108 protein-coding genes, 2 rRNA genes and 1 pseudogene (2 of these 111 only partly in view) are annotated in these 113,127 nt (G+C 71.2%); 50 read left to right on the top strand and 61 right to left on the bottom strand.

Features of this window, described 5'->3' with window-relative positions:
- Positions 1–1,880 carry the 3' portion of an MMPL family transporter gene (locus H4696_RS22090; protein WP_192782473.1) on the top strand. The gene continues 307 nt to the left of window position 1, outside the view, so only the last 1,880 of its 2,187 coding nucleotides appear in the window; its start codon lies beyond the left edge, outside the window; it ends in the stop codon at positions 1,878–1,880.
- A gap of 111 nt (positions 1,881–1,991) precedes the next feature.
- Here the strand turns inward: H4696_RS22090 and H4696_RS22095 are convergent, their stop codons facing one another.
- Genes H4696_RS22095 through hisD form a run of 4 tightly spaced genes read right to left on the bottom strand, consistent with a single transcriptional unit; the run spans position 1,992 to position 5,165 of the window.
- Positions 1,992–2,150 carry a hypothetical protein gene (locus tag H4696_RS22095; RefSeq protein ID WP_169734831.1) on the bottom strand — a complete coding sequence of 53 codons (159 nt, stop codon included), beginning with the start codon at positions 2,148–2,150 and terminating at the stop codon, positions 1,992–1,994.
- Positions 2,147–2,746 carry an imidazoleglycerol-phosphate dehydratase HisB gene (gene hisB / locus H4696_RS22100; RefSeq protein WP_086856650.1) on the bottom strand — a complete coding sequence of 200 codons (600 nt, stop codon included), beginning with the start codon at positions 2,744–2,746 and terminating at the stop codon, positions 2,147–2,149. Before hisB ends, H4696_RS22095 begins: the two co-directional genes overlap by 4 nt.
- A complete protein-coding gene (locus H4696_RS22105; RefSeq protein ID WP_086856651.1) occupies positions 2,743–3,843 on the bottom strand; it encodes a histidinol-phosphate transaminase in 1,101 nt (366 codons plus the stop codon). Before H4696_RS22105 ends, hisB begins: the two co-directional genes overlap by 4 nt.
- Complete coding sequence (hisD, locus tag H4696_RS22110; RefSeq protein WP_086856652.1) at positions 3,840–5,165, bottom strand: histidinol dehydrogenase; 1,326 nt, start codon at positions 5,163–5,165, stop codon at positions 3,840–3,842. The genes H4696_RS22105 and hisD overlap by 4 nt, the downstream gene beginning before the upstream one ends.
- An 84-nt stretch (positions 5,166–5,249) precedes the next feature.
- Between hisD and H4696_RS22115 the strand changes: the two genes are divergently transcribed.
- Positions 5,250–6,044 carry a carbon-nitrogen hydrolase family protein gene (locus H4696_RS22115; RefSeq protein WP_086856653.1) on the top strand — a complete coding sequence of 265 codons (795 nt, stop codon included), beginning with the start codon at positions 5,250–5,252 and terminating at the stop codon, positions 6,042–6,044.
- On the opposite strand, the gene H4696_RS22120 is transcribed toward H4696_RS22115, so the two are convergent.
- Genes H4696_RS22120 through eccB form a run of 3 tightly spaced genes read right to left on the bottom strand, consistent with a single transcriptional unit; the run spans position 6,041 to position 8,822 of the window.
- Positions 6,041–6,700 carry a response regulator gene (locus tag H4696_RS22120; RefSeq protein ID WP_086856654.1) on the bottom strand — a complete coding sequence of 220 codons (660 nt, stop codon included), beginning with the start codon at positions 6,698–6,700 and terminating at the stop codon, positions 6,041–6,043. The genes H4696_RS22115 and H4696_RS22120 overlap by 4 nt on opposite strands.
- The gene (locus tag H4696_RS22125; protein WP_211299603.1) at positions 6,697–7,389 is read right to left on the bottom strand and encodes a response regulator transcription factor; all 693 of its coding nucleotides are present in this window, start codon (positions 7,387–7,389) and stop codon (positions 6,697–6,699) included. The genes H4696_RS22120 and H4696_RS22125 overlap by 4 nt, the downstream gene beginning before the upstream one ends.
- 11 nt (positions 7,390–7,400) lie before the next feature.
- Positions 7,401–8,822, bottom strand: a complete 1,422-nt coding sequence (gene eccB, locus H4696_RS22130; RefSeq protein ID WP_086856656.1) for a type VII secretion protein EccB — start codon at positions 8,820–8,822, stop codon at positions 7,401–7,403.
- A gap of 139 nt (positions 8,823–8,961) precedes the next feature.
- On the opposite strand from eccB, the gene H4696_RS22135 reads away from it, so the two are divergent.
- On the top strand, positions 8,962–10,011 hold the full coding sequence (locus tag H4696_RS22135; RefSeq protein WP_086856657.1) for a type VII secretion protein EccE: 1,050 nt from the start codon (positions 8,962–8,964) through the stop codon (positions 10,009–10,011).
- A 63-nt stretch (positions 10,012–10,074) separates the two neighbouring features.
- Here H4696_RS22135 and eccD read toward each other — a convergent pair whose 3' ends face one another.
- The 6 genes from eccD to H4696_RS22165 are packed head-to-tail and all read right to left on the bottom strand — an operon-like array spanning position 10,075 to position 15,451.
- A complete protein-coding gene (eccD, locus tag H4696_RS22140) occupies positions 10,075–11,445 on the bottom strand; it encodes a type VII secretion integral membrane protein EccD (protein WP_086856658.1) in 1,371 nt (456 codons plus the stop codon).
- Positions 11,445–11,765, bottom strand: coding sequence for a YbaB/EbfC family nucleoid-associated protein (locus H4696_RS22145; protein WP_086856659.1), 321 nt, complete (start codon positions 11,763–11,765; stop codon positions 11,445–11,447). The genes eccD and H4696_RS22145 overlap by 1 nt, the downstream gene beginning before the upstream one ends.
- The gene (locus H4696_RS22150) at positions 11,762–12,232 is read right to left on the bottom strand and encodes a hypothetical protein (RefSeq protein ID WP_192782474.1); all 471 of its coding nucleotides are present in this window, start codon (positions 12,230–12,232) and stop codon (positions 11,762–11,764) included. The genes H4696_RS22145 and H4696_RS22150 overlap by 4 nt, the downstream gene beginning before the upstream one ends.
- Positions 12,232–13,593, bottom strand: a complete 1,362-nt coding sequence (locus H4696_RS22155) for a WXG100 family type VII secretion target (protein WP_086856661.1) — start codon at positions 13,591–13,593, stop codon at positions 12,232–12,234. The genes H4696_RS22150 and H4696_RS22155 overlap by 1 nt, the downstream gene beginning before the upstream one ends.
- 3 nt (positions 13,594–13,596) lie before the next feature.
- Positions 13,597–14,646, bottom strand: coding sequence for a hypothetical protein (locus H4696_RS22160; RefSeq protein ID WP_086856662.1), 1,050 nt, complete (start codon positions 14,644–14,646; stop codon positions 13,597–13,599).
- Between the two features lie 31 nt (positions 14,647–14,677).
- Complete coding sequence (locus tag H4696_RS22165; RefSeq protein ID WP_086856663.1) at positions 14,678–15,451, bottom strand: WXG100 family type VII secretion target; 774 nt, start codon at positions 15,449–15,451, stop codon at positions 14,678–14,680.
- A gap of 142 nt (positions 15,452–15,593) precedes the next feature.
- Between H4696_RS22165 and eccCa the strand changes: the two genes are divergently transcribed.
- Positions 15,594–19,520 (top strand): type VII secretion protein EccCa, encoded by a 3,927-nt coding sequence (gene eccCa / locus H4696_RS22170; protein WP_086856664.1) that lies wholly within the window; start codon positions 15,594–15,596, stop codon positions 19,518–19,520.
- 44 nt (positions 19,521–19,564) lie between these two features.
- Here eccCa and H4696_RS22175 read toward each other — a convergent pair whose 3' ends face one another.
- Both H4696_RS22175 and H4696_RS22180 read right to left on the bottom strand, forming a co-directional pair.
- On the bottom strand, positions 19,565–20,047 hold the full coding sequence (locus H4696_RS22175; protein ID WP_086856665.1) for a hypothetical protein: 483 nt from the start codon (positions 20,045–20,047) through the stop codon (positions 19,565–19,567).
- A gap of 32 nt (positions 20,048–20,079) precedes the next feature.
- Positions 20,080–20,505: a hypothetical protein gene (locus H4696_RS22180; protein WP_086856666.1), complete on the bottom strand. Its 426-nt coding sequence runs from the start codon at positions 20,503–20,505 to the stop codon at positions 20,080–20,082.
- A gap of 142 nt (positions 20,506–20,647) precedes the next feature.
- Between H4696_RS22180 and H4696_RS22185 the strand changes: the two genes are divergently transcribed.
- Positions 20,648–20,929 carry a hypothetical protein gene (locus H4696_RS22185; protein ID WP_192782475.1) on the top strand — a complete coding sequence of 94 codons (282 nt, stop codon included), beginning with the start codon at positions 20,648–20,650 and terminating at the stop codon, positions 20,927–20,929.
- 46 nt (positions 20,930–20,975) lie between these two features.
- Here the strand turns inward: H4696_RS22185 and H4696_RS22190 are convergent, their stop codons facing one another.
- Positions 20,976–21,377 carry a hypothetical protein gene (locus tag H4696_RS22190; protein ID WP_143264936.1) on the bottom strand — a complete coding sequence of 134 codons (402 nt, stop codon included), beginning with the start codon at positions 21,375–21,377 and terminating at the stop codon, positions 20,976–20,978.
- 7 nt (positions 21,378–21,384) lie between these two features.
- Positions 21,385–25,608 (bottom strand): polymorphic toxin-type HINT domain-containing protein, encoded by a 4,224-nt coding sequence (locus tag H4696_RS22195; protein ID WP_086856668.1) that lies wholly within the window; start codon positions 25,606–25,608, stop codon positions 21,385–21,387.
- A gap of 225 nt (positions 25,609–25,833) precedes the next feature.
- Between H4696_RS22195 and H4696_RS22200 the strand changes: the two genes are divergently transcribed.
- From H4696_RS22200 to H4696_RS22225, 6 genes and pseudogenes are all read left to right on the top strand, one after another.
- Positions 25,834–26,361: a hypothetical protein gene (locus H4696_RS22200; protein ID WP_086856669.1), complete on the top strand. Its 528-nt coding sequence runs from the start codon at positions 25,834–25,836 to the stop codon at positions 26,359–26,361.
- A 30-nt stretch (positions 26,362–26,391) separates the two neighbouring features.
- Complete coding sequence (locus H4696_RS22205; RefSeq protein ID WP_086856670.1) at positions 26,392–28,311, top strand: FG-GAP-like repeat-containing protein; 1,920 nt, start codon at positions 26,392–26,394, stop codon at positions 28,309–28,311.
- A 148-nt stretch (positions 28,312–28,459) separates the two neighbouring features.
- Positions 28,460–30,196 carry an arabinofuranosyltransferase AftB family protein gene (locus H4696_RS22210; protein WP_225955771.1) on the top strand — a complete coding sequence of 579 codons (1,737 nt, stop codon included), beginning with the start codon at positions 28,460–28,462 and terminating at the stop codon, positions 30,194–30,196.
- A 120-nt stretch (positions 30,197–30,316) separates the two neighbouring features.
- Entirely contained in the window at positions 30,317–31,021 is a 705-nt protein-coding gene (locus H4696_RS22215) for a S1 family peptidase (RefSeq protein ID WP_420831509.1), read from the top strand.
- A 55-nt stretch (positions 31,022–31,076) separates the two neighbouring features.
- Complete coding sequence (locus H4696_RS22220) at positions 31,077–31,520, top strand: YdeI/OmpD-associated family protein (RefSeq protein WP_086856671.1); 444 nt, start codon at positions 31,077–31,079, stop codon at positions 31,518–31,520.
- Positions 31,520–31,917, top strand: a pseudogene (locus tag H4696_RS22225) (nucleotidyltransferase domain-containing protein). Before H4696_RS22220 ends, H4696_RS22225 begins: the two are co-directional and overlap by 1 nt.
- Positions 31,918–31,920: 3 nt before the next feature.
- Here the strand turns inward: H4696_RS22225 and H4696_RS22230 are convergent.
- The gene (locus H4696_RS22230; RefSeq protein ID WP_086856672.1) at positions 31,921–33,336 is read right to left on the bottom strand and encodes a class I adenylate-forming enzyme family protein; all 1,416 of its coding nucleotides are present in this window, start codon (positions 33,334–33,336) and stop codon (positions 31,921–31,923) included.
- 315 nt (positions 33,337–33,651) lie between these two features.
- On the opposite strand from H4696_RS22230, the gene H4696_RS22235 reads away from it, so the two are divergent.
- The 6 genes from H4696_RS22235 to H4696_RS22260 all read left to right on the top strand — a co-directional run bounded on the left by H4696_RS22235 (position 33,652) and on the right by H4696_RS22260 (position 37,836).
- Positions 33,652–33,996, top strand: coding sequence for a WXG100 family type VII secretion target (locus H4696_RS22235; RefSeq protein ID WP_086856673.1), 345 nt, complete (start codon positions 33,652–33,654; stop codon positions 33,994–33,996).
- Positions 33,997–34,014: 18 nt separating this feature from the next.
- Positions 34,015–34,317, top strand: a complete 303-nt coding sequence (locus H4696_RS22240) for a hypothetical protein (protein WP_020644701.1) — start codon at positions 34,015–34,017, stop codon at positions 34,315–34,317.
- 103 nt (positions 34,318–34,420) lie between these two features.
- Complete coding sequence (locus H4696_RS22245) at positions 34,421–34,807, top strand: hypothetical protein (RefSeq protein WP_086856674.1); 387 nt, start codon at positions 34,421–34,423, stop codon at positions 34,805–34,807.
- Complete coding sequence (locus H4696_RS22250) at positions 34,804–36,108, top strand: WXG100 family type VII secretion target (RefSeq protein WP_086856675.1); 1,305 nt, start codon at positions 34,804–34,806, stop codon at positions 36,106–36,108. The genes H4696_RS22245 and H4696_RS22250 overlap by 4 nt, the downstream gene beginning before the upstream one ends.
- A gap of 25 nt (positions 36,109–36,133) precedes the next feature.
- Positions 36,134–37,474, top strand: coding sequence for an alpha/beta hydrolase (locus tag H4696_RS22255; protein ID WP_086856676.1), 1,341 nt, complete (start codon positions 36,134–36,136; stop codon positions 37,472–37,474).
- Entirely contained in the window at positions 37,471–37,836 is a 366-nt protein-coding gene (locus tag H4696_RS22260) for a hypothetical protein (protein WP_086856677.1), read from the top strand. The genes H4696_RS22255 and H4696_RS22260 overlap by 4 nt, the downstream gene beginning before the upstream one ends.
- Positions 37,837–38,014: 178 nt before the next feature.
- Here the strand turns inward: H4696_RS22260 and H4696_RS22265 are convergent, their stop codons facing one another.
- The 4 genes from H4696_RS22265 to nadA all read right to left on the bottom strand — a co-directional run bounded on the left by H4696_RS22265 (position 38,015) and on the right by nadA (position 42,791).
- Positions 38,015–39,175, bottom strand: coding sequence for a S8 family serine peptidase (locus H4696_RS22265; RefSeq protein WP_086856678.1), 1,161 nt, complete (start codon positions 39,173–39,175; stop codon positions 38,015–38,017).
- Positions 39,176–39,247: 72 nt separating this feature from the next.
- Positions 39,248–40,141, bottom strand: coding sequence for a carboxylating nicotinate-nucleotide diphosphorylase (gene nadC / locus H4696_RS22270; RefSeq protein WP_086856679.1), 894 nt, complete (start codon positions 40,139–40,141; stop codon positions 39,248–39,250).
- On the bottom strand, positions 40,138–41,781 hold the full coding sequence (locus H4696_RS22275) for an L-aspartate oxidase (RefSeq protein WP_086856680.1): 1,644 nt from the start codon (positions 41,779–41,781) through the stop codon (positions 40,138–40,140). Before H4696_RS22275 ends, nadC begins: the two co-directional genes overlap by 4 nt.
- The gene (gene nadA, locus H4696_RS22280) at positions 41,778–42,791 is read right to left on the bottom strand and encodes a quinolinate synthase NadA (RefSeq protein WP_086856681.1); all 1,014 of its coding nucleotides are present in this window, start codon (positions 42,789–42,791) and stop codon (positions 41,778–41,780) included. Before nadA ends, H4696_RS22275 begins: the two co-directional genes overlap by 4 nt.
- 111 nt (positions 42,792–42,902) lie before the next feature.
- Here nadA and H4696_RS22285 point away from each other — a divergent pair, with 111 nt between their 5' ends.
- Both H4696_RS22285 and H4696_RS22290 read left to right on the top strand, forming a co-directional pair.
- A complete protein-coding gene (locus H4696_RS22285; protein ID WP_086856682.1) occupies positions 42,903–43,535 on the top strand; it encodes an NUDIX hydrolase in 633 nt (210 codons plus the stop codon).
- Positions 43,536–43,575: 40 nt separating this feature from the next.
- Positions 43,576–44,292 (top strand): LON peptidase substrate-binding domain-containing protein, encoded by a 717-nt coding sequence (locus tag H4696_RS22290; protein ID WP_086856683.1) that lies wholly within the window; start codon positions 43,576–43,578, stop codon positions 44,290–44,292.
- A gap of 7 nt (positions 44,293–44,299) precedes the next feature.
- Here the strand turns inward: H4696_RS22290 and H4696_RS22295 are convergent, their stop codons facing one another.
- The 10 genes from H4696_RS22295 to H4696_RS22340 form a co-directional block, all read right to left on the bottom strand.
- Positions 44,300–45,334 (bottom strand): M48 family metallopeptidase, encoded by a 1,035-nt coding sequence (locus H4696_RS22295; RefSeq protein WP_086856684.1) that lies wholly within the window; start codon positions 45,332–45,334, stop codon positions 44,300–44,302.
- Between the two features lie 50 nt (positions 45,335–45,384).
- A complete protein-coding gene (locus H4696_RS22300) occupies positions 45,385–45,981 on the bottom strand; it encodes a DUF2567 domain-containing protein (protein ID WP_086856685.1) in 597 nt (198 codons plus the stop codon).
- 363 nt (positions 45,982–46,344) lie between these two features.
- A complete protein-coding gene (bsaP, locus tag H4696_RS22305; RefSeq protein WP_086856686.1) occupies positions 46,345–46,548 on the bottom strand; it encodes a biotin synthase auxiliary protein BsaP in 204 nt (67 codons plus the stop codon).
- Positions 46,535–47,548, bottom strand: coding sequence for a biotin synthase BioB (gene bioB, locus H4696_RS22310; protein WP_086856687.1), 1,014 nt, complete (start codon positions 47,546–47,548; stop codon positions 46,535–46,537). The genes bsaP and bioB overlap by 14 nt, the downstream gene beginning before the upstream one ends.
- A gap of 78 nt (positions 47,549–47,626) precedes the next feature.
- The gene (bioD, locus tag H4696_RS22315; protein ID WP_192783060.1) at positions 47,627–48,343 is read right to left on the bottom strand and encodes a dethiobiotin synthase; all 717 of its coding nucleotides are present in this window, start codon (positions 48,341–48,343) and stop codon (positions 47,627–47,629) included.
- Between the two features lie 85 nt (positions 48,344–48,428).
- Positions 48,429–50,606, bottom strand: coding sequence for a SulP family inorganic anion transporter (locus H4696_RS22320; protein ID WP_086856689.1), 2,178 nt, complete (start codon positions 50,604–50,606; stop codon positions 48,429–48,431).
- Between the two features lie 215 nt (positions 50,607–50,821).
- Positions 50,822–53,053 (bottom strand): bifunctional SulP family inorganic anion transporter/carbonic anhydrase, encoded by a 2,232-nt coding sequence (locus H4696_RS22325; RefSeq protein WP_086856690.1) that lies wholly within the window; start codon positions 53,051–53,053, stop codon positions 50,822–50,824.
- 400 nt (positions 53,054–53,453) lie between these two features.
- Complete coding sequence (locus tag H4696_RS22330; protein WP_225955774.1) at positions 53,454–54,731, bottom strand: adenosylmethionine--8-amino-7-oxononanoate transaminase; 1,278 nt, start codon at positions 54,729–54,731, stop codon at positions 53,454–53,456.
- A 17-nt stretch (positions 54,732–54,748) separates the two neighbouring features.
- A complete protein-coding gene (locus tag H4696_RS22335; RefSeq protein WP_086856691.1) occupies positions 54,749–55,951 on the bottom strand; it encodes a cytochrome P450 family protein in 1,203 nt (400 codons plus the stop codon).
- 23 nt (positions 55,952–55,974) lie between these two features.
- Positions 55,975–56,388, bottom strand: a complete 414-nt coding sequence (locus tag H4696_RS22340) for an SRPBCC family protein (protein WP_169734832.1) — start codon at positions 56,386–56,388, stop codon at positions 55,975–55,977.
- Between the two features lie 65 nt (positions 56,389–56,453).
- Between H4696_RS22340 and H4696_RS22345 the strand changes: the two genes are divergently transcribed.
- Complete coding sequence (locus H4696_RS22345) at positions 56,454–57,077, top strand: nucleoside/nucleotide kinase family protein (RefSeq protein ID WP_086856693.1); 624 nt, start codon at positions 56,454–56,456, stop codon at positions 57,075–57,077.
- 3 nt (positions 57,078–57,080) lie between these two features.
- On the opposite strand, the gene H4696_RS22350 is transcribed toward H4696_RS22345, so the two are convergent.
- The 4 genes from H4696_RS22350 to H4696_RS22365 form a co-directional block, all read right to left on the bottom strand.
- Positions 57,081–58,238, bottom strand: coding sequence for a glycosyltransferase family 4 protein (locus H4696_RS22350; protein ID WP_086856694.1), 1,158 nt, complete (start codon positions 58,236–58,238; stop codon positions 57,081–57,083).
- A gap of 84 nt (positions 58,239–58,322) precedes the next feature.
- Positions 58,323–59,375: a C40 family peptidase gene (locus tag H4696_RS22355; RefSeq protein WP_169734833.1), complete on the bottom strand. Its 1,053-nt coding sequence runs from the start codon at positions 59,373–59,375 to the stop codon at positions 58,323–58,325.
- Positions 59,376–59,799: 424 nt separating this feature from the next.
- Positions 59,800–60,057: a hypothetical protein gene (locus tag H4696_RS22360; RefSeq protein ID WP_086856696.1), complete on the bottom strand. Its 258-nt coding sequence runs from the start codon at positions 60,055–60,057 to the stop codon at positions 59,800–59,802.
- 200 nt (positions 60,058–60,257) lie between these two features.
- Positions 60,258–61,646, bottom strand: coding sequence for an NYN domain-containing protein (locus tag H4696_RS22365; RefSeq protein ID WP_086856697.1), 1,389 nt, complete (start codon positions 61,644–61,646; stop codon positions 60,258–60,260).
- A 97-nt stretch (positions 61,647–61,743) separates the two neighbouring features.
- On the opposite strand from H4696_RS22365, the gene H4696_RS22370 reads away from it, so the two are divergent.
- The 3 genes from H4696_RS22370 to H4696_RS22380 all read left to right on the top strand — a co-directional run bounded on the left by H4696_RS22370 (position 61,744) and on the right by H4696_RS22380 (position 64,153).
- Entirely contained in the window at positions 61,744–63,447 is a 1,704-nt protein-coding gene (locus H4696_RS22370) for a DEDD exonuclease domain-containing protein (protein WP_086856698.1), read from the top strand.
- Positions 63,448–63,689: 242 nt separating this feature from the next.
- Complete coding sequence (locus H4696_RS22375; protein WP_086856699.1) at positions 63,690–63,971, top strand: Lrp/AsnC family transcriptional regulator; 282 nt, start codon at positions 63,690–63,692, stop codon at positions 63,969–63,971.
- Positions 63,968–64,153 (top strand): YdeI/OmpD-associated family protein, encoded by a 186-nt coding sequence (locus H4696_RS22380; protein WP_086856700.1) that lies wholly within the window; start codon positions 63,968–63,970, stop codon positions 64,151–64,153. Before H4696_RS22375 ends, H4696_RS22380 begins: the two co-directional genes overlap by 4 nt.
- Here the strand turns inward: H4696_RS22380 and H4696_RS22385 are convergent.
- The 5 genes from H4696_RS22385 to ctaE all read right to left on the bottom strand — a co-directional run bounded on the left by H4696_RS22385 (position 64,150) and on the right by ctaE (position 68,917).
- Complete coding sequence (locus tag H4696_RS22385; RefSeq protein ID WP_086856705.1) at positions 64,150–64,503, bottom strand: VOC family protein; 354 nt, start codon at positions 64,501–64,503, stop codon at positions 64,150–64,152. The two genes, H4696_RS22380 and H4696_RS22385, sit on opposite strands and share 4 nt — an antisense overlap.
- A gap of 77 nt (positions 64,504–64,580) precedes the next feature.
- A complete protein-coding gene (gene qcrB, locus H4696_RS22390; RefSeq protein ID WP_192782476.1) occupies positions 64,581–66,266 on the bottom strand; it encodes a cytochrome bc1 complex cytochrome b subunit in 1,686 nt (561 codons plus the stop codon).
- The gene (qcrA, locus tag H4696_RS22395) at positions 66,263–67,417 is read right to left on the bottom strand and encodes a cytochrome bc1 complex Rieske iron-sulfur subunit (RefSeq protein ID WP_086859657.1); all 1,155 of its coding nucleotides are present in this window, start codon (positions 67,415–67,417) and stop codon (positions 66,263–66,265) included. The genes qcrB and qcrA overlap by 4 nt, the downstream gene beginning before the upstream one ends.
- Entirely contained in the window at positions 67,414–68,232 is an 819-nt protein-coding gene (gene qcrC / locus H4696_RS22400) for a cytochrome bc1 complex diheme cytochrome c subunit (protein ID WP_086859655.1), read from the bottom strand. The genes qcrA and qcrC overlap by 4 nt, the downstream gene beginning before the upstream one ends.
- A 61-nt stretch (positions 68,233–68,293) precedes the next feature.
- A complete protein-coding gene (gene ctaE / locus H4696_RS22405) occupies positions 68,294–68,917 on the bottom strand; it encodes an aa3-type cytochrome oxidase subunit III (RefSeq protein WP_086859653.1) in 624 nt (207 codons plus the stop codon).
- 95 nt (positions 68,918–69,012) lie between these two features.
- Here ctaE and H4696_RS22410 point away from each other — a divergent pair, with 95 nt between their 5' ends.
- From H4696_RS22410 to trpD, 3 genes are read left to right on the top strand one after another with little or no spacing between them, the layout of a single operon-like run.
- Entirely contained in the window at positions 69,013–69,426 is a 414-nt protein-coding gene (locus H4696_RS22410; protein ID WP_086859652.1) for a hypothetical protein, read from the top strand.
- Positions 69,427–69,483: 57 nt separating this feature from the next.
- Complete coding sequence (locus H4696_RS22415; RefSeq protein ID WP_086859650.1) at positions 69,484–69,885, top strand: response regulator transcription factor; 402 nt, start codon at positions 69,484–69,486, stop codon at positions 69,883–69,885.
- Positions 69,886–69,890: 5 nt separating this feature from the next.
- Positions 69,891–70,925 carry an anthranilate phosphoribosyltransferase gene (gene trpD, locus H4696_RS22420; protein WP_086859648.1) on the top strand — a complete coding sequence of 345 codons (1,035 nt, stop codon included), beginning with the start codon at positions 69,891–69,893 and terminating at the stop codon, positions 70,923–70,925.
- 180 nt (positions 70,926–71,105) lie between these two features.
- Here the strand turns inward: trpD and H4696_RS22425 are convergent, their stop codons facing one another.
- Positions 71,106–72,035 carry a DMT family transporter gene (locus H4696_RS22425; RefSeq protein ID WP_086859659.1) on the bottom strand — a complete coding sequence of 310 codons (930 nt, stop codon included), beginning with the start codon at positions 72,033–72,035 and terminating at the stop codon, positions 71,106–71,108.
- A gap of 83 nt (positions 72,036–72,118) precedes the next feature.
- Between H4696_RS22425 and H4696_RS22430 the strand changes: the two genes are divergently transcribed.
- The gene (locus tag H4696_RS22430; RefSeq protein WP_086859646.1) at positions 72,119–73,078 is read left to right on the top strand and encodes a GlxA family transcriptional regulator; all 960 of its coding nucleotides are present in this window, start codon (positions 72,119–72,121) and stop codon (positions 73,076–73,078) included.
- A 51-nt stretch (positions 73,079–73,129) separates the two neighbouring features.
- On the opposite strand, the gene H4696_RS22435 is transcribed toward H4696_RS22430, so the two are convergent.
- The gene (locus H4696_RS22435) at positions 73,130–73,555 is read right to left on the bottom strand and encodes a cytochrome c oxidase subunit 4 (RefSeq protein ID WP_086859644.1); all 426 of its coding nucleotides are present in this window, start codon (positions 73,553–73,555) and stop codon (positions 73,130–73,132) included.
- A 29-nt stretch (positions 73,556–73,584) separates the two neighbouring features.
- Entirely contained in the window at positions 73,585–74,526 is a 942-nt protein-coding gene (ctaC, locus tag H4696_RS22440) for an aa3-type cytochrome oxidase subunit II (RefSeq protein WP_169734972.1), read from the bottom strand.
- A gap of 184 nt (positions 74,527–74,710) precedes the next feature.
- Between ctaC and asnB the strand changes: the two genes are divergently transcribed.
- Positions 74,711–76,645 carry an asparagine synthase (glutamine-hydrolyzing) gene (gene asnB, locus H4696_RS22445; protein WP_086859640.1) on the top strand — a complete coding sequence of 645 codons (1,935 nt, stop codon included), beginning with the start codon at positions 74,711–74,713 and terminating at the stop codon, positions 76,643–76,645.
- A gap of 78 nt (positions 76,646–76,723) precedes the next feature.
- Here asnB and H4696_RS22450 read toward each other — a convergent pair whose 3' ends face one another.
- Positions 76,724–77,716, bottom strand: coding sequence for a carbohydrate kinase family protein (locus H4696_RS22450; protein ID WP_086859638.1), 993 nt, complete (start codon positions 77,714–77,716; stop codon positions 76,724–76,726).
- Between the two features lie 148 nt (positions 77,717–77,864).
- Between H4696_RS22450 and H4696_RS22455 the strand changes: the two genes are divergently transcribed.
- Positions 77,865–78,035 carry a hypothetical protein gene (locus H4696_RS22455; RefSeq protein WP_169734971.1) on the top strand — a complete coding sequence of 57 codons (171 nt, stop codon included), beginning with the start codon at positions 77,865–77,867 and terminating at the stop codon, positions 78,033–78,035.
- A 69-nt stretch (positions 78,036–78,104) separates the two neighbouring features.
- Here H4696_RS22455 and H4696_RS22460 read toward each other — a convergent pair whose 3' ends face one another.
- Positions 78,105–78,482, bottom strand: a complete 378-nt coding sequence (locus tag H4696_RS22460; RefSeq protein WP_086859636.1) for a HesB/IscA family protein — start codon at positions 78,480–78,482, stop codon at positions 78,105–78,107.
- Between the two features lie 145 nt (positions 78,483–78,627).
- Here H4696_RS22460 and H4696_RS22465 point away from each other — a divergent pair, with 145 nt between their 5' ends.
- On the top strand, positions 78,628–79,275 hold the full coding sequence (locus tag H4696_RS22465) for a DUF3043 domain-containing protein (protein WP_086859634.1): 648 nt from the start codon (positions 78,628–78,630) through the stop codon (positions 79,273–79,275).
- A 266-nt stretch (positions 79,276–79,541) separates the two neighbouring features.
- Positions 79,542–80,531 (top strand): aldo/keto reductase family protein, encoded by a 990-nt coding sequence (locus H4696_RS22470; RefSeq protein WP_086859632.1) that lies wholly within the window; start codon positions 79,542–79,544, stop codon positions 80,529–80,531.
- Here H4696_RS22470 and H4696_RS22475 read toward each other — a convergent pair.
- Genes H4696_RS22475 through H4696_RS22485 form a run of 3 tightly spaced genes read right to left on the bottom strand, consistent with a single transcriptional unit; the run spans position 80,528 to position 82,321 of the window.
- Entirely contained in the window at positions 80,528–80,740 is a 213-nt protein-coding gene (locus tag H4696_RS22475; protein WP_086859630.1) for a hypothetical protein, read from the bottom strand. The two genes, H4696_RS22470 and H4696_RS22475, sit on opposite strands and share 4 nt — an antisense overlap.
- Positions 80,733–81,575, bottom strand: coding sequence for a phosphoribosylaminoimidazolesuccinocarboxamide synthase (locus H4696_RS22480; protein WP_086859628.1), 843 nt, complete (start codon positions 81,573–81,575; stop codon positions 80,733–80,735). Before H4696_RS22480 ends, H4696_RS22475 begins: the two co-directional genes overlap by 8 nt.
- A complete protein-coding gene (locus tag H4696_RS22485; protein WP_086859626.1) occupies positions 81,572–82,321 on the bottom strand; it encodes a GntR family transcriptional regulator in 750 nt (249 codons plus the stop codon). The genes H4696_RS22480 and H4696_RS22485 overlap by 4 nt, the downstream gene beginning before the upstream one ends.
- 137 nt (positions 82,322–82,458) lie before the next feature.
- On the opposite strand from H4696_RS22485, the gene H4696_RS22490 reads away from it, so the two are divergent.
- On the top strand, positions 82,459–82,902 hold the full coding sequence (locus H4696_RS22490; protein ID WP_086859624.1) for a hypothetical protein: 444 nt from the start codon (positions 82,459–82,461) through the stop codon (positions 82,900–82,902).
- Here H4696_RS22490 and H4696_RS22495 read toward each other — a convergent pair.
- Positions 82,899–83,585 (bottom strand): IspD/TarI family cytidylyltransferase, encoded by a 687-nt coding sequence (locus H4696_RS22495; RefSeq protein ID WP_086859622.1) that lies wholly within the window; start codon positions 83,583–83,585, stop codon positions 82,899–82,901. The two genes, H4696_RS22490 and H4696_RS22495, sit on opposite strands and share 4 nt — an antisense overlap.
- A gap of 75 nt (positions 83,586–83,660) precedes the next feature.
- Here H4696_RS22495 and cobT point away from each other — a divergent pair, with 75 nt between their 5' ends.
- A complete protein-coding gene (gene cobT, locus H4696_RS22500; protein WP_086859620.1) occupies positions 83,661–84,737 on the top strand; it encodes a nicotinate-nucleotide--dimethylbenzimidazole phosphoribosyltransferase in 1,077 nt (358 codons plus the stop codon).
- A gap of 64 nt (positions 84,738–84,801) precedes the next feature.
- Here the strand turns inward: cobT and H4696_RS22505 are convergent, their stop codons facing one another.
- The gene (locus H4696_RS22505) at positions 84,802–85,905 is read right to left on the bottom strand and encodes a branched-chain amino acid aminotransferase (RefSeq protein ID WP_086859618.1); all 1,104 of its coding nucleotides are present in this window, start codon (positions 85,903–85,905) and stop codon (positions 84,802–84,804) included.
- Between the two features lie 96 nt (positions 85,906–86,001).
- Here H4696_RS22505 and H4696_RS22510 point away from each other — a divergent pair, with 96 nt between their 5' ends.
- The gene (locus H4696_RS22510; protein WP_086859616.1) at positions 86,002–86,304 is read left to right on the top strand and encodes a hypothetical protein; all 303 of its coding nucleotides are present in this window, start codon (positions 86,002–86,004) and stop codon (positions 86,302–86,304) included.
- Here H4696_RS22510 and H4696_RS22515 read toward each other — a convergent pair.
- Positions 86,261–86,935, bottom strand: a complete 675-nt coding sequence (locus tag H4696_RS22515; protein ID WP_192782477.1) for a ribonuclease FAU-1 family protein — start codon at positions 86,933–86,935, stop codon at positions 86,261–86,263. The genes H4696_RS22510 and H4696_RS22515 overlap by 44 nt on opposite strands.
- The gene (locus H4696_RS22520; protein WP_086859612.1) at positions 86,928–87,773 is read right to left on the bottom strand and encodes a hypothetical protein; all 846 of its coding nucleotides are present in this window, start codon (positions 87,771–87,773) and stop codon (positions 86,928–86,930) included. The genes H4696_RS22515 and H4696_RS22520 overlap by 8 nt, the downstream gene beginning before the upstream one ends.
- Before the next feature lie 110 nt (positions 87,774–87,883).
- Here H4696_RS22520 and H4696_RS22525 point away from each other — a divergent pair, with 110 nt between their 5' ends.
- From H4696_RS22525 to H4696_RS22545, 5 genes are all read left to right on the top strand, one after another.
- On the top strand, positions 87,884–89,383 hold the full coding sequence (locus H4696_RS22525) for a leucyl aminopeptidase (protein ID WP_086859609.1): 1,500 nt from the start codon (positions 87,884–87,886) through the stop codon (positions 89,381–89,383).
- Positions 89,384–89,535: 152 nt separating this feature from the next.
- Entirely contained in the window at positions 89,536–91,500 is a 1,965-nt protein-coding gene (locus tag H4696_RS22530; protein WP_086859471.1) for a TRAP transporter permease, read from the top strand.
- Positions 91,497–92,471, top strand: a complete 975-nt coding sequence (locus H4696_RS22535) for a TAXI family TRAP transporter solute-binding subunit (RefSeq protein WP_086859473.1) — start codon at positions 91,497–91,499, stop codon at positions 92,469–92,471. The genes H4696_RS22530 and H4696_RS22535 overlap by 4 nt, the downstream gene beginning before the upstream one ends.
- Before the next feature lie 9 nt (positions 92,472–92,480).
- Positions 92,481–93,446 carry an SMI1/KNR4 family protein gene (locus H4696_RS22540; RefSeq protein WP_086859475.1) on the top strand — a complete coding sequence of 322 codons (966 nt, stop codon included), beginning with the start codon at positions 92,481–92,483 and terminating at the stop codon, positions 93,444–93,446.
- A 10-nt stretch (positions 93,447–93,456) separates the two neighbouring features.
- Entirely contained in the window at positions 93,457–93,909 is a 453-nt protein-coding gene (locus tag H4696_RS22545; protein WP_192782478.1) for a GNAT family N-acetyltransferase, read from the top strand.
- Here the strand turns inward: H4696_RS22545 and H4696_RS22550 are convergent.
- Positions 93,906–94,250, bottom strand: coding sequence for an oxidoreductase (locus tag H4696_RS22550; protein WP_086859477.1), 345 nt, complete (start codon positions 94,248–94,250; stop codon positions 93,906–93,908). The two genes, H4696_RS22545 and H4696_RS22550, sit on opposite strands and share 4 nt — an antisense overlap.
- A 182-nt stretch (positions 94,251–94,432) precedes the next feature.
- On the opposite strand from H4696_RS22550, the gene lpdA reads away from it, so the two are divergent.
- The 5 genes from lpdA (at position 94,433) to lipB (ending at position 99,994) form a co-directional block, all read left to right on the top strand.
- A complete protein-coding gene (lpdA, locus tag H4696_RS22555) occupies positions 94,433–95,806 on the top strand; it encodes a dihydrolipoyl dehydrogenase (RefSeq protein WP_086859478.1) in 1,374 nt (457 codons plus the stop codon).
- 55 nt (positions 95,807–95,861) lie between these two features.
- Positions 95,862–97,634 (top strand): 2-oxoglutarate dehydrogenase, E2 component, dihydrolipoamide succinyltransferase, encoded by a 1,773-nt coding sequence (gene sucB, locus H4696_RS22560; RefSeq protein WP_192782479.1) that lies wholly within the window; start codon positions 95,862–95,864, stop codon positions 97,632–97,634.
- Between the two features lie 127 nt (positions 97,635–97,761).
- Positions 97,762–98,634, top strand: coding sequence for a TIGR01777 family oxidoreductase (locus H4696_RS22565; RefSeq protein ID WP_086865527.1), 873 nt, complete (start codon positions 97,762–97,764; stop codon positions 98,632–98,634).
- Positions 98,631–99,254: a phosphatase PAP2 family protein gene (locus H4696_RS22570; protein ID WP_192782480.1), complete on the top strand. Its 624-nt coding sequence runs from the start codon at positions 98,631–98,633 to the stop codon at positions 99,252–99,254. The genes H4696_RS22565 and H4696_RS22570 overlap by 4 nt, the downstream gene beginning before the upstream one ends.
- Positions 99,251–99,994: a lipoyl(octanoyl) transferase LipB gene (lipB, locus tag H4696_RS22575; RefSeq protein WP_192782481.1), complete on the top strand. Its 744-nt coding sequence runs from the start codon at positions 99,251–99,253 to the stop codon at positions 99,992–99,994. Before H4696_RS22570 ends, lipB begins: the two co-directional genes overlap by 4 nt.
- 64 nt (positions 99,995–100,058) lie before the next feature.
- Here the strand turns inward: lipB and H4696_RS22580 are convergent, their stop codons facing one another.
- Positions 100,059–100,994, bottom strand: a complete 936-nt coding sequence (locus H4696_RS22580; RefSeq protein ID WP_086859012.1) for an LLM class F420-dependent oxidoreductase — start codon at positions 100,992–100,994, stop codon at positions 100,059–100,061.
- 4 nt (positions 100,995–100,998) lie between these two features.
- Entirely contained in the window at positions 100,999–101,625 is a 627-nt protein-coding gene (locus H4696_RS22585; RefSeq protein WP_086859013.1) for a TetR/AcrR family transcriptional regulator, read from the bottom strand.
- Between the two features lie 131 nt (positions 101,626–101,756).
- Between H4696_RS22585 and H4696_RS22590 the strand changes: the two genes are divergently transcribed.
- From H4696_RS22590 to H4696_RS22605, 4 genes are read left to right on the top strand one after another with little or no spacing between them, the layout of a single operon-like run.
- On the top strand, positions 101,757–102,278 hold the full coding sequence (locus H4696_RS22590) for a hypothetical protein (protein ID WP_086859014.1): 522 nt from the start codon (positions 101,757–101,759) through the stop codon (positions 102,276–102,278).
- 18 nt (positions 102,279–102,296) lie between these two features.
- Positions 102,297–103,244 carry an oxidoreductase gene (locus H4696_RS22595; protein ID WP_086859015.1) on the top strand — a complete coding sequence of 316 codons (948 nt, stop codon included), beginning with the start codon at positions 102,297–102,299 and terminating at the stop codon, positions 103,242–103,244.
- A 25-nt stretch (positions 103,245–103,269) separates the two neighbouring features.
- Positions 103,270–104,271, top strand: coding sequence for a lipoyl synthase (gene lipA, locus H4696_RS22600; protein ID WP_086859016.1), 1,002 nt, complete (start codon positions 103,270–103,272; stop codon positions 104,269–104,271).
- Between the two features lie 44 nt (positions 104,272–104,315).
- Positions 104,316–104,969 (top strand): DedA family protein, encoded by a 654-nt coding sequence (locus H4696_RS22605; protein WP_086859017.1) that lies wholly within the window; start codon positions 104,316–104,318, stop codon positions 104,967–104,969.
- Between the two features lie 50 nt (positions 104,970–105,019).
- On the opposite strand, the gene H4696_RS22610 is transcribed toward H4696_RS22605, so the two are convergent.
- The 3 genes from H4696_RS22610 to H4696_RS22620 form a co-directional block, all read right to left on the bottom strand.
- Complete coding sequence (locus H4696_RS22610; RefSeq protein ID WP_086859018.1) at positions 105,020–105,778, bottom strand: hypothetical protein; 759 nt, start codon at positions 105,776–105,778, stop codon at positions 105,020–105,022.
- On the bottom strand, positions 105,775–106,338 hold the full coding sequence (locus H4696_RS22615) for a papain-like cysteine protease family protein (protein WP_086859019.1): 564 nt from the start codon (positions 106,336–106,338) through the stop codon (positions 105,775–105,777). Before H4696_RS22615 ends, H4696_RS22610 begins: the two co-directional genes overlap by 4 nt.
- A gap of 99 nt (positions 106,339–106,437) precedes the next feature.
- Complete coding sequence (locus tag H4696_RS22620; RefSeq protein ID WP_086859020.1) at positions 106,438–107,397, bottom strand: LysR family transcriptional regulator; 960 nt, start codon at positions 107,395–107,397, stop codon at positions 106,438–106,440.
- Positions 107,398–107,466: 69 nt separating this feature from the next.
- On the opposite strand from H4696_RS22620, the gene H4696_RS22625 reads away from it, so the two are divergent.
- Positions 107,467–108,336: a patatin-like phospholipase family protein gene (locus H4696_RS22625; protein ID WP_086859021.1), complete on the top strand. Its 870-nt coding sequence runs from the start codon at positions 107,467–107,469 to the stop codon at positions 108,334–108,336.
- Between the two features lie 104 nt (positions 108,337–108,440).
- A complete protein-coding gene (locus tag H4696_RS22630; protein WP_192782482.1) occupies positions 108,441–109,652 on the top strand; it encodes a L,D-transpeptidase in 1,212 nt (403 codons plus the stop codon).
- Positions 109,653–110,086: 434 nt separating this feature from the next.
- On the opposite strand, the gene rrf is transcribed toward H4696_RS22630, so the two are convergent.
- Together rrf and H4696_RS22640 are read right to left on the bottom strand one after the other, a co-directional pair.
- Positions 110,087–110,203, bottom strand: a 5S ribosomal RNA gene (rrf, locus tag H4696_RS22635).
- Positions 110,204–110,275: 72 nt separating this feature from the next.
- Positions 110,276–113,127 (bottom strand): 23S ribosomal RNA (locus H4696_RS22640); it runs 268 nt beyond the window's last position.

Below are 113,127 nucleotides of genomic sequence, written 5' to 3' on the forward strand. Positions count from 1 at the left end.
CGGCGCCGAAGGTCGCCGTCGTCGTGGACCCGTTCCAGGCGCAGTCGATCTCACCCGATCAGCGCGTCGCGCTCGCCCAGGTCAGTTACGGAGCGAAGGCGTACGAGCTGACCGAAGAGGACCGCCAGGCACTGCAAGCCCCCGCGGACGCGGCCCGGGCCGCCGGGTTCACCGTCGAGTTCGGCGGCGACGCCGTGCAGGGCATCCCCGAGACCGGCGCCACCGAAGGCCTGGGTGTCGCGGTCGCCGCCGTCGTGCTGATCATCACCTTCGGCTCGCTGGTCGCGGCCGGCATCCCGCTGCTCACCGCGCTGATCGGCGTCGGCACCGGGATGGGCGGCATCTTCCTCGCTTCGGGCTTCCTCGAGCTGAACTCGAACACGCCGATCCTCGCGCTGATGATCGGCTTGGCCGTCGGCATCGACTACGCGCTGTTCATCGTTTCGCGCTACCGGCACGAGCTGCACCTCGGCCGCGACCCCGAAGAAGCCGCCGGACGCGCAGTCGGCACCGCCGGCTCGGCCGTCGTGTTCGCCGGGCTCACCGTCATCATCGCGCTGGCCGGCCTGACCGTCGTCGGCATCCCGTTCCTCGGCCAGATGGGCGTCGCCGCCGCGGTGACCGTCGCGGTCGCCGTGCTCATCGCGCTGACGCTGCTGCCCGCGGTGCTCGGGTTCGCCGGCGCCCGCGTCGCCGGCAGCCGCATCCGGCTGCGCCGCAAGCCGGTCGAACCGACGCACGGCGAGCGCTGGGCGCGGTTCGTGGCGCGGCACCGGATCCCGGTGCTGCTCGTCGCGCTGGCCGGCATGGCCGTCGTCGCGCTGCCCGCACTGGGCATGCAGCTCGGCCTGCCCAACGACAGCACCGCCGCACCGGAATCGACGCAGAAGAAGGCCTACGACATCGCGAGCCGCAGCTTCGGCGAAGGCTCCAACGGCCCGCTGCTGGTCGTCGTCGACACCGGCGCGAGCACCAACCGCCAGGCCGCGCTCAGCCAGGCCGCGGCGGACATCCAGAAGCTGCCCGACGTCGCCGCCGTGACGCCGCCGCGCGTCAACCAGACCGGGGACACCGCGCTGCTGACGGTGATCCCGAAGAGCGGCCCGAGCAGCACGCAGACCGAAGATCTGGTGGCCGCGATCCGCACCGAGTCGGGCGTCCTGGAGAACGCGACCGGCGCCAAGCTCGCCGTCACCGGCCAGACCGCGGCGAACATCGACGTCTCGGAGAAGCTGTCGGACGCGATGCTGCCGTACCTGGCGCTGATCGTCGGGCTGGCGTTCGTGCTGCTGATGCTGGTGTTCCGCTCGGTCGTGGTGCCGCTGAAGGCGACGATCGGCTTCCTCGGCTCGGTCGCGGCGACGTTCGGCGCGGTGGTCGCGGTGTTCCAGTGGGGCTGGCTGACGGACCTGCTCGGTGTCGAGTCGACCGGGCCGATCATGAGCATGCTGCCGATCCTGCTGATCGGTGTCCTGTTCGGGCTCGCGATGGACTACCAGGTGTTCCTGGTGACGCGGATGCGCGAGGAGCACGTCCACGGCGCGGAGCCGCAGGAGGCCATGGTCACCGGCTTCCGCCACGGCGCGCGCGTGGTCGTCGCGGCGGCGCTGATCATGATCAGCGTGTTCGCCGGCTTCATCCTGGCCGAATCGTCGCTGATCCAGTCGATCGGCTTCGCGCTGGCGTTCGGCGTGCTGGTGGACGCGTTCGTGGTCCGGATGACGCTGGTGCCGGCCGTGATGTCGCTGCTCGGCCGCGGCGCGTGGTGGCTGCCGAAGTGGCTCGACCGCATCCTGCCGGACGTCGACGTCGAGGGCGAGAAGCTCACGAAGCACCTGGACGAGCCGGAAGAGCGCGAACTGGTCGGCGCGAGCCGCTGAGCCTGGTTGTCCACAACCCCGCGGGGTTGTGGACAACCAGGCTCCGGCCGCGGGAGTTGTCGGCCGCCGCCGATAGACTGGACGTGGGACGCCCCCCAGGGAGGGCGGGGGCTAGCTGGAGAGCCAGAAGATCGCGCCGCCGATGGCCAGCAGGGCCGCGACGCCCAGGACGACGGCCATGACCTTGGCCGTCTTCCACGTCGAATAGACCCCGCCCACCAGGAAGCCGCCGAGGGCGAGCAGCAGGACGCCGATGACACTGTTGCTCACAGAACGCCCTTCGTCGACGGGATGCCGCCCGCGCGCGGGTCCGGCTCCGTCGCCGCGCGCAACGCCCGTGCCACCGCCTTGTACTCCGCCTCCGCGATGTGGTGCGGGTCGCGGCCGTGGATCACGCGCACGTGCAGGGCGATCTGCGCGTGGAACGACAGCGAGTCGAAGACGTGCCGCGTCAGCACGAACGGGTAGTTGCCGCCGATCGTGAAGGTGTTGAACTGCTCCGGCTCGCCCACGTGCACGCAGTACGGGCGGCCCGACACGTCGATCGCCGCGTGGGCCAGGGTTTCGTCCATCGGGATCCACGCGTCGCCGAAGCGGCGGATGCCGCTCTTGTCGCCCAGTGCCTGGCGGATCGCCTGGCCGAGGACGATCGCCGTGTCCTCCACCGTGTGGTGGGCGTCGATGTGGACGTCGCCGGTCGCCTCGACCTTGAGGTCCAGGGAGCCGTGGACGCCGAACGCCGTGAGCATGTGGTCGTAGAACGGCACGCCGGTCGAGATGTCGACCTCGCCGGTGCCGTCGAGGTCCAGCTGCACGAAGATCGAGGACTCCTTGGTGGTCCGCTCGACCTTGCCGATGCGCGTCATCGGGAAACTTCCTTACTCGCCTCGAGGAAGGCGTCGTTCTCTTCCGGGGTGCCGATGCTCACGCGCAGGTGCCCCTCGATGCCGGGATCGCGGATCAGCACGCCGGCGTCGAGGTAGGCCCGCCAGGCGGCGGCCGGGTCGGGGAACCGTCCGAAGAGGACGAAGTTCGCGTCGCTCGGGACCGGGTCGAAACCCAGTCCCGCCAGCGCTTCCACGACGCGGTCGCGTTCCGCGGCCAGCTTGTGCACACTGTCCAAAGTGGCGTCGGCGTGCCGCAGCGCCGCGCGCGCGGCCGCCTGCGTCAACCGCGAAAGGTGGTACGGCAGGCGCACCAGCTGCAGCGCGTCGACGACGGCGGGGGCGGCGGCCAGGTAGCCGAGCCGCCCGCCGGCGAAGGCGAACGCCTTGCTCATCGTGCGCGACACGATGAGCTGGGCCGGGTAGTCGGCCAGCAGCTCCACCGCGCTCGCCTGCGAGGAGAACTCCGCGTACGCCTCGTCGACCACCACGATCCCGGTCGCCGCCTCGATCACCACGCGCAGCTCGCCCAGCGGGATCGAGCCGCCGGTCGGGTTGTTCGGGCTGGTGACGAACACGATGTCCGGCTGCCGTTCGCGGATGAGCCGCGCGGCCGCCGCCGTGTCCAGCGTGAAATCGGGGCGGCGCGGGGCCGGGAGCCACTCGGTGCGGGTACCCGACGCGATGATCGGGTGCATCGAGTACGACGGCTCGAAGCCGAGCGCGGTGCGCCCGGGACCGCCGAAGGCCTGCAGGATCTGCTGCAGGACCTCGTTGGACCCGTTGGCGGCCCAGACGTTCGACTCCGACAGCACGACCCGCGTCGACACGCTCAGGTAGTCGGCCAGGTCCTGGCGCAGCGCCACGGCGTCGCGATCCGGGTAGCGGTGCAGCTCGGCGGCTTCCGCGCGGACCGCCTCCGCCACGTCCGCGACCAGCTCGGGCGGCGGCGGGTACGGGTTTTCGTTGGTGTTGAGCCGGACCGGGACGTCCAGCTGCGGCGCGCCGTACGGGGACTTTCCGCGCAGGTCCTCGCGCAGCGGCAGCGCGGCCAGCGTGATCTCTTCGCCGATCGTCATCGGACCGAACCCCCGAACCGGGCGGCGACGGCTTCGCCGTGCGCGGGGAGGTCCTCGGCGTCGGCCAGCGCGACGACGCGGCCGGCGACCTCGCGCAGCGCCTCCTCCGAGTAGTCCACGACGTGGATGCCCTTGAGGAAGCTCTGCACCGACAGGCCCGAGGAGTGGCGGGCGAACCCGCCGGTGGGCAGCACGTGGTTGGACCCGGCGCAGTAGTCGCCGAGCGACACCGGGGCGTACGCGCCGACGAAGATCGCGCCCGCGTTGCGGACCCGGGCCGCGACCGCGCGCGCGTCCGCCGTCTGGATCTCCAGGTGCTCGGCGGCGTAGGCGTCGACGACCCGCAGGCCGTCGTCCACTGTGGACACCAGAATGATGCCGGACTGCTTGCCGCCCAGTGCTTCGGCGACTCGCTCGCTGTGCTTGGTCGCGGCGACCCGGCTGGCGAGGTCCTTGTCGACGGCGTCGGCGAGCTGTTCCGACGTCGTCACCAGGACGCTCGCGGCCAGGGGGTCGTGCTCGGCCTGGCTGATCAGGTCGGCGGCGACGTGCACCGGGTCCGCGGTCTCGTCGGCGAGGATGGCGATCTCGGTCGGGCCGGCTTCGGAGTCGATCCCGATCAGGCCGCGCAGCAGCCGCTTCGCCGCGGTCAGGTAGATGTTGCCCGGCCCGGTGACGATGTCGACCGGGGCGAGCTCGGCGCCGTCGGTGTCCGTGCCGCCGTAGGCCAGCAGCGCGACGGCCTGCGCCCCGCCCGCGGCCCACACCTCGTCGACGCCGAGCAGCTCGGCCGCGGCGAGGATGGTGGGGTGCGGCAGCCCGCCGAACGCGGCCTGCGGCGGCGAGCAGACGACCAGGGAGCCGACGCCGGCGATCTGCGCCGGGACGACGTTCATCACCACGGTCGAGGGGTACACCGCGAGGCCGCCCGGGGCGTACAGCCCGACGCGCTCGACCGGCACCCACTTCTCGGTGACCGTGCCGCCCTCGACGACGGTGGTCGTGACGTCGGTCCGGCGCTGCTCGGCGTGCACCTTCCGGGCGCGGGTGATGGACTCCTCCAGCGCCGCGCGCACGGCCGGGTCCAGCTGCTCCAGCGCGCGCGTCAGCTCGGCGCGCGGCACGCGCACGGCGGCGGGCCGCACCTTGTCGAACTTCTCGGTGTACTCGAGGACGGCTTCGACACCGCGGTCACGGACCGCCTCGACCACCGGGCGCACGTGATGCAGCGCGGCGTCCACGTCGTATTCGGCGCGTGGGAGCGTCGCGCGCAGTTCGGCGGCGGTCGGGACCTGCCCGCGCAGGTCGGTGCGGTTCAACATGCCCTCCAGGGTACGAGGTCACACTGGAGCACTCGTCGGCGATACTCCCCGGTGACGGCGGATCCCAGCATGCAGGAGGCAGCGGTGGCGCGAATCGCGTTGTGCCAGGTCAACTCGGGTGACGAGCCGGAGGCGAATCTGAAGCTCGTTCGCGCCGGCGTGGAAGCCGCGGTGGCGGGCGGCGCGCGGATCGTCGTGTTCCCCGAAGCGACGATGGCGCGCTTCGGCCGTCCGCTGGAGCCGGTCGCGGAGCCGCTCGACGGGCCGTGGGCCTCGGCGGTCGCCGCCGTCGCCGCCGAGTACGACGTCGTGGTCGTCGCCGGGATGTTCACCCCCGCGGACGGTGGCCGGGTCCGCAACACGCTGCTGATCACCGGCGGCGGGCACCACCGCGGCTACGACAAGATCCACCTCTACGACGCGTTCGGGTTCGCCGAGTCCGACACGGTGGCGCCCGGTTCGGCGGTGACCACCTTCGAGCTCGACGGTGTCGTGTACGGCGTCGCGACCTGCTACGACCTGCGGTTCCCGGAGCTGTTCCGCGCGCTGGCCGACGACGGCGCCGACGTCGTGCTGCTGCCGGCGTCGTGGGGCGCCGGCGAGGGCAAGCGCGACCAGTGGGAGGTCCTGGTGCGGGCGCGGGCCCTGGATTCGGGCTGCTGGGTGCTGAGCTGCGGCCAGGCCGACCCCGCGGCGACGGGCCTCACGGTCAACCCGAAGGCGCCGACGGGGATCGGGTACTCGCTGGTCGCGGACGGTTTCGGCCGAGTCGTCGCCCAAGCCGGCGCCGCGCCCGAGACGCTGCTGGTGGACGTCGATCCGGCCGTGTCGGCCAAGGCCCGCACCGCCACGGGAGCCCTGGCCAACCGCCGCCTTTAGCGGAGCAGTCCTTCGCGGATGGCGACCCGGACGAAGCCCGCGCGCCGCCGTTCGCCGGTCTTGTCGCGGATGCGGTCCAGGTAGGACCGGACCGTCCGGACGCTGATGTTCAGGATCTCGGCGACGTCGACGTCGCGCTCCCCGGCCGCCACCAGCCGGAGCACCTGCTTTTCCCGTTCCGACAGCACGATCTTCGGCCCGGCGTGCCGCTCTTCGCTGTCCTGGATGATCATCCCCGCCAGCGTCGGCGACACGTACGCGTTGTCGTCGGCGATGGTGCGGATCGCGCGCAGCAGCTCGTCGCCGTCGACGTCCTTGGACAGGAAGCCCTTCGCGCCCGCCTGCATCGCGCCGAGCACCTCCGGCTGTTCCGCGTGCGCGGACACCACCAGCACCTTGTGCCCCATCTGCCCCACTTCCAGGACCGCGGCCGCGTCCTGGACCCCGCGCAGCTTGAGGTCGAGGACCACGACGCTGCCCGCCGGCTGGTCCTGGACCGCGAACCGGGCCACCGAATCGGCGACCGCGCCGAGCTCGATGTCCGGCGCCTCGGTGAGCACGCGGGTCAGCGCGTACCGGTAGAGCGGGTGGTCCTCGATCACGCCCACGTGGATCCGCCGCGGCGACGGGGCCGGGGACTCCTCCTGCTCGCTCATTTGCGGCCGCCGCGCCGGGGGCCCGCGCCGCCTATCAGGCCACGCCGGATGGCCTCCTTGACCAGCCCCGGCCGCCGCCGTTCGCCCGTCTTGTCGCGGATCCGGTCGAGGTAGCCCCGCACGGTCCGGACGCCGATGCCGAGGATCAGGGCGATGTCGACGTCCCGCTCCCCCGCCGCCACCAGCCGCAGCACCTGCTCTTCGCGCGGCGACAGCTCGGCGTCCGCCGAGACGGCCGGCCGGTCCGCGTTGTCCTTCATGATCATCCCGGCGACGACGGCCGAGACGTACGCGCCGCCGCCCGCCACCGTCTTGATCGCGATCAGCAGCTCGTCGGCGTCGACGTCCTTCGACAGGAAGCCACGCGCCCCCGCCGCGATCGCGCCCAGCACCACTTCCGGCTCCGCCTGCGCGGAAACCACGAGCACGTGGTGCCCCAGTTCGCACACCTCCAGCACCGCCGCGGCGCCCGCCACGCCGGGGAGCCCGAGGTCGAGCAGGACCACGCTGCCCGGCGGCTGCCGGTGCACGTGGAACCGCGCCACCGAATCGACCACCGCGCCGAGCTCGACGAAGTCGGCCTCGGCCAGTACGCGCTCGACGGAGACGCGGTACAGCGGATGGTCTTCGATGACCGCGACGCGGACCCGCCCCTGGTCCACTTCGCCGGCCGAACGCTCTTCTGTCATCTGCACGACTTTCACCCCGTTCCACCCGACGGAGCCGGCCGCCCGGCCGTGGCCGGGTCCAGCGCGGGGCCCGTCGGCACCAATGCCAGCAAACTACCTGCGACCGGCGGCTTGGCCACTCCTCCGTAGCCGAGCGAGGACAGCGCCTGCGCGCTCACCACCGGGTACTTCCGGCCCGTATCGGTCACCAGGTAGGTGGTGGCCGAGCCGGCTTCGACGACGACGGCTCCCCCCGACGGAGGCACGAACACCTCGTCCGCCACCCTTGCTTCGGTCCGGGTGGCGACCTGGATGGCTTTGGCACCAGGGGAAAGCGGGAATTCGGCCGAAACGAGCAACCGGTTGCCCTGAACGCACAAGGCGACCGAACCGCCGGTGATCGGCGCCTTGCCGGGAATGCGGTCGGGGTAGGCCGCCGGGTCGGCGCCACCGGCGCGGGGCGCGGCGACCTTGGCCACCGCGGCGACGTCGGCCGCGCGGACCTCCACCGGCGCGGGCGGCCCGGGATAGGCGGCGGCGTTGGCTCCCGTCGTCACCAGGAGGCTCGCTTCGGTCTGCCCGACCGGCTCGAGACCGTCACGGCGGACCAGGTAGTACGAAGTCGCGGCGCCGGGCGCGGCCATCGCGTCCACGACGGCGAGGACCTCCCCGACGCGGGTTTCGCGCCCGCCCACCGCGGGCCCGCGGTCGCCGGCGCCCTCGACCGGCAGCGCGGCGAGGTCGCGGCCGGCCGGGACGGTGTCGATCCAGCGCGAGGACACCGCGATCGTCGGGTAGCTGTCGAACTGCAGCGCGGTCGCGGCCTCGTCGCTCAGCTTGTAGCGCCGCCCGCCGGCGAGGAGGAACCGGTCCCCCTGCGGCAGCCGGACGATCACGCCCTGGTCGCGCGGCAGTTCGACGCCGGACGCGGGCGGGGCGAGCAGGACGGCGGTGCGCGGTTCTTCCGACGCGGGCGCGTCCTGGGTGGTGCGGCTGCAGCTCGTCCACGCGGCGCTCACGAGTGCACCGGTCGCGGGCAGCGAGTCGGGCGCGCCCGGGATGCCGATCTGGGTGCCGCGGCCCGCCTTGCCGAGATTCTCCGGCGAGACGCTGACGGTCGCTTCGCCGTTGCCGCCGGCCAGCAGCCGCGCGGACGCGTAGTTGAGCACCGGGTGCAGCACGCCGTCGGCGCCGAGGATGAACCGCGCGCCGGTGCCCTCCTCGACGATCACCTTGCCGCCGGCGAGCCAGTCCTTGCCGCCCGAGGGGTTCAGCAGGCCGATGATCCCGAAGACGGCGGTGACGAGCAGCGCGGCCACGAGACCCAGCACGGTGGCCAGCACGAGCCGGCGGCTGGGCGAGACGGGGTGGTTGGCGTCGGCGGCGACGAGCGCGGAAACGAGCCTGCGGCGGAGGAACTGGTACGCCTGGATCTGGTCCCGCTGCGTCCACACGCTGCTGTGCCCCCGGTGTGCGTCGTCCCTCCGAGTGACCGATGCTAAGCACCCGCCCGCGGGGCGACGAGGGTAATTTTTACGCCCACGCGGCATCTGGGGAGGCAGTAGCGTCGGGTTCCCGGGGAAAGGGGAGCCCGTGTCCGTCGAAACCGCCGGCGCCGTCCGCCCGGCACCGTCCCGGCCCGCTTCCGCGCCACTGCCCTGGCTGCTGCCGATCCGGCCGCTGCAGGCCGCGGTGTGGGAGCTCGCCGCGATCGCCGTCCTGCTGGCCTGGTTGGTAAAAGGCGTCACTCAGCCGGTGCAGATCGCCGTCAGCGCGGTCGCCGGGGCCGTCGTGCTGCTGACGTCCGTGCGGTTCGCCGGACGGCACCTGGCGGGGTGGGCACTGACGTGGACGGCGTTCCGGCTCCGGCGCCACGACACCCGCCGCGACAGCCCGGACCCGCTGCTGTCGGTGGCCGGGCCGGTGAAGGTCCGCCAGCACGTCGACCGCGCGGGCAACCGCTTCGGCGTCGCGGAAGTCGACGGCGGCTGGAGCGCGCTGGTGCGGCTGACGCCGGGAACGGGCGCGCCGGGCGCGCTGGCCGACATCCTGCGGGAGGCCTACCGGCGCACGGACGTCCCGCTGGCTTCGGCCCAGCTGCTGACGTGGGCCATCCCCCGCGGCGACCAGGTGCTGCGCGTGCGGTGGCTGGCGGTGCGCTACCGCCCGGACCTGGCCCCGATCGCGGCACTGGCCCGCGGCGGCGGCGACCTCGGGGCGCTGCGGAGCACGGCGTCGGCGGCGTTGAGCTTGATGGGCGCGCTGGCCGAGGCGGGGTACCAGAGCACCGTGCTGGAGGCCGGGGAGCTGGCGAAGGAACTGCGGGTGGCGCTGGGCGTCCAGGGGCCCGCGTCCGGTGCGCCGGAGGGGTGGCGGTCCTGGACGTGGGGCGGCGGTGCGCCGCAGATGTGCTTCGCGCCGAGGACGCCGCGGGCGTTGGACTTGGCGGTGCCGGGCGCGGCGTTCACGGCGACGTCGTACACGCTGACCCGGACCGCGGGCGGCAAGGAGAAGGCGGAAGTGACGATCCGGGTGGGGGCTCGGCCGGGTGCCCCGGTCCCGGCACCGCCGTCGGCCGTCCCCTTGCACGGCCGCCACGGCGCCGGAGTCCGCCAGACGCTCCCGCTGGCGCTGGACAGCTGAGATGCCGTGAAGGCCCCCTTCACGGTCATAAATGCCGGTAAGGAGGCCTTCACGGACTTTGGCTCAGCCGCGGACGGCCTCGTAGACGCCCGCGATCATGCCGACCAACGGGACCAGCGACAGCAGCACCAGGAACTCGGACACGTCCAGCAGCCTCGACCAGTACGGCGAACGCAGCCCGCGCGCCACCCGCGTCGCGTACACCAGGCACAGCGCCGCCGCCAGGACGACCGCGCAGCCCGCCGCGAACAGCACCGTCCGGTTGCCCGAAGCCACCAGCCACACGCCGGCGCACACCAGGCTCAGGATGCCGAACCCGACCAGCACCAGCCGCTGCGCCCGGCCCGCGTACGAGCGTGACCGCAGGATCCACGCCACGCCCAGTACCGCCGCCAATCCCGCTTCCCACGGCCCGGCCGAAGACAGCACGATGGAAGAAGCCAGCACCACCATGCCGAGCGCGACGAGCAGGCCCGTCAGCACGGCTTGGGCGTGGGACGTCCGGCCGATCATCTCGGTGCCGAGCGACGGCTGTTCGTCCGCGCGGAACGCCTCCATGTCGTCCGGGACGCGGGGCAGCGGCAACCGTGCGAGGCGCAGGGACAGCATCGGGGCGACCGCGGCCAGCGCCGTGCACAGCACCGCGGCCACCGAGGCGGCCGAAGCGGGTGAGACGCCGGCCAGCAGCACCACGCCCGTCGTCAGGGCGCCGATGCCCGCCGCGCCGGTGATCGCCACGAACCACGGGAGGCGGTCGGCCACCGAGACCGCCGCCAGGACGCCGAACACCGTCACCGCCGCGAACCCGGCCGCCAGCGGGCCCGCCGACAGCGAGAACAGCGGGTGCGGTGGCAGCACGGACATCCCCGCCAGCACCGCGACCCCGACACCCGCGACCGCGCCCGCTGCCCCGGCCTCGGCGTCGCCGTAAGCCCGGCTGAGCGCGCCGCCGCCGAGCAGCAGCACCAAGGCCAAGAGCCCGGTCCCGATCGGCGCCAGGACGCTGCCGGACGCCGCCGACTGCACCAGCAGCCCGCCCGCCAGCAGCAGCACGACCGCGGCCACCAGGCCGGACCGGCGCGCCACCGACGGGCCCCAGCCGCCGGAGGTGTCGGCGACGCTCGCGATCGAGTCGATGACGTCGTCGAACAGCAGCGGACCCCGCGGGCGTTCCCGCGGGGTCAGGTGGAGCACTTCGCCGTCCCGGATCTGGGCGGCCGCGACGCTCAGGCCCAAGGCCAGTGGCGCGCCGCCGAGCCGGGAGAGCACCCAGCCGGGGTGCTCCGCCGACGCCTGCCCGGCGGCTCCGGCCAGCCGGACCAGCTGCGGCACCAGCTCGGCGAACGTCGACTGCTGCGGCAGGGCGACGTCCACGCGGGCCCGCGGCGTGACCACCGTGACCCGCCGCGTCGTCCCGGTGAGAGAAGCCGTCATCACACCTCTTTCGCGGCCGAGATCACCGGCGCGAACTTGGCGTTCGACGCCTCGGCGAGCTTCTGCAGCCCGGCGTTCACCGCCTCGAGGACGATCTCCGAAAGGTTGCGGGCGTCGTACTCGCGGATCGCGCGGGGGTCGATGTCGATCGAGGTGAACCGGCCGTCGCCGCGGAGGGTGACGGTGACCTCGTTCTGCCGCGAGTGCGCCTTGACCTCCATCGCCTCGACCGTGCGCTGGATCCGCTGGACCTCTTCGGTCTGCTTGCGCACCTGCGCGAGCAGCTCGTCCATGTCCGGCACCGCGTACGGATCGGTCACTGTGCTTTCCCTTCGTGCTGGCGGACGCGGACGCTGCCCACGAACCGCTGGAAACCGGGTGAGAGCCGCCGCGCGGTCGCGGGCGCGGCCGTGCAGGCGAGCTCGAGCACCAGCCGGTCCGCCGGCACCGCGCCGGGAACCGTCAGGTGCACCTGGGTCTGGATCAGCTCGTCGCCTTCGCCGGTGCGCAGACGGAGCAGCTGCATGACGCCGGGCGCGGCCGCCTCGCCGACGTCGCGGCGGCTCAGCACCTCCAGGCCGGCCAGCGTGCGCGAAAGGCGTTCGACGGCTTCGGCGGCGATGTCGTCGATCGACGCGTCGTCCGGCCGCTGCTGCACGCTCACGGTGATGTTCGGGACGAACTCGCCCGGTGCGGCGTCGTGCACGGCGACGAACACCGCGCCGGAGTCGCCCGGGTCGACGGCGGTCCAGCCGTCCGGGATGACGAAGTCGAGGGGGAGCGTCATCACAGCCCCACGTACGAAACGGCGTCGTCCCAAGCGGATCCGACGGCGTCGGCGGCGTCACTGGCCGCGTGGCCGACCGCGTCGACGGCCGCGCCGCCGTACTCGCCGATCGTGTGGCCGAGCTTCGGCAGGTCGATGTCGATCTTCGCGCCGACACCGAGCCCGAGGCCCAGCGCCGCACCCGCCTTGAAGTTCACCTTGAGGTGCCCGGCGTCGTAGACGGCCTGGGCGTCGAGCTGCGCGCCGAGGCCGTACTGCAGCGTGCCGTTCGCGCCGACGCCGACGCCGGCGACGTCCGCGGCGACCTCGCCCTCGACCTTCCCGCCCACGAAGGCGTTCGCGTGCGCGCCGACGCCGTGCGCGCCGATCGTGCCGGACGCGCTGACCTCGCCGCCGGCGAACACCGTGCCCTTGGCGTGGGCTTCGGCGACGCCCCACTCCTTCTTGGCTTCGGCTTCGCCGTGCAGCGCCGCGAGTTCCGCGTGCCCGGACGCGCCGGCGTCCCAGCCCTTCGACGTGATCTTCCCGTCGTACTCGGGGGAAAACCCGTCCTGCTCGTGCTGGAACTTGTAGTACGTGATCTCGGTGTTGCGGCCGATCTTGTTCTTCAGGCCCTCGGCTTCCGGCTGCCCGAACGGCGTGTCCGCCTTCTTCGGCGCGCGGGTGCCTTCGAGGCCGTCCCAGGTGAGCTTCTTCCAGCCGGAGTTGCCGAACCACGACGGCACGGTCCGCGGCCGCTTCCGGCCGTCGAGCGGTTCGCCGTTGAGCCAGTGCAGCGGGCCGCGGGCCCACTTGCCCAGCTCGTGCTCCAGCCGTCCGACGCCTTCGGGCGGGAACAGCTCGGCGAGCGCGTCGGAGAACTCGTCGACGACCTGGCGGGCGGCCTGCACGCTCTGTTCACCGAGCTGCCGGGCGGCCTGGATGAACGCGCCGACCGAGCCGGAGTTCACCGCGCGGGCCTGCGCGGTCAGCTGCTGGGCGTACTGGTCGAACTGCGCGATCACCGAGTCCACGGCGGCTTTCGCCGACTGGACCAGCTGCGACGCCGCCGACAGCCGCTTCGCCTGGTCGTCGAGCTTCGTGGCCGCGTCGGTGAGTTCCTTGCCGAGTTCGCCGGCCGCGGTGGCGAACTCGGTGTAGGCGTCGCCGTCCCAGTCCGCGTGCAGCGTCTTCGCGGACTCGTCGACTTCGCGGGCCTTGCCCGAGACCGCCGAGGCCTGGGTGGCGACCCGCTGCGACGCGGCGCTCAGCGCCCCCGGGTCACCGGTGACGCGTCTCTGGCACTCGACGAGCACGCGCCGGTACCCGGACAGCACGGAGCTGACCACCCCCGACGCGTCGACCACCCCCGAGGACCACATGGGCTAGTTCCCGGCCGCGTCGTAGCCGACGTGCTGGCTGAAGTGCTTGCCGTTGTAGTCCAGGTCGATGTCGAGGTCGAAGTCCTGCCCGCCCGGAGCCTCCACAGTGGACTCACCGGTGGTGAGGTTGGTGTGGATGACGACCTCGTCGGCGCCGTGCACCGGCACCGAGGGCGGAGCCGGCTGGGTGACCGGCGCCGGCTGCGTCGGCACGGTCGCGCCGTGCTGCGCCGGGTCCACGGCGATCCAGCTGTTCGCCGGGTTCAGCGGGGAGCCGTTCCCGGTCATCGCCGCGCCGCCACTGGAACCGCCGCCGGTGGCGAGCGCGGGCGGGGTGTAGTCGGTGAACGAAGGCTGCTGCGGGATCCCCCCGCCGCTCCCGCCCGCCACCGCCTGCTGCCCGGCCGAGCTTGCCACCGGCGCCGGGGCCTGGGGCGCCGTGACCGGGGTGTTCCCGATCGACGGCGACGTCGCGCCGGAGCTGCCGGAGTCGTGGTGGAAGAGCTTCTCGATCTCGCCGATGACCTGTGCGAGCGTGCTGACCTGCTGGGCGAGGTCGACCGCGCCCAGCGCCTTGAGCAGCGCGCCGATCGAGGTGATGAACGCCCGCAGCGACGCGCTCGTCGCGGTCGACAAAGCGACCGCCGCGCCGTAGGTCCACCAGTTCGACATCAGCGAGGCGACCGTCGGGTTCACCGCGGAGACCACCGCGCGGTAGGCCTCCTGCGCGGTCTTGACCAGGGTGCCCGAGACACCCAGCAGCTCGGCGCCCTTCTGCACGACGTCGATGATCTTCGTCAGCTGGTCCAGGGAGTCGGAGATCTTCTTCAGCGCCGACTCGCTCGCCGCGCCGGACCAGATCTTGCCGAGCTGGTCGGCGGCCTTGGTCAGCTCGGTGTACATGCTGAGGAACTGCTCGGCCTTCTTGACGAGGTCGAGCACGTGCTTGGCGATCTGCTCCGGCTGCCCGGTGACGATCTGCGGCAGGATGGTGATCGGCCCGCCCGAGGACGCGGTCGCGTCCATCGCGCTGGAGTTCGGGAAAGTCAGCATCGGACCTCACAAAGTCTCGGGGTGCGGAGGATCAGACGACGGAGGCGGGCCGGTACACGCTGACCCTCGCCAGCCCGCTGATCCGGGCGTCGAGGAGCCCGTGGTTGTACAGGCGGCCGCCGTCGCCGGCGACGCCGATGACCGGCTGGCGGTCGGAGAACAGCAACGGCTCGACCACCACGACGTCCCCGCTGTGCACGCCGCCGGGAACGTCGGAGAAGGTGCGCGCGGTGCCCGCGTACACCTCGATCAGGCCGACCCGCGCCTGGTTGTCGGCGTCGCCGGCGAGCCAGTCGTTGAAGTCGGCGACGCCGTGGAAGCGGGCGTCGGTGATCGGGTGGTCACCGAGCCCGCCGAGCCGCGCATCCCCCAGGTAGCGCAGCACGTTCCCGACCGACGACGGCTCGCCGTGGGCGCCCGCGCTGTCGTTGATGGCGAGGGTGGCGAGCTCGGACGCGTGCGAGTTGCCCCAGATCGACGACGACGGCGTGGTGGTCCCGTCGTGGCCGCCGCCGTAGCCCGCGGCGGCGTCCCGGTCGGCCGCCTGGTAGGCGTCGGCGCTGGCCTTGACCAGCCCGTTGATCTGCTGCAGCAGCTGCAGGAGCGTCCGGACGGCGGTGATCTGGCTGGAGTGCAGCGCGGCGTTCGCGGCGGCGACGGCGCTGCCGAAGGTCGCGAACGACATCGGCTGCACGACCAGGCGTTCCAGATCGGCCACGGCGTTGATGCCGTGGGCCAGGATGCCCCCGACGTTGCCCACGGCGGAGCGCATCGCCTCGGGCTCAGCCCGGTACTCGCCGGCCATGGGTCTCCTTCCGGATGGCTTGTCCGGCTGAGCGTAAGTTCGTCCCCGGAAGCGGGCGGACGGCAAAAGTACCCACCGCGGCGTGGCGGTAAGTGGCCAAAATACCGGTCAGAGCCGCCCCGAACCGCTGGAGCATTGCAGCATGAGCCTGACCCCCGAGCGTCCTTCCGAGATCGTGCTGCAGTCGCCGCCGATGCTCCCGAAGAGCTCGTCCGGCGGGATGGTCCAGCTGATGATGTTCCTGCCCATGATGCTCGGCATGGGCGCGATGTCGTTCGTCTACATCGGACGCGACGGCGGGGTGATGACCTACATCTTCGGCGCGCTGTTCATCTGCGCCATGGGCGGCATGGTCGTGATGTCGCTCGGCCGCGGCGGCATGGCGAAGAAGGCGCAGATCAACGACGAGCGCCGCGACTACCAGCGGTACCTCTCCGGGCTGCGCGCCCAGGTCCGCGACATCGCCGACGGGCAGCGCGCGGCCATGATCGCCGTCCAGCCCGACCCGGCCGACCTGTGGGCCTACGTCGAATCCGGGAAGCTGTGGGACCGGCGGCGCGCCGACTCCCAGTTCGCGCAGGTGCGCGCGGGCACCGGGCCGCAGCGGCTGGCGACGCCGTTGAAGGCGCCGCAGACCGTGCCGCTGGAAGACCTGGACCCGGTGTCGTCCACCAGCCTCAAGCACTTCATCCGCACCTACTCGACGGTCGACGGGCTGCCGGTGGCGTTGTCGCTGCGCTCGTTCGCCGCGGTGACCGTCGCCGGGCGGCGCCCGGACGTGCTCGGCCTGACCCGGGCGCTGCTGTGCCAGCTCGTCACCTTCCACTCCCCCGGCGACCTGCGGATCGCGGTCTGCGTGTCCCCGGACCGGCAGCACGACTGGGAATGGGCGAAATGGCTGCCGCACGCGACGGCGGCCGGCGCGACCGACGCCGTGGGCTCGCGGCGCCTGGCCGCGGACTCGGCGGCGGGACTGGCCGAGCTGCTCGGCGCGGACCTCGGCGAGCGCCCCGCGTTCAGCCGCCGCGCGGCGAGCCAGCTCGACCTGCCGCACCTCGTCGTGGTCGTCGACGGCGGCAACGCCCACGGCGAACCCCGGCTGATCGGCGAGGACGGCCGCCTCGGCGTCACCGTGCTCGAGGTCGGGCAGGAGCACCCGCGGACGTACTCGACCGAGCGGCTGCTGAGCCTGCACACCGCCCCCGACTCGCTCGGCATGGTCGTCGGCGACGCCACCGAGCAGCGGCTCGGGTTCCTCGGCCGGCCGGACGTCCTCGACCGCGGCGCGGCCGAGGCGCTGGCTCGCATGCTGACGCCGTTGCACACCCCGGCCGCCGTCGTCGGCGAGAAGCCGATGTCGGCGACGTTCGGGCTGGCCGGCCTGCTCGGCATCGGCGACCCGCGCGACACCGACACCACGGTGACGTGGGCACCGCGCGCGGCCCGCGACCGGCTGCGGATCCCGCTCGGCGTCAACCCCGAGGGCCGCCCGGTGGAGCTGGACCTCAAGGAGTCGGCCGAAGGCGGCATGGGCCCGCACGGCCTGGTCATCGGCGCGACCGGGTCGGGCAAGAGCGAGCTGCTGCGGACGCTGGTCACGGCGCTGGCGGTGATGCACTCGTCGGAGACGCTGAACCTGGCGCTGATCGACTTCAAGGGCGGCGCGACCTTCGCCGGGATGACCGGCCTGCCGCACACCTGCGCGGTCATCACGAACCTGTCCGACGACCTCGCGCTCGTCGACCGCATGGCCGACGCGCTCAACGGCGAACTGCTGCGGCGCCAGGAACTGCTGCACGCGGCCGGGAACTACGCGTCCGTGCGGGACTACGAAAAGGCCCGCGCGGACGGCGTCCCGCTGGACCCGCTGCCGTCGCTGCTGGTGATCATCGACGAGTTCTCCGAGCTGCTGTCCGCGCGGCCGGAGTTCATCGACCTGTTCGTCGCGATCGGCCGGCTCGGGCGGTCCCTGGGCATCCACCTGCTGCTGGCGTCGCAGCGGCTCGAGGAGGGCCGGCTGCGCGGGCTGGATTCCCACCTGTCGTACCGGGTCGGGCTCCGGACGTTCTCCGCCGCGGAAAGCCGGGCCGTGCTGGGCGTCGCCGACGCCTACCACCTGCCGCCGGTGCCGGGGTCGGCGTACCTGAAGGCCGACACCGACACGCTGATCCGGCTCAAGGCCGCCTACGTCTCCGGGGAGCTGCCGCCGCGCAGCACGGTCGTGCGCGAGGACGGCCAGGCGCTCGGCGTGCTGCCGTTTTCCCTGGCCCCGGTGGAGATCCCGGTGACGACCGAGATCGAAGAGACGCCGAAGACCGACGGCACCGGCGAGACGATCATCGGCGCGATGCTATCGCGCCTGGAGGGCCGCGGCCCGGCCGCGCACCAGATCTGGCTGCCGCCGCTGAACGAGCCGCCGACGCTGGAGCAGCTCCTGCCGCCGCTGGGCGAGGACGCCGCGCGCGGCCTGTGCCCGCTCGGCTGGGGCGGCAACGGCAAGCTGACCATCCCGGTGGCGCTGGTGGACAAGCCGTTCGAGCAGCGCCGGGACATGCTCTGGGCCGACTTCTCCGGCGCCGGCGGGCACGCGCTGATCGTCGGTGCCCCGCAGAGCGGCAAGTCGACGCTGATGAAGGACATCGCGGGCATGCTCGCGCTGACCCACACCCCGGCCGAGGTCCAGCTGTTCATCCTCGACATGGGTGGCGGCGCGCTGGCCCCGATCGCCGGGCTGCCGCACGTGTCGGGCTACGCGACCCGCCGCGACGCGCAGCGCTGCCGCCGCGTGGTCGCCGAGCTGACGACGTTGCTGGAGCAGCGCGAGGAGTTCTTCGCCGCCAACGGGATCGAGTCGATCACGACGTTCCGCCAGCGCCGCGCGGAGTTCACCGAAAGCACCGACGGCCGCGAGTTCGGCGACGTGTTCCTGTTCGTGGACAACTGGACCACGATCCGCCAGGAGTACGAGCAGCTGGAGGAGCAGATCACCGGCCTGGCCGCGCGCGGCCTCGGCTTCGGCATCCACGTGATCGTCTCGCTCAACCAGTGGATCGGCGTCCGCGCCCAGCTGCGCGACGCGATCGGCACCCGCTTCGAGCTGCGCCTGGGCGACCCGATGGACTCCTCGATCGACCGCAAGGTGGCGGTCAACGTCCCGGCCGACCGCCCCGGCCGCGGCATCACGGCGGAGAAGCTGCACTTCCTGGCGGCCCTCCCCCGCATCGACGGCGACCAGCGCCCGGAGACGATCGGTGCCGGCGGCGTCGACCTGGTGCGGCGGATTTCGGAGGCGTGGAAGGGACCGCGCGCCCCGCAGGTCCGGCTGCTGCCGCCCGAGGTGCCGCTGGACACGCTGCCGGCCGCACCTTCGCGCCAAGTCACCCTGGGGATCGCGGAATCGACGTTGCGCCCGGTGTACCTGGACTTCGCGGCGGACCCGCACTTCGTGGCGTTCGGCGACGTGGAGTCGGGGAAATCGTCGCTGCTGCGTGCTCTGGCACAAGGCATCACCTCGGCGTACACCCCCGAGGAAGCGGCGATCATCGTCGCGGACTACCGGCGTGGCCTGCTGGGCGCGGTGTCCGAGCCGCACCTGCTGGGTTACGCGGGCGCGGAGGGAAAGCTGACGGACCTGATCGGGGAATGCGCTCAGGCCATGCGCAACCGCTTGCCGGGTCCTTCGGTGACGCCGGAGCAGTTGCGGAACCGCTCGTGGTGGCGCGGACCGGAGCTGTTCGTGCTGGTGGACGACTACGAGCTGGTGGCGACGGTGGGGCGGAACCCGTTGCAGCCGCTGCTGGAGTTCCTGCCGCAGGCCCGCGACATCGGCCTCCACGTGATCATCGTCCGGGGTTCCGGCGGCGCTGGCCGGGCGTTGTTCGAGCCGGTGCTGCAACGGTTGCGGGAGCTGGGGTCGCCGGGGTTGATCATGTCGGGGACGAAGGACGAAGGCGCGTTGCTGGCGGATGTAAAGCCTTCGCCGCAGCCGCCGGGCCGGGGAACGCTGGTGTCGCGACGGCACGGGACGGGGCTGGTCCAGGTGGCGTGGACGAAGCCGGCGGAGAGCTGATCAGCGGCGCTGCGCCACGCCGGTAAAGCCGGTCGCCCGGGCGTTCATCCGACCGATGCGGTCATTTCGATGGTGAAGCGGTAGTAGCAGACCGCCAAGTGCTTGCTGCTTGAGAGGTACGGGGTCATGACCTGGACGCGAGCGTCGGGAATCGGCTGAGCGGCGGCGGTGCAGCGATCCAGCGTCGGCTGGTAAGGCGCGTCGGCCCCCTCCGGCAGCGGCAGCACGGCGAACGCCTCCGCGGTGTGGCGTTCGGTGCAGGACGTCAGCAGCACATCGACCTCACCGGTGCCCGTCGGCGACCAGAAGCACTGCCCCGCGACGACGTCGAGCCCGTGCGCCTCGTTCGCGGGCAGCGGATCGGGCTTCGGGGTGACGATGGCGCGGTAGCACAACACCCCGGCGAACATGAGCAAGCCGAAGACGACCACCGCGATCGCGGAACGGCCGCGGCTGACCGGACGACGGCGTCGTTCCTCGCGCATCAGCTCTTCGAACAGCTCGGGATCGTGCTGTGGTGCGGACATGGTTCTCCCTCGTGCTCAACCTCGAGGAGACTCTACTGGCCTGGCGTGCCCGGACCTCGGGCGATGAGAGTCGAGTCTTCTCCCGAGACGATGCGTGCCTCATCCGACCGGGAGCCGGGGTGGGAAAACACCGTGTAACTCGTGCACGCGATCAAGCCGTCCCGTCCCCCGGATTTCAGCGCCAGCACGACGATCGCCGCCCGGTGCCGGGGCTTTGCCTCGATCAGCTCCAGCATCTCCTCGACCTGCACCTCGTCGGCGTGGGCGATCACCAGCGACTGGTAGACAGTCTTCACCTTCAGCCCGAGCACGCCGTAGCAGGCCAGCTCGACGAGATCGCCCGCCGGATCGTGTCCCCGGCTCCGCAGGCTGAACTCGGAGTGGCTCGCGCGGTAGCGGTGGACGTGGAATCCCCGATCGAAGCTGACCGGAAGCCGGGAAAGCGGCGATGTCGTCATGGTTTCATCCAAGAGGGAACAGCGTCTCCCCACCCCGACGTGCCGCTCCCGGCGCCGACTACGCCACGCAACGGAGACAGAGCCGACACCCGATCAGCAGGCATGGTGGCGGCGTCACGAGTAAACCCCGAAATTCTGGAAGTTGCCACTCGAATCAAAGGTCGCACCAACGAATTTGCTTTTAACGACAGTCTACCCGACCAACCCCACCGGCGAACTCACCATGAAAATTCCCGCCGTCTACTCCATCCGCGCCGACGGGCTGTCCGCAGGACAGGGACACAAGCTCAAGGCCTCGCTGACCTCCCACGCCGACGGTGACTCCAGTGTCAACGTCCCCTCTGACGGCACCACCCAAGTCGGCGTCGGCGCCGACTCGAACGGCGCTCCCACCACATTGCTGGACCTAGTGGCCACAACCTGACTGCATTCCGGTGCCGGGTTCCGGGCTCGACGCGCAGGAGCCATCATTACCCCCGGGCGATGACCGTCCACTCCTGCGCCGAAGCGACGTAAGCGTCGTCGGACAGCTCTCGCGGGCACGACCGGACGGTGTAGCTCATGCAAGCCACCAGACCGTCCGGCCCGCTCGACTTGAGCGCCAAAGCGATGACGTCCGGAGCGCGTTCCAGACCGAGTCCTGCCACCTCGAGGATTTCGCGCACCTGATCGTCCTGTGCCCGAGCCAGTTCCAACCGCGGGTACACCGTCTTCAGCTTCACCCCGAGCACCCCGTAGAAGGTGATCTGGATGAAGTCGTCGGCAGAATCGGGACCGAAGCTCCGCAGGCTGAGCTCCGAATGACTCAGCTGGTACCGCCACGGCCGGAACTTCCGGTCGAAAGCGATCGGGAGTCGGGCGATCGGTTGCATGGTCACATCATCCAAAGGGGTTGGCTACGAGAGCACCGTCTTTGTACCACTTGACCCGAGGCCACGACTCCGGGTGCTCACGGATGTAGTTCAGTTCCCACCCGGTCACGTGACCGTCCATGATCGGGTCCAGACCTTTGCCCTTGTTGGCGGCACCGAGCACGTCATCGATCCCGGACAGGTTGAAGTAGATGGGTGTCTCGCCGTCGGTTACGAAGTTCTTGAACTCCTGGACCCACGAGTCCCCGCCGCTGGCCCACTGCCGGTAGTAGAGAGCGCCGTGGGAATCGGCGAAGTCGTGCAGCGCCAGCGGGTCTTCGTGCACCTCGTTCATACCGAGTGCGATCGGCTTGCACTCGTTGTTGGCGTTGTGGACGAGGACCGGTACGTCCCCGGCGAGCACGAAGTAGGTGTGCACCGCTTCGACGGTCAGGTTGAACGTGCGGAGGCGGTCCTTGTGGTGACGCGCGGTCGCGACGGAAACCTGGCCCCCGCCTGACGTTTCCAGCTCATCGCCGGGTTTCAGGCCGACTGCGGGGACCCAGGAACCAGTACCGGCGTTCCAGAACAGGTGGTGGGCGGTCGTTTCGATGCTCGTGGCTCCACCAGGTGCCGCGACGCGGAGATCGACGAAGTCGGAGTCGTCGTCGGTGACGTGGACGGCGGCGACTTGGTGCTGTTGGAGACGTTCGCCGGGTGGGGAATTGGCGACGAGATCACCCGGCTTGATGTCCTCGATGGATTTCGCCGTCCCGTCGGCCATGAGCACCCGCGTGCCGGGGGCGAAGCTGTTGCTGGCGCAGCCGAGGTTGTCCGCGAGCTGTCTCGCGATCTTGGCCAGCTGACTTTCCCCCAGCCGCGCGTCGTACGCGAGCCTTTCGATGTTCGCGAGTTCCGCGGCCACCTCGGCATCCGCGACATTCAGCAATCCCTTGCCATGCGCCAGGGCGTCGGTCATGGCGGCCGTCAGCTTCCCCGCAGCCGCCAGCCCGAGCTCAGAATCGGCGTTGCCCATCAGGGCGGCGAGGTCGCATTCCGGGCACATCAACGCAAGCAGGCCAGCCAGCACCAAACCCGCGACGGACTCCCCGAGAGCTGTCTCGCCGACCGGTTTGGGTCCCGGCATGAAGTCGGCGCTGAGCAGGTTGCGGCTGTCGAGGCAGTTGCCGAGTTCGACCGTGCCGGGGTCATTCAGCTGGCGGCACAGATCCTGCAGGTGGCTGATGATCCGCTGCTGTTCGGCGGGAGTTCCGCTGAAGAGCTTGATGCAATCCTCGGTGCTCAGCGACTGGGTCACCCAGGCATTGCGGTTGTTGCAGTCCCACGTTCGCTGGTTGATCAGATTCTGCTTTTCCACCGCGGCCTTGTCCACGACGGACTGCCAGGCACTCTTGGCCAGATCGCGCGCGGTAGCAGCACCCTTGCCGGCCTCGATGGCGGCACCGTACGCGATGCTCGCCGAGATGGCGGCGTCCTGCGCGTAACCAGCGGCGTCGCGCGCCGACTTCTGCGCCCACGCCGCCGATGCGCTCGCCTTGTCCGCGGAGACGGCCGCCGACTTCGCGGCCGCCGCCGCGGTGTTCGCGGACGCCTGGGCCTGCTGAGCCGACTCGGCGGCGCGGTTTGCCGCGTCACGCGCTTGGTTCGCGTACGTGGTGGCCTGGGCGGCCGCAGCTTGTGCCTGATCGGCGTAGCCCTGAGCTTCCTGCGCCGCGTTGCGGGCGCGGGCTGCCGCGGCCTGAGCGTCGTTCGCGTCGTGCGTCGCGGTCGCGGCGGCCGCCGTGGCCTGGGCGAGCAGGCTGTCGATCGCCGCGTTGTGCGCGGCGGTGTTCTGGTCGCGCCGGGCGGCGGTGAACTGGCCGACGGTCAGGAACTCGTGCCGCAACGTCGGTGGCCCGTCGATCGCCGCCTGTGCCGCCGCTACGACCTCACGCGCGCCGGCCGTCCGCGCAGCCGCCATGATCTGGTTGACCTGCAGGTCTTCGTCGGTGTTCAGGGCGGTGTACTGCCCGGTGTCGAGGAAGGCGCGCAGCGCCTCGTCGGTGTTCTGGTCCAACGCATGCTGGGCCTGCTGCACCACGACCGTGCGCCCGGCCGTCCGCGCCGCCGCCATGATCTGGTTGACCTGCAACGAATCATCGGTGAAGCGGCCCGGGTAGTCACGGCTGCGCAGGAAGTCCCGCACGGCGGTGTCCGAACCGGCCAGCGCGGTCGCCGCAGCGGATTTGAACCCGGCCGTGGCAGTGGCAGCCGCGCTCAGGTCGGCGAGGACCACGCGATCGTCCTGCCCCGCCGCGGCGGTCAGGCCCACTGTGATGTAGTCGACGACTTCGTCGTCCGAAGCGGCCAATGCCGCCACAGCCGCGGCCTTCGTCCACGGCCCGCCGGCTTCGGCCAGGCGCAGCGCCACCTTCCGGCCGTCGGCCAGCACGGTTTCGCGGCTGGCACCCGCGGTGGTCACCTCGGCGATCAACCGGTTCGTCTCCGCATCCCGGGCACTGGCCTGGTCGAGGTCCCAGCGCGGCGTGATCGCGCGATTCGCGTACTCGTCCAGCGCCGCCTTCGCGGCGTCATCGGCCTGCTGCGCGGCCAGGGCGAGCCGGTCGTCGTCCGCCTTGCGGGCGGCCTGAGCGATCTGCGTGGCCTGGTTGGCCGCGGTGACCGCCGCGTTCGCCGCGGCCGTCGCCGCGTTCGCGTGCCGAGTCGCCTGTGCGGCCGCATCCGCCGCTGCCCCGGCGTGGGCCACCGCGTCGAGGGCGGCCAGTTGTGCATTGTTGGCGTCGGTCGCCGCCGCGTCCGCCGCCGCGGCGGCCTGCCCGGCGGCTTCGGAAGCCTGGTGCGCCCACGCCCTCGATGCGTTCGCCGCCGCGGTGGCACGGTCGGCCTGTGCCCGGGCACGAGCCGCCGCCGCCTTGGCCTGCCGGGCATCCGCACCCGCCGCCGCCGAGTTGTTCGCCGCGTCCGTGGCCGCGTCCGCGGCGATCCGCGACTGCGCCGCGGCGTCTCCGGCCGAGTTGCCCGCGATTTCGGCCTGCTGGGACACGGTCTTCGCGCTGAGCGCCGCGTCTCGCGCCGACGCCGCGCTGACCGCCGCGTCGTGGGCGACCTGCGCCGCCCGGTTGGCGTCGTCGACCTTGCTCTTGTCCCCGATCGCCAAGGCGGCGGCGTCGTACGCGCGGGAAGCGGCATGACCGGCTTGCGACGCCGCGGTCGCCGCACGTGAGGCGGCGATGGCCGCGGTGTGCGCGGCGTTGGAAGCGGCGTTCGCGGCCCCGATCGCCTGCCGTGCGGTCATCGCCGCCTGGTCCGCGGCGTAGGCCGCGTGCGCCGCGGCGTCGGTGGCTTGCTCGACGTGCCCCTGTGCCGCCGCGGCCGCGTCCTTCGCCGCTTGCGCCGCTTTTTGCGCCGCGGCCGCCTCGGTCACGGCGAGGTCCGCTTGGCGCTTGGCTTGGTCCGTCTCGCTCGCGGCTTGCTGCGCGGCAGCCTTCGCCGTCGCGGTCAGTTGGGCGATCGAATCGGTCTCCGCGTCCCGAGCCTGCGCCACCGGGAGGTCGACCGCCAGGAACTGGTTCAGCGCATCGACGGTGTTGGCGTCCAGCGCCTGCTGCGCGACCTTCTTCACCTCCGGGCCGCCGGCCGCCATGATCTGGTTGACCTTGAGATCCTGGTCGATCCGGAAGGGCACCTGCCAGCCGGCGTCCAGGAACGCCTCGAGGGCGTCCGTGGTGTTCGCGTCGAGGGCCTTCTGCGCCGCCTTCTTCACCTGCGGCCCGCCGGCCGCCATCACCTGGTTGACCCGCAGGTCGAGGTCGGTTCCGTGCGGGCTCATCCAGCCCGTGTCGAGGAACGCGTCGAGCGCGGCGTCGGTATTGGCGTCCAGCGCCTGCTGAGCGGCGTTCCTCGTCGCCGGGCCGCCGGTCGCCATCAGCTGGTTGACCCGGAGGTCCAGATCGATGGACGCGTCGAGGTCCTTCTGCGTGGTGAGGAATCGCGTGACGTCGGCGTCCGTGCCGGCCAGCGCAGCGGCCGCATCCCGTTTCGTCGCCGGACCACCGAACTGCCAGAGCCGCACCACCTTCGCGCGATCGCTACCCGGCGGCGTGGCCGTCGTCGCGGCAGCGTGCGCCTGCGGCGCCGCCTGGGCCTGCGGAGCCACCGAAATAGCGCCGACCAGGGAAACGGTCAGTGTCGAAATCAGGGCAGCACGAAATCGCCGTCTCACCACATGCATTTACAGGTTCCCCCTGTTCCACCCTCACGAATGAGGCCACCAGCCACATTCGCCCGCCGGAACATTAACGGGCTGAACAGGTCCCAACAACGGCCAAATGGACGTGATCGACATCACAACTATTCCACCATCATTGATGCCTTAGCCTCACGACGCCCCAGTTTCCGATGGAAGAATGTCGCATTTGGGGCAAAAGTCATGCTCCGACAATCGAAGAGGGGGATCATGCGAGCGCTTTACCGGACAATTCTTGTCATCACGGCCGTCGGCGTCGCCGGCGCAGCGGGTGTGGTGACCGCGCAGGGATCCGAGACCACGACGAGCGATCAGCAACCGTCCCTCGTGGAGGACTTCTCCTACCCCGGCGCGGCGAAGATCCTCGCCGACGACCACGTCCAGCTCATCAGCGGTGACGGCCACATCGTCTACACCGCTTGCCCCACCGGGCAGGACACCATCGGCGTGATCCAGGTGAAGACCACGGAAGCGGTCGGCTCATCGCTCAACGGCCGCGTCTGCTTCAAGGTCCTGGGGGCGAGCGGCGAGCTGACCATGAAGATCCCGGCCGTGTACTCCATCCGCGCCGACGGCCTGTCCGCCGGACAGGGGCACAAGCTCAAGGCCTCGCTCACCACCGACGCCGGCGTGCACTCGACCGTCGACGTCCCGTCCGACGGCATCACCCAGGTCGGCGTCGGGGCCGACCCGAACGGTGACCCGACCACGCTGCTGGAACTCGTCGCCACCACCTGAGGCTCAGTGCACCCAAGAGGGGGAAACCCGATGTCCCATCGCACCAGACGTGCCTCGGCTTTCGCCGCGGCCGTGCTCATCGGCGGTCTGCTGGCCGCCGTCCCGGCAGACGCAGTCTCCGGTGGTACCACCGGAACCTACGGGTTCGCCGCCAAGATCAACGCCGACGGCCGGGCCTGCAGCGGCGCGCTCGTCGAACCCGCGCTCGTCCTGACCGCCGCCAGCTGCTTCCCCGAAATCCCGCAGGGCGGCGTCCCCGCCAAGGCGACCACCGTCACCGTCGGCAGGGCCGACCTTTCGACCACCGCCGGACACGTCGCGAAGGTGACGAACGTGGTCGTGCGGACCGACCGGGACGTGGCGCTCGCCAGGCTCGACACCGCGGTCACCGATGTCGCGCCGCTACCGCTCAGCACTGCCGCAGGCGTTCCGAGCGCTTCGGAGAACCTGACTCTCGCCGGCTGGGGCCGCACGGCCGACGAGTGGGTGCCGAACCAGGTGCACGTCGCGACGTTCACCACGCCGGCCAGTACCGCGACCACCCTGTCGCTGACCGGAGCCAACGGCGCGGACGCCTGCAAGGGCGACGCCGGCGCCCCGGTCTTTCGCCAGAACGGCACCGTGGCGGCCGTCGCGAACTCGTCGTGGCAGCACGGTTGCCTCGCCGAAACCGAGACCCGGCAGGGCACTACCGCGACCCGGGTTGATGACCTGAGCAGCTGGATCCGCGGCCAGGCGATCACCGGCACCGCGAAGGCCGTCGGCCACGGCGTCACGCTGTCGTGGACCCCGCTGGCCGCCTCCGACGACGCGACCTACTCCATCTACGCCAGCTCCACCGGCCCGGCGACCAACAGCGCGACGCAGCTCATCGGCACCACGAAGGCGGCCACCTTCCTCCACTCGGCCACGTCCCGCAAGACGTGGTCCTACCTCGTGGTCGCCTCCGGCGGCGCCGCCAGCCCGCAGTTCACCGCCACCACCGGACCGCGGTCGCTGAGCGACTTCACCGGTGACGGCAAGGCCGACGTCGCCACCTTCACCCGCGGCTCCGCCGGCGACGTCTTCGTGGCTGCCTCCGACGGGACGAAGTTCAACGGCACCAGTGCGTTGTGGCACGACCGGTTCTCGGTCGGCACCGAGATTCCGCTGTCCGGCGATTTCAACGGTGACGGCAAGGCGGACGTGGCGACGTTCAGCCGCGGCAGCGCCGCCGACGTCTACGTCGCGCTTTCCGACGGGACGAAGTTCGACGGCAACGGTGTGCTGTGGGACGACTTCTTCGCGGCCAACAGCGAGACCCCGGCGGTCGGCGACTTCAACGGCGACGGCAAGGACGACATCGCCACCTTCACCCTGGGCACGACCGGTGACGTCTACGTCGCCCTGTCCGACGGCACGAAGTTCGGTGCCAGCTCGATCTGGCACGCCGATTTCGGCTACAACGCCGAACAGCCCTACGTCGGCGACTTCAACGGCGACGGGAAGGACGACATCGCCGTCTTCACCCGCGGCACCGCGGGTGACGTCTACGTCGCGCTCTCCGACGGCACCAAGTTCGTCGGCAACGGCGTGAAGTGGCACGACAACTTCGCCTTCAACAGCGAAACGCCCGCCATCGGCGACTTCAACGGCGACGGCAAGGACGACATCGCCACCTTCACGCGCGGTACCGCGGGTGACGTGTTCGTCGCCCTGTCCGACGGCACGAAGTTCGTCGGCAACAGCATCAAGTGGCACGAGTACTTCGCGGCGAACGACGAGATGCCGGGTACGGGCGACTTCAACGGTGACGGCAAGGACGACGTCGTCACTTTCACCCGCGGCACCGCCGGCGACGTCTACGTCGCCTTGTCGACCGGAGCGAAGTTCGACGCCAGTGCCCCCTGGCACGGCAACTTCGCCTTCAACACCGAGGTCCCGGTTCCCCGGGCCATCGCGATCCTCTGAGCAACAGCGGGCGGGCCCGGCGGGCCCGCCCGCTGTTGCTAGGCTCCAAGGGATCGACAGGTGATCACCCGCGGCCCGGTGCCGCCCGCTGATCCCCGCCTCCGGCGCCGCGTCGACATCACCCCTTGGCACGAGGAGCCCACCCCCGATGAGCACGGTCGTCGCCGACGGATCAGCCGACCGGCTCGTCGAGCCCCCGGCATCGAGACACGTGCGGCTCGGCAACTGGCTCGTGCTCGGGCCCACGATCGCCGTGTTCGCCGTGCTCGCCTGGAACCGGCGCTGGATGAGCGACGACGGGCTGATCGTCCTGCGGACGGTTCGCCAGATCTTGGCCGGCAACGGGCCGGTGTTCAACGCGGGTGAGCGGGTCGAGTCCAACACCAGCACGCTCTGGACCTACCTGCTGGTGGCCTTCGGCTGGATCCCGGGACTGCGGCTCGAATGGCTCGCGGTGGTCCTGGGCCTGCTGTGCTCGACCGGCGGTCTGCTGCTGGCCATGGACGGCACGCGCCGGCTCATCGGCTCCCCACTCGTGGCCCCGGCCGGCGTCCTCGTGCTCATCGCCCTGCCGCCGTTCCGCGATTTCGCCACCTCCGGCCTCGAAACCGGCCTGATCACCCTGTGGCTGGGCACGACGTGGTGGCTGCTCGTCCGGCACGCGCGGCGCACGCCCACCGGCCCGGTCTGGGTCACCGCGCTCGTCATCGGCCTCGGCGTGCTCGTCCGGCCGGACCTGGCCCTGTTCAGCGCGGTGGCCGGGGCCGGGTTGCTGGTGCTCGAATGGCGTGGCTGGCGCCGGGGCCTGTCATGGGCCGCCGCCGCGGCCGCGATCCCGGTGGCCTACCAGGTGTTCCGCATGGGCTACTACGGCCTGCTCACGCCCAACACCGCGCTGGTCAAGGAAGCTTCCGACGCCCTGTGGGGCCGCGGCTGGGCGTATCTGACCGACTTCGCCGGCCCGTACCACCTGTGGATCCCGCTCGCCTTGTGCCTGCTCCTCGCCGGGCTCGGGCTGCGGCGGACCCGGATCGAGCGGCGGGTGGCGGTCGTCGTGGCCGTTCCCCTGCTCGGCGGCCTCGCCTTGGCTCTCTACGTCGTCCGGGTGGGCGGCGACTTCATGCACGCGCGGATGTTGCTGCCCGCGCTGGTCAGCCTCCTGCTGCCGGTGCTGGTCGTCCGGCCCGGGCGAGCGACCGTCGTCCCGCTGGTCGCCCTCGGCATCTGGACGGTCGTCGCCGCCGGGTGGCTTCGCACGAGCTACACCACCTTGCCCGCGGCCGAAGACGAGACGCTGGGCATCGCCGACGAACGAGCCGCCTACGTCGCCGCGAGCCGCCACGAGCACCCGATCCTGGCCGAGGACTTCGAGGAATTCACCGCCCTCACCGACCCGATCAACGCGATGCTCGCCACCGGGCAGGCACCCGCCGTCCTCGTCCAGAACAAGCAGGGCGAGTGGCATCGCTACCCGACGACCAACGGCCGCACCGTCGCCACCTTCTTCAACATCGGCGGCCCCGGCATGCTGCTGCCGCTCGACATGTGGGTGCACGACCCGATCGGCCTGGCCAACCCCGTCGCCGCGCACACCACGCCCTACCCCGGCCGCCGGATCGGCCACAACAAGTACGCCGGCACGCCGTGGGAAGTCGCCGAACTGACCCGGGAAACCCCGGCCGAGCTGACCGTGAACGGTGACTTCACCGTGCCCAGCATCGAGGCCATCCGCGGCATCTTCGCCTGCCCGGCCAACCGGGATGGGCTCGACTCGGTCCGCGCGCCGCTCACCTTCGACCGGTTCCGGCAGAACCTCGTCCACGCCGCCGCCCGCACGAGCCTGCGCTACGACTACGACCCGCGTCACGCCCAGCGCTGCGGCTGATCACCGTCGGCAAGTTACCGACTTCGGTAGGTACCCAAAAATGTCCCACGGAACTTACTTTGTGCTCGTCGCCCGTATTCCGGGGCCGACATCCGGATCACCTGGCCGAAGGGCATTTTCATGCGAATGTCGAGGGCTGTTGCCGTGGTGGGTGCCGCCGCCGCGGTGCTGGGCTTGGTCTCAGCGGGGGTCGCGGACGCCCAGCAGGACATCATCGGCGGGAGCACCGTCTCGTCCGCGCCGTGGGGCGCCCAGATCTACTGGAACAACGTCACCACCTACGGCGGGTTCGAGTGCTCGGGGACGATCATCGCCCCGCAGTGGGTGCTCACCGCCCAGCACTGCCTGAACTCGCCGGGCATGCACGTCAAGGTCGGCAACGTGACGCTCCAGCAGGGCACGAACGCCAACGTCGACCAGCAGAAGGCGTCGCCGAACGGGGACATCGCCCTGCTGCACCTGACGACCGCCGTCAGCACGACGTACATGAAGCTCGGCACCGCCAACCCGCCGACCGGGTCGACCAACCAGATCTACGGCTGGGGCCGCACGCAGGGCAGCAGCCCGCCCTCGAGCACCCTCAAGACCGCGAACGTGCGCGTGACCGGCACCAGCACGGACGCGTTCGGCGGCCGGGCCATCGCCAGCCAGGGCATCGACGGCGCGGCGTGGCACGGCGACTCGGGCGGCCCGGAGCTCTACAACGGCGTCCAGGTCGGCGTGTGCTCGACGGGGAACAACTCCGGTTCGGACCCGCAGGGCACGCAGAACTACGCGAGCATCGCATCGAGCCGCAGCTGGATCCAGCAGACCGCCGGCGTGTGACCCGCCCGTGCCGGCCTCACCGCCCGGGAGGCCGGCACGCGGCATACTCGCGGCCATGGAGTTCGACACGCAGGTGCTGCTCGGCGGCAAGACCGCGACCGGCCTGCCGGTGCCCGGCGAAGTCGTCGAGGCGCTGGGGGCCGGCAAGAAACCCGCGGTCACCGTCACGCTGGGCGGCCACACCTACCGCACTACGGTCGCGAGCCGGGGTGGACAGTTCCTCGTCCCGCTCAGCGCGGAGAACCGGGAGAAGGCCGGCGTCGCCGCGGGGGACGCCGTGACGGTCGAGATCGCCCTCGACACCGCCGCGCGCGAGCTGGAGATCCCGCCGGACCTCGCCGGCGCGCTGGCGGCGGACGACACGGCGCGGGCCCGGTTCGAGAGCCTCTCCTACAGCGCGAAACAGCGGTTCGTGCTGCCGATCGGCCAGGCGAAGACCGAGGAGACCCGGCAGCGGCGGGTCGCCAAGGTGATCACGGACCTGCGCGCCGGGAAGTGATGGACGCGCGCACGGTGCTGCGCGTGCTCGAAGCCGTGGCGCCCAACGCGGTGTGGCTCGCGGGCGGCTGGGGCATCGACGCGCTCCTCGGGCGGCAGACCCGCGAACACGGCGACCTCGACCTGCTGCACCGCGCGAAGCAGGAACCGGCAGTCCTGCGCGCGCTCGAAGCACTGGGGTACCGCGAAACCCTCGACCTCCACCCGCTCCTCTTCGCCGAAGACGGCACGGCCACCCAGAAAGCCGACACCGAAGGCGCGACCTTCCCTACCCCGCGGACTGCTTCGTCACCGGGCACGTCGGCGGCGTCGAAGTACCGTGCCTCTCCGTGGCGCAGCAGATCTTCTTCCACCAGGGGTACGCGCCGCGCCCGCGGGACCTGCGCGCCGGGAAGTGACCCCTAATCCACAATAGACCGTCGCAGCGCAGCCTTGTCCGGTTTCCCCGACGGCGCAACGGGAACCGCGCCCACGAAGCTGAACCGCGCCGGGACCGCGGCCTCCCCCAGCTCCGCCGCCACTCCCTTGCGCACCTCCGCCAGGTCCGGCTCGCGGCCCGGCACCGGGACCACGAACGCGTGCGCCGCCTCCCCGGTCCGCTCGTCCGGGACCGACACGACGTACGCCTGGTCGACGTCCGGGTGCGCCGCGATCGCCCGCTCGATCGGGCCGGTGTAGTGGATGATCGCGTTGACGATCACCACGTCCCGCGCCCGGCCGGACAGGTGCAGGTACCCCGACTCGTCCAGGTGCCCGAGGTCCTGGGTGCGGACCCAGCCGTCGCGCAGCAGGGCCGCGGTGGTGACCTCGTCGCGCCAGTAGCCCGAGAACGCCGACGGGGTGCGGACCCAGACCTCGCCGTCCCGGACGTCGATTTCCACCGTGTCACAAGGCTTTCCGACCGAGCCGAGCCCTTCGTCGGCCCGGCAGATCGTCAGCATCCCGGTCTCGGTCTGCCCGTACGCGTGGTGCATCGCGGGCCCGATCAGCTCGGCCGCTTCGGCCAGTTTGTGCGGCGGTACCGGCGATCCCGCGACGATCAGCGCCCGCAACGCGCTCAGGTCGACGGGCGAGTCGCGCAGGTCGTCGAGGATCCGGTGCAGCCGCGGCACGGTCGTCAGCGCCGCGGTGATCCGCAACCGCGCGAGGACCGCCGGGAAGTCCGGCAGTCCCTCCGGGATCACCGCGGTGCCGCCGGACATCAGCGACACCCCCAGCTGCTCGACCATCACCGCGCTGGCCAGGGAGCCGAACAGCAGGTAGCGCCCGAAGCACGCGCCCAGCCGCTCGTGGGCCGAGCCGGGCAGCGGCGGCCGCCAGACGCGGCCCTCGGTCAGCGCGCGGTAGCTGTAGGCCACGCCCTTCGGGACACCGGTGCTGCCGCTGGTGAACACCACCGTCGCGATGTCCTCGAGCCGCGCGCGGGGCACGGGCTCCTCGTACGCGGCCAGCAGCCCGGCGCCGATCCGCAGCACTGGCACGCCGGCGTCCGCCAGCTCAACCGAGCTGTCCGTGACCACCGCGGAGACGTCGGCGAGGACGTGCCGCAGCTGCGCTTCCGGCAGCCCGGCCCGGACGGCGACCGCGCGGCCGCCGAGCACGTGCACCGCGATCAGCGCGGCGAACCCCTCCGCGGTGACCGCGGTGGCAAGGCCGACGCCGTCACCCGAGCCGAGCCCGGCCGCCCGCAGGCCCGCGGTGAACCGGCCGATCAGCTCCCGCAGCTCGCCGCGCGACGTGACGCGGGAGCCGTGTTCGAACGCGGGAACGTCCGGAGCGCGTTCCAGCTCGTCCAGCAGAGCCTGCGGGTGGACCATCTCGACCGCCTTTCGCCCGGGGGTCCCGGTCTACCGGGCGGATCTCAGAATTTCGGCAGAAGGGGCCGGCCGGGCTCGAGCCGGACCGGCGCATTGACCGGCGTGCGATCATCGGACCGCGGGCCGGACGGTGCCGGTGGCGCGCCCGTGGCGGCAACCGGCGCAGGCCCGGCCACAGCCCTGTAGGTATAAGTGCCGTCACTACGACCGGCAGTTGTGCCGTTTGACCACACTGGCCTCTTTTCTAGCGTGACTTTCACACCGCGCGGACCACCGCGCCAGGGGAATTCACTTCAGGAAGGAGGTGGCCCGTCGATGTCCAGTCCGGGATTCCAGGCAGATTCCGCTGCCATGACGCGCGCCGTCCAGGGTTTCGAGGAAACCGCGACGAACGCCAAGTCCACGATGGCCAGCTTGGAGTCCGAGCTGACCGAGGCCCTGCGCAACTACAAGGGTGACCAGGCCGTGGCGTTCTGGGACCTCCAGCGCCGGCTCCAGGAGAAGATGACCGTGGCCGTGAAGGAGCTCGACACCATGTCGCAGCTCGTCCACACCAGCCACCAGAACTACGGCCGCGGCGACGCCGACGTCCACCAGAGCTTCCAGGGGGTCGGCAACTCCCTCGAGGGCTCGGGCGTGATCCCCCGCCTCAACCCCTGACCCGAGAGGACGCCCACCATGGCCGACGTCGTCGAAATCAATTTCGCCGCGCTGCAGCACAGCTCGGCATCCCTGGCCGCCAAGGCCAAGGCGCTCACCTCGCAGCTGGAGCAGCTGCACCAGAACCTGCAGCCGATCACCGCGACCTGGTACGCCTCCGGCAGCTCCGCCGGTGACGCGGCCCGCCAGTCGGAGACCCGGCTGCGCCAGGCCACCGCGGACATCGTCGCCATCATCGCGCAGTTCGGCGGCAAGGTCGGCGAGGCCCACGACCTCCAGCAGTCGCTGGAGAACCGCAACCAGGGGCTGTTCGCGGGCTGATCCGCGCCCAGACGTCGGTCGGCCGGTGCGGGAAACCCCCCGCTCGCACCGGCCGACCGGCTTTCCCCATGTCCGCCCAGTCGCGCCCAGAGAGCCGGGACCGATGCCAGACCAGTCGTACTACGTCCACCTGGAATCGCTGAAGGACTTCGTGCGGGAGCTGGAAACCCAGATCCACGCGATGTCGAAACCGAACGACTTCCTGCTCACCCTCGGCGCGGAGCCGCTGTTGTTCGGCGAGTTCGGCGAAGCCGGGTCGCTGGCCGACGCGCACCGCGCCGCCGTCTCGGAGATGCAGGGCCTGCTCGACCAGGTCCGCAGCGCGATCGGCTTCGCGCAGGACGTGACCACCACGGTCGCCGACGGCTACCAGAACGCCGACCAGGCCGTGGCCGGGGACCTGCACCACTCGGGTGCCGTCACCAACCTGCTCGACCCGGTGCTCGGGCTGCTGGGCCTCGGTGACTCGGACGGGAGCCGCAAGGGATGACGAAGAACACCGCGCACACGAACTTCGCCGCGTACAGCCACCAGCAGCTCTACGCGATGCTCCAGGCCGGCGACCCGAACAGCGCGCGCCACGCCGCCGACAAGTGGAAGTCCGCCGCCCTGCACCTGCACGAGCAGGCCCACAACCTCAACTCGGAGCTGACCGAGTTCAAGGACCAGTGGACCGGTGGCGCGGCCGACCAGTACCAGCACATGATCGTCGACCTCGCGAACGGCATCTCCAAGGTGGCGCAGACCGCCGAGGCGATGAACGTGATGCTGGGCGACGCCGCCGACGCGCTGGTGAAGGCCAAGAAGGAGATGCCGCCGCCGGTTTCGGTGCCGGACGTCTCCCCCGCCGACGTCGCGCTCGCGGTGAACCCGCCGCTGCTGCCGCCGGACGCGTCCCCCGCTCTCGTGCAGGCCGCGGCGCAGCAGCGCCAGCAGGCCATCGCGAACGTCGAAGCCCAGCAGTCCGCGGCCAACGCCGCCGGGTCGGCGCACGGCAAGGCGATCGTCGTCATGACCGAGCTGGCCGGGGAGTACACCGTGGCCGAAGAGTCGATCCCGGCGTCGCCGAACGCCGTCCCGGTGCCCACGACCCCGCCCACCGGCGGCGGTGCCGGGAGCGCGGGCTCGCCCGGGCTCGTCGGCAACGGCGTGACCGACCCCGGCGTCGTCGTCACCCCCGGCGACGGGCACCCGCTGCCCTCGACCGGCACGCCGCAGCAGCCGGGCACGACCGTCCCGACGTCGAACCCGCTGTTCGGCGACATGTTCACCGCCGGGCTCGCCGCGGCTTCGGCCGCCGCGTTCGGCCGCTTCGGCTCGATCATGCCGCGGGTGCCGTCCTGGGCCACCGGCAAGGACCCGAAGGACAACAAGGACCAGCCGCCCGGCACCAAGCTCGGCGGCGGCGGGGCCGGCGTCGAAGGCGGTGCCGGAGGCGGCATCCCGATCGGCGGGGGCGACGCGCCCTCGATCGGCGGCGGCATCCCCGGCGGGGCCGGCATCGGCGGGGGCGGCGGCGACGCCCCGGCCGCGCACTCCGGCCTGGCCGGCGACGGCGGCTCGGGCAACGCGCTCAGCGGTCTCGCCGGCGGCGCGGCCGGCGCGGTGGGCGCTGCCGCGGCCAAGAGCGCGATGCCGATGATGCCCATGATGCCGATGGGCATGGGCGGTGGCGGCGACATGGGTTCCGGACGCCGGATCCCGGCGTGGCTGGTGGAGACGGAGAACGTCTGGGGCCAGGCGGCCCCGGTCGCCCCGCCGGTGATCGGCGAAGAGCCGGAAGCGTACTGAACCACTCTAGGAACGGAGGCGGGCCGTGACGGCTGCCGGCTATCGCGTCGCCCCGGCCCGCCTCGACACCGTGGCCGGCGAGTTCGGCTCACGCGCGGACGCCCTGGGCGCCGCGCAGCAGGCGGTGGCGGGCGAGAAAGTCCCCGCCGCCGCGTTCGGCCAGGTCAGCGAGTCCGCGGCCGCGGCAAAGACGTTCGAAAAGACGATGACGGAGCTGGGCGAGAAGCTCGGCGAGCACGTCTCCCGCGCGAAGAAGCTCCAAAGTGGACTGACCGAGTCGGCCGCCGGCTACCGCCGCACCGACGCGCAGGTCGCCGCGATGTACCGGGCGCTGCTGCCCGAAGACCCGCTGCCGAAGGCCGGGAACCCCGCCGGTATCGGCGGTGCCGCGGACACCGGCCCGTGGGCGCACGCGATCGAGGAGAACCGCGCGAAGGTCTCCGACGCGCTGACGGCCGAACGCGCCAAGCTGGCCGGGCTGACCGACGCCGACGAGATCGCGCGGTCGCAGGCACGGATCAAGCTCTACGAAGACATCCTCGCGAACAACCGGCAGATCCTGCGGTTCGACCCGGCGGGCAACGGCCGCATCGCCGAACTGGTCGGCCACATCGAGCCGGGGACGCGGAACGTCGGGTTGTTCGTCCCCGGCGTCAACACGCAGATGTCCAACTTCGACGCCTACGCCGGCCTCGGGCGCAGCCTGGTGGCCGCGGACCCGACCGGGCGCACCGCGATGGTCGTCTGGGCCGACGGGGTGTTCCCGCAGAACCCGGTCGTGCAGGGCCCGGACGCGAGCTACGCGCAGACGATGGCCCCCGACCTCAAGAACTTCACCGACGACCTGCGCGGCGAGATCTCGAGCCACGCCGGCTCCGGCGTCACGCTGACCGCGATCGGGCACAGCTACGGCGGCGCCACGGTCGGGCTGGCCGAGGCGCACGGCCTCGACGTCGACCGCGTCCTGCACGTCGAGTCGGCGGGCATGGGCCACGGCGTGTGGTCGCCGTCGGACCTGCCGGCGAGCCAGGCGGGCGTCCAGCGCTACTCGATGACGGCACCGCTCGACCCGATCGAAATCGCCCAGGGCAACGCGTGGGGCCTGGAGTGGACCGGCATCGGCCACGGCGCGGACCCGGACACCTTCCCCGGCGTCACCGAGCTGGAGACCGGCCGCGCCGCGGACGGCTCGCAGTTGTGGGGCCTGTCCTCGCACAGTGACGTGCTGAAGCCGGGTTCGGAGTCGTGGACGAACATCTACCGGGTGATCACCGCCGGACCGGTGACCCCGGACGGCACCTTCGACCCCCGTGGCATCCTCGAGCACGGCGTCGAATTCCTGAACGACGGGGGTGTGCTGCGATGAGCCCGGAGCTGGACCGGCTGGCCGTCGAGCTGACCGCCGTGATCGACGGCGTCGCGGAGGTCTTCGGCGACGGCGCGGACCGGACGGTCGAGGGCGAGCTGGACTGCGACCCGACCCGCCCGGGGCAGCTGCTGTGCTGGCAGTACGGCGTCCGGCTCGAACACCCCGGCGAGCCGGAACGCCGCCTGGCCGAGGTCGTCCTGCCCACGCTCTCCGAGCGCGGCTGGCAGGCACACGACCGGAGCACCCCGCGCGAGCTGATCGCCCGCTTCAGCCGCGAGGGCGCGGACTTCACGGTCCACGTGGCCCGGGCGAGCCAAGCGGTGGCGATCATCGGCTCGACCCGCCCGGTCCCGGCCTGACCCGCTGTCCCCCGCGCCCCAATGTGGCGTTGGGTGCGTTGAATGGGCACCGCGGCGCGAAGCGCCTCCGCTGAGGGTGGTGGCGGGGGCATGGATGGAGCACCGAACGCCACATTGGGTGCGCTCAACGCACCGAACGCCACATTGGGGGCATGCGGGAGCTGGCCCGAAAGCCGGTCTACGGCGTGAAGCGCGACGGCCGCCAGCCACGACGGCGCCCCCGGCGGACAGCGGCGACCGCGACACCCGCCGCCGCGGCCAAGCCGACCCCGGCCAGCGCGATCGTGCCCGCCGGGACATCGGAAGGGTGCTCCGCCGCGGCCGCCGCCGGGACCACGTCGGGCTCGGTGGCCGCCGGGGCGACCGAGCCGGGCGGGGCGATGTTCGCGGGCAGCGTCGACGAGACCGCCACGTACGCGTCCAGCACTCCCCAGCCGAGCCGCGCGTCGTGGCCGCCCGAAGCCGGGCGGTGGGCCGTCAACGTGAGACGGGTGGCGACCTGGTCGCCGGTCAGGTCCGGGTGGTACGCGCGGACCAGGGCCGCGACCCCCGCGACGTACGCCGCCGCCAGGCCGGGGTCGGTGACCGGCCAGCGGTGCGCGATCGCGCCGCCCGCGCCGGCCGAGGTGCTGACCAGTTCCGCGCCCGGTGCGGCGACGCCGACGTAGTCGCCGGCCTCGGTCTGCACCGGCTCGCCCGCCTGGTTCACCGAGCCGACGGCCAGTACCCCGGACGTCGCCGTCGGGTACGTGCGCGCGCCCTGCTGGGTCGCCGCCGCCGCGGAGACGACCACCGCGCCTTCCGACCGCGCGCGCGAAACCGCGCCCGACAGCGCCGGGCTGTCGAACGCCGCCGGGACGGCGATCAGGATGACGCTCGCGTGCCGGTCGATCGCCGTGTCGATCGCGCCGGCCAGCGCGCCCGGGTCGCCGCCGTCCTTCGCCGAGCTGTCGGTGTAGCGGATCGGCAGCAGGCGCGCGCCCGGCGCGACGCCGGCGAACGACGTCGACGGATCCGGTTGCGCGGCGACGATCCCGGCCGCGATCGTGCCGCGGCCGTCGCAGTCGGTGGACTCGGTACCCGCGCCGCCTTCGAGCTGGCCGGGCCGGAACTGGCCGTTCTGCCCGTCCACGCCGGTGCCGATCACGGCGACCAGCTGGCCGTCACCCCGCGTCAGCGGCCACAGCCGCGTGGGGTCGATTTGGCGCTGACCCCATGGGACGGCGCCGGAATACGTGCCGGACGGGTTCGCGCACTGCGCTTCCGGGGCCGCGGCCGCCGCCACCGGCAAGCCGACCGTGACCAGGCCCGCGACCGCGAGCGCCGCCGGTATCCGCACCCGAACCCCCGAACCGAAAGACGGTGGCGGAAAAGGACTTCCGCCACCGCCAGTCTAGCCGGGAACCCCGCCTCAGCGAAGGTCCATGCCGAGATCCAACGCGGGTGAAGAGTGCGTCAGCCCGCCCACCGAAAGGTAGTCCACACCGGACCGCGCATAGGCTTTACCACGGTCGACGGTGAGCCCACCAGAGGATTCCAGCCGCGTCTTCGGGGAAACCTCGTCGCGGCGCGCGACCGCCCGGCGGCACTGCTCGGGCGTGAAGTTGTCCAGCAGCACCTCGTCCGCGCCCGCGGCCAGCGCCTCCTCGAGCTGCTCGAGCGTGTCGACCTCGACCTCGCACGGCAGTTCCGGCGCGTGCGCGCGGGCCGCGGCCAGCGCCGCCGTCACCGAACCCGCGGCGACGACGTGGTTGTCCTTGATCAGCACGGCGTCGCCGAGGCCCAGCCGGTGGTTCACGCCACCGCCGCAGCGGACGGCGTACTTCTGCAGCAGCCGCAGCCCCGGCAACGTCTTGCGGGAGTCGCGGATCGCGCAGCCGGTACCGTCCACTTCGGACACCCAGGCGGCGGTCGCGGTGGCGACGCCGGAGAGGTGGCAGAGCAGGTTCAGCGCCGTGCGCTCGGCGGTGAGCAGCCCGCGCACCGGGCCGGCGAGCACCAGCGCGGGCTCCCCCGCGACCAGCCGGTCGCCGTCCTCGCGCCGGGCCAGCACCTCGTAGCCGTCGCCCAGCACCATGTCGAACACAGCGAGCGCCACCGGCAGCCCGGCCACGACACCGTCGACGCGCGGGGTCAGCTCCGCCACGGCGGTCGCGGAAGCGGGCACCGTCGACGCCGTCGTCGCGTCGGGCCCGTACCGCAGGTCTTCGCCGAGCGCGGTGGTGACCACCCGCTTGACGTCTTCGACGTCGAGGCCCGACGCGGCGATCAGCCGCAGGACCGGTTCGGAGATCGGGAACGTCATGCCACGCCCTCCAGGGGGATCGGGTCGGCCAGCACCGGCTGGCCGGACGGGCTGAGCCGGATGACCTGGCTGCGCCGCCAGTTCTCGTCCCGCTCCGGGAAGTCGGACCGCACGTGGCAGCCGCGCGACTCGGTGCGCCGGACGGCCGCGGCGAGCAACGCCTGCGCCACCACGGTCAACGCCGCGTCCTCGACCGCCGCATGTGTCCACAATGGACTGTCCTGAGTCGACAAGTCGAGCACCGAAACCGCGGCGGCGAGCCCGTCTGCGTCGCGGCCGATCGCCGCGTACCGGCTCATCACCCGCTGCAGCGCGTCGCGCTCGGCGGCGGGCGCGGTGGTCCACGACGGCAGCCGCCCGCGCGCGGGGTCGGCGAGCAGCCCGGCCGCGAGGTCCGCCGCGACGGCCTCCGCCACGCGCTGCCCGACCACCAGGCCTTCGAGCAAGCTGTTGGAGGCCAGGCGGTTCGCCCCGTGCAGGCCGGTCCGCGCCACCTCGCCCGCGGCGTACAGGCCGGGCACCGAAGCCCGTCCGTCCACTGTGGTCATCACCCCGCCGCACGAGAAGTGCGCCGCCGGCGTCACCGGGATCGGGTCGACGGCCGGGTCCAGCCCGAGCGCCCCGCAGGCCGCGTACACGGTCGGGAACCGGGCCGCGAACCCGGCGATCGAGGTCGCGTCGAGGAAGACGTGGTCGTCGATGCCACCGGGCGCGGTCGCCATCCGCCGCGTGATCGCCGCCGAGACGACGTCGCGCGGGGCGAGGTCGCCGAGCGGGTGCACGCCGCGCATCACCGGCAGGCCGGCGCCGTCGACCAGGGTCGCGCCCTCGCCGCGGACCGCCTCGGTGACCAGCGGGCAGCGCCCGCGGGCGCCCGGGGTGTACAGGACGGTCGGGTGGAACTGGACGAACTCGACGTCCGCCACGGTGGCCCCGGCGCGCAGCGCGAGCGCGATCCCGTCACCGGTGGCGATCTCCGGGTTCGACGTCGCCTGGTAGAGCTGCCCGATCCCGCCGCTGGCCAGCAGCACGGCCGGCGCGCGGACGACACCGGGAACGCCGTTCCGGTCGAGCACCGTGACCCCGGCGATCCGCCCGCCGGGCGTGCGCAGTGCGTCGACGGCGATGTGGTGCTCCAGGACCGGCACCCGCGTCTCCCCGGCCCGCGCGACCAGGGCGCGTTCGACCTCGGCGCCGGTCGCGTCGCCGCCCGCGTGGATCACGCGGAACGCGCTGTGCCCGCCCTCGCGGGTCCGGGCGAGCAGGCCGGGGGCGGCGGCGTCGAACTCGGCGCCGTCGGCCCGCAGCCGGGCGACCGCGGCCGGGCCGCCGTCGAGGATCGACCGCGCCGCCACCTCGTCGACCAGGCCGGCGCCCGCGGCGAAGGTGTCTTCCGCATGTTTCGCGACCGAGTCGCCGTGGTCGTGCTCGTGCTCCAGGACGACGGCGACGCCGCCCTGCGCCCAGCGCGTGTTGCCGTCCGCGACCGCCGCCTTGGTGACCACCAGGACGTGCAACCCGAGCGCCTGCGCCCGCAGCGCCGCGGTCAGCCCGGCGACGCCGCTGCCGACCACGACCAGATCCGCGAACGCTTCCCAGACCGGGGTTTTCGCCTGGGGGTCATTAACCGGCGGCGTCATTCGCCGCCGCCGGGCTGCCCGATCTCGATCATCCGCTGCACCGAAGCCTTCGCGCGGGCGGCGGTCTCGAGGTCGACGTGGACCTCGTCGAGGCCCTCGCGCAGGCACCGCAGCAGCGCCGCGGGGGTGATCATCTTCATGTACCGGCAGGACGCCCGGTCGTTCACCGCGCGGAAGTCGATGCCCGGCGCGGCCTTGCGCAGCTGGTGGATCATGCCGATCTCGGTGGCCACCAGCACGGTCTTGGCCTTGGTGTCGCGGGCCTCGTGGACCATGTCGCCGGTGGAGAGGATCTTGACCCGCTCCGGCGCCACCGCACCCTCGCCGGCGAGGTAGAGCGCCGACGTCGCGCAGCCGCACTCGGGGTGGATGAACAGGTCGGCGTCCGGGTCCTCGGCCGCGCGCTCGGCCAGCTCCGCGCCGTTGATCCCGGCGTGGACGTGGCACTCCCCGGCCCAGATGTGCATGTTCTCCCGGCCGGTCACGCGCTTGACGTGCGCGCCGAGGAACTGGTCGGGCAGGAAGAGAACTTCCTGGTCAGCGGGGATGCTGGCGACGACGTCGACCGCGTTCGAGGACGTGCAGCAGATGTCGGTCTCGGCCTTCACCTCGGCCGTGGTGTTGACGTAGGAGACGACCACCGCACCCGGGTGCTCGGCCTTCCAGGCGCGCAGCTCGGCGCCGGTGATGGAGTCGGCGAGCGAGCAGCCGGCCCGCGCGTCCGGGATCAGGACGGTCTTCTCCGGCGCGAGGATCTTCGCGGTCTCGGCCATGAAGTGCACGCCGCAGAAGACGATGGTGGACGCGTCGCTGCTCGCCGCGATGCGGCTGAGCGCGAGGGAGTCGCCGGTGTGGTCGGCGATGTCCTGGATCTCCGGGACCTGGTAGTTGTGCGCGAGCAGGACCGCGTCGCGCTGCTTCGCCAGGCGCCGCACCTCCTCCGCCCAGGCCGCGTTCGCCTCGACCCCGCCGAACGGGGTGAGGCCTTCCGGAACCAACGTGGTGGTCATCTGGCCCTCCTGGACCGGTCTCCGGTTTTCGCCTTACAATCGAAAACCGTGCGAAGTCATCTTAACACCCAGGCCCCCCTGGCCCACGAGGTTTTGGGCGCGGTCCTTCAAGTGCGCTCGGACACACTGCGGGTGCTGCTCTGGCGCCGCGCGCTCGACCCGCACCTCGGCCGCTGGTCACTGCCGGGCGGCCGGCTGCGGCCCGACGAGGACGTCGAAACGTCCGTCCGGCGCCAGCTCAAGGAGAAGGTCGACGTCCGCCAGCTGAAGCACGTCGAGCAGCTCGCGGTGTTCAGCGACCCGCACCGCGTCCCCGGCCCGCGCGTGGTGGCGACGGCGTTCCTCGCGCTGGTCCCCTCCGACGTCGACCCCGAAGTGCCCGAGGACACCGAGTGGCACGACGTCGCGAAGCTGCCGCGCACGGCGTTCGACCACGAGGCGATCGTGCTGCGCGCCCGCGACCGGCTGCGCTCGAAGCTCTCCTACACCAACCTCGGGTTCGCGCTGGCCCCCGACGAGTTCACGATTTCCGCGCTGCGCGGCCTGTATTCGGCGGCGCTCGGCTACCGCGTCTCGGCGACCAACCTGCAGCGGGTGCTGTCCCGGCGCGGGCTGCTGGTTCCCACTGGTCACACCGCCGCACCGGGCCGCGCGGGCGGGCGTCCGGCGGCGCTGTTCTCCTTCGCGGGCAAGGGCATGCAGATCACTGATCCGTTCGCCGTCTTCAAGCCGCCGAACCGGTGACCGTGCTGCGGGCTGTGTGTTCTCCCCTTACCGTGGACGCGTGACCGAGCCGGAATCGGAAAGTGACGCGACGACGACGATCCTGCCGTTGTTCCCACTGCAGACCGTGCTGCTGCCCGGCACCAAGCTCCCGCTGCACATCTTCGAACCGCGCTACCGGCAGCTGACGGCGGACCTGGTGAGCGGCACGGTGCCGGGCCGCGAGTTCGGCGTGGTCGCGCTCCGCTCGTCACTGACCCGCGAGGTACGTGGTCTGGACCAGCTGTACGAGATCGGCTGCAGCACGGTGCTGCGCGAGGCCAAGCGCCTCCCGGACGGCCGCTTCGACGTCGTCACGCAGGCCCGCCGCCGCTTCCGCCTGACCGACCTCGACTGCACGTCGGCGCCGTACCTGATCGCCTCGGTGACCTGGCTCGACGACGACCCGGTGGCCCCGTCCGGCGACATGGCCAGTCGGCTGGCACTGGTCGCCCGCGCGGCCCACCAGCGCTACTGCGAAACGGCGTGGCGCAGCGACGACTGGAACGCCCCGGACCCGGACACGACGGTCGACGAGCTGGCCTACCAGCTGGCCACGGACTGCCTGCTGCCGCTGGAGGACCGCCAGCGCCTCCTGGAGGAACGCCACCCGCTGCGCAGGCTCCGCATCGCGTGCCGGCTGCTGACGCGCGAAACGGGGTTCCTGAACACGCTGGGCGCGGTGCCGCTGCCGCCGGGCGAGCTCACCGACCTGAGCCGCCCGGCCAGCTTGAACTGACCCGCGCTCAGGAACCGTTCCCGTTGCCGTTCCCGAACTTGTTCCACACCTTCCCCGCCGCGCCCGAAACCGCCTCGCCGACGTCGCTGAACACCTTCGTCAGCGGGTCCGCCGACGAATTCCACGATTCCTTGTACGACTGCGCGGCCGACTTGAGGTCGTCCTTCCAGTCCGACCCCGGCTTGTCCCCGTCCCGCCGCGGGTAGTCGCCCGCCAGGATCGCGCGGTACTCCGGCGAAGCCGCCCAGCGCTGCAACTGCGCCGCGCGGACCACCGCGAACGGGTGCGACTCCGTCTCGACGAACTTGAGCTTGAGGAAGCTGTCGCGGATGTCCTCGACCGACTCGTACTCCGACGCCTGCTGCAGGAACGACGGGATGTCGATGCGGGCCGGGTCGATGCCGCCCGCGACCTGGATCTGCGCGCGCAGCGCCGCCGTCGGGTCCTGGCCGCAGAGCAGGCCCGCGCGGTCGCACGACAGCTCCGCCTTGCGGAACCACTCGCGCAGCGCCGCGATGATCGCCCGGATGCCGAGCGCGCTGACCGGCGTCCACGACATCGACAGCTGCAGGCTGATCAGGCGCACCATCATCGTGCGGTACACCGCGTGCCCGGACAGCACGTGCCCCATCTCGTGGCCGAGCACGAACCGCAGTGAATCGAGGCTCATCAGCTCGACGAGCCCGGTGCTGAGCCGGATGAACGGCTCGTCCATGCCGACCGTCTCCGCGCGGATCCGCGGGTCCTGGAAGACGAACACGTTCGGCACGGCGGGCAGGTCGAGCGTCTCGGCGCACTCGTGGCGCAGGCGCTCGAGCTCCGGGTACTGCTTCGGCCCGACGCGGATCGACGAAGCGAGCGCCATCAGCCGCTCGCCGCGCTCGTTGTAGAACCCCGAAATGGCCTTGACGACCTGCGCGAACCCGGGCACCGCGCGCAGCGTCGCGAGCGCGCCGCGATCCACCGGGTGCTCGTAGGCGCGCGGGCTGATGCCCGGGAACCGGACGGCGTCGCGCCGCGAAACCTCGATGTCTTCGGTCACTGCCGGAAACCCCCCTTGTGAGTGAAGGGGACCAGCGTAGGGCAAACCGGTCAGCCGAGGCGGCGACCCAGGTCGTCGCGGCCGTTCCAGGTGGCCAGCAGGCTGTAGGCGATCGACACGCCGAGCGGGCCGGTGAGCAGCACCCACCACGACTCCAGCCGCGGCGCCAGCTCGATCACCGAGCCGAGCGGGGGCGGGCTGGTGATGGCGTAGTGGCTGTTCGCCCAGGTCACGCCGAGCAGGATGGCGAGCGCGCCCGCGAGGGCCACGCCGAGCAGGGCGGCGAGGAAGACGACCGGGCCGCGGCGTTCGCGCAGCAGCCAGGTGACGACGCCGACGACGATCCCGAGCCCGAGCGTCATCAGCCCGAACACGGCGAGGTCGTCGAAGCGGTGCCAGCTCTCCAGCTCCAGGGCGCCCTGCGTGCCGTCGGCGGCGATGATGCGGACGCGTTCGGGCGGCGCGAGGCGGGACCAGGCGAAGGCGAGCGGGAAGCTCAGCAGCCCGACCGTGCTGAACACGCTCAGCGCGGGCAGCAGGTCGGCCTTGACGACCACCCGGGGCCGCCGTTCCCGGAACAGCACGGGCACCGTCCACGGACCGGCCACGGCCGACGGCCGGTGCGCGGGCCCCGACGTCTCGCTCACCCGGACTCCCTCCTGCGACTGTGCCCACCGCGGCTCCGCCAACCGGAGCCCCCGAAAGCATGCGTGTTGCGACCGAGGGTAACCGGTCGGGGTGCGCGACCGGCGAGCCGCTCGCCCGTGTCGCGACGTCGTGAACGAGTCGTTCACCGCGCCGAGGCCAGGGTCCCGGCAAAGTCGCGCGGCCAGGCCACTCCGCCGCCGGTAACCCGCACGCCCCACGTCTTGAATGACTCATTCAGGTCTTCGGATGTCCTGAATGACTCATTCAAGACGCCGGCGCACCGCTGCGGACCGCACCGACCCGACTTTGCCGGGGCCCTGGCGTCCGAGGCCGTGAACGAGTCGTTCACCGCGCCGAGGCCGTCAGCCGCTCGCCGTCTCGCCGTGCCTGCTGCAACGGGCCGTCCAGCCGAGCGGGCTCACCTGGACCACCAGCCGCCGGGCGCAGTGCGTGCAGTAGCGCGGGGGTTCCAGCGCCGTCCGGGGGTTGTGGCACGCCGGGTGGTCCGCCCCACCCGGCGATTCCTGTCCACAGTGGACGCAGAAGGAAGCGTCAGAGGCTGTCACTGAGGGCCTTGATGGGCATCTTGAGCTCGTCGAGCATCTCGAGGTCCGCCGAAGCCGGCCGGCCCAGGTTGGTCAGGTAGTTGCCGACGATGATCGCGTTGACGCCGCCGAGCATGCCCTGCTCCGCGCCGAGGTCGCCGAGGGTCAGCTCGCGGCCGCCGGCGAAGCGCAGCATCGTGCGCGGCATCGCGAGCCGGAACGCCGCGACCGTGCGCAGCGCGTCCTTGCCCTCGACGATCTCGTAGTTCTCGTACGGCGTGCCGGGCTGCGGGATGAGGAAGTTCATCGGCACCTCGTGCGGGTTCAGCTCGGCCAGCTGCACCGCGAACTCCGCGCGCTGCTCGACCGTCTCCCCCATGCCGATGATGCCGCCGCAGCAGACCTCCATGCCCGCCTCGGCCACCATCCGCAGCGTGTCCCAGCGCTCCTCCCACGTGTGCGTGGTGACCACCGCGGGGAAGTGCGAGCGCGCCGTCTCGAGGTTGTGGTTGTAGCGGTGCACGCCCATCTCGACGAGCTCGTCGACCTGCTCCTGCGTGAGCATGCCGAGCGAGCACGCGATCTGGATGTCGTTCCCGTCTTCCCGGATCGCCTTCACGCCCTCGCGGACCTGCGACAGCAGCCGCTTGTCCGGGCCGCGGACGGCGGCGACGATGCAGAACTCCGTCGCGCCGGTCTCGGCGGTCTGCCGGGCGGCCTTGACCAGGTTCGGGATGTCGAGCCACGCCGAGCGCACCGGCGTCGGGAAGCGGCCGGACTGGGAGCAGAAGTGGCAGTCCTCCGGGCAGCCGCCGGTCTTCAGGCTGATGATGCCCTCGACCTCCACCTCGGGCCCGCACCAGCGCATCCGCACCTCGTGCGCGAGCGCGAGCAGGTCGGGCAGCCGGTCGTCGGGCAGCCGCAGCACCTCGAGGACCTCGGCCTCTCCCAGGCCGGCGCCGGTTTCGAGGACGAGTTCACGGGCGTGGGCGAGGACGTCGGTGTCCGGAACTGCGGTCAAGGCGTCTCCTCGGTCGTGGTGGTGCGGAAAGCGTCCCTCATCGTGCACGAAGGCGCCTCGAGACGACAGCGACGCAGGTCACTTCCCGGCCGACGCGCACCCGGCGAACAGCTCGGGATCGAACTCGCCGCCGAACCACGGCGAGAGCCCGCCCCTGGCCGCGGCCAGGAACTCGTCCCGCGACGCCGCGCCGAGCCCGGCGGGCAGCACGCCGAGCAGCGGCGCCCCGGCCGCCACCGGCAGGTCTTCGAGGTTGGACAGCGCCGCGAGATCCGGCTCGGCCGGCCAGGCGCCGATGATCACGCCGGCGACGGTCAGGCCGCGCTTGGTGGCGACCTCGGCGGTGAGCGCGGTCGCGTTGAGCGTGCCGAGCCCGGCCTCGGCCACGATGATCACGAGCGACCCGAGCGACCAGGCGACGTCGGCGAGGCTGGCCCCGGTGGCGTCGAAGCGCACGAGCAGCCCGCCCGCGCCCTCGATCAGCGTGAGGTCGTGCCCGGTGTCGAGGTCGGACGCCGCCCGCGCGATCTCGCCCGGCTCGAGCGTCGGCAGACCGCTGCGGCGCGCGGCGGCCTCCGGGGACAGCGGGTCCGGGTAGCGGCGCAGTTCGAGGGTCGTGACGTCACCGGCGAGCCGGCGGACATCGGCGAGGTCGCCGGGCTCGTCGGGCCGGACCCCGGTCTGCGCCGGTTTCAGCACCGCGACCCGCTGCCCGCCGTCCGCCGCCAGGGCGGCGATCGCCGCCGTGGTGATCGTCTTGCCGACCCCGGTCCCGGTCCCCGTCATCACCAGCATGGTCACGGACCATCAACTTAGTGACCCCGGGCCGGGACGCGCACACGCGGGCCGTGCTCAGGCGGCCACGGCCCGCGTGTCCGGGTCAGGCGCCCGGCACCGCCACCGGCGCCCCGGCCGGGCGGAACGTCCGCTCGGCCGTGTCGAACAGGTGGACCTGCGCCGTCCCGACCGCGAAGTACATCCCGGTCAGCTGCAGCTTCCCGGCCGCCTCGGCCGCGGCCACCGACGGGTACTCGCGCAGGTGGTCCAGCTGCTGGAGCACGTTGTGCAGGGCCAGCCGGTCCCCTTCGGAGTCCGGGACGGCGCCCTCGAGCGTGGCCGAGCCGAGCCGGTGCGCGCTCGGCTCCGCGTGGCGGAGCCAGACCGACAGCGGACCCGGCGGCGGGCCGTCGGCGAGCGCCGCCATCGCGCCGCAGCCCGAGTGGCCGCACACCACGATCTCCTCGACGCCGAGCACGCCGACGGCGTACTCGATCGACGCGTTCATCGACGGGTCGGCCTGCCCGGGCGGGACGAGGTTGCCGATGTTGCGGATGGTGAACAGGTCGCCGGGACCGCTGGTGGTGATCAGGTTCGGCACGATCCGGGAGTCGCCGCAGGTGATGAACAGCGTGCGCGGGCGCTGGCCGTCGGCGAGCCCGGACAGCGTGCTCTTCAGCAGCGGCGCGGCCCGGCGGTGGAACTCGGTGGCGCCGTTGCGGGTCTGCTGCGTCGGGATGCCTTCGGTGGCCTGCCACTCCGACCAGGGCGCGAGCCAGCGCGGCACCGCCCGGCTCGCGTGCAGCCGCGACCGCGTCGGGCGGCCCGCCTTGCCCTCGCCGAACCACGGGTGGCCGACCTCGTCGACCTCGACCGTGCCGCCGGCGCGCTCGTGCGCCTGCTGCCACGTGGTGAGGCTTTCGAACGCGGCGTGGTCGAGGTAGTCGACGACCAGCTCGAGCCGCACCGGCACGCCGGCCGGGATGGTCCCGAGCACCTTCGACAGCCGCGGCACCGACAGGAACGTCAGGACGCCTTCGACGACGACGCGCCAGGAATCACCTTCCTGTTCGACGTGGATGCCGGACCACAGCGTCCGGCGCAGCATCAGCACGAGCGCCAGCCCGATGCCCGCGAGCACGCCGGTGAGCAGGTCGAACACCACGACGCCGGCGAGGGTGAGCAGGTAGACGGGCAGGTCGCCGTGGGCGAGGACGGTCCTGATGTGGCCGGGGTTGACCAGCTTCGCGCCGACGTGCACCAGCAGGCCGGCGAGCGCGGCCAGCGGGATGCTCTGGATCAGCCCGGCGAGCAGGACGACGAACAGCAGCACCCAGACGCCGTGCAGCACCGCCGACGCGCGGGTCTTGGCCCCGGCGCTGACGTTCGTCGAGCTGCGGACGATGACGCCGGTGACCGGCAGGCCGCCCAGCGCGCCGGAGACCATGTTGGCCGCGCCCTGGCCGACCAGTTCCCGGTCGAGGTTGGCGCGCCGCCCGGTGTGCATCTTGTCCACCGCCACGGCCGAAAGCAGGCTTTCGACGCTGGCGATCAGCGCGATCGTGACGACGGCGAGCGCGAACGCGCCCCACCCGCCGTCCGGCAGCTGCGGGACGAGCCGGATGTCCAGCACGTCACCGGGGAGTTCGACGCGCGGCAGCGTCATCCCGAAGACGACGGAAACGACCGTGGCCGCGGCGATCGCGGCGAGCGGCCCCGGCACCTTCCGGACGGCGGCCGGGAGCTTCGGCCAGGCCAGCAGGATGCCGATGGTGAGCAGGCCGATGATCGCGGCGGAGTCGTGGTGGGCGACGATCTGGCCGGGCAGCTCGGCGATGTTCTGCACCGCCGAGCTCTGCGCCTTGCCGCCGAGGACGACGTGGAGCTGGCCGAGCACGATCGTGACGCCGATGCCGGCCAGCATGCCGTGCACGATCGCCGGCGAGATGGCCAGCGCGGCGCGGGCGATGCGGCTCAGCCCCAGCAGGATCTGGCACGCGCCGGCGGCGACGGTGATCGCGCAGGTGACGGCCCACCCGAAGGTGTTGATGGTTTCGGCCATGACGACGGTCAGGCCGGCGGCGGGCCCGCTCACTTGCAGCGCGGAGCCGCCGAGCGCGCCGGCGACGACGCCACCGACGACGGCGGCGACGAGCCCGGCGGCGACCGGGGCGCCCGAAGCGAGGGCGATGCCCAGGGACAGGGGGACAGCGACGAGGAAGACGACCAGTGAGGCCGGCAGGTCGTGGCGGAGCACGGCGAGGGGTCTCATGATCACCATGCAACCGGAAAACGAGTGAAATGTCCGCTATGCGCCACTCGATCGGGTGAATAAATCGCGGTATTTAGCTCGAATGTCACATAACGGACAAGTCGTTAACAAGCCGTTCACAAGCGCGGGCCTGTCGGGTGACAGTTGAATTCCGTACTACGCAAGGGTTTCCGGGCCCCGGTGTGACACCGGACGGGTCCGATGCCACGCCGGGGCCGTGCGGGTCAGTGTTCCAGCGCACCCGCCGGGACGAAGCCGCGGGCCGCGTCGTCCAAAAGGGACACCTGCGCGGCGCCGACGTCGAAGTACATGCCGGTGAGCCGGAGCGCGCCCCGGTCGAGGGCGGCCGCCACCACCGGGTACGCACGCAGGATCTCCAGCTGCTGCACCACGTTCTGCAGCGCGAGCTGGTCGGCCTCGGCGGCCGGGCGCTCGCCGCCGAGCAGCAGCGGCGCTTCGCGGGCGCGGCGCCGGAGCGTCGCTTCGCCGTGGCGGAGCCAGCTGCCGAGCTGCTCGAGGCCGTCCGGGGCCTGGCCGAGCAACGCCTTCATCGCGCCGCAACCGGAGTGCCCGCACACCACGATCTCCGCCACGCCCAGGACGCCGACCGCGTACTCGATCGCCGCGCCGACCGACGAGTCACCGCCGTCCGGCGGGGGCACCAGGTTGCCGATGTTCCGGACCGTGAACAGGTCACCCGGGCCGCTGGTGGTGATCAGGTTGGGCACGATCCGCGCGTCACCGCAGGTAATGAACAGCGTGTGCGGCTGCTGGCCGTGCGCCAGCCCGCTCCAGGTGTCGCGCAGCAGTGGCGCGGTGCGGCGCTGGAACTCCGAGGCGCCGCGGCAGAGCAGCGAGCTCGCCGTGCGCTGGGCGGGCAGCACGACGTGCTCGGCCTGCCACTCCGACCACGGCGCGAGCCACCGCGGCACGACCCGCGCGGCGACGCTGCGGCGCACGGTCGGCGCGCCCGAGTTCCCGCGTCCGAACCACGGGTGGCCGATCTCGTCGACCGTCACCGGCCCGGCGTGCGCCTGTTGCCAGCCGCGCAGGCAGTCGAAGGCGGCGTGGTCGAGGTAGTCGACGAGCAGCTCGAGGGTGACCTGGGCGTGCGGCGGGACCCCGGCGAGGACGCGGGTCAGCCGCGGCACGGACAGGAACGTCAGCGCGCCTTCGATGACGACGCGGTGGCGCTCGCCGTCGGTCTCGACGTGGATCCCGGAGAAGATCATCCGCCGGAGCATCATCGCGAGCGCGAGCAGGATCCCCGCCGCGACGCCGGTGAGCAGGTTGACGGCGACCGCGCCAGCGAGCGTCACGACGTACACCGGCAGGTCACCGTGGCGGCGGACTTCCTTGAGCCCGTTGACGTTCACGAGCTTCGTGCCGACGTACACCAGCAGGGCGGCGAGCGCGGCCAGCGGGATCAGCCGCAGCACCCCGGTGAACAGCAGGCAGGCGGCGAGGATCCAGGCGCAGTGCAGGATCGCCGACAGCCGCGTGCGCGCGCCCGCCTCGTAGTTGGTCATGCTGCGCACGATGACGCCGGTGACCGGGAACCCCCCGAGCGCGCCGGCGGCGACGTTGGCCGCGCCCTGACCGATGAGCTCGCGGTCGAGGTCGGTGCGCGGACCGCCGCGCAGCTTGTCGACCGAGACGGCGGACAGCAGGCTTTCCAGGCCGGCGATGAGCGCGATGGTGAGCGCGGCGAGCGCGAAGCCGCCCCAGCCGCCGTCCGGCAGCCGCGGCACGAGGTGCAGCGCGGGCAGCCCGGCCGGCAGGTCGACGCGCGGCAGCGACATGCCGGTCGCGACGGACAGCCCGGTGGCCAGCGCGACGGCGGCCAGCGGCGCGGGCACCCGGCGGACCGCCTTCGGCAGCCGCGGCCAGGCGATCAGCACGGCGAGCGTCACGACCCCGATCAGCACGGCCTGGTCGTGGTGCGCGGCGATCTGCCGCGGCAGCGCGACGACGTTGGCGAGCGCGGACCCCTGCGCCGAGCCGCCGAGCACGACGTGCAGCTGCCCGAGCACGAGCGTGACCCCGATGCCGGCGAGCAGCCCGTGCACGATGGCGGGCGAAACGGCGAGCGCGGCCCGGGCGGCCCGCGTCAGTCCGAAGAGGATTTGAAGGAGGCCGGCGGCGACGGTGATCGCGCAGGTGACCGGCCAGCCGTGAGTGGCGATCGTGTCGGCCAGCACCACGGTGAGCGCGGCGGAGGGCCCGCTGACTTGCAGCGACGACCCGCCGAAGAGGCTCGCGACCAGCCCGCCGACGACGGCGGAGATGAGGCCGGAGAGCAGCGGCGCCCCGGCGGCGAAGGCCACGCCGAGGGACAGGGGGACGGCGACGAGGAAGACGACTATCGACGCGAGCAGGTCGTGCTTGAGGTTCTCCCGGTGGTGGGACTGCTTCGGCGGGCCGGTGTCGTGTTCGCCACGAACGATCTCGATCATGGGGGCAGGATCGCCGAAACCGGACGAAAAGTCCGCTACGCAAGCATTTCTCGCGTTTGGTCCGGTACGGATCGGGTCGCTCTCCCGGACCTTTCACACGGACCGCGCCCACCGTTCGCGTGGTGTCGATCTTCCTTGACGACACAGCGCGACGATGAGGCCCCTTCGGGTCTCGCTGTGGGCGCGGTCACACCCGATGTGCTGAAATCACGCCTTTTCAGCCACCGCGAGCATCGCGCGGGTGATCACCGCGAGGTCGTAGGCCCCGGCCCACCCGAAACGACCCCGAGCCGCGACCACAGCTGCCGGCTCGCGTGAGTTGTCCGCGAAGGTCGCAGCGGGAACCACCGGCACCGCGCGGGCTGTCTGCCGGGCCCCGCGGCAACTCACCTCGCCACCCTCACGCCTTTTCGGCCACCGCGAGCATCGCGCGGGTGATCACCGCGAGGTCGTCGTCCGTCGAAACGTACGGGGGCATCGCGTAGACGAGGTCGCGGAACGGGCGCAGCCAGGCGCCGTGCTCGGTGACCACCTCCGTCGCCACCGCCATGTCGACCGGGTGGTCCAGCTGGAGCACACCAATGCCGCCGAGCACCCGGACGTCCGCCACCGAGCCGAGGTCGCGGGCCGGGGCCAAGCCGTCCAGGAGGCCCTTCTCCAGGCGGGTCACGTCCCGGCGCCAGGTGCCGTCGGCGAGCAGGCCGAGCGAAGCGTTCGCGACCGCCGATGCGAGCGGGTTGCCCATGAACGTCGGGCCGTGCGCGAGGACCGGAAGCTCGCCGCGCGAGATGCCCGCCGCCACCTCCGGGGTGCACAGGGTCGCCGCCATGCTCAGGTAGCCGCCGGTCAGTGCCTTGCCGACGCACAGGACGTCCGGCGTCACGCCCACGTGCTCCGCCGCGAACAGTGCGCCGGTGCGGCCGAAGCCCGTCGCGATCTCGTCGAAGATCAGCAGCACGTCGTGCGCTTCGGTCAGTTCCCGCAGCGCGCGCAGGTACGCCGGGTGGTGGAAGCGCATGCCGCCCGCGCCCTGCACGACCGGTTCGACGATCACCGCCGCGAGTTCCCCCGCGTGCCGCGAAATCGACTCGGCCAGAGTGTCCACATAGGACTGATCCGGCGGCGCGTCGAACCCGGACGGCGGCGCGGGCACGAAAACCTGCTCCGGCAGCACCCCGCGCCACAGCGAGTGCATGCCGCCGTCGGGGTCGCACACGCTCATCGGCGTGAACGTGTCGCCGTGGTAGCCGCCGCGCCAGGTCAGCAGCCGGCGCTTCGCCGGCAGCCCGCGCGAACGCTGGTACTGCAGGCACATCTTCGCGGCGACCTCGACCGACACCGACCCGGAGTCGCAGAGGAAGACGTGCTCCAGCCCGTCCGGGGTCACGTCGACCAGGGTCTTCGCCAGGGTGATCGCGGGTTCGTGCGTCAGGCCGCCGAACATGACGTGGCTCATCCGCCCGGCCTGCTCGGTGAGCGCGGCGTCGAGCACCGGGTGCCGGTAGCCGTGGATGGCCGACCACCACGACGACATCCCGTCGACGAGCTCCCGCCCGTCGGCCAGCTTCAACCGGACGCCGCTCGCCTCGCTCACCAGCAGCGAGGGCACCTTCGCCGGCATCGGCGCGTACGGGTGCCACACGTGCTGGGCGTCCAAGGCGAGCAGGTCAGTCTCCATCAGCCGACCATACGACGTCACTTAAGCCGGACCGGCAACGCCTCCAATCCGTGCACCAGCGAACTCGGCCGGTACACCAGCTCGTCCGGCTTGGCGTCCAACGTCAGCTCCGGGAACCGGGCGATCAGCCCGCCCAGCGCGATCTCCGCCTCCAGCCGGGCCAGTGGCGCGCCCACGCAGTAGTGGATGCCGTGCCCGAAGGCCAGGTGCCCGCCCGCCGCGCGGGTGATGTCCAGCCGGTCCGGCTCCGGGTAGCGCTCGGCGTCCCGGTTCGCGCCCAGCAGCGAGACCAGCACGAACTCGCCTTCCGGGATCGTCACGCCGCCCACCTCGACCGGCTCGGCCGTGAACCGGATGGTGGCCAGGTGGATCGGGCCGTCGAAGCGGAGGAACTCCTCGACGGCGTTCGGCAGCAGCTCCGGTTCCGCGCGCAGCTTGGCCAGCTGCGCCGGCTCGCGCAGCAGCGCCAGCACGCCGTTGGCGATCAGGTTGACGGTGGTCTCGTGCCCGGCGACCAGCAGCAGGAACGCCATCGAGACGAGCTCGGGCTCGGACAGCGAGTCCCCGTCGTCGGTCGCGTGCACCAGGTCCGACAGCAGGTCCTCGGCCGGCTCGGCGCGCTTCTGCGCGATCAGGTCCGTGAGGTAGGCGAACATGCTCTGCGCCGCGGCCCGCATCGCCTCCGGTTCGGCGGAGCTCAGCAACGTCCTCGACCACGCGGAAAAGTCGGTGCGGTCCGCCAGGCGCACGCCGAGCAGCTCGCAGATCACCGTGATCGGCAGCGGCGCGGCGAACGCCGGCAGCAGGTCGGCCCGCTCCTGCCCGGCCAGCGCGTCGAGCAGCTCCGCAGTGATCTCCTCCACCCGCGGCCGCAGCCGGGCGATGGTCCGCCCCGTGAAGGCCTTGTTCACCAGCTTCCGCAGCCGCGTGTGGTCCGGCGGGTCGGAGTTGAGCATGTGGAAGCCCAGATCCTGCCCCAGCCCGCCCTGCATGGCTTCGCCGGACGGCAGCTTCGCCTCGAACAGCTCACGGGCCCGCGCGCTGTTCTTGTGCAGCCGCGGATCCGCCAGCAACGCCCGCGCCTGCGCGAAGTCCGTCACGATGTAGCAGTCCAGGCCGCGCGGCATCCGGGCCCGGCGCACCGGGCCGCCCGCGCGCAGCAGCTCCGCGAACAGGTGCGCGTCCTGCGCGAAGTCCTCGGCCACCTCGAAAGTCGTCATTCCGCTCCCCCGTGCAGTCCGCTTCAGCGCTCGGCGAGTGCCGCCACCAAGCGCTCGGTCACGTCTTGCCAGTATGCCCGCTGTTCCTCGCGTTCTTCGGCGCCCGCGAGCCATTCTTGGTGGAATCGCAGCGTGGTCTTGGCGCCCGCGCCGCTCAGCCGCACCTGGACGGTCGAATCGTGGTCCCAGTCGCTCGGGCGCCAGGTGAGCCGCACGCGGTCGTTGTCGACGTAGCTGCGGATCTCGCCCACCGTGCCGTTCGCCGTTTCGTACTCCACGCCCGGTTCCCGCGGCAGCTCCACCCCGGGCCCGAGCCAGATCGCGACGCCGTCCCGGCTGACCAGGAACTCCCACACCTTCTCGGGCGCGTACGGCAGGGTCCGCGAAACGCCGATGTTCCACCCGACATCGGCCGTTTTCCCCACTGATGAAGTCATGTCCGCATCTTCCCACCGGGGTACGACAAAACCGGGCGGCGGCCCGGCTGGGAGGATCGGTACTCGTGCGCTACCGCCCCATTTCCCCGGCCGTGCTGGCCGAAGAACTGACCGACCGCATCGACGCGCTCACCGGCCGTCCACGGCTGGCGATCGCCGTCGACGGCGCGGCGGGTGCGACGGAAACCACAGAACTCGCGGACGCGCTGGTCGACCCGCTGCGCCTGCGCGGCCGTGCGGCCCTGCGCGTGTCCGCGCACGACTTCCTGCGCCCCGCGTCCCTGCGCTACGAGCACGGCCGCACGAACCCCGACGCCCGCTACACCGACTGGCTCGACCTCGGCGCCCTGCGCCGCGAGGTGCTCGACCCGCTGGGTGACGGTGGTTCCGGCGAAGTCCTGCCTTCGCTGTGGGACGCCGGGCGCGACCGCGCGACGCGCGCCGAGCGGGTGCCCGTCCCCGAAGGCGGCGTCGTGCTGCTCGACGGCGAACTGTTGCTGGGTGCCGGGCTGGCCTTCGACCTGGCCGTGCACCTGTGGCTCTCCCCCGCCGCGCTGCGCCGCCGCGTGCCCGAGGAGTGGGCGATCCCGGCTTACGAGCGCTACGAAGAAGAAGTGGACCCCGGCTCGCTCGCCGACGTCGTCGTGCGCGTCGACGATCCGCGGCACCCGGCGCTCTACACGCCGTGAACCTCAGCGGACGACGGCCACCGGATCGCCGTCGAGCAGGCCGGACAGCCGCCCGGCCAGGGTGTCCCACCGCCAGTTCTCGGTGACCCAGGCGCGGCCCGCCTGCCCCATCCGGCGCGCGCGGACCGGGTCGGCCAGGAGGCTGGCGAGGGTCTCGGCCAGCTGGCCGGTGTCGCGGCCCTCGACGACGTGCCCGGTGACCTCGTCGAGCACCGTTTCCGGGGCCCCGCCGGAGTTGCCGGCCACGACCGGCAGCCCGGTCGCCGACGCCTCCAGGTAGACGATGCCGAGCCCTTCGACGTCGAGCCCCTTGCCGCGGGTGCGGGCGGGCATCGCGAAGACGTCGCCGGCCGCGTAGTGGGCGGGCAGCTCGGCCCACGGCACCGAGCCGGTGAGCACGACGTCGCGCTCCAGGCCGAGCCCGGCGACCAGCTCGGTGAGCTTCTTGCGGTACGGCCCGCCGCCGACGATCAGCAGCGCCGCGTCCGGGACGCGCTCGCGGATCAGCGGCAGGGCGCGGATCAGCTGGTCCTGGCCCTTGCGCGGGACCAGCCGGGACACGCAGACGACGGTCGGCCGGTCGGAAAGTCCGTGCCGGGCCCGGATTTCGGCGCGGCCGGCGGGGTCCGGTTTGTACAGCTCGGTGTCCACCCCGGACGGCAGCAGCTCCAGCCCGGCCATCGGGCCGAACGCGGCGGCGAACCGGCCGCGCGTGTAGCGGCTGACGTAGGTGACGACGTCCACGGTGTCCCCGATGCGCCGCAGCGCCTGCCGCGAGGCCGGGAGCATGGACCAGCCGACTTCGTGGCCGTGCGTGGACGCCACGACGCGACGCGCGCCTGCCTGGCGCAGAGAGTGCCCCAACAGCGCCAGAGGCGCCGCCGCGCCGAACCAGACGGCTTCGCAGTCGCGCGCGCGCATGATCTGCTTCGCACGGCGAAGGACGTCCGGCGTCGGCAGCATCAGCGACGTCGGGTGCCGGACGACCTCGAACGGCGCCTCGGCGTCGAACTCCTCGTGCGACCCCGTCCGCGACTCCCACGAAGGCGCGTAGACGACCAGGTCGTCCGCCGGCAGCCGGGTGGCGAGGGAGTTCAGGTAGTTCTGGATCCCCCCGGGCCGGGGCGGGAAGTCGTTGGTCACGAGCAGGGTCTTGAGCACGTCCCAGAGGCTAGCGGCCGCCCGGTACGGCGGAAGGGCGGCACCGCGTGTGCGGTACCGCCCTTCCGGGAGCTGCGCCCGGGATCACGCCGTCGGGCGGCGGGCTCCCGCGTACTGGCTCTGCAGCGGCGAAATCTTCACGACGTCGCCGGTGTCGGGCGCGTGGACCATCTTGCCGTCGCCGATGTACATGCCGACGTGCGAAACGGGCGAGTAGTAGAACACCAGGTCGCCCGGCTGGAGCTGGTCGCGCGGCACCGCGGCGCCGAACGTGGACTGCTCGCGGCTCGACCGGGGCAGCTTGATGCCGGCCTTGCCGTAGGCCCACAGCATGAGGCCCGAGCAGTCGAACGAGCTGGGCCCGGTGTCGCCCCAGCCGTAGGGGCTGCCGAGCTTGCTCAGCGCCGCGTCGACCGCGGTCTGGGCGGCGGCGGTGGGCGCCTTGACGTTCGGCGCGGTCCCGCCCTGGTCGCCCTGCAGGGCCTTGTCGGCCGCGCTGAGGCTCTTGTTGGCTGCCTTGAGCTGCTCGATCTGGTCGTTGAGCGTCTTCTGCTTGGCCTGGATGTCCTGGGTCAGCTTCGCCGCGGCGTCACGGGCGTCCGTCGCGCGCTTCGCCGCGTCGGTCGCCTTGGCGGTGGCGTCGTTGGCCTGCTGGACGGCGCCGGTGAGGTTGCCCATCGCGCCGTTCTTCTCGGTCGCGATCACCTCGAGCGCCGAGGAGCGGTCGAGGAAGTCCTGCGTGGACGTGCCGGCCAGCAGCGCGGACAGCTTGTTGAGCTGGACACCGCTGGTGAACGACGCGCCGGCGAACTTGTCGACCTCGGTCTGGTACTTCTTCTGGTTCTCGGACGCCTTCGAGGCCAGGTCCTTCGCCGCGTTGACGTCGTTGGTGGCCTTGTCGAGCTCACCCTGCTTGGCCTTCAGGTCGTCCTGGGCCTTGAGCAGGTCTTCGTTGAGCTTTTCGGCCTGGGCCGCGAGGTCGCGGTACTGGGCGAGGGCGTCCGAACCGGTGGGCGGGGCCTGGAGGACGGGGACGGGGGCGGCGATGGCCGTCGGCTGGGCCACGGTGACGAGGGTGATCACCGAAGCCGCGGCGAGGGCACCTGACACCACGCGCCTGACTGGATGCGACTGCACGGTCGCGCGGGTCTCCTTTGGTCTCGGCCGCCGTCGGGGACCGGGGCACGAAGAGGCCGGGGAGTCCTCTTCGCCGCTCGTCCCCACCGCTTCGGGGCTGCTTCTGCCGCAACAGGTGAAGCAAAGCGGTGGTGGTTCCGGATCCCAGCTTCCCGACAAAGCTGCGCCCGGCGGCGATCTCGCGTCGCCGCCTCATCGACGGCCGGGGGCCACGAGATCTCGGACAGGTTACGAAAAGACCGCCACCACGTCCACCACCCGTCGGCCAAAAACTCTCCGTAGCGCCCAGAAACACCATCGGACCAGGAGTGGAGAAAACCTGTGATGGGCGTTACACGCTGGGGATATTCCCAGGGCCCGTTCGGTCACCGACCGTTCACCTGATCCGATCGACCATTCGGCGCGCCGACACGAAACGGGTGTGTCAGGCGGTCCGCAAAGCCGCTCCCTCCACCAAGCGCAGCCGCGGCACCATCCCCGCTTCGGCGAGTGCGTCGACGGCGCGGCGCTCGTCGGCGTCCCACACCACGGCGGGCGGCGCGCCGAGCAGCACGCTGATCACGCAGTCGTGGCAGGAGATGCCGCGCACGACGCAGCGGTCGCAGTCCACCACGATGCTTTCGATGTCCTCGACGGAAATGTGCGAGACGTCCACTCCGGACAGGTCGCCGTCGTCGTTCATGTGGTCCTCCTCACGTCGGAACTGACTGAGGAGGACGGTAAGGGGCACCACCGACAATTTCGGGCGAGCAGCCCCTGCGACAGGGGCCCGGCCACGTCGCGGCGGCTCGCCCGGCGGCTACGCCGACGTCTTGAATGAGTCATTCAGGTCTTCGGAGGTCCTGAATGACTCATTCAAGACACCGCGGGCGCTCCGGGCGATCAGACCCGCGAGAGGCGGCTGACCAGCACCGCGGCCGGTGTCGGGTGGGCGCCGGCGCCGCGGACGGAGTCCGCCACCGCGCGGTCGGACGTCGCCACCACCATCGGCCGACCCGCGGGCTCGGCCGCGACCAGGTTGCGGATCACGTCGTCGGCCAGCACCCCGCGGTCGGAGAACAGCACCCGCACCCCGCGCGGCACCGAAGCGGGGACCGACAGCACGCCGGCGCCGTCGAAGACCACCGTGACCTCGGCGGAGGTGCGGGCGGCCAGCGCCTGGAGCTGGTGGATCAGCCGGTCGCGCTGGTCGGCGAGGGCGAGCTCGGGGTAGCCGGTCTTGGTGACGTTGTAGCCGTCGACGATCAGGTGCACGTTGGGCAGCGCGAGGTAGCGGTCCAGCGTGGACACGTCCGCGATCTTGCCGCCCTGCCCGGTGCCGGACCGGGTGCCGCGCACCATGTCCGCGGGGCGGGCGCCGCGCGCGCCGAGGGCGAGTTCGCGCCGCAGCCCGCTGACGGCGCCGTCGATCGTGTCGATCAGCAGCCCGAGCCGCACCTCGTCGGCCTGCCGGGCTTCCCGGGCGGACTGCCGGGCGATCTCGGCGTCGACGGCCGCGCGGTCGGCGCGGGCGCGTTCGGCCGCGACGCGCTGGCGTTCGCGGTCGAGCTGCGCGGTCAGCGCGGCGATCTCGTCGGCGCGGGCGGCGGACCCGCGTTCGGCCTCGGCGGACGCCGCTTCGACCGCGTCACGGGCCTGGCGCAGCTGGACACCTTGTTCGCGAAGCCGTTTGAGGAGCTTCTCGACTTCGCCTTCGCGCTCGCCGCGGGCGCTTTCGGCGGCCCGTTGCGCCTCGGCGAGTTCCGCTCGGACCTGCACGAGTTCGGCCTCGAGGCGCTGGTTGCGGGCCAGCGCGGCGTCTCGTTCGGCGCGGAGGGCGTTCTCCTCGGCGTTCTTGGCGACCAGCCGCACCCGCCCGGCGGCCCCGGACTCCCCGAGCAGGACGGCGGCGGCTGCCGCGGCGACCGAGTCGGCGGCGTTCGGGTCGAGCGCGTCCGTGCGGTGTTCCCGCAGCCACTCGATGACGGCGGTGCGGAACTGCGACGACTCGCCGAGGGAGGCCAGCAGCGCGGCGCCGCCGAGCTTGGCGCGCTTGGCGGGGGCGAACTTCGCGACCGGCCGCAGCTGACGCGGCACGTCGGTGCCCGGGAGCTTGGCGACGGCGGCCGCGGCGAGCTCGGCGATGCGGTCCCGCACCGGCTCGGGCAGCGCCGGCCAGGTGGCGGGTTCGGGCCGGTCGGCGGGCTCTTCAGCCGGCTCCGGGCGCGACGCGACACCCGAGGGACCGGCGGGGTCCCCGGGCGGCTCCGGCACGAGCGGCTGCGGGTGCATTGGTCCAGGGTAGGCCCCACCCCCGCATCCCGCGCCGCGCGGCACACGGACCGGCGGCGCGCGGAAACTGTCGGTGGTCGGCCCTACAGTCCCGCCCATGCGTTCGATCCAGGCACAACTCGCGTTCGACGAGCTCGGAACCCCGTTGCGGGACACGACTTTCGTGGTTTTCGACCTGGAAACCACGGGAGCCGGGCCGGGCGCGTCCGAAATCACCGAAATCGGCGCGGTGAAGGTCCGCGCCGGCGAGGTGCTCGGCGAGTTCGCGACCCTGGTCAACCCCGGCAAGACCATCCCGCCCCAGATCGTCTCGCTGACCGGCATCACCCAGCTGATGGTGTACGACGCGCCGCCGATCGAGGAGGTGCTGCCGGCGTTCCTGGAGTTCATCGGCGGGTCGGTGCTGGTGGCGCACAACTCCGGGTTCGACACCTCGCACATGCGCGCCGCCTGCGAGGCGCACGGGTACGCGTGGCCGAAGCTGACGGTGGTGTGCACGGCGCGGCTGGCCCGGCGCGTCGTGCCGCGCGACGAGGTCGGGCGCTACAACCTGATGGCGCTGGCGCTGCTGTTCGGCGCGCGGACGCGGCCGACGCACCGCGCCCTCGACGACGCGCGCGCCACGGTCGACGTCCTGCACGGCTTGCTGGAGCGCGTCGGGAACCTGGGCGTCCACTCGCTCGAGGAGCTGATGGGCTACCTGCCGGAGGTGACGGTCGCCCAGCGGGCGAAGCGGCACCTGGCTGCGGACCTGCCGGCCGCGCCGGGCGTCTACCTGTTCAAGGGCCCGAAGGAAGAGGTCCTGTACGTCGGCACGGCGAAGGACCTGCGGCGGCGGGTGCGGACCTACTTCACGGGTTCGGAGAACCGCAGCCGGATCCGGGAGATGGTGGCGCTGGCCGAGCGCGTCGACCACGTCGTGTGCGCGCACGCGCTGGAGGCGGAGGTACGGGAGCTGCGGCTGATCGCGGCCCACCGGCCCGCGTACAACCGCCGGTCGAAGAACCGCCACCAGGGCTGGTGGATCGGGCTGACGGAGGAGGCGTTCCCGCGCCTGTCGGTGGTCCGCCTGCCGCGGCCGGGAGTACTGGGCCCGTTCCGCAACCAGGCGGACGCCCGCGCGACAGCGGACACCCTGGCCGGCGCGTCGGGCCTGCGGACGTGCACGCAGCGGATCTCGCCCCGCTCGCCGAACGGCACCCCGTGCGTCCTGGCGGAGCTGGGCCGCTGTGGCGCGCCGTGCGCGGGACGGCAGAGCGTCGAGGCGTACGAGCCACTGGTCGAGTCGGTGTCGGGCCTGATCGCGGGCCTGGACGGCCGCCCCCTCCACACGGCGGCGGCCCACGTCGAGCACCTGGCGGCCGGCGAGCACTACGAACAGGCGGCCCGCCACCGCGACGAGCTGGCGGCCCTGATCCGCGCGCTGGGAAGGGCCCACCGCCAGGGAGCGCTGGCCTCGATCGGCGAGCTGATCGCGGCCGGCCCGGACGGCGCGGGCGGCTGGGAGCTGGCGGTGATCCGCTACGGAAGGCTGGCCTCGGCGGGAGTGGCCCGGCGCGGGGTGCCGCCGATGCCGGTGGTGGAGGCGCTGGTGGCGTCGGCGGAGACGGTGCTGCCGGAGCCGGGCCCGTTGCACGGAGCGCCGCCGGAGGAGGTGGGGGTGCTGCTGAGGTGGCTGGCCCGCCCGGGGGTCCGGCTGGTCCGGACGACGAGGCCCTGGGCGGAGCCGGCGGCGGTCGCGGGCTGGCGGGGGTGGCTGGATCTGGTGGCGGGGGCGCATTCGCTGGAGCACGTGGGCTGAGGACGCCCGCGGCTCCCCTCAGCCCTGGCCCACGGGCGAGCCTTCACGCGAGCCCTGACGGCCCCAAGCCCGCCGACGCGGTTCCGCCCCCTCGGCCCGCCGCCCGGCCGCGCATCGAGCGACCAGGCGTGCGCAACCCCCATCGGCGCGGCCCCCTCGCCAAACTGGCGCACACGGCGGCGTAGCGAGGCGGCTCACTAGGATCGCGGACGACACCCGAAGACGAGCCTTGGAGGACCCAGGTGATCACCGCGATCGTGTTGATCCAGGTTGAGGCGGACGCGATCCCGGACGCGGCGCAGGCGATCGCCGACATCGAGGGTGTCGGCGAGGTCTACTCCTGCGCCGGGGACGTCGACCTCATCGCCACCGTGAAGGTGTCCGCGCACGAGGAGCTGGCCGACCTCATCCCCGGCCGGATCGGGAAGGTGCCGGGCGTGCTGGACACCGTCACGCACATCGCGTTCCGGTCCTACTCCCGCGCCGACACCGAGTCGGCCTTCTCGATCGGCGTCGAGGATTGACCGAGGTCCCCGAGGAGCTGGCCGCCGCGCTCGCCGCGGCCCCCGACGCGGCGGCGGCGTTCGAAGCCCTGCCGCCGTCGCACCGGCGCGAGTACGTCCAGTGGGTCGCCGAGGCCAAGAAGCCGGAAACCCGCGTCTCGCGGGCCCGGAAGGCCGTCGAACGGCTCCGCGGGACGGGCTAGGCCGGCTGCCAGAGCTCGACGCGGTTCCCCTCGGGGTCGGTGACCCAGCCGAAGCGGCCGACGCCGTCCAGGTCCTGGGTCTCCTCGGCCACGTCGGCGCCCTTGGCGCGCAGCTGCGCCAGCATCGCGTCCAGGTCGCGGACCCGGAAGTTGAGCATGGCCTGCTGCGAGGGCGACCCGAAGTAGTCGGTCCCGGCCTCGAACGGCGCGAAGACCGTCGGCCCCGGCGTCTGCTGCCAGAGGCCGTGCTCGTCGGCGTCGAGGCCCAGGCAGTCCCGGTACCAGGCCCCCAGGGCCGCCGGGTCCGCCGCGCGGAAGAAGTAACCACCGATGCCGAGCACGCGTTCCATGCCGCGCATCGTGCCAGCCCGGAAACACCGAAGGCCACCTCCGGCGAACCGGAGGTGGCCTTCGGGCTGACGTGTTGCTAGTGGTCCGACTGCTTCGCGGCCGAAGCCGCTTCGGCGGTGTCGAACTCACCGTGCTGGCCGTCCTCCGTCGCGGAGTGGCCGTTGCCGTGCCCGTTGCCGTGGGCCCGCTGCAGCGCGGCGGTCTCCTCGGCCGGGTCCGGCGACCAGAACGTGCCCGGGACGGCCTGCCCGGCCGAGCCAAGCTTGTTCATCTTCTTCGGCACGGACGCGCCCTGGTACTCGAGCGGGATCGCGTGGCCGTGGCTGTCCACGCCGGCGAGCGGCTGGTGGATCTCGATGAACTCACCGTGCGGCAGCCGCTTGATGATGCCGGTCTCGACGCCGTGCTCCAGCACCTCGCGGTCGGCCCGCTGCAGGCCCAGGCAGAGCCGGTAAGTGAGGTAGTAGGCGATCGGCGGCACGATGAGCACGCCGATGCGGCCCGCCCACGTCGTCGCGTTCAGGGAGATGTCGAAGCTGTCGGCGATGATGTCGTTGAAGCCCGACAGCTCGATCACCATGAAGAAGCCCAGCGCCATCGCGCCCAGCGCCGTGCGGACCGGGACGTCCCGGGGCCGCTGGAGCAGGTTGTGGTGCGCGGTGTCCTTGGACAGCTTCCGCTCGATGAACGGGTAGGTCAGGAACAGGCCGAACAGGATCGGCATGCCGATCGCGCCGGGGAAGAACACCGCCGGGATCGTGTAGTTCCCGAGGTAGACCTCCCACGCGGGCCAGATCCGGAGCATGCCGTCGGCCCAGGCCATGTACCAGTCCGGCTGCGAGCCCGCCGAGACCTGCGCCGGGTTGTACGGGCCGAAGTTCCACACCGGGTTGATCTGGAACAACCCCGACATCAGCGCCAGCACACCCACGACCAGGGTGAAGAACGCCCCGCCCTTGAGCGCGAAGTACGGCATGATCCGCACCCCGACGACGTTGGTCTCCTTGCGCCGCACCCCCGGGAACTGGGTGTGCTTCTGGTACCAGACCAGCGCCAGGTGCGCCCCGACCAGCGCGAGCATGATCCCCGGCAGAAGCAGGATGTGCAGCGTGTACAGGCGCGGGATGATCTGGTCGCCCGGGAACTCCCCGCCGAACAGCGCCCAGTGGATCCAGGTGCCCATCACCGGCACCGAGAGCACGATGCCCGACAGCGTCGCGCGGATACCGGTACCCGAGAGCAGGTCGTCCGGGAGCGAGTAGCCGAAGAAGCCTTCGAAACAGCCCAGGATCAGCAGCAGCCCGCCGATCACCCAGTTCGCCTCACGCGGGCGCCGGAACGCACCGGTGAAGAAGATCCGCAGCATGTGCACGGCCATCGACGCCACGAAGATCAGCGCCGCCCAGTGGTGCAGCTGCCGCATGAACAGCCCGCCGCGCACGTCGAAGGAGAGGTCCAGCGTCGTGCGGAACGCCTGCGACATCTCCAGGCCCTGCATGTTCTTGAAGCTGCCCTGGTAGACGACCTCCTGCATGGAGGGGTCGAAGAACAGCGTCAGGTACACACCGGTGAGCAGCAGGATGATGAAGCTGTAGAGCGCGATCTCCCCGAGCAGGAACGACCAGTGCGTCGGGAACACCTTGTTCATCTGGTGCCGCAGGCCCTTGGCCGCGTGGTACCGCCGGTCCGCGTTGTCCGCGGCCTCGCCCACGTGCCGCTCCACGGCACTCGACCCCTTGGTCGGGGTGGTCAGTGAACTCATGACTTACGCTCCCAAAAGGCCGGACCGATGGCCTCGATGAAGTCGCCTCGCGCGATCAAGTATCCCTCTTCGTCCACCGTGATCGGTAGCTGGGCCAGCGGACGCGTCGCCGGGCCGAAAATCGGCTTGGCGTAGTGCAGCGCGTCGAACTGCGACTGGTGGCAGGGGCACAGGATGCGGTTGGTGCGCTGCTCGTACAGGGAGGTCGGGCAGCCGACGTGGCTGCAGATCTTCGTGTACGCGTAGTAGTCGCCGAAGTTGAAGTCCTCCTGGCCGGACCGCTTGACCACCTTGGCGGCGTCGGTCGGGCGCAGGCGGATCAGCATGACCGGGTTGTCGACCCGGGTCAGCGCGGCGGCCAGCAGTTCCGGCTTGCCCTTTTCGGACTCGCGGTACGGGAAGACGGTTTCCATCGCGCCGGCGTCGAGGTCCTCGGCCTTGACCAGGCTGACCTCTTCGCCCTCCTCCAGCGGCTTGCCGGTGTTGCGGCGCAGGTAGACCTTCTCGCCCGGGAAGTTCGGCTGCCAGCCGGTGTGCCACAGCGACTCGCGGGTCTCGCTGTCCTTCCACGGGTTCTTGATGAAGGACGCCAGCGGCAGCGCGGCGGCCGCGAGGCCCAGCGTGCCGGCCCCGGCGATGGCCGAGCGCTTGATCAGCGACCGGCGCGCGATGGTGCTGCGGTTGCCGGCGTCGGCCAGGTGCGCGAGGAACGTCTGGCGGTCGACCTCGGCCGACCCCTTGCCCTCGCCGTCGTGGCGCTCCTGCACCGCGACCTCGGCCGGCACGAACTTCTTCGTGTACAGGATCACGCCGATGCCGAGGCCGAGGATGGCCAGGCCGAGCGTGATGCCGAGCATCGGGGTGTAGAGGCTGTACCAGAAGTGGCCGCTCTCGTTGTCCGGCGCCTCGTACTTCCACGGCCACCAGATCAGCGAGACGACGAAGCCCAGCCCGGCCACGGCGGACAGGGCGAACCAGAACGCCACCAGGCGCTCGGCGCGCTTCTCCGCCCGGGTGCCCTCCACCGGCCACGGGGTGGGGTACTCGACGATCTCGACGCCGTCGAGCTGCCCGCCCAGCTTGACCAGCTGGTCCCGGTCCATCTCAGCCAGCTCCGCCTCCGTCGGCGGCTTCGGCCCCTCGGCACTCATGCCTTCGATCCAATCCACAACGTCACGCCGATCAGCGCGGCGATACCGACGATAAAGGCGATGACGCCCTCCGAAGCGGGGCCGACCCCGCCGAGGCCGTTACCACCCGGGTCATTGTTGCCGTCGGACACCGACTTCACGTAGGCGACGATGTCCTTCTTCTCCTCCGGCGACAGCTGCCGGTCGGAGAACTTCGGCATGTTCTGGGGGCCGGTCAGCATGGCCGTGTAGATCTGCTCTTCGCTGGCCGGGTCCAGGTTCGGCGCGTACTTGCCCGCCGACAGCGCGCCGCCGCGGCCGGTGAAGTTGTGGCACGAAGCACAGTTCAGGCGGAACAGCTCGCCACCGCGGGCCGGGTCCGAGCCGCGCAGGGCCTCGCCCTTCTCGGCCGGGCGCTGGACGCCGCCGCCGTGCGCCTGGATGTAGGCGCCGACGGCGTCGATCTCGGCCTCGGTCAGCTTCGGCGGCTTCCGCGCGGCCTGGGCCTCCTGGCGCGCGGCGGGCATGCGGCCCGAAGAAGTCTGGAAGTACACCGCGGCGTCGCCGATGCCGATCAGGCTCGGCCCGCGGTCCTGCACGCCTTCGAGGTTCGCGCCGTGGCACGCGATGCAGGTGTTGTTGTAGACCTGCTCGCCCAAGCGCAGCTGCGCCGGCGTGCCCTGGGCCTGCGCGGTCTGCGGCTCCGGGGCGAACACGGCGTACAGGGCGCCGGCGCCCACCAGCGCGATACCGAGCGCGAGCAGGCCGGCGAACCGCCTCCGCAGCTTCGACCGCGCGCGGTAGCGGCGCTCCGACGATTTGGTGCTGGTGGTCATCTTGCGGCAACCCTTGCTGTCAGTTCAGGCCGATGGTGATGGTGGTGGCGGCTGGGCGGACCTACGGAAGGAGGTAGATCACACCGAACAGGCCGACCCACACGATGTCGACGAAGTGCCAGTAGTAGGACACGACGATCGCCGACGTGGCCTGGGCGGGCGTGAACTTGCTCAGCTTCGTGCGGATGAGCAGGTACACGAAGGCGACGAGCCCGCCGATGACGTGCAGGCCGTGGAACCCGGTGGCGAGGTAGAAGACCGTGCCGAACGGGCCGGACGGGATCGTCATCCCCTCTTCGACCAGGTTGTGGTACTCGTTGGCCTGGCCGGCGACGAAGATCGCGCCCATGATCAACGTGATGATGTACCAGCGGCGCAGCCCGTAGACGTCGCCGCGCTCGGCGGCGAACACCCCGAACTGGCAGGTCAGCGAGGACAGCACGAGGATCACCGTGAACGGGATCGCGTACGCCACGTTGAGGTGGAACTCCTCGCCGTGCAGCGGCGGCGGCCACTGGCCGGACGAGTTCTGCGCCTTGACGGTGAAGAACATCGCGAACAGTCCGGCGAAGAACATCAGCTCGCTGGACAGCCACACGATGGTGCCGACACTGACCATGTTCGGCCGGTTCAGCGAGTGGACCCGCTGACTGATGGTGGGAGCTGCCGTTGTCACGCGTCGCATTATGTCCTCTCGCACCGCCGCTCCGCCGGGTGGGTCCACGGCGGGTCGTCTGCGTAACCGATCACACGGCATGCCCGGGAAGGTGAGAGCTACTCATGGGTTTGGTGAACCGCCTGCTCAACCTGGTCAAGAGGCGCGAAACGCCTGTTCTCGGGCCCGACGACCCCGGGCTGGAGATCGTCGCGGAGGCCTTCGACCCGGTCGTCGCGGACTCCGCCGTGCTCGCGGGTTCACCCGGTTGGGTCAGCACGGCACCGGCCGTCCTGCGGCACCACCTGCTGCTCCCGCCGGACCGGGTCGCCGAAGCGGCCTCGATCCTTGCCCAAGACGGCTACGACCTGCGGGAACAGGGTGCCCGGGGTGACTTCGCGCACGTGCTCGCGGTGCGCGTCCAGGTGCTCGACGCGCTCCACTGCGCCCAGGAACGGTCCCGGATGGCGGGCCTCGCGCAACGATTGGGCGGCGACGCGCTGGGCTGGGACGCGCTCCAGCCGGAGCCGACCGCGTGATGTCGGTCTCTGCCGATACGATCGGCGGAGTTCGGTGACGAGACGGAGGCGTGCGCAATGGGCGAGTCGATGCGGGTCCTGGTGTTCAGCCACAAGGCAGAGGTGCGCGAAGCGATCGTGAACGCAGTCGGCCGCCGGCCCGCGGCGGACCTGGCGCGCGTGGACTACGTCGAGGCGGCCGGCATCGCCGACGTGCTGTCCGAGGTGGACGCCGGCAACGTCGACCTCGCGATCCTCGACGGCGAAGCGCAGCCCACCGGCGGCATCGGCCTCTGCCGCCAGCTCAAGGCCGAGATCACGAACTGCCCGCCGATCGTGGTTTCGGTGCGGCGCAAGGACGACCGGTGGCTGGCGACCTGGTCACAGGCGGACGCCGTGCTGGTGCACCCGCTGGACCCGCTGACCGCCGCGGAGACCGTCGCCGACGTGCTGCGACGGGTCCCCGTCGTGAACGGCTGAGCCCGGTGACCACCCCGGTCCCCCGCACCTGGCCACCCCTGCTCAAGCAGCTCATCGCGGGCGTCGACCTCTCCGCGGACGACACGGCGTGGGCGATGGACCAGATCATGAGCGGCGCGGCGAGCCCGGCCCGGATCGCCGGGTTCGCGGTCGCGCTGCGCGCCAAGGGCGAGACGCCCGAGGAGATCGCCGGCATGGCGGCCACGATGCTGGCCCACGCCCGGCGCGTCGAGCTGGACGGCCCGGCCGTCGACATCGTCGGCACCGGCGGCGACGGCTCGAACTCGGTGAACATCTCGACGATGGCGACGATCGTCACGGCGGCCGCCGGCGCGCCGGTGGCCAAGCACGGCAACCGCAGCGCGTCGTCGAAGTCCGGCGCGGCCGACGTCCTCGAGGCGCTCGGCGTGCGGATCAGCCTGCCGCCGGAGGACGTGCGCCGCAGCCTCGAGGAAGTCGGGATCGGGTTCTTCCTGGCGTCGGCGTTCCACCCGGCCCTGCGCCACGCCGGCCCGGTGCGCAGCGAGCTCGGCATCCCGACGACGTTCAACCTGCTCGGCCCGCTGACCAACCCGGCACAGCCGGGCGCCGCGGTCATCGGCTGCGCGTACGAGGACAAGACCCGCGTGCTGGCCGAGACGTTCGCCCGCCGCGGCACGACGGCACTGGTCGTCCGCGGCGACGACGGCCTAGACGAGATCACCACCACCACGACGTCGACGGTCTGGGTGGTCTCGGGCGGCACGGTCACCGAGCGCTCCCTCGACCCCGCCGACCTGGGCATCCCCCGCGCGACGGCGGAAGACCTGCGCGGCGGCGACGCGGCGGCGAACGCCGAGGTGGTCCGCGAGCTCGTGGCCGGCAAGGCGGGCCCGGTCCGCGACGCGGTCCTGATCAACGCGGCCGCCGCGCTGGCGGCTTTCACGGGCTTCTCGGGGTCCCTGGAGGACGATCTGCGGGCCGGGCTGGCCCGGGCGGCGGAAGCGATCGATTCCGGCGCCGCCGCGACGCTGCTGGACCGCTGGATCGCCTTCAGCTGACCTTCACCGGCTGCGCTTCGGCCTCCCTCAGGGGCCCGGCAAAGTCGCGTCGGTGCGGTCCGCAGCGGTGCTCCAGCGTCTTGAATGAGTCATTCAGGACGCCCGAAGACCTGAATGAGTCATTCAGGACGTGGGGCGAGCGGCTCACTGGCGGCACCACCTGCCGGGCGATCCACCGGCTCACTTGCAGGCGGCGGGTTCGGGCACCGCGCCCGCTGTCCCCCGGCCGTTCCCGCCCGGCGCCTCGGTCCGGCGCCCGCGCTGGGGAGCCAGGGCGGCCGCCAGGACCGCGAGCATGCCCACCGCTTCCGGCCAGCTCGGGCGGTGGCCGTAGAACGCGATGTCCACCAGCACCGCCACCACCGGGTACAGGTAGGACAGCAGCGCCACCGTCGTGGTCGGCAGCTTGCCGATGCTCGCGTACATCAGCACGTACATCAGTGCCGTGTGGACGGTCCCGAGCAGGACCAGCCACAGCAGCCCCGAAGTCGTCGTGGGCAGGGGCGTGACTAGCAGCAGGGGCGCCAGCACCAGCGCGCCCACCGTCGTCTGCACGGCGGCCAGGAGGTGCGGGCGGATGTGCTTCAGCTGCTTCGCGACGAAGGACGCTCCCGCGTACAGCACGGCGGCGCCGAGTGCGAGGCCGATTCCGACCAGCTGCACGGGTTTGCCGTCCTCGCCGTGGGCGGAAAGCGAGATCAACGCCACTCCGCCGAACGCGATGGCGGCGCGGGCCAGGTGGCTCTTCGCGACCTTCTCGCCGAGGAACGCGGCCGCCAGGCCGACCAGGATCAGCGGCTGCGTGTGGTAGACGACCGTGCTGACCGAGATCGACGACAGCGCGTAGGAAGCGAACAGCAGCACCCAGTTGCCGACCAGGAACAGCCCGCCGAGCACGGCCAGGCCGAGGTCGCGGCGGGACGGCCGCCAGGCCTGCAGCCAGCCGCGGGAGAGGCACCACAGCACCAGCAACGTGCCGCCGACGAAGCAGCGGGCGAACGCCACCGCCGGTGCGGCCGCGCCGCTCTCGAGGACGACGGCACCGATCGTGCCGGACATGGCCATCGCCGCGGACCACTGGAGGAGCGGGCGGGTTTCCGAGTTCGTCATGCCGACCAGGTTCGTCTCGTCGGCGCCCGCCAACCAGTGTCAGAGATGACAACGACCGCAAAACTTGTGACAGACTGGCCGCCATGGACGTCAACCGGGTCGCGGTGGTGCTCGCCGACCGCGTTTCGCCGTTCGAGCTGGGCGTCGCGTGCGAGGTCTTCGGCACCGACCGCAGCGCCGACGGCATCGAGGGCTGGGACTTCGGCGTCTGCTCGCCGGACGGCGGCGCGGTCGCCAGCTGGTCCGGGTTCGGGCTCTCCGGCCTGCGTGACCTCGGTTACGCGGCGACGGCGGACCTGCTCATCGTCCCGACGTGCGCACCCCGGACCGCCCCGCCACCGGAGCCCGTCCTGGACGTCCTGCGAGACGCCGCCGCGCGCGGGGCGTGGGTCGCGGGGTTCTGCGCGGGCGTGTTCACGCTGGGCTACGCGGGCCTGCTGGACGGGCGCCGCTGCACGGTCCACTGGGTGTACGAGGCGGAGTTCCGCGCGCGCTTCCCGGCGGCCGACGTCGACCCGCAGGCGCTGTACGCCGACGACGGCGGCGTCCTGACCAGCGCGGGCACGGTCGCGGCGGTCGACCTGTGCCTGCACCTGGTCCGCCGGCTGCGCGGTGTCGCGGCGGCCACGACGCTGGCGCGCCGGATGGTCGCCGCCCCGCACCGCGCGGGCGGGCAGGCCCAGTTCGTCCAGGCCCCGGTCCCGGCCACGGCGGCGCCCGACGACGCCGTGGTCGCGGAAGCCCTGGAGTGGGTCGAACGGCGGCTGGACCAGCCGTTCACGGTGGCGGAGCTGGCCCGCCGCAGCGGCCTCGGCGAACGGACGTTCCTGCGCCGCTTCTCGGCCGCCACGGGCACGACGCCGCACCGGTGGCTGACCGAGCGGCGCCTGGACCGCGCCCAGGCCCTGCTGGAGGAAGGCGGGCTGTCGGTGGAGGACATCGCGACGGCGTGCGGCTACGCGTCGGCGGCCGCGCTGCGCCACCAGTTCACGCGGCTGCGCGGGACGAGCCCGTCGTCGTACCGGACGGCTTTCCGGGGCTGAAATACGAAACCGGCCGCCACGCGAGTGCGTGACGGCCGGTTTCGAAGGAAATCAGTCGTGCGAGGGACCGGTGTGGTACTCGAACACCAGGCCACCGATGGTGATGAGCAGCGCGACGAGCGCGATCACCAGCAGCCAGATGTGGAAGAACGCCAGCGCCAGCGCGGCGAGGGCCGCGGTGGCGGCCATGGCGACCGGCCAGTAGCTGCCTGGGCTGAAGAAGCCCAGCTCGCCGGCACCGTCGCTGATCTCGGCGTCTTCGCGGTCTTCGGGACGCGGCTCGATGCGGCGGGCGACGAACTGCATGTAGCTGCCCGCCAGGAAGGCCAGCCCACCGGTCAGGATCAGCGCGACGATGCCCACCGGCTCGGGCTTGCCACCGAAGCGGGGATCCAGCACGGCCCACGTCCAGTACACGCCCGCCATGAGCACGGAGAAGATCGCCACGATGAAGAAGATTCGGGCTTCGGCCTTCATGGTCTTCCTCTACTCCTGTTCTGGCCGCGTCAGTTGGACGCGGTGCGGGCCGTGCGGTCGGTGTTGAACGGCTGGGTCGTGACCGCGTGCGGGGTGCACAGCTCGCCACAGTTCATCTTCGCCAGCGCCTCGGCGGCGGTGAACGCCTGGCCGGTCGCCGGGTTCGTCTGCTTGCGCAGCGCGATGTACTGGTCGTACTTGTCCGCCGAGAGCGCGCGGACCTCGAAGTTCATCACCGAGTGGTACGTGCCGCACAGCTCCGCGCACCGGCCGACGAAGGAGCCTTCGCGGTCGATCTTGTTCTGGAACGAGCTGTCCTGGTTGTTCTTGTCCGGGTTCGGCATGACGTCCCGCTTGAAGTGGAACTCCGGGACCCAGAAGGAGTGGATGACGTCGGTGGAGATCAGGTCGTACTGGATGGTCTTGCCCACCGGGAGCACCAGGAGCGGGATCTCGCCGGAGGAGCCGACGGTGCTGACCTGCCGGCCGTCCGCCTTCTTCGCCGATTCGTCCTCGTACTTGAACTCCCAGTTCCACTGGAAGGCCACGACCTGGACCTTGACGTCCGGGTTCGGGATCTTGTCCAGGACCTTCGACTCCGTCGTCGCGGTGAAGAAGAACAGGACGCAGACCATGATCGTCGGGACGACGACCGTGAACAGCTCGAGCGGGATGTTGTACTGGAACTGCCGGGGCAGCTCCTCCGGCTCGCCGTCGACCGTCTTCTTCTTGCGGTGGAACGTCGCGGTCCAGAAGATCAGGGCCCACACGATGACACCCACGACCAGCGCCGCGACCACGGTCCAGGTCCAGAGGTTCCGCATCTGGTTCGCCTGCTCGGTGACACCGACCGGCCAGCCGAACCGCAGGATCTCGTCGCCGGAGCACCCCGTCGCGGTCAGCGCGACCAGCACGGCCAACGCGGCGACGCGCACGGTCCGCTTACCCAGGGTGCGCTCGGGTTGTCCCACTGCGCCTCGCCCTTTCACCCAGAGCCTCCTACGACAGATCTTCGTGACAGGCGGAGCCTAGCCGAGTTGGCCTACTCCGCTGACCAAGGGGTAACCCCTGACGCGCGTGGTACTCGCCACGACCGGCCCGGCATACTGGGCGCTTCCCAGCCCCGCGAATACCCCTGAAGGTGTGTGAGTACCCGTGTGCGGCCTGCTTGGACTGATCTGCGCGACCGAGACCGGCGCGGCCAACGCGCGTGACGCCGTCGGCGCGGCCATGCGCTGCCAGCGCCACCGCGGCCCCGACGAGCAGGACACGTGGGCCGACGCCGAGGTCGTCTACGGCTTCAACCGGCTCGCGTTCATCGACGTCGAGCACGCGCACCAGCCGCTGGTCTGGGGCCCGCCGGAGGCGCCCGGCCGGTACACGATGAACTTCAACGGCGAGATCTACAACTACCGTGAGCTGCGCGAAGAGCTCGCCGCGCAGTACGGCGCGAAGTTCGAGACCGAGGGCGACGGCGAGGCCATCGTCGCCGGCTTCCACTACCTGGGCGCCGACTGGGTCAAGCGCCTGCGCGGCATGTTCGCCTTCATGATCTGGGACTCCCAGGAGAAGCGCGTCTTCGGCGCCCGCGACCCGTTCGGCATCAAGCCGCTGTTCTACTCGGCCGGCCCCGGCGGCGTGGCGTTCTCCAGTGAGAAGAAGAGCCTGCTGGAGCTGTCGGACGTCCTCGGCGTCGCCCAGGAGCTGGACCGGACGGCCCTGCAGCACTACCTGGTCCTGCAGTACGTGCCCGAGCCCGAGTCGCTGCACACCGCGATCCGCCGCGTCGAGTCCGGCACGTCGTTCGAGGTGGTCCCCGGCGGTGAGGTGAAGTTCACCCGCTACTTCCACCCGCAGTTCAGCGCGAAGCCGGTGAACACGCAGGCCGAGGCCGAGGAACTGCACCAGCGCATCGCCGATGTGATGCGCGACTCGGTCGGCAAGCACATGATCTCCGACCCGGACGTCACGGTCGGCGCGTTCCTCTCGGGCGGCATCGACTCCACGGCCACCGCCACGCTGGCCAAGGAGCACAACCCGAACCTGATCGCGTTCACCACCGGGTTCGAGCGCGAGGGCTACTCCGAGGTCGACGTCGCCGCCGAGTCGGCCGCCGCGATCGGCGTGAAGCACGTGGTCCGGACGGTGTCGGCGGACGAGATGATGGAGGTGCTGCCGCTCATCGTCTGGTACCTCGACGACCCGGTGGCCGACCCCGCGCTGGTCCCGCTGTGGTTCATCGCCCGTGAGGCCCGCAAGCACGTCAAGGCGGTGCTGTCGGGCGAGGGCGCGGACGAGCTGTTCGGCGGCTACACGATCTACAACGAGCCGATCTCGCTCGCGCCGTTCGAGAAGATCCCGGGCGGCATGCGGAAGCTCATCGGCAAGGTGTCGACGAAGATCCCCGAGGGCACCCGCGGCAAGGACCTGCTGCGCCGCGGCGCGCTGCCGCTGGAGGACCGCTACTACGGCAACGCGCGCAACTTCCGCGACGACCAGCTGCGCAACGTGCTGAAGACCTACCAGGAAGGCGTCGGCTTCAAGGACGTCACGGCACCCTGGTACGACGTCTCGCGCGGCTGGGACCCGGTGGCGCGCATGCAGCACGTCGACCTCTACACGTGGCTGCGCGGCGACATCCTGGTCAAGGCCGACAAGGTCACCATGGCGAACTCGCTGGAACTGCGGGTGCCGTTCCTCGACGCCGAGGTGTTCAAGGTCGCGGCGTCGATCCCGCTGGACCAGAAGCTGGCGCACGGCACGACGAAGTACGCGCTGCGCCAGGCACTGGCCAAGATCATCCCGGCGCACGTGCTCAACCGCCGCAAGCTCGGCTTCCCGGTCCCGATCCGGCTGTGGCTGCGCAACGAGATGTACGACTGGGCCAAGGGGATCATCAACGACTCCCGGACCGAGGAACTGCTGGACAAGAAGGCGATCCTGGCGCTGCTGGAGGAGCACAAGGCGGGTCAGCTCGACCGCAGCCGCCAGCTGTGGGCGCTGATCGTGTTCATGCTGTGGCACGGCATCTTCGTCGAGCACCGCATCAAGCCCGAGGTCCCGGAGCCGGTCTACCCGGTCAAGCTCTGACCCGCTGAAAAGCCGTGAAGGCCTCCTTACCGGCTTTTTTGACCGGTAAGGAGGTCTTCACGGCTTTCGGGCGTTGGGTCAGGCGGCGGGGAGGACTGCCGAGATCTCGTCGGCCGCGTCCGGGCCGAAGGCGTCGCCGATGCGGGCCAGGGCGTCCGCGCGGTCGAACGTCCACTCCTGGGTGCCGACGGTCTCCAGCACCAGCACGGCGATGAGCGAGCCCAGCTGGGCCGCGCGCTCGACGTTCAGGCCGCCGTCGAGACCGGCCAGGAAGCCCGCGCGGAAGCCGTCGCCGACGCCCGTCGGGTCGGCCTTCGCGCGCTCGGGGACCGCGCCGATCTGCAGGGCGGTGCCGTCCTTGCCGACGATCTCGACGCCCTTCTCCCCCAGCGTCGTGATCCGCATGCCGACCTGCGCGAGGACGTCGGCCTCGGTCCAGCCGGTCTTCTGGAGCAGCAGCTCCCACTCGTAGTCGTTGCTGAACAGGTACTTCGCCCCGGCGACGAACGCGCGGGCCTGCTCACCGCTCATCCGGGCGAGCTGCTGCGACGGGTCGACGGCGAAGGCGTACCCGCGCTGGCGGCACTCCTCGGCGTGGCGGACCATGCCCTCCGGGTCGTCCGGGCTGATCAGCACCAGGCTGAGCGCGCCGGCGCGCTCGGCGATCGGCTGCAGCTCGATGTTGCGGGACTCGGCCATCGCGCCCGCGTAGAACGTCGCGATCTGGCAGAGGTCCTCGTCGGTGGTGCAGACGAACCGCGCGGTGTGCGCGACCTCCGACACGTGCACGCCGGAGGTGTCGACACCGTGGCGCTCCAGCCAGGAGCGGTAGTCGGCGAAGTCGGCGCCGACGGCACCCACGAGGACCGGCTGGACGCCGAGCACCCCGAGACCGAAAGCGATGTTGGCGCCGATGCCGCCGCGCCGGACCACGAGGTCGTCGGCGAGGAAGCTGAGGGAAACCCGGTGCAGCTGCTCCGCGACCAGCTGCTCCGCGAACCTGCCCGGGAAGTGCATGAGGTGGTCGGTCGCGATACTGCCGGACACCGCGATCCTGGCCCTGTCTGCCACCGGCTGCTCCTTTGTGTTCGACCTCACGGCAAAAGGCGCGAAGTTACCCCCGGGTCATGACCCATCCGGGTAGTTCGCGCACGCCCAGCCGACACTACCGGCTGGTACTCCTAGTCCAGTCGAATCGCGATCAATAGCGTTACGAATCGTGAACGCCGTCACCGAACCCGAGACCCTGTCCGAGCTGATCGCCGACTGCGCGCAGATCCCGGAGACCTTGCAGGCCGAGAGCCTGCCGCTGCCCCGCGTCACGGCCAAGCCGTGGCAGGTGGACGAGGCGTGCCACGCCCAGGTGGCCGAGCTCGACGCCTACGTGTAGATCCGCAGAGACGAAGAAGGCCCCGCCTCCCACTCAGGGGGGACGGGGCCTTTCTCGTGGCGCTTCGGCTCAGTGGAACGAATCGCCGCAGGCGCAGGAGCCGGTGGCGTTCGGGTTGTCGATCGTGAAGCCCTGCTTCTCGATCGAGTCCACAAAGTCGATGACGGCTTCCGAAACGTACGGCGCGCTCATCCGGTCCACGGCGACCTTGAGGCCGTCGAAGTCGCGGAACAGGTCGCCGTCGAGCGTGCGCTCGTCGAAGAACAGCTGGTAGCGCAGGCCCGCGCAGCCACCGGGCTGGACGGCGATGCGCAGGTGCATGTCGTCGCGGCCCTCCTGCTCGAGCAGGGCCTTCGCCTTGGCAGCCGCGGCGTCGGTCAGCGTGACGCCGTGGGTCTCTTCGGCGGTCTCGGCCTGCGTCGCGCCGGCGTGCTCAGCGGTCGTCATGGCACTCCCTCTAGGTTCGAACTCACTGCGGATACTCCTCGTGCTGACGTCTTCAACACCCGGGGAGTCCGTTCTGTTCCCCACCATGGTCGCACATCGATCGACCTGGTGAACGGCGGCGTGACGCCTGCAATACCCTGGTGAGGTGAGGTTCCTGCGCCGAAGCACCACAGACACCGCCGCCGACGAGCCGGAGTCGACGGACGCCGTCGACGTCGCGGGCAAGTCGTTCACGCCCGGTAAGGGCAAGGCTACGCCCAAGCGCCGAGACGCGGAGGCGAAGCGGCGCGGCCCGGTGGCGCCGCCGCCCACCACCATGCGTGAGGCGATGAAGCGCAACAAGGAACTGCGCAAGTCGAACCCGCAGACGAAGGAAGACCGCCGCGCGGCCGCCAAGCTCCGCCGCGACCGCATGATGGCGGGCGACGACAAGTACCTCCTCCCCCGCGACCGCGGCCCGGTGAAGGCGTACGTCCGCGACCTGGTCGACACCCGGCGCAACCTGCTGGGCCTGTTCATGCCGCTGGCGATCGTGGTGTTCCTGGCGCTGCTGGTCCCGCTGCCCCAGGTCCAGTCGTACATCACGCTGCTGTGCACGGCGATGCTGCTGGTGATGGCGATCGAGGGCTTCGTCAACGGCCGGAAGATCGCGAAGCTGGTGCGGGAGAAGTTCCCGAAGGAGACCGTGAACGGCCGGTCCATCGGCTGGTACGCGTTCGTCCGGGCCTCTCAGATCCGGCGGCTGCGGGTGCCGAAGCCGCGGCTGAAGCCGGGCGACCCGATCCCGAACTGAGCCGGTTGTGAGAAGCCGGGTGGAGCGAGCCTCCACCCGGCTTCTTGCTGTCCACGATGAGCGCCGACCCCTGACTGCCCGACCACGGCGCGCGCTGGCGGGCCCGCCCGGAGAGGCCTGCCCGCCGCGCAGAGGTCTTGAATGAGTCATTCAGGTCCTCGGAGGTCCTGAATGACTCATTCAAGACACCGCAGCGCGCCGGAGCGAGGCTGGAGTCACTCCAGGATCGTTAGCAAAGCAAACGATTACCGCCTAAGCTCACCCCCATGGAGTTTCGTCGTCTCGGCCGCAGCGGCCTCAACGTCAGTGAGATCTCGTACGGGAACTGGCTCACCCATGGTTCCCAGGTCGAGGAAGACCAGGCCCACGCCTGCATCAAGGCCGCGCTCGACGCCGGCATCACCACCTTCGACACCGCCGACGCCTACGCCAACACCGCCGCCGAGTCGGTGCTGGGCCGCGGGCTGAAGGGGCAGCGGCGGGAGAGCCTGGAGATCTTCACCAAGGTCTACTGGCCCACCGGTCCCAAGGGCCCCAACGACAAGGGCCTGTCCCGCAAGCACATCATCGAGTCCGCGAACGCGTCGCTGGAGCGGCTCGGCACCGACTACGTCGACCTCTACCAGGCGCACCGGTTCGACCGGACCGTCCCGCTGGAAGAGACCATGCTCGCCTTCGCCGACCTCGTCCGCCAGGGCAAGGTGCTCTACGTCGGCGTCTCCGAGTGGACCGCCGAGCAGATCAGCCGCGGCGCCGCCCTCGCGCGCGAGCTGAAGGTGCCCTTCGTCTCCAACCAGCCGCAGTACAACATGCTCTGGCGCGTCATCGAGGACCAGGTCATCCCCGCCTCCGAGCGCGAAGGCCTCAGCCAGATCGTCTGGTCGCCGATCGCGCAGGGCGTGCTGACCGGCAAGTACAAGCCCGGCCAGGACTACCCCGCCGGCTCGCGGGCCACCGACGAGAAGGGCGGCGCCAACATGGTCGCCCGCTTCCTCGACGAGAACGTCCTCAAGCGCGTCGCCGAGCTGGAGCCGCTCGCCAAGCAGGCCGATCTGAGCCTCGCTCAGCTGGCCGTCGCGTGGGTGCTCCAGAACCCGAACGTCGCCTCCGCGATCATCGGGGCCTCGCGCCCGGAGCAGGTGCACGAGAACGTCAAGGCCGCCGGCAAGAAGCTCGACGCCGACCTCATGCGGGCCATCGACGACGTCCTCGGTGACGTCGTGGAGCGCGACGCCACCCTCACCAAGAGCCCCTAGTCCTGGTTGATCCGGGCCTGGAACGGCACCCCGAGGTCGAACGCGTCCTCGGGGGCCGTCCGGGGCTGAAGGCCGAAGCCGCGCAGGAGGCGGCTGGCGCCCGCCAGCCGGTCGCCTCCTCGCCCGGGGATCCGCGACGGCGCGAGGCCGTGCGAAACCAGCAGCGTCTCGACCTCGTCGATCAGCCGGTACGGGTCGAACTCACCCACGGACCCAGGTCTTCCCGGTGATCCGCTCGTAGACCTCGGTGTAGCGCTGCCGCGTCTGCTCGACGATCTCCGCCGGGATCTCCGGCCCGGGCGGGGTCTGGTCCCAGCCCGTCGACCGCGACCAGTCGCGGACGAACTGCTTGTCGAACGCGTGCTGCGGGCGGCCCGGCTCCCACTCGTCGGCGGGCCAGAACCGCGACGAGTCCGACGTCAGGACCTCGTCGCCGAGGGTCAGCGTGCCGTCGGCGTCGAACCCGAACTCGAGCTTCGTGTCCGCGATGATGACGCCCTGCTTCGCCGCGTGCTCCGCGCCCCGTGTGTAGATCTCCAGCGTCAGCTCGCGAAGCCGCTTCGCGGTGTCCTCGCCGATCTCGTTCAGGACCTCGTCGAAGGTCATGAACTCGTCGTGCCCGGTGTCGGACTCCTTGGTCGTCGGCGTGAAGATCGGCTCCGGCAGCTTGTCGCCCTCGAGCAGCCCCGGCGGCAGCGCGACGCCGGAGATCTTGCCGTCACGCTGGTATTCGCGCAGGCCCAGGCCGGCGAGGTAGCCGCGGGCGATGCACTCGACCTTGACCATCTTCAGCGGCTTGCACCGCATCGCGCGCCCGGCGAACTCCGCCGGCACGTCGGTGGTCGACACGACGTGGTTCGGCACGACCTCGGCCATCCGGTCGAACCACCACGCGGACAGCTGGTTGAGCAGCGCGCCCTTGTCCGGGATCAGCGTCGGCAGCGCCACGTCGTAGACCGAGACCCGGTCGGACGCGACCAGCAGGATGTCCCCGCCGTCGAGCTCGTACAGGTCGCGGACCTTGCCCGCGTGGATCTTCTTCATTCGCCGTCCTCAGTCGTGTACTCGTAGAAAACCCAGTGGTCGGGCAAGGCGGCGGATTCACCGTACTCGACGACCGTCCCGTCGGCCGCCAGGAAGGTGCTCCGGCCGAGCAGCACCGGCGCCCCTTCGGGCAGCCCCAGTTCGCCCGCCTCCTCGCCGCTCGCGCGGCCTGCCGCGTGCCGTTCCTCCGTCCGCACGATCCTGGTGCCCAGCCGGGCGGCCGCGTGGACCGAGGTGCCTTCGACGATCCGCTCCGCGACCAGCAGGGCCGGCGCCTTCGCCGACAGCGCGCCGTCGAACCACGACGTCGACGTCGACAGCGGCCGCGAGTCGGGCCCGTACGTGGTGCGCTGCCGCCGGATCGCCGGGGCGCCCTCTTCGAGGCCCAGCGCCGCGGCGGCGCGCTCGGACGCCGGCTCCAGGCCGGCCGCGCGGATCACCGCGTAGTGGCCCGGCGGGTAGATCCGCCCGGTGCGCGCCGAAGCGGCCGAGCGGTCGCGGGCCGTGCGGTGCAGGCCGCCCCGGTCGACGACCGTGCCGACGCCGCGCACGGGCCGCACCAGGCCCTGCGACCGCAGGGTGGCCAGCACCTTGGTGGCCGTCGCCATGGCGACGGCCCACGTGCGCGCGATCTCGCGCGCGGACGGCACGGTGTCGCCCTCCTGCAGCCGGCCGGACAGGATGTCTTCGCGGATCCGGCCCGCGATCTGCAGGTACGGCGGCTCTGGACGGTCGAGGGTGGGCACGGCAGCTCCTCACGGGGACTAACGCACAAGTGTTCTAGCACGCCGGGGTGCCGGGAACAAAGGCCTGATCAGAACCACCCAGGTGTACTAGTACACGCACTGGACTGTGCTCTAGTACGCAAGTTACCCTCGAAAGTGTGTCCCCGCCCACACCTCACACCGGATCCAGCGGCCAGGGCCTCGAGGAACTCCTCGAGGAGCTCCGGCGCCGCAAATGGGTGCTGCACCTGTTCGGCGGCCGCGAGGCCCCGGAGGTCTACGCGGCGGTGCACCGCTGGCCCACGTGCGCGGACGTCATCATCCTCCGCGACGAGCACCGGGCCAGCGCCTACCGGGTGCCGACCTTCCCGGGCACGGACGTGTTCAGCCCGCGGGTCGTCACCTGGCAGTACCACGCCACCCCGGTGTGGACGCTCCGCGCGGTGCTCACCCTCGCGGAGCCCGGCACCCCGGGCGCGCCGCTGCAGGCGCTGCGCCCGCAGCCGGACTGCGGGGTGCCGGCGGAACTGCGGCAGGACGTCACCATCCGGCCGACGAGCACGACGGAAGGGGACGACGGCGGCCCGCCCGCCTGCGCTTAGCGGGCGAGCAACCGCTCCGCGACCACGAGGTCGTGGGGGTACGTGATCTTGAGGTTCTCGGGAGCCCCCGGGACCCACCGGATCGGCAGGGAGGAGAACCGCTCCATGCACGAAGAAGTGTCGGTACCCACGAAGCCCTCGCGCTCGGCCTGTTCGTAGGCCTCGAGCAGCGGTCCGGCCCGGAAGCCTTGAGGCGTCTGGACTCGGATCGCGCCGGGCACCTGGGCGACCAGGTGCCCGGCATCCACCCCGACGACGTCGTCAGCGGCAAGGCCCGGCACAGCCCCCCCGTCCTCGCGTGTCCGGGCCAGCACCGCATCGACCAGCTGTGGGTGGACCAGCGGCCGGGCCGCGTCGTGCAGCAGCACGGCGTCGACCCGGCCGCCTGCTATCCGCGGGGCGAGGTGGCGCAGCGCGTTGAGCTCGGACGCCTGGCGCGTGTCCCCGCCGTGCACGATCTCGGCTTCGCCGGAGAACTCCGCGAGGACCTCGTCCGCGAGTTCCCGGTCCTGCGGCCGGATGACCAGCACCAGCACGCCGATGCCGGGCACCCGCGCGAACGCGTCCAGCGACCAGGCCACCACCCGGCGCCCGGCCAGCGGCAGGTAGACCTTGTTCAGCTTCGCGCCGACGCGGGTACCCGCGCCACTGGCCAGCACCACCGCGGCCGCCGTCGTCTCCACGAGCCGCGAGACTACCGGGACCCCCGCACCGGTAGGTTGGCCACAGCGTTGCCGCGGACCGAGAAAGGGCCTGGTGTGGAGCCGGAAAACATCGAGTTCCCCGAGATCACCCCGCCCGACGACCACGCCCGTTCGGCGGCGATCGCCCTGCACGACAAGCTGGTCAAGCCCGCGGGTTCGCTGGGCAGGCTCGAAGAGCTCGGCGTGTGGATCGCCGCGTGCCAGGGGCAGTCGCCGCCGCGGCCGTTCACGCGGCCGCGCGTCGTCGTGTTCGCCGGTGACCACGGCATCGCCGCGAAGGGTGTTTCGGCTTATCCCGCCGAAGTCACCGCGCAGCTGCTCGGCACGATGCTGACCGGTGGCGCCGCGATCAACGTGCTGGCCGCCGCCGCGGGCGCGAGCGTCCGCGTGGTCGACCTGGCCGTGGACACCGAGGCGCCGGCGACCCGGTCGATCGGCGAGTTCAAGGTCCGCCGCGGCTCCGGCTCGATCGACGTCGAAGACGCGCTGACCGACGCCGAGGCCAAGGCGGCGGTCCGCGCCGGGATCGCGATCGCCGACGCGGAGGTCGACGGCGGGGCGGACCTGCTGGTCCCCGGCGACCTCGGGATCGGCAACAGCACGCCGGCGTCGGTGCTCGTCGCGGCGCTGACCGGCAGCGAGCCGGTCGCCGTCGTCGGGCGCGGCTCCGGCATCGACGACAACGCCTGGATGCGCAAGGCGACGGCGGTCCGCGACGCCCTGCGCCGGGCCCGCGTGGTCCTCGCCAACCCCCTGGACCTGCTGCGCACGACGGCGGGCGCGGACATCGCGGCGATGGCGGGCTTCCTGGCCCAGGCCGCGGTCCGGCGGACGCCGGTGGTCCTCGACGGGCTCGTGGCGTGCGCGGCGGCGCTCGTCGCCGAAGACCTCGCCCCGGGCGCGCGCCGCTGGTGGGTGGCCGGGCAGCGGACGGCCGAGCCCGCGCACGCCCTCGCGCTGGAGCACCTGGACCTCGGGCCCCTGCTCGAACTCGACGTCCGCCTGGGCGAAGGTACCGGTGCGGTCACCGCGCTCCCGCTGCTGATGATGGCCGCCCGCGTCCTCGCCGAAACGGCCACGCACGAGCAGGCCGGCGTCTCCGGCCCCCTCATCACCGCCCCCGCCTCCTGAAAGTCCGTGAATGCCACATCGAGGGACACTTGGTCCCTCGATGTGGCATTCACGGACTTGGGGTTCAGCCGAGCTTGACCATCCAGTGGTCGGGGTCGGGGCGGGTGCCCTCCTGGATGCCGGTCAGCTCCTCGCGCAGCTTCATGGTGAGGACGCCGGGCTGCCCGTCGGCGATGGTGAACTCGCCGCCGGCGTGCTTCACGTGGCCGACCGGGGTGATGACGGCCGCGGTGCCGCAGGCGAACGTCTCGGTGAGCTCACCGGACGCCGACGCCTTCTCCCACTCGTCGGTGGAGATGCGGCGCTCTTCGATCTTGTAGCCGAGCCGCGAAGCCAGCTGCAGCAACGACTTGCGCGTCACGCCGGGCAGCAGCGAGCCGGTCAGCTCCGGGGTGACAAGGCGGGCGTTCTCGCCCGAGCCGAAGACGAAGAACAGGTTCATCCCGCCCATCTCCTCGACCCAGCGCCGCTCGACCGCGTCGAGCCAGACCACCTGGTCGCAGCCCTTCTCGACGGCCTGCGCCTGCGCGACGAACGAAGCCGCGTAGTTGCCCGCGCACTTGGCCGCGCCGGTGCCGCCGGGGGCCGCGCGCACGTACTCCGTCGACAGCCAGACGCTCACCGGCTTCACGCCGCCGGAGAAGTACGACCCGGCCGGCGACGCGATGACCGTGTACACGTAGTCGGCGGCCGGGCTGTTGACGCCCAGGCCGGTCGACGTCGAGATCATGAACGGCCGCAGGTACAGCGAATCGCCCTGGCGGGTGGGCACCCACCGGGCGTCGACGGCGATGAGCTCGCGCAGCGAGTCGATGAAGACGTCTTCGGGCAGCTGCGGCATCGCGAGCCGCTCGGCCGACTGGCGGAACCGCGCGGCGTTGGCGTCCGGGCGGAACGACGAGATCGAGCCGTCCGGCTGGCGGTAGGCCTTGAGGCCTTCGAAGATCGCCTGGCCGTAGTGCAGCACCGAGGTCGCCGGGTCGAGCGTGAACGGGGCGTACGGGCCGACCTGGGCGTCGTGCCAGCCCTCGGCCTTCGACCACTTCACGGTGACCATGTGGTCGGTGAAATATGTACCGAACCCCGGGGCTTCCAGTACCTCCGCGACACGGTCCGCGCTCGCAGGACTCGGGTGCGGGACAGGGGCGAACTGCGTCGTGGTCGTCATGGCTAGACGATACCCTTTGGTCGGACGCACGTTAGTCGGATGTCCTCGTGTTCCGGGTCGCCCGCGCCCGCGCCGTGACGGCTCTACTATGACGCTGTGACCTACCACTCCACGCAGCCGGTGCCCCGGCCCAAGACCGGCGGGGCCGACGTCAAGACGTTCGCCACCGCGGTGCTCCTGACGTTCGGCGTCGGCCTGCTCGGCATGGTCGGCTGGGCGCTGCTCAGCAGCGGCTTCGGCGGGTTCCTCGGCCTCGTCGCGGGCGTCTTCGGCATCGTCTGGTGGCGGAGCATCCACGGCAAGACCGTGTTCCCGAAGGTGATCCCGACGAAGTCGGTCGTCATCCTCGCCGTCATCAACGTCGTGCTGGCGCTGATCCTGTTCCTGACCGCGGGCTGAGCCCGGCCAGCAGTCCCGGGGGCAGCTGCGGCGCCGGCCACGCCGGGTCCGGGCGGAAGTCGGTGTCCGTGCCGTCGAACGGGTAGGCGCCGCGTTCGGCCAGCGCGCCGATCCGCTCGCCCTCTTCGCGCAGCCGGTCGAGCTGCTCCCGCGTCAGCCGTCCGGCGTCGATCGCGACCTCGGCTTCGTCCTCGTCGTCCCAGTGCCACGTGCCGTCCCGGTCGACGACGACGTCGAGCACGCCGTCGATCCGGTCGACCCCCAGCGGGTTCCGGCCGAGCGGGACCTCGAGGTTGACGTACCAGTTCGTGAAGCGGCCCTCGGCGTCGAAGAACCACCAGACCGACGACCATTCGTCGTCGGCGATGCGGCGCAGCGTGGACGTGCGGTGCCAGAAGTCCGGCACCGGCACCCGCGGGATGCGGAACCGCTGTTCCAGGGGTGCTTCCGCCATCGTGCGCCCGTCCACGAGCCGGCTGCCGACGATCGGCGTGCCCGCCGGCAGCCAGGCGAGCAGCACGCGGCCGTCGTCTTCCAGCACGCGCAGCGGGTGGACCTGGCCGATCGAGCCGTCCGGGCGGTGGAACCGTTCGACCACCGTCTGCCCCGGCCCCCAGCGTCGATCAGTCACGCACCCCACTGTACCTGCGCGCGCGTACGCCCAGTAGCAGCTCGGTCACGGTGACCAGTCCCGCGGCGACGAGCACCGGCAGCACCGGCAGGAAGTACGCGGCCACCGCGGCGACGGCCAGCCCGGCGAGCCCCGGCACCCCCGCCCGCGTCCGGACTTCGACGCCCGCGGCGAGCGCCGGGACGACCGTGGCGACCACCGCGACGGCGGTCAGCAGGGGCTGCAGCGCGTCCGCGTCGGCGGCGGCGAGCAGGTCGCGTAGGGAGGTGAGCGACAGCCCGAGCCGGACGGCGCCGAGCTGATAGAGCGCGGCGAAGGCCGCCAGCACGGCGACCGCGCCGAGCAGCAGAACGCGCAGGCCCGCGTGCTCCCGCCCGCGCGGCCGCAGGAACGGCAGCGCGAGCACGGCGGCGACGAGGACACCCGCGAAGTCCGGCGGGCGGAGGCCGTCCGCCGTCCCCACCGGCGGCACGGCGACGCACACCACGACGAGCACCAGCCCCGCCGCGAGCAGCAGCCCGCCCGCGATCCGTACGACGATCGTCGGGACCTTCAGCCCGGCGAACCCCGCGCCGGCGACCACGACGACGAAGGCCGCCGCGGCGAGTTCGCGGTGCGCGGGGAAGACGTAGGCCCCGAACGCGATCGCGTAGACCGTCGTTTCGGCGAGCCGCGCGAGGGCCACGACGACCCGGTCGACCAGGGCGTCCCCCGGTTCCGGCACCCGCGCGGACGCACCGGCGGCGACCGCCGCGAGCACCAGCCCGGCGAGCAGCCACCAGCCCGCGCCCGCCGCTCCCGCCGCCAGCAGCACCAGCAGCCCGCCACCCAGCCGCACGCGGTCCTCCCTCTCCCTCTGTTCACCCCGGCTTCCGTCGTCATTAGCATGGCTCACGATCCCGGCCGGGCCGGTGCCCGGTACCACCGAGAACGCGCGAGGAGCCAGAAGTGACCGTGCCTAAGCTCGCCCTGTCCGACAACACCGGGGAGGCACTGGCCAAGACGCGCGCCGACGTGGTCGTCATCGGCACCCTGCAGGGCGAGGACGGCCCGGTCCTCGCCGCCGGTGCCGCCGCCGTCGACGCCGCTTTCGACGGCCGCCTCGCCGACCTGCTGGCCACGCTCGGCGCGAGCGGCAAGGCCGAAGAGGTCGTCAAGGTCCCGACGCTGGGCAAGCTCCCGGCCGCCGTCGTGCTCGCCGTCGGCCTGGGCAAGCCGGGCGACGCCGTCACCCCCGAGCAGGTCCGCCGCGCCGCGGGCGCCGCCGGCCGCGCGCTGGCCGGCACCGACCGCGCGCTCGTGACGCTGTCCGAGCTCGACCTGCAGGCCGCCGTCGAGGGCACGGTCATGGGCTCCTATGTCTTCACCGCCTACCGCTCCGAGAAGGGTGACGCGCCGGTCGCGAAGGTCGACTTCGCGAGCCCGGCCGACGGCACCGCCCGCGAGCACAAGGCGACGCTGAAGGCCGCCACGTCCATCGCCGAGGCCGTGCTGACCGCCCGCGACCTGATCAACACCCCGCCGAACGACCTGTACCCGGCCTCCTTCGCCGACCGCGCGAAGAAGCTGGCCGAGGACAACGGCCTCGAGTTCGAGGTCCTCGACGAGAAGGCACTGAAGCGCAAGGGCTTCGGCGGCATCCTCGGCGTCGGCGGCGGCTCGGCCCGCCAGCCGCGCCTGGTGCGCATCGGCTACAAGCCGGCCAAGGCCGCCAAGAAGGTCGCGCTGGTCGGCAAGGGCATCACGTTCGACTCGGGCGGCATCTCGCTCAAGCCCGCCGCGAACATGGACCACATGACCTCGGACATGTCCGGCGCGGCCGGCGTGCTCGCGGCCGTGGTGCTGGCGGCGAAGCTGAAGTACCCGCTGGAGGTCGTCGCGCACATCCCGCTGGCGGAGAACCTGCCCTCGGGCACGTCCTACCGCCCGGGCGACGTCCTGACCATGTACGGCGGCAAGACCGTCGAGGTCCTCAACACCGACGCCGAGGGCCGGCTGGTGCTCGTGGACGCGATGGTCCGCGCGGCCGAGGAGAACCCGGACTACCTGATCGAGACCTCGACGCTGACCGGCGCCCAGGTCGTCGCGCTCGGCAACCGCACCGCGGGTGTCATGGGCTCCGAGGACTTCCGCGATCGCGTCGCCGCGATCATGCAGGCCACCGGCGAGAACGGCTGGGCCATGCCGCTGCCGGAGGAGCTGCGCGCCGACCTCGACTCGCGCCTGGCCGACCTGGCCAACGTGACCGGCCACCGCTGGGGCGGCATGCTCGCGGCCGGGATCTTCCTGCGCGAGTTCGTCGCCGACGGCCTCGACTGGGTCCACATCGACATCGCGGGCCCGTCGTTCAACACCGGTTCCCCGTGGGGCTACACCGGCAAGGGCGGCACCGGCGTCCCGGTCCGCACGATCGCCGCGGTCCTGGCGGACATCGCCGCCAACGGCTGAGTCTCAAGCGCCCCAATGTGGCGTTGGTTGCGTCAGACGCACCCAATGTGGCGTTCGGTGCGTCTGACGCACCGAACGCCACATTGGGGCGCTTGGGTCCGGTGATCCCTTTGCCGGTTTCGGTGTGATCCGCGACACCGTACGGTGGCCGGGTGACGACCGAGCCGGTGGACCGCGACTCCCCCGCCGAAATCGCCGCCGAGCACGACGAAGAGCGCCCGGCGCGCACGCTCTCCCGGCTCCCGGACCGCGTCGTCTACTTCGTCGCGCTGGCCGTCGCCGTGCTGGTGCTCAAGCAGGTGTTCTTCCCCTTCGCCAAGGGCAACCAGTTCTACCTCGTGCTCTTCCTCGGCGTGACGCTGCCGCTGGTCTTCCTCTGCTACCGCCCGCGGCTGCGCGGCCGTGACGACCCCGGCTGGACCGACTGGACGCTCGCCGCCGTCGCGCTGGCCGTCGGCCTCTACCCCGTGCTCGCCGGGTACGACGACTTCCTGAACCGCCAAGGCATCCTGTCCCCGCTGGACGTCGTCGCCGGCGCGCTGCTGCTGGTGCTGGTCCTCGAAGCCACCCGCCGCACCACCGGGCTGGTGCTGCCGATCGTCTGCCTGCTCTTCCTCGCCTACGCCTACTACGGCGGCTTCCTCCCGCAGAACTGGGGCATCGCGCACGCGGGCATCGACTTCAGCCAGATCGTCAACGCGCTCTTCAACGACGCGAGCGGGTTCTACGGCACCCCGCTCGACGTCGCGGGCAGCTACATCGTGCTGTTCACCCTCTACGGCGCCGTGCTCAACGCCTCCGGCGCCGGGCAGTTCTTCGTGGACATCTCGTTCGCCGCGTTCCGGAAGTCGCGGACGGCACCGGGCCGGACCACCGTCCTGTCGGGATTCCTGCTCGGCACGGTGTCGGGTTCGGGCACCGCCACCGCCGTCAGCCTCGGCTCGATCACCTGGCCGATCCTCAAGAAAGCCCGCTACCCCAAGGAAAACGCGGGCGGGCTGCTCGCCGCGTCCGGGATCGGGGCCATCCTCTCCCCGCCGACGCTCGGCGCCGCCGCGTTCATCATCGCCGAGTACCTGCAGACGTCGTACCTGAAGGTGCTGATCTGGGCGACCGTGCCGACGCTGCTGTACTACCTCGGCATCGTGTTCGCGATGGAGGCCGACGCCCGGCGATTCAAGGCCGAAGCGGTCGAGGTCCCCCACGGCGATCCGTGGAAACTGTTGCTGCGCGGCGGTTACCACTTCCTGTCGCTGGCGATCATCGTCGTGTTCCTCGCCCTCGACATCCCGCCGTTCGCCGCGGTCGTCTACGCGACCGGCGTCGCCGCGCTCTTCGCGCTGATCGCCCGGCGCCACGACGTCCGCGGGTGGGCGAAGGACATGGTCGACGCGCTTTCGGCGGGCGTGCGCGGGGCACTGCCGGTGATCGCGGTGTGCGCGGCGGCCGGCGTGATCACCTCGACCATCACCAAGACCGGGCTCGGCCTCGAACTCGCGGACGCGCTGGTGGAGCTGGCCGGCGCGCTCACCGACAACGGCACGCTCATCCTCATCCTGACCGTGCTGCTCTCCGCGGTCGCCGTCGGCGTGCTCGGCCTGGCCGTGCCGGTCACCGCGAGCTTCATCATCGCCTGGGTCGTGATCGGCCCCGCGCTGGAGACGCTGGGCGTCGCCGACGCCGAGCGCGCGATGTTCATCTTTTACTACGCCGTGCTTTCCGAGGTCACGCCGCCGACCGCGCTCGCCGCCGTCGCGTCGGCGGCGATCACCGGCGGTTCGGTGCTGGGCACCATGTGGCAGTGCTGGAAGTACACGCTCCCGGCGTTCCTGGTGCCGATCGCCTTCGTGCTCACCGACAACGGCGCCGCGCTGCTGCTGGAGTCCGACGCGCTGACCGTCGTCTGGGTGGCGGCGGTCTCCGCGCTGGCCGTCGCCGCGCTGGCGGTGGTGACAGGGGGCTGGCTGTTCGGGCCGGTCAGCCTGCCGGTGCGGCTGCTGTTCGTCCCCTCCGCGCTGTGCCTGCTCTACCTGGAGCCGGTGCCGATCGCGATCGGCGCCGCGTGCGGTGCCGCCGCGCTGCTCGCCCACGCCGTGATCAAGAGGAGGACAGCATGAAACGCGCACTCGTCACCGCCGCGGTGCTCGCCTTGGCCGTCACCGGCTGCGGCGGCAAGCAGCAGACGGACTCGGCCACGCCCGGCGGTTCACAGTCCTGCGAAGCCGGCGAAGGCCGGATCACCATCGCCACCGGCAACAGCGGCGGCGTCTACTACGTGCTGGGCGGCGGGCTGGCCCAGCTGATCAGCACCAACACCAAGCTCCGGGCGACGGCCGCGGAGACCGGCGCGTCGGTGCAGAACATCCAGCAGCTGGTGGCGGGCAACTACGACGTCGCGTTCTCGCTGGCCGACACCGCGGCGGACGCGGTGAACGGCAAGGGTTCCTTCGACGGCAAGCCGCAGAAGGTCCAGGCCCTGGCGCGGATCTACCCGAACTCGACGCAGGTGCTGGTCCGCGCGGACTCGGGCATCAACTCCGTCGCGGACATGAAGGGCAAGCGGATCTCGACGGGCTCGCCGAAGTCGGGCACCGAGGTGATCGCGAACCGCCTGCTGCAGGCGGCCGGCCTCAAGCCGGACACCGACGTCCAGGCGCAGCGGCTCGACCTGGCCAAGACCGCCGACGGAATGAAGGCGGGCACGCTCGACGGGCTCGTCTGGTCCGGCGGCCTGCCGACCGCGCAGATCACCGACATCACGACCGCGTTGAAGGACAAGGTGAAGTTCCTCGACATCACGCCGCTGCTGCCGAAGCTCAAGGAGGTCAACCCGGTCTACGACCAGGCCGTGATCCCGAAGGCGACCTACGCGCAGCCGTCCGACGTGCCGACGGTCGTGGTGCCCAACCTGCTGCTGGTGCGCGAGGACTTCCCGGCGGGCAACGCGTGCGCGATCACGAAGCTGATCTTCGACAAGCAGGCCGAACTGGCGAAGGTGCACCCGGCGGCGAAGCAGATCACCAAGCAGCTGGCCACGCAGACCGACCCGGTTCCGCTGCACCCGGGAGCCAAGCAAGCACTGGGCTAGGGTCGAAGGATGGACGCCGGTGAGTACCTCGAGGCGGCGGTCCGCGACGTTCTGACCGCCGCCGAGCCGGGCGTCGACGACCAGGTCGGCTACGCGGCTTTGCTGCTCGCCGTCACCGGCGCGCTCGGCGAGGCCGACCGGCTGGCGGCGCAGTGGCTGGCCCGCACGGAACGGCCGGCCGCCGCGCTGGCCGCCGGACCGGTGCGGGCCCGCGCGTGGGCGATGCTCTTCGAAGCCCGCGGTGCGCGGCCGGACTGGGCGGAGGGGCTGCCGCCGCTGGATCTCGATTTCGAGGAGCGCACGCACACGGCGTCGCTGCGCCGTCCGGTGTCCGACCTCGACGGTGTCCTCCCGCCGGGCCCGATCGCGGAGGTCGTCAAGCACGTCGCCCCTTCGCGCCCGGACCGCGTGCGCACGGCCCTGCTCGACGGCGACCTCGCCGGCTGGGCTTCGCTCGCCGGGCCGCGCCCCGACGTCGCGACCCTCGCGGCGACGCGGGCGCTGGCCCCGGCGCTGGTGGCGGGCGCGGACCCGCTCGGACTGCGGGACTGGGCCCCGGCCTGCGCGGGCGCGCTCATCGCGGCCCTGCACGAGCGCTACCCGGCCGACCTCGGCAGCTGGCCCGAGCTGATCGCTGAGATCGTGCGCCTGCGCGGCGGCCCGGCCGTCCCTCCCCCGGCGTCGGAGGCCGCGATCCGGTCGGCCGAGCTGCGGCTCGGCGTCGAGCTGCCGCCGGACCACCGCGAGTTCCTGCGCACCTGCGACGGCCTCCCCGCGGACGTGGTCTTCCCCCGCCTGCTCGGCACCGCGGACCTGCGCGCCGAGAACGGCGTCGTCGTACTGGCGGACCCGGCGGTGCTGCTGCTCTCGGCCGGTCACGTCGTCGAGGTCGACCCGGTCCTCGGCAGCACGGTCCACCCGTCGTTCCGCGCGGCGCTGGTCAAGCACGCCACCCTGCTCGCCCAAGCCAGCTAGGTTGGTCCCGGTGACCACCCTCACCGCGGCGACGATCACCCCCGCCAACGTCGCCGCCGCGTGCCAGCTGGCCGTCGAGCCGCACCAGAGGGAGTTCGTCGCCCCGGTCGCCGTCTCGCTCGCCGAGGCCTACACCCAGCCGGAGGTCGCCTGGCCGCGGCTGATCCTCGACGACGGTGAACCGGTCGCCTTCGTGATGGGCGGCTTCGACCCGAGCGCCGAGCTGGACTTCTTCCGCTGCGGGATCTGGCGGCTGAACGTCGGCGCCGGCGTCCAGGGCCGCGGGTACGGCCGCTTCGCCGTCGAAACCGTCCTCGAAGAAGCCCGCCGGCGCGGTCAGAACGCCGCCACCGTGCTGTGGATCCCGGCCGAGGGCGGCCCGGAGGACTTCTACCTCAAGCTGGGCTTCCGCCCGACCGGCCAGACCCACAACGGCGAGGTCGTCGGCCGGATCGAGCTTTAGACCTGCCCGCGCTTCTTGCGTTCGGTGTACTCGCGCATCCGCTTCGGGTAGCCGACGCGGGCGACCTCGTAGACCGGGATGGACCGGCGGTGGCCGAACTGCTGCGCGGCCTCCAGGCTGCCGATGCGGCGCCGGGTCCACTCGCCGTCGTGGGCGATCAACACCACAGTGGTCTCCGTGACATTGGTCCGAGGCTCCACATAGGCCTCCACCCCGTGCCTCGAGGCCACCCACTCCTCCAGGTGCCGGGTGTCTTCCGAGCTGGCTTTCCGCAGCGTGCCGGCCCGTTGCCCACCCTTGGCCCGCCTGCGCAGCGAGTCGAAGAGCCCCACCACGACCACCTCTCCTCCCGAGACCTACGCCACTCATTATCCCGATGTCCGCGTGTGGTCGGCGTCGCACACCCGGCTAGGTCGCAGCCCCATCCGGCGTAGTGACAAGATGGCGGGTGTCGCGCGCGCGGTTATACCGCGCACGGGCGACGACAGAGCACCACCCCACTGCTTGCCGAGGAGTTATACAAGTGACCGACACCTCCGCCGACCTCGTGATCCTGGGAGGCGGATCGGGCGGCTACGCCGCGGCGTTCCGCGCGGCCGAGCTGGGCCTTTCCGTCACGTTGATCGAGAAGGACAAGCTGGGCGGGACCTGCCTCCACCGGGGCTGCATCCCGACCAAGGCCCTGCTGCACGCCGCCGAGGTCGCCGACGAGACCCGTGAAGCCGAGGCGGTCGGCGTCAAGGCCGTCTTCGAGGGCATCGACATCGCCGGGGTCAACAAGTACAAGGACGGGATCGTCGCCCGCCTGTACAAGGGCCTGCAGGGCCTGGCCAAGGCGCACAAGGTGAACCTCGTCGAGGGCAGCGGCACGTTCGTCGGCGGCACGACCGTCGAGGTGGACGGCACCCGCCACACCGGCAAGAACGTCATCCTCGCCACCGGCTCGTACTCGCGCACGCTGCCCGGCCTGGAGCTCGGCGGCCGCATCATCGCCAGCGAGCAGGCCCTGTCCCTCGACTACGTCCCCAAGAAGGTCGTGGTGCTGGGCGGCGGCGTCATCGGCGTCGAGTTCGCCAGCGTCTGGGCGTCCTTCGGCGTCGACGTCACCATCGTCGAGGCCCTGCCGCGGCTGGTCCCGAACGAGGACGAGTTCGCGTCCAAGCAGCTCGAGCGCGCCTTCCGCCGCCGCAAGATCGCCTTCAAGACGGGCGTGCGGTTCACCGGCGCGAAGCAGGACGACAACGGCGTGAGCGTTTCGCTGGAATCCGGCGAGACCCTCGAGGCCGACCTGCTGCTGGTCGCCGTCGGCCGCGGGCCGAACTCGGCGGGCCACGGCTACGAGGAGGCCGGCGTCAAGATCGAGCGCGGCTTCGTCCTCACCGACGAGCGGCTGCGCACCAACCTGCCGAACGTCTACGCCGTCGGCGACATCGTCCCGGGCCTGCAGCTCGCGCACCGCGGCTTCCAGCAGGGCATCTTCGTCGCCGAGGAGATCGCCGGGCAGAACCCGCGCGTGATCGACGAGAGCGGCATCCCGCGGGTCACCTACTCGCACCCCGAGGTCGCGTCGGTCGGGCTGACCGAGTCGCAGGCCAAGGACAAGTACGGCGCCGACGTCACGACGTTCACCTACGACCTCGGCGGCAACGGCAAGAGCCAGATCCTCAAGACCTCGGGCGGCGTCAAGCTCGTCAAGGCGCCGGACGGCCCGGTCGTCGGCGTGCACATGGTGGGCGACCGCGTCGGCGAGCTGATCGGCGAAGCGCAGCTGATCTACAGCTGGGAAGCCTTCCCCGAGGACGTCGCACCCCTCATCCACGCCCACCCGACCCAGACCGAGGCCCTCGGTGAAGCGTTCCTCGCCCTCGCGGGGAAGCCGCTGCACGTGCACAGCTGACGTCCCACCAGCAGAATCCAGACCACGCAGAACTTGGAAGAGGAGTCAGCGAACGATGGCCTACTCCGTCACATTGCCGGAGCTCGGGGAGAGCGTCACCGAAGGCACCGTAACCCGGTGGCTCAAGCAGGAGGGCGACACCGTCGAGGTCGACGAGCCGTTGCTCGAGATCTCGACCGACAAGGTCGACACCGAGGTTCCGTCCCCGGTGGCGGGCACGGTCGTGAAGATCAGCGCCCAGGAAGACGAGACCGTCGAGGTCGGCGGCGAGCTCGCCGTGATCGACGACGGCTCGGGCGGGGTGCCCGAGTCCTCGGCCCCGGCCCAGGAGGAGAAGTCCGAGCCGGCGCCCGCGCAGCCGGAGCCTGAGCCGCAGGCCCAGGACAGCGCCCCGAGCAAGCCGGACACCGCGCCGGCCGCCGGCGGCGAAGGCACCGAGGTGAAGCTGCCCGAGCTGGGCGAGAGCGTCACCGAAGGCACCGTCACGCGCTGGCTGAAGGCGGTCGGCGACTCGGTCGAGGTCGACGAGCCGCTGCTCGAGATCTCCACCGACAAGGTCGACACCGAGGTGCCGTCGCCGGTGGCCGGCACGGTGCTGGAGATCCGCGCGGGCGAGGACGAGACCGTCGAGGTCGGCGGCGTCCTGGCCGTCATCGGTGACGCGAACGCGGCACCGAAGGCCGAGCCGAAGCCGGAACCCAAGCCCGAGCCCAAGCCGGAACCGAAGCCCGAGCCGGTCCAGGAGACCAAGCCCGAGCCGAAGCCCGAGCCCAAGCCGGAACCGAAGCCGCAGGCCGCCCCGGCCGCGGCCGCCACGGAGTCGGCTCCGGCCGCCGCGGCGAAGGACGGCTCGGCGGACGGCCCGTACGTCACGCCGCTGGTCCGCAAGCTGGCGACCGAGCACGGCATCGACCTGGCGTCGCTGACCGGCAGCGGCGTCGGCGGCCGGATCCGCAAGCAGGACGTCCTGGCCGCGGCCGAGGAGAAGCAGAAGGCGGCCGCTCCGGCGCCCGCCGCGGCTGCCCCGGCTGCCCCGGCCGCCGCTGCCGCCCCGTCGGCGCCGGCCGCGCGTCCGGCGGCCCCGGTTTCGCCGGAGCTCGCCGCGCTGCGCGGCACGGTCCAGAAGGCCAGCCGGATCCGCCAGATCACGGCCACCAAGACCCGCGAGTCGCTGCAGATCGCCGCGCAGCTCACGCAGGTCCAGGAGGTCGACGTCACGAAGATCGCCAAGCTGCGCCAGCGCGCGAAGGCGGCCTTCAAGGAGCGCGAGGGCGTCAACCTGACGTTCCTGCCGTTCTTCGCGAAGGCCACGGTCGAGGCGCTCAAGCAGCACCCGAACGTCAACGCGTCCTACAACGAGGACACGAAGGAGATCACCTACCACGGCGCCGTGCACCTGGGCATCGCGGTGGACACCGAGCGCGGGCTGCTCTCGGTCGTGATCCACGACGCGGGCGAGCTGAGCCTGGCCGGGCTCGCGCACCGGATCGCCGACCTGGCGGGCCGCGCGCGGTCGGGCCAGATCAAGCCGGACGAGCTGTCGGGCGGCACCTTCTCGATCACGAACATCGGCAGCGTCGGCGCGCTGTTCGACACGCCGATCATCGTGCAGCCGCAGTCGGGCATCCTCGGCACCGGCGCGGTCGTCAAGCGCCCGGTCGTGATCGCGGACGCCGACGGCAACGACACGATCGCCGTCCGGTCGATGGCGTACCTGCCGCTGACCTACGACCACCGCCTGGTGGACGGGGCCGACGCGGGCCGCTTCCTGACGACGATCAAGCAGCGCCTGGAAGAGGGCAACTTCGAGGGCGAACTCGGCCTCTGAGGTTTCCGCAGTCCGTGAAGGCCTCCTTACCGGTCATAAACGCCGGTAAGGAGGCCTTCACGGCTTTCCGGGCCCCGTGAGTGAGTCCGGGAGTGCGGTGGCGCAGCGGATGCGCAACGATCGGGGCATGCGAGTACTGATCGCCGGAGCGAGCGGCTTGATCGGGTCGGCGCTGGGTGAGCGCCTGCTGGGCGACGGGCACGAGGTCCGCCGCCTGGTGCGGCGGGAAGCGCGCGGCGGCGGCGAATTCCGCTGGAACCCGCCGTCCGGGACCATCGCGGACGGCGCCTTCGAGGGCGTCGACGCCGTCGTCAACCTGGGCGGGAAACCGTTGTTCCCCGGCCGGTGGAGCGCGATGCGCAAGCAGGAGCTCACCGACAGCCGCGTCGAGCCGACCGAGGTGCTGGCCGAAGCCGTCGCCGAACACGGGATCGGCGTGTTCGTCAACGCTTCCGCCGTCGGGTACTACGGCAACCCTGGATCGTCCACTGTGGACGAAACCGCCCCGCGTGGCGAGGGCTTCCTCGCCGAGCTCTGCGAAAAGTGGGAAGCGGCGACGGCGGCGGCCGGGGACGCGCGGGTGGTGAACATCCGCACCGGGCTGGTGCTGTCCGCGAAAGGCGGGCTCTACGGCACCCTGCGCCCGCTCTTCCAGCTCTGCCTGGGCGGGCGGCTCGGCGATGGCCGCCAGTACATGCCGTGGATCGCCCTCGACGACGAGGTCGGCGCCATCGTGCACGTCGTGACGCACGACATTTCGGGCCCGGTGAACCTGACCGGGCCGGCCCCGGTGACCAACGCCGAGTTCACTCGCGCGGTCGGCCGTGCGCTGCACCGCCCGGCGCCGTGGTGGGTGCCCGGGTTCGCGCTCAAGGCCGTGCTCGGCCAGGCCGGCGAGGAAATGGCGTTGTTCGGGCAGCGGGCCGTCCCGGCCGTGCTGGAGCGGTCCGGGTACGCGTTCCGCCACCCGACGCTGGACAGCGCGCTCGCCGCGGCATGACGGTCCCGCTCAAGCGCTGGCTCGTCGTCGGTCTCGCGCTGGCGGCGGCGTTCGTCGCGCTCGGGCTCGGCGTCTCGCGGCAGCCGCTGACCCTCGATTCCCAGGTGGCGAGCGCCCTCCACGGCGTCTACACGCAGCCGCTCGGACGAGTGGCGCAGCTCGGCAGCGACGTCCTCGGCCCGGTGCTCCCCTTCGTCCTCGGCACGGCACTGGTGGCCCTCGCGCTGCGGCAGCGCGAGCACACGGGGTTGTGCGTGCGGCTGGCCGTCGTGCTGGTGCTGTGCCGGCTGACGAGCGTGGTGTTCAAGCCGCTCTTCCTGCGGGAACGCCCGCGCGACTACCCCGACCTGAGCTACCCGAGCGGGCACGTGACGGCGGTGGCGAGCACCGGGTTCACGCTGGTGCTGCTGTGCGCGTGGCTGTGGCCCCGACTGGTGAAGCGGGTTCTGCTGGCTTCCGCGGTGGCCGTCGTGCTCAGCGCCGCCTGCCGCGTGGTGCTCGGCGTGCACTGGGTGTCGGACACGATCGGCGCAGTGCTGGCGGTGACCGGTGTCGGGCTGCTCTCAGCGTGCGCCTTGCGGCTGCTTCCCCCGGGTGACGGGCGTAGCCTCGACGGGTGAGTTCTTCCCGCACCTCCTGCCGCGCCAGCACCGAGCCCGTCGACGTCCGGGAGCTCGGCACGATCGACTACACCGAAGCCTGGGAGCTCCAGCGCAGCCGGCTCACCGAGCGCGCCGACGGCACCGCGCCGGACACGATGTTCCTGCTGCAGCACCCGTCGGTGTACACCGCGGGCAAGCGCACGGAGCCGGCCGACCGCCCGGCCGACGGCACCACGGTGATCGACGTCGACCGCGGCGGCAAGATCACCTGGCACGGCCCCGGCCAGCTGGTCGGCTACCCGATCGTGAAGCTCGCCGACCCGATCGACGTCGTCCACTACGTCCGGCGGCTGGAAGAGGCCCTGATCCACGTGTGCGACCAGCTCGGCGTGGCCAGCGGCCGCGTGGAGGGCCGCAGCGGCGTGTGGATCCCGGCCGACGACCGCGGCATCGAGCGCAAGATCGCGGCCATCGGCATCCGCGTCCAGCGCGGCGTGACGATGCACGGCTTCGAGCTGAACTGCAACGCCGACCTGGCGGCGTTCGACACCATCGTCCCCTGCGGCATCCGCGACGCGGGCGTGACGTCGCTGTCCTACGAGCTCCAGCGCGACGTCACGGTCGAGGCCGTCCTCCCGCTGGCCCGCGACGCCGTCCTGGCGGCGCTGGAAGGCGAGCTGCCGGTGAGCGAGGACCGCTGGCTCCCCCGCCCCGAGGCCCCGCAGGCCCCCGGCGTCACCTTCGCCCTGCAGAACTGAAAGACGTGAATGCCACATTGAGGGACCAAGTGTCCCTCAATGTGGCATTCACGGACTTGGGGCGTCAGTCCAGTTGCGGGGCGACTTCCGACGCGATCAGCTCGATCTGGTCCAGGTCCCGCATGTCCAGCAGCTGCAGGTAGAGCCGGGTGATCCCGGTCTTCTCCCGCCACTGCCCGATCCGGTCGACGACCTCGGCGGGCGTCCCGGCCAGGCCGTTCGCGCGCAGCTCGGCGACGTCGCGCCCGAGCACCGACGCCCGGCGCTCGACCTCTTCCTCGGTCCGGCCGACGCCGATCACCAGCGCCACCGACCGCAGGATCTCCTTCGGGTCGCGGCCGATCTCCCGCGCCGCCTCCTCGACCCGGGCGAACTGCGCGGCCGCGGTCTCGGCGTCGGCGAAGGGCAGGTTGAACTCGTCGGCGAACCGCGCGGCCAGTGCCGGCGTGCGTTTCTTGCCGCCACCGCCGATGATCACCGGCGGGGCCGGCTGCTGCGCCGGCTTCGGGAGCGCGGGCGAGTCCGTCAGCGTGTAGTACTGGCCGGCGAAGGAGTACGTCGAGCCCACCGGCGTCTTCCACAGGCCGGTGACGATCTCGAGCTGCTCGGCGTACCGGTCGAAGCGCTCCTTCAGCGGCGGCAGCGTCAGGCCGTACGCCTCGTGCTCGGCGTCGTACCAGCCGGAGCCGAGCCCGAACTCGACGCGCCCGCCCGACATCTGATCGACCTGCGCGACCGAGATGGCCAGCGGCCCGGGGTGCCGGAACGTCGCCGCGGTGACGAGCGTGCCGAGCCGGATCCGGGTCGTCTCGCGGGCCAGGCCGGCCAGGGTGATCCAGGCGTCGGTCGGGCCGGGCAGGCCGTCGGCCGAGCCCATCTTCAGGTAGTGGTCGCTGCGGAAGAAGGCGTCGTAGCCGGCCGCTTCGGCGGTCTTGGCGGCCCGCAGCTGGTCGTCGTAGGTGGCCCCCTGCTGGGGCTCGGTGAAGATCCTCAAGTCCACGCCGTCAGCCTATCGACGGGGAGACCTCCGCGCCGTCCTGCTCGGTCCGCCGCAGCCGGACGAGCATGCGGACGATCACATCCTCGATCTCGGCCCCGACCCGTTTCGGGTCCGGCGAGCTGGCGATCTCGGTCGCCGCGCTGGACAGCGCGCCGAACAGCAGCCGCGCGGTGACCTCCACCGGGACCGGCTCGACCTCGCCCGCGTCGATCAGCGACTGCAGGCCCGAGCGGACCAGCCCGAAGCTGCACCGCTCCTCGGCCTCGCGCCAGCGTTCCCAGCCCATCACCACCGGCGCCTCGTGGATGGCGATCCGCTGGTAGGCGGGGTCGAGGCAGCTGCGGATGAACGCGTTGAGCCCGCCGAGCGCCCGCTCCCACGGCGTGCCCTCGCCGGTCATGATCTTGTCGAGGCGGTCGTAGACCAGGCTCTCGACCTGGTCGAACGCGGCCTCGAAGAGCGCCTGCTTGCCGCTGAAGTGGTGGTACAGGGCTCCCTTGGTGACCCGGGCGCGTTTGGCGATCTCGTCGAGCGAGGTACCCGCGTAGCCGCGTTTGGTGAACAGTTCGACCGCGCTGTCGACCAGCGCGGACCGCGTCGACTCGGAGTAGTCGAGTCGTCTGGACCTCATTGTCGCCACCTTCACAACTTTACGCCCGGAGGATCTCTCCATACTCATGGTATGTTCGCCGGGTCAGGTCCGTACCGGGAGTATGCCGCAGACCCGCGGTATGACCCGGGCCACGGAAGGGGAGCCACACCATGAGCTGGACAGACTTCTACCGGCGGCAGGAGATCCTCGAAGCCGCCGTCCGCCTGGCCGCCCGGAACCCGGGCGCGCCGCTGCCGCTCGAAGAAGTACCGGGGGCCGAGGAGCACTTCGGCACCGAAGAGAACATCCTCACCGCCCTGCAGTACCAGTGGACGCGCACGCTCGGCGGCCGGCTGCGCGCCGAGGTCGCCGATCCGGACGAAGCCGACGGCCTCGGCGACCACGTCGACGCCGTCACCCGCGCCTGGCGCACCGCCGTCGACGAGCACGCCGACCTGCGCGCGGTCCTCGACGGCGCGTACGAGCGGTACGCGTCGCTGCGCCGGATGCACGAGGGCGAGCTGCGGATGCTCGCCGTCACGGCCGGGCTGGCCGACCCGCGCGAGCCGGCCGAGGAGATCGTCAAGGTGGGCCACGCGCTGGAAGCGCTGCTGCACACCAGCCGCGAGGAGCCCGTCCGGCGTCGCCCGGTCATGGGACACCTTCGCCGGCTGCTCGCGCCGAGTGCGTGAACGGTGTAAAGAACACGTATGACACGGTGGACCGAGAACGACATCGCGGATCAGAGCGGCCGGAACGTCGTGGTCACGGGGGCGAACTCCGGGCTCGGTCTCCGCACCGCCGAGGTGCTCGCGGGCAAGGGGGCCCGCGTGTTCCTCGCCTGCCGTTCGCCCGAACGCGGCGCGAAGGCACTGGACCAGGTCCGCGCGGCCGCCGCGGGCGCCGAACCCGAGCTCATCCCATTGGACCTGAGCGAGCTCGCCTCGGTGCGCGCGGCCGCCGCGTCGGTACGCGAACGGACCGGTGACGTCCTCGACGTCCTGGTCGCCAACGCCGGCGTGATGGCGACCGCCCGCGGCCGCACCGCCGACGGCTTCGAGCTGCAGTTCGGCACCAACTACCTCGGCCACGCGGCGCTGACGTGGCTGCTGCTGCCCGCCTTGCGCGGCGGGACGCACGCCCGCGTCGTCACGCTGTCGAGCCTGGCCGCCACCGGCGCCCGCATCGACCTCGAAGACCCCAACAGCGAGCACCGCCGCTACAACCCGGCGACCGCGTACGGCCAGTCGAAGCTCGCGAACCAGGTGTTCGCCCTGGAGCTCGACCGCCGCCTGCGCGCGGCCGGCGAGGACATCCTGAGCGTCGCCGCCCACCCGGGTTACACGGCGACCGGCCTCGGCAGCGGCATGGCCCGCTCGTACACGAACCCGGTCGTCCGCGGCGTCATCGCGGGCGGCCACCGCATCGGCGAGGCCCTGTTCGCCCAGAACGTCCGCCAGGGCGCGCTCCCGCAGCTGTACGCGGCCACGGCGGACGGCGTCGAAGGCGGCGACTACATCGCCCCCGGCGGCCTCGGCGGCGTGCGCGGGTACCCGGTGAAAGCGCGTCCCCTCACCCCCGCGCTGAGCGAGTCGCTGGGGGCCGCGCTGTGGGACGTCACGGCGAAGCTGACCGGCGTCACCCCCGACCCCGCTTAGCCCGGACGGGCGTACGGTTGGAGGCGTGAGTGCTGCGCCTGAAGGCCGGAAGCTGCTGCGTCTCGAGGTTCGCAACAGTGAGACGCCGATCGAGAAGAAGCCGCCGTGGATCAAGACGCGGGTGCGGATGGGGCCGGAGTTCACCGAACTCAAGGGCCTGGTGCGCCGCGAGGGTCTGCACACGGTGTGCGAAGAGGCCGGTTGTCCCAACATCTATGAGTGCTGGGAAGACCGGGAAGCCACGTTCCTGATCGGTGGCGACCAATGCACGCGCCGGTGTGACTTCTGCCAAATCGACACCGGCAAGCCCGCGGCCCTCGACCGCACGGAACCGCGCAAGGTCGCGGAATCCGTGCAGGCCATGGGTCTGCGGTACTCGACCGTCACCGGCGTGGCCCGCGATGATCTGTCCGATGGTGGCGCCTGGCTGTACGCCGAGACCGTCCGGCAGATCCACGACCTGAACCCGGGCACCGGTGTCGAGCTGCTGATCCCGGACTTCAACGCCGACCCCGACCAGCTGGCTGAGGTGTTCGGGTCGCGGCCGGAGGTGCTGGCGCACAACGTGGAGACGGTGCCGCGGATCTTCAAGCGGATCCGCCCCGGTTTCCGGTACGCGCGTTCGCTGGAGGTCATCACGAAGGCTCGTGAGGCCGGTTTGGTGACGAAGTCGAACCTGATCCTGGGCATGGGCGAAACCCCGGACGAGGTGGCTCCGGCGATGCAGGATCTGGTCGACGCGGGCTGCGAGATCTTGACGATCACGCAGTACCTGCGTCCGTCGCCGCGGCATCACCCGGTGGACCGCTGGGTGAAGCCGGAGGAGTTCGTCGAGCATTCGCAGGCTGCCGAGGCGATGGGCTTCGCCGGTGTGATGGCCGGGCCGCTGGTGCGCTCGTCGTACCGCGCGGGACGCCTGTACGCCCAGACGAAGGCCCACCGCGGCGAGGACCTGCCGGAGAACCTGGCCCACCTGACCGCCGAAGGCCCGGCCGCGCAGGAAGCGGCGTCGCTGCTCGCCCGGTGACACACGTCACCCCACCATCCTTAAAGGATCGGTAAAGTGGCGGCATGGCCCTGGTTTCGGACCTCCTCAGCTGGTTGCAAGGACTCCCGGAACCGGGGCTCGTCGCGGCCACCGGCGGCCTGGTGTTCGCCGAATGCACGATCGGCCTGGGTTTCCTGGCCCCCGGCGAATCCGGCCTGCTGATCGCGGCGACGACGGCGAACACCGTGGCGCGCTTCCTCGCCCTGTGGGCGGTGGTGACCGTGTGCGCGACGGCGGGCGACGCGCTCGGCTACTTCCTCGGCCGCCGCTTCGGGCCGCGCCTGCGCGAGACGAAGCTGATCCGCAAGTACGGCCTCGACGCCTGGGACAAAGCCACCGGAGTCCTCGAACGCCGTGGCGCGTGGGCGGTGTTCTTCGCTCGCTTCCTGCCGGTGATCCGCACCCTGACGCCGGCCGCGGCGGGCACGTCGGGCCTTCCGTTCCGCAAGTTCCTCCCCGCTGCGGCGGCGGGCGCCTTCTGCTGGTCCCTGGTCCACATCGGCATCGGGGCGGCGCTGGGCGAAGCGGCGAAACGCATCGAGGGCGCCCTCAACACGGGCGGCCTGATCGCGGTGGGCGTCCTCGCGGCGGTGGCGGTGTTCTTCCTGCTCCGCCTGAAGAAGCGCAAGATCCTGGCGACCCCGGAGCCGGACCGCGAGCCCGAGCGCGTGCCCTGACCCGAGCCACGAGGGTGCGGTCCGGTCTCCCGGGCCGCACCCTCCCGGCGTCAGCGGCGGGCGCGCGCCGCCTTGCCGGTGGCCCAGCCGATCAAGCCGAGCGCCAGCAGCGCTCCACCGGCGGCGAACGGCCAGGAACCGGTGCCCGGCGCAGGAGCCGCCGGCGGTGCCGCGGCGAGGTCGTACCCGCCGAGCTTGCCCTGGTCGCGGTAAGCCGAACCGGGCAGCTTGTCGCCGTACAGGCGGTGCACCAGCTGCTGGTACGCCGCCACCGCGACCCCTTCGCCGACCCGCTGGCGGGCCGGGTCGTTCAGCGGGAGCACGCGGCCGTCGCGCACCCGGTACCACGCGTTGACCTGCGGTTCGGTGAACACCAGGTCCCCGTGCGCCTGCGCCGGGTAGGTCAGCTCCTCGGTGCCGGTCGTGAAGTTGGTCGCGGTCAGCCCGGCCGCGTCGCGAGTCACCCACACGGTGGCCTGCCGCCCGGTCGACGCCTGCGCCTTCACCGCGTAGTAGGCGAACGACGCGGGCTTCGCGCCCGGCTTCCCCGCGACGAACGCGGGATCCAGCGAATAGACGCTCTGCGGTTCACTGTCGACCTTGGGCGCCTGCGCGACATCGGCGCGCGCGACGCCGGCCCGCCGGTCGAGCTGGCCGAAGAACGCCGAAAGCTGGGCGTCCGCCGACTTGACCGCGGCGGCGACCTCGTCGGACGACGGCGTCGAAGCCGACGCCGTGCCGCCGAAGCCCAGCACCAGTGCCGTCCCCGCGAAGAGCGTGACGAGTCCACGGAAGAGGTTCACGGTCACGCCCCGATCCGGTAGAGGGACTGCGCCCACTGGAACTGCCCGTTGCTCACGTAGCTCGAGTGCGCCATCGCGCTGTAGCGCTGGCTGCTCGGCCACGGGTCGCCGTAGTAGACGAGCCCGCTGGCGTCGTAGCCGTAGATGACCTGGGCGTGCCCGCCGCCCGCCGTCCAGTAGATGCCGGTCTCGATCGGACGGCGGCCGGTGATCTCGCTCTGCACCGACGCGAAGCTGAGCGCGCCGGTGACCGTGCCGGGCCGCAGGCCGAGCGCCTGGTAGCCGCGCTGCACGTACGTCAGTTCGCCGGGCTGGTTGGGGCACTGCGAACCGGCCGGGTAGCCGCGGGAGTAGTCGCAGAAGGTGTTCTGGCTGGTGCTCGTGCCGTAGCCGAGGAACCGCGCGATGGTCAGGCCGCTCGCGGCCCAGCACCACTGGTTCTGCTCCTGCACCAGCTGGCTGATGGACAACGTCGTCGCTTCGGTGGTCGCGCTCGCGGGCGGGGAGAGCAGGCCGGTGAGGGCCACGCACAGCGCGCCGAGCGCCATTGCTCGTCTGAAGTGCATTCGTTGCTCCTTGTCGGCAACAGGTGGGGACTTCGTGAGCTTCTCCCGTTGCCGCGCCGGGCAGTAATCCCAGCGGGGATAACACCGGCGTTATGCCGCCTATCGGGCCGCGACGAGCCGTTCGCCCGGATTCCGGCCGCACCACCGCGCGAAGTGCGGGTTCCGCTGCAGCGACGCCCGGTGCGCGACCTCCGCGCAGCGGAACACCTCGCCGGTCGTCGGCGTCCGGGCGTCGTCCTCGCGCGTGGCGAACAACAGCGTCGTCCACAGCGGGTCGCCCGCCAGCGGCAGCGCGAGCAGGCCGCGCGGGGGCGCCGAAGCCGCCTGCGCGAGGCAGACCGCGCCCTGCGCGATCAGCGTGCCCGCGGTCCCCGCCTCGGACGTGAAGTGCCGCACCCGCGGCGTGAACCCGGCGGCCGCGCACGCCTGCGCGAACCGCACGCGCACGCAGTTTTCGTGCGGTGGCGGCAGGATCCAGTCGCAGCCGGCCAGGTCCGCGAGGTCGACGACACCGCCGCGGATCGCCGGGTGCCCCTGCGCGATCCCGACGAAGATGGGCTCGGTCGCGAGCGTCCGCACGGCCAGCCCGGCGAAGTGGTGCGCCTCGGTCCCGTCGAACTGCTCCAGCAGAGCGACGTCGACGCGGCCGGTCGAGAGCAGCTTCAGCAGGGTCAGCGACGCCGGTTCGGCGTACGTCTGGACGTCGAGGTCCAGCTCCCCCAGCTCCTCGATGAACCGGCCGATGATCAGCAGCGGCACGTACCCGATCCGCAGCGACCGGGACTCGCTTTCGCCGTGGCGGCGGGCGGACGCGACGAGGGCCTGCATGTCCGAGAGCAGCGCGTCGGCGCGGGCGAGCACGAACCGGCCGAGCTCGGTGGGGCGGACGCCGCTGGGTTCGCGGACGAACAGGTCGCCGCCGAGGATCCGTTCGATCCGCTTGAGCTGCGCGGTGAGCGCGGGCTGGCTGACACCGAGGACGGTGGCGGCGCGGCTCACGCTCCCGCCGTCCGCGACGGCGCGGACGGCTCTGAGATGGCGCAGCTCCAGCTCGGCCACCCCAGCAGGTTAACGCCGGCTTCACGGGCCGCACGACCTGCGAAAGTCGGGCTTACTACATTCGGCGGTATGAGTCTCGCGGATCTTCCCCGGCCGATCGGCTTCGTCCTCGGCGGTGGCGGCAGCCTCGGCGCCATGCAGGTCGGCATGCTGCGCGCGCTGACCGAAGCGGGGGCCACGCCGGACCTCGTGACGGGCACGTCGGTCGGCTCGCTGAACGCCGCCGTCCTGGCCCGCTCCGGCGGCGACGCCTTGGCCGACCTGCACGGCATCTGGGCACACATGACCCGCGCGGAGGCGTTCCCCGGCGGCGTGCTGAGCCGCGTCCGGACGCTGACGCAGAGCAAAACGCACCTGTTCCCCAATTCCGGCCTGGCGGGGATCATCGCCGACCACCTCGGCGCCGAAACGCGGTTCGAGGACCTGGCGCTGCCGCTCGGCGTCGTCACGACGCAGGTCGACACGGCCGAACCGTTGCTCATCCGGTCCGGGCGGCTGCTCGAGCCGCTGCTGGCCAGCTGCGCGATCCCGGGCATCTTCCCGCCGGTGGAGCACGAGGGGCGGCTCCTCTACGACGGCGGGCTCGTCGCGAACGTGCCGATGCGGCAGGCACTGGCCATGGGCGCGAAGTCGTTGGTGGTGCTGGATTGCGCGTTCCCGGGGAAGATGCCGGACGCGCCGCGGACGTTCGCCGAGGTGATCATGTTCACCGCGATGATCAGCATGCGGAACCAGGCCGTGCTGGAAGCGCCGGTGGCCGCGGCTTCGGTGCCGGTGGTCTACCTGCCGGGTCCCGCACCCGTACGTGTGAACCCGCTCGACTTCGGGCACACGGAGGAACTGGCGGAACAGGCGTACCAGGCGGCGCGGGAGTACCTCGACGGGCTCGCGGTGCGCGGCCCGGGACTTTACGGTGCCCCGGGCCTCGTCGTCACGTGATCCGCGTCACGCCGATGCACCGATCCGCCGGTAAGAACGTCATCGCTATCGCGTAGTTTTGATGACGAATGCCCGCCGATCCCGATTCCCAAAAAAGAGACAATATGCTCCCCAAGAAGATTTTACTTTCGGTGGCCGGAATCCTCGCCGGGGCACTGCTGGTTTCCGCCTGCTCGTCCGGTGACGACGGCGGTTCCTCCGCCGGCGGGACACCGGCGCCGGGCTCGGCTTCGGCCTCCGAGACGCCGGTCGCGGTGACGTTCGAGCCCGCGGGTGGCACCGGGGTGAACCCGGCGACGCCGATCGTCGTCAAGGCGGCCAACGGAAAGCTGCTCGACGTCACGGTGACCAACAGCGCCAAGGGGAAGACGGTCGCCGGCAAGCTCGCCGACGACGGTTCGAGCTGGACGTCCACCGAGCCGCTCGGCTACGGCGCGACGTACAAGATCGTCGCGCACGCCCAGGGCGCCAACGGGAAACCGATCGAGCAGGACAACCAGATCAGCACGATCGCGCCGAAGAAGCAGGCCAACGCCAACCTCATCCCGGCCCCGTCCGCGGTGGCCAGTGCGGGCGTCGGCGTCGGCCAGCCGATCGTGTTCAGCTTCGGCAAGATCGCCGTCAAGAACAAGGCGGCGGTGGAGAAGGCCCTGTCGGTCGAGTCGACGCCGAAGCAGGAGGGCAGCTGGTACTGGATCGACGACTCGAACGTCCACTACCGGCCGAAGGAGTACTGGAAGGCCGGCACCACCCTCAAGGTCTCGGCGAAGATCTACGGCGTCGATTTCGGCGGCGGCGTGTTCGGCGCGGAGGACCGCGCGGAAACGTACAAGGTGCACGATTCCTGGATCGCGAAGGCGGACGGGAACACCGAGCAGATGCAGATCTTCCACAACGGCGCGATGGTCAAGTCCATGCCGATCTCGATGGGCAAGGACGCGACGCCCACCCACTTGGGCGCGCACGTCATTTCGGACAAGCAGGCGAACTACACGATGGACTCCTGCACGTACGGCGTCTGCCCGCCGGACCCGAAGGCGTACCGCTCCAACGAGAAGTGGTCGGAGCGGATTTCGAACGACGGCGAGTTCGTGCACGAGAACCCCAACAGCGTGGGGCAGCAAGGTAGTTCGAACGTGTCGCACGGGTGCATCAACCTGAACGACGCGAACGCCCAGTGGTTCTTCCAGAACATGGGGTTGGGTGACGTCGTGGAGGTGACCAACTCGGGCGGCCCGCAGCTGCCGGTTTGGGATCTGTACGGTGATTGGTCGAAGTCTTGGGCTGACTGGCAGGCCGGGTCGGCGTTGAAGTAGGGATTTGGTTCGGTTCGGCTGGCGGAAGGGCCGGGGCTCGGTAGGAGCTCCGGCCCTTTTTCATGCCGCCGGGCGGGGTTGGGCTGGAGCGTCGGCAGGCCTGCGGCTGCAGTTGTACGGCTGCCTGGGCACGAACGGACCGTTCGCAGTGGGAGGTGTCGGCGGACCGCTCGGGCCGCCGGTGACCGGGGCGCGGATGGCACTGAAGTGGCGCGAATGCCCGCCTGGCCGGCGGCGCTGAAGTCAGGTGCTCGCAGAGCAGTCACGCGCGCTCGGGCGGCGGCACCGAATGGTCCACTCGCCGCGTTGTCGGGGTGTGGGTAGCTCGGCACCAGCGGGAAATGGTGCGGGCGGGGCGGGTGTCCGTGGGCATGAAAAAGGGCCTGGCCGGGAGACTCTCGTCTCAACCGGGCCAGGCCCTTCCTTCATGTTAAGTTCGGCGGTGTCCTACTCTCCCACAACCCTTCGGTTGCAGTACCATCGGCGCTGTCAAGCTTAGCTTCCGGGTTCGGAATGGGACCGGGCGTTTCCCTGACGCTAAAACCACCGAAACATCTCTGAAACAACACACACCGTCACCGGCGTGGTGTTTCAGAACCGTAGAGTGGATGCGCAACATCTTCGTAGACAAGTCCTCGGCCTATTAGTACCAGTCAACTCAACAACACATTACTGTGCTTCCATATCTGGCCTATCAACCCAATGGTCTCTTGGGGGCCTTAACCCACAAAGGGGTGGGATACCTCATCTTGGAACAGGCTTCCCGCTTAGATGCCTTCAGCGGTTATCCCTTCCGAACGTGGCCAACCAGCCATGCCCTTGGCAGAACAACTGGCACACCAGAGGTTCGTCCGTCCCGGTCCTCTCGTACTAGGGACAGCCTTCCTCAAGTATCCTACGCGCGCGGCGGATAGGGACCGAACTGTCTCACGACGTTCTAAACCCAGCTCGCGTGCCGCTTTAATGGGCGAACAGCCCAACCCTTGGGACCTACTCCGGCCCCAGGATGCGACGAGCCGACATCGAGGTGCCAAACCATGCCGTCGATATGGACTCTTGGGCAAGATCAGCCTGTTATCCCCGGGGTACCTTTTATCCGTTGAGCGACACCCCTTCCACCAGGAGGTGCCGGATCACTAGTCCCGACTTTCGTCCCTGCTCGACATGTCTGTCTCACAGTCAAGCTCCCTTGTGCACTTGCACTCAACACCTGATTGCCAACCAGGCTGAGGGAACCTTTGGGCGCCTCCGTTACTCTTTAGGAGGCAACCGCCCCAGTTAAACTACCCATCAGGCACTGTCCCTGAACCAGATCATGGCCCGAGGTTCAGATTCCCAATTCGACCAGAGTGGTATTTCAACAACGACTCCACAGTAACTAGCGTCACCGCTTCACAGTCTCCCACCTATCCTACACAAGCCGAACCGAAAACCAATACCAAACTATAGTAAAGGTCCCGGGGTCTTTCCGTCCTGCCGCGCGTAACGAGCATCTTTACTCGTAGTGCAATTTCGCCGGGCCTGTGGTTGAGACAGCCGGAAAGTCGTTACGCCATTCGTGCAGGTCGGAACTTACCCGACAAGGAATTTCGCTACCTTAGGATGGTTATAGTTACCACCGCCGTTTACTGGCGCTTAAATTCTCAGCTTCGCCCCGAAAGGCTAACCGGTCCTCTTAACGTTCCAGCACCGGGCAGGCGTCAGTCCATATACATCGTCTTGCGACTTCGCATGGACCTGTGTTTTTAGTAAACAGTCGCTTTCCGCTGGTCTCTGCGGCCACCCACCCCTAGCCTGCAAGAAGCTTCAGGATGTTTGGCCCCCCTTCTCCCGAAGTTACGGGGGCATTTTGCCGAGTTCCTTAACCACAGTTCACCCGATCGCCTTGGTATTCTCTACCTGACCACCTGTGTTGGTTTGGGGTACGGGCCGTGCATGCACTCACTAGAGGCTTTTCTCGGCAGCATAGGATCACTCTACTTCGCCTCAAACGGCTACGCATCACGTCTCAGCCTATATGGAACACGGATTTGCCTATGTTCCGGCCTACACGCTTACACCAGGACAACCATCGCCTGGCGGAGCTACCTTCCTGCGTCACCCCATCGCTTGACTACTACGAAATCAGGTCCCACGCTCCACACACCGTCATTCACCCGAAGGCTTCAAACAGTGGCTTTGGGTGGTTAGTATCAAACGCCTCGTCATGGGCGCACATGCTCGGGTACGGGAATATCAACCCGTTGTCCATCGACTACGCCTGTCGGCCTCGCCTTAGGTCCCGACTTACCCTGGGCGGATTAGCCTGGCCCAGGAACCCTTGGTCATCCGGCGGCAGAGTTTCTCACTCTGCATTCGCTACTCATGCCTGCATTCTCACTCCCACACCCTCCACGACTGGCTTCCGCCGCCGCTTCCCTGGATGCAGGACGCTCCCCTACCCATCCATACCACTAGACAACACCCTCAAGGAGTGAAGCCGATGTATTGCATGAATGACACAGCTTCGGCGGTGTGCTTAAGCCCCGCTACATTGTCGGCGCAGGACCACTTGACCAGTGAGCTATTACGCACTCTTTCAAGGGTGGCTGCTTCTAAGCCAACCTCCTGGTTGTCTGGGCAATCCCACATCCTTTCCCACTGAGCACACACTTAGGGGCCTTAGCTGGTGTTCTGGGCTGTTTCCCTCTCGACGACGAAGCTTATCCCCCGCCGTCTCACTGCCGTACTCTAACACCACGGTATTCGGAGTTTGGTTGATTTCGGTAACCCGGTAAGGCCCCTAGACCATCCAGTAGCTCTACCCCCGTGGAGAAACATACGACGCTGCACCTAAATGCATTTCGGGGAGAACCAGCTATCACGGAGTTTGATTGGCCTTTCACCCCTACCCACAGCTCATCCCCTCAGTTTTCAACCTAAGTGGGTTCGGGCCTCCACGACGTCTTACCGTCGCTTCACCCTGGCCATGGGTAGATCACTCCGCTTCGGGTCTAGACCACGCGACTGGATCGCCCTATTCAGACTCGCTTTCGCTACGGCTACCCCACACGGGTTAACCTCGCCACGCAGCACTAACTCGCAGGCTCATTCTTCAAAAGGCACGCCATCACCCCAAAAGGCTCTGACGGCTTGTAGGCACACGGTTTCAGGTACTCTTTCACTCCCCTCCCGGGGTACTTTTCATCTTTCCCTCACGGTACTCGTCCGCTATCGGTCTTCAGGAAGTATTTAGGCTTACCGGGTGGTCCCGGCAGATTCACAGCAAATTCCACGAGCTCGCTGCTACTCGGGAACACCACCAAGATCGGTGAAACTGGTTTTCGCGTACGGGGCTCTCACCCACTCCGGCCCGCCATCCCAAGCGGTTCCACTAACCAGCACAACAACCCGAAGAAATGTCAGTCTCTTCAAGGTGGGTCCCACAACACCGCACACACAACGCCTGACAGCTTGACATATGCACGGTTTAGCC

The sequence above is a fragment of the Amycolatopsis lexingtonensis genome, from assembly GCF_014873755.1.
Taxonomy (GTDB): Bacteria; Actinomycetota; Actinomycetes; order Mycobacteriales; family Pseudonocardiaceae; genus Amycolatopsis; species Amycolatopsis lexingtonensis.

What these genes read in the sequence shown, in the direction of transcription:
- hisB (WP_086856650.1), bottom strand. Translation starts at nt 2,746, where the DNA reads ATGACGCGCATCGGCAAGGTCGAGCGGACCACCAAGGAGTCCTCGATC.
- H4696_RS22105 (WP_086856651.1), bottom strand. Translation starts at nt 3,843, where the DNA reads ATGACGATCGGCGAAGAGATCACGCTGGCCGCGCTGCCGCTGCGCGAG.
- hisD (WP_086856652.1), bottom strand. Translation starts at nt 5,165, where the DNA reads ATGTTGAACCGCACCGACCTGCGCGGGCAGGTCCCGACCGCCGCCGAA.
- H4696_RS22120 (WP_086856654.1), bottom strand. Translation starts at nt 6,700, where the DNA reads ATGAGCGAGCAGGAGGAGTCCCCGGCCCCGTCGCCGCGGCGGATCCAC.
- H4696_RS22125 (WP_211299603.1), bottom strand. Translation starts at nt 7,389, where the DNA reads ATGACAGAAGAGCGTTCGGCCGGCGAAGTGGACCAGGGGCGGGTCCGC.
- eccD (WP_086856658.1), bottom strand. Translation starts at nt 11,445, where the DNA reads ATGACGGCTTCTCTCACCGGGACGACGCGGCGGGTCACGGTGGTCACG.
- H4696_RS22150 (WP_192782474.1), bottom strand. Translation starts at nt 12,232, where the DNA reads ATGACGCTCCCCCTCGACTTCGTCATCCCGGACGGCTGGACCGCCGTC.
- H4696_RS22155 (WP_086856661.1), bottom strand. Translation starts at nt 13,593, where the DNA reads ATGTGGTCCTCGGGGGTGGTCGACGCGTCGGGGGTGGTCAGCTCCGTG.
- H4696_RS22160 (WP_086856662.1), bottom strand. Translation starts at nt 14,646, where the DNA reads ATGCTGACTTTCCCGAACTCCAGCGCGATGGACGCGACCGCGTCCTCG.
- H4696_RS22165 (WP_086856663.1), bottom strand. Translation starts at nt 15,451, where the DNA reads ATGGCCGGCGAGTACCGGGCTGAGCCCGAGGCGATGCGCTCCGCCGTG.
- eccCa (WP_086856664.1), top strand. Translation starts at nt 15,594, where the DNA reads ATGAGCCTGACCCCCGAGCGTCCTTCCGAGATCGTGCTGCAGTCGCCG.
- H4696_RS22175 (WP_086856665.1), bottom strand. Translation starts at nt 20,047, where the DNA reads ATGTCCGCACCACAGCACGATCCCGAGCTGTTCGAAGAGCTGATGCGC.
- H4696_RS22180 (WP_086856666.1), bottom strand. Translation starts at nt 20,505, where the DNA reads ATGACGACATCGCCGCTTTCCCGGCTTCCGGTCAGCTTCGATCGGGGA.
- H4696_RS22190 (WP_143264936.1), bottom strand. Translation starts at nt 21,377, where the DNA reads ATGCAACCGATCGCCCGACTCCCGATCGCTTTCGACCGGAAGTTCCGG.
- H4696_RS22195 (WP_086856668.1), bottom strand. Translation starts at nt 25,608, where the DNA reads ATGCATGTGGTGAGACGGCGATTTCGTGCTGCCCTGATTTCGACACTG.
- H4696_RS22200 (WP_086856669.1), top strand. Translation starts at nt 25,834, where the DNA reads ATGCGAGCGCTTTACCGGACAATTCTTGTCATCACGGCCGTCGGCGTC.
- H4696_RS22205 (WP_086856670.1), top strand. Translation starts at nt 26,392, where the DNA reads ATGTCCCATCGCACCAGACGTGCCTCGGCTTTCGCCGCGGCCGTGCTC.
- H4696_RS22210 (WP_225955771.1), top strand. Translation starts at nt 28,460, where the DNA reads ATGAGCACGGTCGTCGCCGACGGATCAGCCGACCGGCTCGTCGAGCCC.
- H4696_RS22215 (WP_420831509.1), top strand. Translation starts at nt 30,317, where the DNA reads ATGCGAATGTCGAGGGCTGTTGCCGTGGTGGGTGCCGCCGCCGCGGTG.
- H4696_RS22220 (WP_086856671.1), top strand. Translation starts at nt 31,077, where the DNA reads ATGGAGTTCGACACGCAGGTGCTGCTCGGCGGCAAGACCGCGACCGGC.
- H4696_RS22230 (WP_086856672.1), bottom strand. Translation starts at nt 33,336, where the DNA reads ATGGTCCACCCGCAGGCTCTGCTGGACGAGCTGGAACGCGCTCCGGAC.
- H4696_RS22235 (WP_086856673.1), top strand. Translation starts at nt 33,652, where the DNA reads ATGTCCAGTCCGGGATTCCAGGCAGATTCCGCTGCCATGACGCGCGCC.
- H4696_RS22240 (WP_020644701.1), top strand. Translation starts at nt 34,015, where the DNA reads ATGGCCGACGTCGTCGAAATCAATTTCGCCGCGCTGCAGCACAGCTCG.
- H4696_RS22245 (WP_086856674.1), top strand. Translation starts at nt 34,421, where the DNA reads ATGCCAGACCAGTCGTACTACGTCCACCTGGAATCGCTGAAGGACTTC.
- H4696_RS22250 (WP_086856675.1), top strand. Translation starts at nt 34,804, where the DNA reads ATGACGAAGAACACCGCGCACACGAACTTCGCCGCGTACAGCCACCAG.
- H4696_RS22260 (WP_086856677.1), top strand. Translation starts at nt 37,471, where the DNA reads ATGAGCCCGGAGCTGGACCGGCTGGCCGTCGAGCTGACCGCCGTGATC.
- nadC (WP_086856679.1), bottom strand. Translation starts at nt 40,141, where the DNA reads ATGACGTTCCCGATCTCCGAACCGGTCCTGCGGCTGATCGCCGCGTCG.
- H4696_RS22275 (WP_086856680.1), bottom strand. Translation starts at nt 41,781, where the DNA reads ATGACGCCGCCGGTTAATGACCCCCAGGCGAAAACCCCGGTCTGGGAA.
- nadA (WP_086856681.1), bottom strand. Translation starts at nt 42,791, where the DNA reads ATGACCACCACGTTGGTTCCGGAAGGCCTCACCCCGTTCGGCGGGGTC.
- bioD (WP_192783060.1), bottom strand. Translation starts at nt 48,343, where the DNA reads ATGCTGGTGATGACGGGGACCGGGACCGGGGTCGGCAAGACGATCACC.
- H4696_RS22320 (WP_086856689.1), bottom strand. Translation starts at nt 50,606, where the DNA reads ATGGTGATCATGAGACCCCTCGCCGTGCTCCGCCACGACCTGCCGGCC.
- H4696_RS22325 (WP_086856690.1), bottom strand. Translation starts at nt 53,053, where the DNA reads ATGATCGAGATCGTTCGTGGCGAACACGACACCGGCCCGCCGAAGCAG.
- H4696_RS22330 (WP_225955774.1), bottom strand. Translation starts at nt 54,731, where the DNA reads ATGGAGACTGACCTGCTCGCCTTGGACGCCCAGCACGTGTGGCACCCG.
- H4696_RS22335 (WP_086856691.1), bottom strand. Translation starts at nt 55,951, where the DNA reads ATGACGACTTTCGAGGTGGCCGAGGACTTCGCGCAGGACGCGCACCTG.
- H4696_RS22340 (WP_169734832.1), bottom strand. Translation starts at nt 56,388, where the DNA reads ATGACTTCATCAGTGGGGAAAACGGCCGATGTCGGGTGGAACATCGGC.
- H4696_RS22360 (WP_086856696.1), bottom strand. Translation starts at nt 60,057, where the DNA reads ATGAACGACGACGGCGACCTGTCCGGAGTGGACGTCTCGCACATTTCC.
- H4696_RS22365 (WP_086856697.1), bottom strand. Translation starts at nt 61,646, where the DNA reads ATGCACCCGCAGCCGCTCGTGCCGGAGCCGCCCGGGGACCCCGCCGGT.
- H4696_RS22370 (WP_086856698.1), top strand. Translation starts at nt 61,744, where the DNA reads ATGCGTTCGATCCAGGCACAACTCGCGTTCGACGAGCTCGGAACCCCG.
- H4696_RS22385 (WP_086856705.1), bottom strand. Translation starts at nt 64,503, where the DNA reads ATGGAACGCGTGCTCGGCATCGGTGGTTACTTCTTCCGCGCGGCGGAC.
- qcrB (WP_192782476.1), bottom strand. Translation starts at nt 66,266, where the DNA reads ATGAGTTCACTGACCACCCCGACCAAGGGGTCGAGTGCCGTGGAGCGG.
- qcrA (WP_086859657.1), bottom strand. Translation starts at nt 67,417, where the DNA reads ATGAGTGCCGAGGGGCCGAAGCCGCCGACGGAGGCGGAGCTGGCTGAG.
- qcrC (WP_086859655.1), bottom strand. Translation starts at nt 68,232, where the DNA reads ATGACCACCAGCACCAAATCGTCGGAGCGCCGCTACCGCGCGCGGTCG.
- ctaE (WP_086859653.1), bottom strand. Translation starts at nt 68,917, where the DNA reads ATGCGACGCGTGACAACGGCAGCTCCCACCATCAGTCAGCGGGTCCAC.
- H4696_RS22410 (WP_086859652.1), top strand. Translation starts at nt 69,013, where the DNA reads ATGGGTTTGGTGAACCGCCTGCTCAACCTGGTCAAGAGGCGCGAAACG.
- H4696_RS22415 (WP_086859650.1), top strand. Translation starts at nt 69,484, where the DNA reads ATGGGCGAGTCGATGCGGGTCCTGGTGTTCAGCCACAAGGCAGAGGTG.
- H4696_RS22425 (WP_086859659.1), bottom strand. Translation starts at nt 72,035, where the DNA reads ATGACGAACTCGGAAACCCGCCCGCTCCTCCAGTGGTCCGCGGCGATG.
- H4696_RS22430 (WP_086859646.1), top strand. Translation starts at nt 72,119, where the DNA reads ATGGACGTCAACCGGGTCGCGGTGGTGCTCGCCGACCGCGTTTCGCCG.
- H4696_RS22435 (WP_086859644.1), bottom strand. Translation starts at nt 73,555, where the DNA reads ATGAAGGCCGAAGCCCGAATCTTCTTCATCGTGGCGATCTTCTCCGTG.
- H4696_RS22460 (WP_086859636.1), bottom strand. Translation starts at nt 78,482, where the DNA reads ATGACGACCGCTGAGCACGCCGGCGCGACGCAGGCCGAGACCGCCGAA.
- H4696_RS22470 (WP_086859632.1), top strand. Translation starts at nt 79,542, where the DNA reads ATGGAGTTTCGTCGTCTCGGCCGCAGCGGCCTCAACGTCAGTGAGATC.
- H4696_RS22480 (WP_086859628.1), bottom strand. Translation starts at nt 81,575, where the DNA reads ATGAAGAAGATCCACGCGGGCAAGGTCCGCGACCTGTACGAGCTCGAC.
- H4696_RS22505 (WP_086859618.1), bottom strand. Translation starts at nt 85,905, where the DNA reads ATGACGACCACGACGCAGTTCGCCCCTGTCCCGCACCCGAGTCCTGCG.
- H4696_RS22535 (WP_086859473.1), top strand. Translation starts at nt 91,497, where the DNA reads ATGAAACGCGCACTCGTCACCGCCGCGGTGCTCGCCTTGGCCGTCACC.
- H4696_RS22540 (WP_086859475.1), top strand. Translation starts at nt 92,481, where the DNA reads ATGGACGCCGGTGAGTACCTCGAGGCGGCGGTCCGCGACGTTCTGACC.
- sucB (WP_192782479.1), top strand. Translation starts at nt 95,862, where the DNA reads ATGGCCTACTCCGTCACATTGCCGGAGCTCGGGGAGAGCGTCACCGAA.
- H4696_RS22565 (WP_086865527.1), top strand. Translation starts at nt 97,762, where the DNA reads ATGCGAGTACTGATCGCCGGAGCGAGCGGCTTGATCGGGTCGGCGCTG.
- H4696_RS22570 (WP_192782480.1), top strand. Translation starts at nt 98,631, where the DNA reads ATGACGGTCCCGCTCAAGCGCTGGCTCGTCGTCGGTCTCGCGCTGGCG.
- H4696_RS22585 (WP_086859013.1), bottom strand. Translation starts at nt 101,625, where the DNA reads ATGAGGTCCAGACGACTCGACTACTCCGAGTCGACGCGGTCCGCGCTG.
- H4696_RS22590 (WP_086859014.1), top strand. Translation starts at nt 101,757, where the DNA reads ATGAGCTGGACAGACTTCTACCGGCGGCAGGAGATCCTCGAAGCCGCC.
- H4696_RS22595 (WP_086859015.1), top strand. Translation starts at nt 102,297, where the DNA reads ATGACACGGTGGACCGAGAACGACATCGCGGATCAGAGCGGCCGGAAC.
- H4696_RS22605 (WP_086859017.1), top strand. Translation starts at nt 104,316, where the DNA reads ATGGCCCTGGTTTCGGACCTCCTCAGCTGGTTGCAAGGACTCCCGGAA.
- H4696_RS22615 (WP_086859019.1), bottom strand. Translation starts at nt 106,338, where the DNA reads ATGCACTTCAGACGAGCAATGGCGCTCGGCGCGCTGTGCGTGGCCCTC.
- H4696_RS22625 (WP_086859021.1), top strand. Translation starts at nt 107,467, where the DNA reads ATGAGTCTCGCGGATCTTCCCCGGCCGATCGGCTTCGTCCTCGGCGGT.
- H4696_RS22630 (WP_192782482.1), top strand. Translation starts at nt 108,441, where the DNA reads ATGCTCCCCAAGAAGATTTTACTTTCGGTGGCCGGAATCCTCGCCGGG.